At 71.2% G+C, this 87,512-nt stretch carries 68 protein-coding genes, 1 tRNA gene, 2 pseudogenes and 1 riboswitch; of the genes and pseudogenes, 30 read left to right on the top strand and 41 right to left on the bottom strand.

The window, feature by feature from the left end; all coding sequences use genetic code 11:
• Nucleotides 1-354: 354 nt before the first annotated feature.
• The 4 genes and pseudogenes from ACFVH0_RS15770 to ACFVH0_RS15755 all read left to right on the top strand — a co-directional run bounded on the left by ACFVH0_RS15770 (nucleotide 355) and on the right by ACFVH0_RS15755 (nucleotide 4,957).
• Nucleotides 355-1,515, top strand: a complete 1,161-nt coding sequence (locus ACFVH0_RS15770) for a substrate-binding domain-containing protein (RefSeq protein WP_385820434.1) — start codon at nucleotides 355-357, stop codon at nucleotides 1,513-1,515.
• A gap of 360 nt (nucleotides 1,516-1,875) precedes the next feature.
• Nucleotides 1,876-1,968, top strand: a pseudogene (locus ACFVH0_RS15765) (carbohydrate ABC transporter permease); the annotation flags it as partial.
• Between the two features lie 41 nt (nucleotides 1,969-2,009).
• Nucleotides 2,010-3,059 (top strand): hydroxyacid dehydrogenase, encoded by a 1,050-nt coding sequence (locus ACFVH0_RS15760; protein WP_385820433.1) that lies wholly within the window; start codon nucleotides 2,010-2,012, stop codon nucleotides 3,057-3,059.
• Entirely contained in the window at nucleotides 3,056-4,957 is a 1,902-nt protein-coding gene (locus tag ACFVH0_RS15755; protein WP_385820431.1) for a DUF2264 domain-containing protein, read from the top strand. The genes ACFVH0_RS15760 and ACFVH0_RS15755 overlap by 4 nt, the downstream gene beginning before the upstream one ends.
• A gap of 67 nt (nucleotides 4,958-5,024) precedes the next feature.
• Here ACFVH0_RS15755 and ACFVH0_RS15750 read toward each other — a convergent pair whose 3' ends face one another.
• From ACFVH0_RS15750 to ACFVH0_RS15725, 6 genes are all read right to left on the bottom strand, one after another.
• Complete coding sequence (locus ACFVH0_RS15750; protein ID WP_385820429.1) at nucleotides 5,025-5,657, bottom strand: lactate utilization protein C; 633 nt, start codon at nucleotides 5,655-5,657, stop codon at nucleotides 5,025-5,027.
• The gene (locus tag ACFVH0_RS15745) at nucleotides 5,654-7,198 is read right to left on the bottom strand and encodes a lactate utilization protein B (protein WP_385820427.1); all 1,545 of its coding nucleotides are present in this window, start codon (nucleotides 7,196-7,198) and stop codon (nucleotides 5,654-5,656) included. The genes ACFVH0_RS15750 and ACFVH0_RS15745 overlap by 4 nt, the downstream gene beginning before the upstream one ends.
• A complete protein-coding gene (locus tag ACFVH0_RS15740; protein ID WP_385820425.1) occupies nucleotides 7,195-7,962 on the bottom strand; it encodes a (Fe-S)-binding protein in 768 nt (255 codons plus the stop codon). The genes ACFVH0_RS15745 and ACFVH0_RS15740 overlap by 4 nt, the downstream gene beginning before the upstream one ends.
• Before the next feature lie 180 nt (nucleotides 7,963-8,142).
• On the bottom strand, nucleotides 8,143-8,889 hold the full coding sequence (locus tag ACFVH0_RS15735) for a FadR/GntR family transcriptional regulator (protein ID WP_385820423.1): 747 nt from the start codon (nucleotides 8,887-8,889) through the stop codon (nucleotides 8,143-8,145).
• Between the two features lie 148 nt (nucleotides 8,890-9,037).
• Nucleotides 9,038-10,084, bottom strand: coding sequence for a S66 peptidase family protein (locus ACFVH0_RS15730; RefSeq protein ID WP_385820407.1), 1,047 nt, complete (start codon nucleotides 10,082-10,084; stop codon nucleotides 9,038-9,040).
• A 95-nt stretch (nucleotides 10,085-10,179) separates the two neighbouring features.
• Nucleotides 10,180-10,959 carry a crotonase/enoyl-CoA hydratase family protein gene (locus ACFVH0_RS15725; RefSeq protein ID WP_385820405.1) on the bottom strand — a complete coding sequence of 260 codons (780 nt, stop codon included), beginning with the start codon at nucleotides 10,957-10,959 and terminating at the stop codon, nucleotides 10,180-10,182.
• 110 nt (nucleotides 10,960-11,069) lie between these two features.
• Between ACFVH0_RS15725 and ACFVH0_RS15720 the strand changes: the two genes are divergently transcribed.
• Nucleotides 11,070-11,948, top strand: a complete 879-nt coding sequence (locus ACFVH0_RS15720; RefSeq protein WP_385820577.1) for a DUF2510 domain-containing protein — start codon at nucleotides 11,070-11,072, stop codon at nucleotides 11,946-11,948.
• A gap of 129 nt (nucleotides 11,949-12,077) precedes the next feature.
• A complete protein-coding gene (locus ACFVH0_RS15715) occupies nucleotides 12,078-12,404 on the top strand; it encodes a hypothetical protein (RefSeq protein WP_385820403.1) in 327 nt (108 codons plus the stop codon).
• Nucleotides 12,405-12,444: 40 nt separating this feature from the next.
• On the opposite strand, the gene ACFVH0_RS15710 is transcribed toward ACFVH0_RS15715, so the two are convergent.
• Nucleotides 12,445-13,077, bottom strand: a complete 633-nt coding sequence (locus tag ACFVH0_RS15710) for a class I SAM-dependent methyltransferase (protein ID WP_385820401.1) — start codon at nucleotides 13,075-13,077, stop codon at nucleotides 12,445-12,447.
• A gap of 469 nt (nucleotides 13,078-13,546) precedes the next feature.
• On the opposite strand from ACFVH0_RS15710, the gene fusA reads away from it, so the two are divergent.
• Nucleotides 13,547-15,643, top strand: coding sequence for an elongation factor G (gene fusA / locus ACFVH0_RS15705; RefSeq protein ID WP_385820399.1), 2,097 nt, complete (start codon nucleotides 13,547-13,549; stop codon nucleotides 15,641-15,643).
• 58 nt (nucleotides 15,644-15,701) lie between these two features.
• On the opposite strand, the gene ACFVH0_RS15700 is transcribed toward fusA, so the two are convergent.
• The 6 genes from ACFVH0_RS15700 to ACFVH0_RS15675 all read right to left on the bottom strand — a co-directional run bounded on the left by ACFVH0_RS15700 (nucleotide 15,702) and on the right by ACFVH0_RS15675 (nucleotide 23,957).
• Nucleotides 15,702-18,347 (bottom strand): hypothetical protein, encoded by a 2,646-nt coding sequence (locus ACFVH0_RS15700; protein WP_385820397.1) that lies wholly within the window; start codon nucleotides 18,345-18,347, stop codon nucleotides 15,702-15,704.
• A 388-nt stretch (nucleotides 18,348-18,735) separates the two neighbouring features.
• A complete protein-coding gene (locus ACFVH0_RS15695) occupies nucleotides 18,736-19,518 on the bottom strand; it encodes an ABC transporter ATP-binding protein (RefSeq protein WP_385820395.1) in 783 nt (260 codons plus the stop codon).
• Complete coding sequence (locus ACFVH0_RS15690) at nucleotides 19,515-20,498, bottom strand: ABC transporter ATP-binding protein (RefSeq protein WP_385820393.1); 984 nt, start codon at nucleotides 20,496-20,498, stop codon at nucleotides 19,515-19,517. The genes ACFVH0_RS15695 and ACFVH0_RS15690 overlap by 4 nt, the downstream gene beginning before the upstream one ends.
• A 5-nt stretch (nucleotides 20,499-20,503) precedes the next feature.
• On the bottom strand, nucleotides 20,504-21,373 hold the full coding sequence (locus ACFVH0_RS15685) for an ABC transporter permease (protein WP_385820391.1): 870 nt from the start codon (nucleotides 21,371-21,373) through the stop codon (nucleotides 20,504-20,506).
• Complete coding sequence (locus tag ACFVH0_RS15680; protein WP_385820389.1) at nucleotides 21,370-22,323, bottom strand: ABC transporter permease; 954 nt, start codon at nucleotides 22,321-22,323, stop codon at nucleotides 21,370-21,372. Before ACFVH0_RS15680 ends, ACFVH0_RS15685 begins: the two co-directional genes overlap by 4 nt.
• The gene (locus ACFVH0_RS15675; protein ID WP_385820387.1) at nucleotides 22,320-23,957 is read right to left on the bottom strand and encodes an ABC transporter substrate-binding protein; all 1,638 of its coding nucleotides are present in this window, start codon (nucleotides 23,955-23,957) and stop codon (nucleotides 22,320-22,322) included. Before ACFVH0_RS15675 ends, ACFVH0_RS15680 begins: the two co-directional genes overlap by 4 nt.
• A gap of 141 nt (nucleotides 23,958-24,098) precedes the next feature.
• Between ACFVH0_RS15675 and ACFVH0_RS15670 the strand changes: the two genes are divergently transcribed.
• Nucleotides 24,099-25,220: a LacI family DNA-binding transcriptional regulator gene (locus ACFVH0_RS15670; protein ID WP_385820385.1), complete on the top strand. Its 1,122-nt coding sequence runs from the start codon at nucleotides 24,099-24,101 to the stop codon at nucleotides 25,218-25,220.
• On the opposite strand, the gene ACFVH0_RS15665 is transcribed toward ACFVH0_RS15670, so the two are convergent.
• Entirely contained in the window at nucleotides 25,187-26,821 is a 1,635-nt protein-coding gene (locus ACFVH0_RS15665; RefSeq protein ID WP_385820383.1) for an amidohydrolase, read from the bottom strand. The two genes, ACFVH0_RS15670 and ACFVH0_RS15665, sit on opposite strands and share 34 nt — an antisense overlap.
• 101 nt (nucleotides 26,822-26,922) lie before the next feature.
• Between ACFVH0_RS15665 and ACFVH0_RS15660 the strand changes: the two genes are divergently transcribed.
• On the top strand, nucleotides 26,923-27,627 hold the full coding sequence (locus ACFVH0_RS15660) for a TetR/AcrR family transcriptional regulator (RefSeq protein ID WP_385820381.1): 705 nt from the start codon (nucleotides 26,923-26,925) through the stop codon (nucleotides 27,625-27,627).
• A 163-nt stretch (nucleotides 27,628-27,790) separates the two neighbouring features.
• Nucleotides 27,791-29,179, top strand: a complete 1,389-nt coding sequence (locus ACFVH0_RS15655; RefSeq protein WP_385820379.1) for an NAD(P)/FAD-dependent oxidoreductase — start codon at nucleotides 27,791-27,793, stop codon at nucleotides 29,177-29,179.
• Nucleotides 29,180-29,204: 25 nt separating this feature from the next.
• Here ACFVH0_RS15655 and ACFVH0_RS15650 read toward each other — a convergent pair whose 3' ends face one another.
• Nucleotides 29,205-30,713: a DUF4246 domain-containing protein gene (locus ACFVH0_RS15650; protein ID WP_385820377.1), complete on the bottom strand. Its 1,509-nt coding sequence runs from the start codon at nucleotides 30,711-30,713 to the stop codon at nucleotides 29,205-29,207.
• A gap of 204 nt (nucleotides 30,714-30,917) precedes the next feature.
• Nucleotides 30,918-30,991, bottom strand: a tRNA-Pro gene (locus tag ACFVH0_RS15645).
• Between the two features lie 126 nt (nucleotides 30,992-31,117).
• On the opposite strand from ACFVH0_RS15645, the gene ACFVH0_RS15640 reads away from it, so the two are divergent.
• The 4 genes and pseudogenes from ACFVH0_RS15640 (at nucleotide 31,118) to ACFVH0_RS15625 (ending at nucleotide 37,298) form a co-directional block, all read left to right on the top strand.
• Nucleotides 31,118-31,819, top strand: a complete 702-nt coding sequence (locus ACFVH0_RS15640; RefSeq protein ID WP_385820375.1) for a transketolase — start codon at nucleotides 31,118-31,120, stop codon at nucleotides 31,817-31,819.
• 54 nt (nucleotides 31,820-31,873) lie between these two features.
• Nucleotides 31,874-32,776 carry a transketolase family protein gene (locus ACFVH0_RS15635; protein ID WP_385820373.1) on the top strand — a complete coding sequence of 301 codons (903 nt, stop codon included), beginning with the start codon at nucleotides 31,874-31,876 and terminating at the stop codon, nucleotides 32,774-32,776.
• 170 nt (nucleotides 32,777-32,946) lie between these two features.
• Complete coding sequence (locus ACFVH0_RS15630) at nucleotides 32,947-36,429, top strand: ThuA domain-containing protein (protein ID WP_385820371.1); 3,483 nt, start codon at nucleotides 32,947-32,949, stop codon at nucleotides 36,427-36,429.
• Between the two features lie 51 nt (nucleotides 36,430-36,480).
• Nucleotides 36,481-37,298 (top strand): annotated as a pseudogene (locus ACFVH0_RS15625) (sugar phosphate isomerase/epimerase family protein).
• Nucleotides 37,299-37,359: 61 nt separating this feature from the next.
• On the opposite strand, the gene ACFVH0_RS15620 reads toward ACFVH0_RS15625, so the two are convergent.
• The 3 genes from ACFVH0_RS15620 to ACFVH0_RS15610 all read right to left on the bottom strand — a co-directional run bounded on the left by ACFVH0_RS15620 (nucleotide 37,360) and on the right by ACFVH0_RS15610 (nucleotide 40,129).
• A complete protein-coding gene (locus ACFVH0_RS15620) occupies nucleotides 37,360-38,184 on the bottom strand; it encodes an ABC transporter ATP-binding protein (protein ID WP_385820369.1) in 825 nt (274 codons plus the stop codon).
• The gene (locus tag ACFVH0_RS15615; protein ID WP_385820368.1) at nucleotides 38,181-39,200 is read right to left on the bottom strand and encodes an ABC transporter substrate-binding protein; all 1,020 of its coding nucleotides are present in this window, start codon (nucleotides 39,198-39,200) and stop codon (nucleotides 38,181-38,183) included. The genes ACFVH0_RS15620 and ACFVH0_RS15615 overlap by 4 nt, the downstream gene beginning before the upstream one ends.
• Nucleotides 39,201-39,265: 65 nt before the next feature.
• Nucleotides 39,266-40,129: an ABC transporter permease gene (locus tag ACFVH0_RS15610; RefSeq protein ID WP_385820366.1), complete on the bottom strand. Its 864-nt coding sequence runs from the start codon at nucleotides 40,127-40,129 to the stop codon at nucleotides 39,266-39,268.
• A 247-nt stretch (nucleotides 40,130-40,376) separates the two neighbouring features.
• Between ACFVH0_RS15610 and ACFVH0_RS15605 the strand changes: the two genes are divergently transcribed.
• Nucleotides 40,377-41,402, top strand: coding sequence for a LacI family DNA-binding transcriptional regulator (locus tag ACFVH0_RS15605; RefSeq protein WP_385820364.1), 1,026 nt, complete (start codon nucleotides 40,377-40,379; stop codon nucleotides 41,400-41,402).
• A 118-nt stretch (nucleotides 41,403-41,520) separates the two neighbouring features.
• Here ACFVH0_RS15605 and ACFVH0_RS15600 read toward each other — a convergent pair whose 3' ends face one another.
• The 5 genes from ACFVH0_RS15600 to ACFVH0_RS15580 all read right to left on the bottom strand — a co-directional run bounded on the left by ACFVH0_RS15600 (nucleotide 41,521) and on the right by ACFVH0_RS15580 (nucleotide 48,884).
• A complete protein-coding gene (locus ACFVH0_RS15600) occupies nucleotides 41,521-43,227 on the bottom strand; it encodes a right-handed parallel beta-helix repeat-containing protein (RefSeq protein ID WP_385820362.1) in 1,707 nt (568 codons plus the stop codon).
• A gap of 507 nt (nucleotides 43,228-43,734) precedes the next feature.
• The gene (locus ACFVH0_RS15595; protein WP_385820360.1) at nucleotides 43,735-45,201 is read right to left on the bottom strand and encodes a M1 family metallopeptidase; all 1,467 of its coding nucleotides are present in this window, start codon (nucleotides 45,199-45,201) and stop codon (nucleotides 43,735-43,737) included.
• Entirely contained in the window at nucleotides 45,198-46,871 is a 1,674-nt protein-coding gene (locus tag ACFVH0_RS15590) for an extracellular solute-binding protein (protein ID WP_385820358.1), read from the bottom strand. Before ACFVH0_RS15590 ends, ACFVH0_RS15595 begins: the two co-directional genes overlap by 4 nt.
• A gap of 59 nt (nucleotides 46,872-46,930) precedes the next feature.
• Nucleotides 46,931-47,791, bottom strand: a complete 861-nt coding sequence (locus ACFVH0_RS15585) for a carbohydrate ABC transporter permease (RefSeq protein ID WP_266918850.1) — start codon at nucleotides 47,789-47,791, stop codon at nucleotides 46,931-46,933.
• Nucleotides 47,792-47,870: 79 nt separating this feature from the next.
• Nucleotides 47,871-48,884, bottom strand: coding sequence for an ABC transporter permease (locus tag ACFVH0_RS15580; protein ID WP_385820356.1), 1,014 nt, complete (start codon nucleotides 48,882-48,884; stop codon nucleotides 47,871-47,873).
• A 339-nt stretch (nucleotides 48,885-49,223) separates the two neighbouring features.
• Between ACFVH0_RS15580 and ACFVH0_RS15575 the strand changes: the two genes are divergently transcribed.
• The 5 genes from ACFVH0_RS15575 (at nucleotide 49,224) to ACFVH0_RS15555 (ending at nucleotide 57,423) form a co-directional block, all read left to right on the top strand.
• Nucleotides 49,224-50,210, top strand: a complete 987-nt coding sequence (locus ACFVH0_RS15575) for a hydroxyacid dehydrogenase (protein ID WP_385820354.1) — start codon at nucleotides 49,224-49,226, stop codon at nucleotides 50,208-50,210.
• 148 nt (nucleotides 50,211-50,358) lie between these two features.
• Entirely contained in the window at nucleotides 50,359-51,453 is a 1,095-nt protein-coding gene (locus ACFVH0_RS15570) for a LacI family DNA-binding transcriptional regulator (RefSeq protein ID WP_385820352.1), read from the top strand.
• A 162-nt stretch (nucleotides 51,454-51,615) separates the two neighbouring features.
• On the top strand, nucleotides 51,616-53,007 hold the full coding sequence (locus ACFVH0_RS15565; RefSeq protein ID WP_385820575.1) for a M60 family metallopeptidase: 1,392 nt from the start codon (nucleotides 51,616-51,618) through the stop codon (nucleotides 53,005-53,007).
• A gap of 23 nt (nucleotides 53,008-53,030) precedes the next feature.
• The gene (locus tag ACFVH0_RS15560) at nucleotides 53,031-55,475 is read left to right on the top strand and encodes a polysaccharide lyase 8 family protein (protein ID WP_385820350.1); all 2,445 of its coding nucleotides are present in this window, start codon (nucleotides 53,031-53,033) and stop codon (nucleotides 55,473-55,475) included.
• A gap of 37 nt (nucleotides 55,476-55,512) precedes the next feature.
• On the top strand, nucleotides 55,513-57,423 hold the full coding sequence (locus ACFVH0_RS15555; protein ID WP_385820348.1) for a DUF2264 domain-containing protein: 1,911 nt from the start codon (nucleotides 55,513-55,515) through the stop codon (nucleotides 57,421-57,423).
• Nucleotides 57,424-57,527: 104 nt separating this feature from the next.
• On the opposite strand, the gene ACFVH0_RS15550 is transcribed toward ACFVH0_RS15555, so the two are convergent.
• The 7 genes from ACFVH0_RS15550 to ACFVH0_RS15520 all read right to left on the bottom strand — a co-directional run bounded on the left by ACFVH0_RS15550 (nucleotide 57,528) and on the right by ACFVH0_RS15520 (nucleotide 64,012).
• The gene (locus tag ACFVH0_RS15550) at nucleotides 57,528-58,091 is read right to left on the bottom strand and encodes a GAF domain-containing protein (protein WP_385820346.1); all 564 of its coding nucleotides are present in this window, start codon (nucleotides 58,089-58,091) and stop codon (nucleotides 57,528-57,530) included.
• A gap of 20 nt (nucleotides 58,092-58,111) precedes the next feature.
• A complete protein-coding gene (locus ACFVH0_RS15545) occupies nucleotides 58,112-58,672 on the bottom strand; it encodes an ATP/GTP-binding protein (RefSeq protein ID WP_385820574.1) in 561 nt (186 codons plus the stop codon).
• A gap of 322 nt (nucleotides 58,673-58,994) precedes the next feature.
• Nucleotides 58,995-59,366 (bottom strand): DUF742 domain-containing protein, encoded by a 372-nt coding sequence (locus ACFVH0_RS15540; RefSeq protein WP_351259008.1) that lies wholly within the window; start codon nucleotides 59,364-59,366, stop codon nucleotides 58,995-58,997.
• 2 nt (nucleotides 59,367-59,368) lie between these two features.
• Entirely contained in the window at nucleotides 59,369-59,803 is a 435-nt protein-coding gene (locus ACFVH0_RS15535; RefSeq protein WP_385820344.1) for a roadblock/LC7 domain-containing protein, read from the bottom strand.
• A gap of 7 nt (nucleotides 59,804-59,810) precedes the next feature.
• Entirely contained in the window at nucleotides 59,811-61,796 is a 1,986-nt protein-coding gene (locus ACFVH0_RS15530) for an ATP-binding protein (protein WP_385820342.1), read from the bottom strand.
• A 431-nt stretch (nucleotides 61,797-62,227) separates the two neighbouring features.
• Nucleotides 62,228-63,472 (bottom strand): MBL fold metallo-hydrolase, encoded by a 1,245-nt coding sequence (locus ACFVH0_RS15525; RefSeq protein ID WP_385820340.1) that lies wholly within the window; start codon nucleotides 63,470-63,472, stop codon nucleotides 62,228-62,230.
• Nucleotides 63,473-63,571: 99 nt separating this feature from the next.
• Nucleotides 63,572-64,012, bottom strand: coding sequence for a PPOX class F420-dependent oxidoreductase (locus ACFVH0_RS15520; RefSeq protein ID WP_385820338.1), 441 nt, complete (start codon nucleotides 64,010-64,012; stop codon nucleotides 63,572-63,574).
• 160 nt (nucleotides 64,013-64,172) lie between these two features.
• Here ACFVH0_RS15520 and ACFVH0_RS15515 point away from each other — a divergent pair, with 160 nt between their 5' ends.
• The 3 genes from ACFVH0_RS15515 to ACFVH0_RS15505 all read left to right on the top strand — a co-directional run bounded on the left by ACFVH0_RS15515 (nucleotide 64,173) and on the right by ACFVH0_RS15505 (nucleotide 69,360).
• Nucleotides 64,173-64,736 (top strand): carboxymuconolactone decarboxylase family protein, encoded by a 564-nt coding sequence (locus ACFVH0_RS15515; protein WP_385820336.1) that lies wholly within the window; start codon nucleotides 64,173-64,175, stop codon nucleotides 64,734-64,736.
• 161 nt (nucleotides 64,737-64,897) lie between these two features.
• Nucleotides 64,898-68,635 carry a S8 family serine peptidase gene (locus ACFVH0_RS15510; RefSeq protein ID WP_385820334.1) on the top strand — a complete coding sequence of 1,246 codons (3,738 nt, stop codon included), beginning with the start codon at nucleotides 64,898-64,900 and terminating at the stop codon, nucleotides 68,633-68,635.
• A gap of 134 nt (nucleotides 68,636-68,769) precedes the next feature.
• Nucleotides 68,770-69,360, top strand: coding sequence for a TetR/AcrR family transcriptional regulator (locus ACFVH0_RS15505; protein WP_266727884.1), 591 nt, complete (start codon nucleotides 68,770-68,772; stop codon nucleotides 69,358-69,360).
• Between the two features lie 85 nt (nucleotides 69,361-69,445).
• Here ACFVH0_RS15505 and ACFVH0_RS15500 read toward each other — a convergent pair whose 3' ends face one another.
• Entirely contained in the window at nucleotides 69,446-70,447 is a 1,002-nt protein-coding gene (locus tag ACFVH0_RS15500; RefSeq protein ID WP_385820332.1) for a DUF6745 domain-containing protein, read from the bottom strand.
• Between the two features lie 218 nt (nucleotides 70,448-70,665).
• Nucleotides 70,666-70,992 carry a hypothetical protein gene (locus ACFVH0_RS15495; RefSeq protein WP_124720616.1) on the bottom strand — a complete coding sequence of 109 codons (327 nt, stop codon included), beginning with the start codon at nucleotides 70,990-70,992 and terminating at the stop codon, nucleotides 70,666-70,668.
• A gap of 202 nt (nucleotides 70,993-71,194) precedes the next feature.
• Here ACFVH0_RS15495 and ACFVH0_RS15490 point away from each other — a divergent pair, with 202 nt between their 5' ends.
• From ACFVH0_RS15490 to ACFVH0_RS15465, 6 genes are all read left to right on the top strand, one after another.
• A complete protein-coding gene (locus ACFVH0_RS15490) occupies nucleotides 71,195-72,151 on the top strand; it encodes an STM4015 family protein (protein WP_385820329.1) in 957 nt (318 codons plus the stop codon).
• Nucleotides 72,152-72,157: 6 nt separating this feature from the next.
• Nucleotides 72,158-73,129, top strand: a complete 972-nt coding sequence (locus ACFVH0_RS15485; RefSeq protein WP_385820327.1) for an STM4015 family protein — start codon at nucleotides 72,158-72,160, stop codon at nucleotides 73,127-73,129.
• Nucleotides 73,110-74,264 carry an STM4014 family protein gene (locus tag ACFVH0_RS15480; protein WP_385820325.1) on the top strand — a complete coding sequence of 385 codons (1,155 nt, stop codon included), beginning with the start codon at nucleotides 73,110-73,112 and terminating at the stop codon, nucleotides 74,262-74,264. The genes ACFVH0_RS15485 and ACFVH0_RS15480 overlap by 20 nt, the downstream gene beginning before the upstream one ends.
• Before the next feature lie 112 nt (nucleotides 74,265-74,376).
• Nucleotides 74,377-75,192, top strand: coding sequence for an STM4013/SEN3800 family hydrolase (locus ACFVH0_RS15475; protein WP_385820572.1), 816 nt, complete (start codon nucleotides 74,377-74,379; stop codon nucleotides 75,190-75,192).
• Nucleotides 75,189-76,544, top strand: a complete 1,356-nt coding sequence (locus ACFVH0_RS15470) for an STM4012 family radical SAM protein (RefSeq protein ID WP_385820323.1) — start codon at nucleotides 75,189-75,191, stop codon at nucleotides 76,542-76,544. The genes ACFVH0_RS15475 and ACFVH0_RS15470 overlap by 4 nt, the downstream gene beginning before the upstream one ends.
• 8 nt (nucleotides 76,545-76,552) lie before the next feature.
• Complete coding sequence (locus ACFVH0_RS15465; protein WP_385820321.1) at nucleotides 76,553-77,473, top strand: STM4011 family radical SAM protein; 921 nt, start codon at nucleotides 76,553-76,555, stop codon at nucleotides 77,471-77,473.
• 48 nt (nucleotides 77,474-77,521) lie between these two features.
• On the opposite strand, the gene ACFVH0_RS15460 is transcribed toward ACFVH0_RS15465, so the two are convergent.
• The 3 genes from ACFVH0_RS15460 to ACFVH0_RS15450 form a co-directional block, all read right to left on the bottom strand.
• Nucleotides 77,522-78,367: an SGNH/GDSL hydrolase family protein gene (locus tag ACFVH0_RS15460; protein ID WP_385820319.1), complete on the bottom strand. Its 846-nt coding sequence runs from the start codon at nucleotides 78,365-78,367 to the stop codon at nucleotides 77,522-77,524.
• 188 nt (nucleotides 78,368-78,555) lie between these two features.
• Nucleotides 78,556-79,488, bottom strand: coding sequence for a peptidoglycan DD-metalloendopeptidase family protein (locus ACFVH0_RS15455; protein WP_385820317.1), 933 nt, complete (start codon nucleotides 79,486-79,488; stop codon nucleotides 78,556-78,558).
• Between the two features lie 3 nt (nucleotides 79,489-79,491).
• Nucleotides 79,492-79,648: riboswitch (cyclic di-AMP (ydaO/yuaA leader) on the bottom strand.
• A 294-nt stretch (nucleotides 79,649-79,942) separates the two neighbouring features.
• Nucleotides 79,943-82,039 (bottom strand): alpha-galactosidase, encoded by a 2,097-nt coding sequence (locus ACFVH0_RS15450; RefSeq protein ID WP_385820315.1) that lies wholly within the window; start codon nucleotides 82,037-82,039, stop codon nucleotides 79,943-79,945.
• Nucleotides 82,040-82,264: 225 nt separating this feature from the next.
• On the opposite strand from ACFVH0_RS15450, the gene ACFVH0_RS15445 reads away from it, so the two are divergent.
• The gene (locus tag ACFVH0_RS15445; protein ID WP_385820313.1) at nucleotides 82,265-83,071 is read left to right on the top strand and encodes a tyrosine-protein phosphatase; all 807 of its coding nucleotides are present in this window, start codon (nucleotides 82,265-82,267) and stop codon (nucleotides 83,069-83,071) included.
• Between the two features lie 15 nt (nucleotides 83,072-83,086).
• Here ACFVH0_RS15445 and ACFVH0_RS15440 read toward each other — a convergent pair whose 3' ends face one another.
• The 5 genes from ACFVH0_RS15440 to ACFVH0_RS15420 form a co-directional block, all read right to left on the bottom strand.
• Nucleotides 83,087-83,254 (bottom strand): DUF6126 family protein, encoded by a 168-nt coding sequence (locus ACFVH0_RS15440; protein WP_164495316.1) that lies wholly within the window; start codon nucleotides 83,252-83,254, stop codon nucleotides 83,087-83,089.
• Nucleotides 83,255-83,287: 33 nt separating this feature from the next.
• Nucleotides 83,288-83,896: a helix-turn-helix domain-containing protein gene (locus ACFVH0_RS15435; protein WP_385820311.1), complete on the bottom strand. Its 609-nt coding sequence runs from the start codon at nucleotides 83,894-83,896 to the stop codon at nucleotides 83,288-83,290.
• Between the two features lie 83 nt (nucleotides 83,897-83,979).
• Nucleotides 83,980-85,377 (bottom strand): aspartate aminotransferase family protein, encoded by a 1,398-nt coding sequence (locus ACFVH0_RS15430; RefSeq protein WP_385820309.1) that lies wholly within the window; start codon nucleotides 85,375-85,377, stop codon nucleotides 83,980-83,982.
• Complete coding sequence (gene dxs / locus ACFVH0_RS15425) at nucleotides 85,374-87,275, bottom strand: 1-deoxy-D-xylulose-5-phosphate synthase (protein WP_385820307.1); 1,902 nt, start codon at nucleotides 87,273-87,275, stop codon at nucleotides 85,374-85,376. The genes ACFVH0_RS15430 and dxs overlap by 4 nt, the downstream gene beginning before the upstream one ends.
• Nucleotides 87,276-87,301: 26 nt before the next feature.
• A partial coding sequence (locus ACFVH0_RS15420; protein ID WP_385820304.1) for a flavodoxin-dependent (E)-4-hydroxy-3-methylbut-2-enyl-diphosphate synthase occupies nucleotides 87,302-87,512 on the bottom strand: 211 nt, incomplete at its 5' end.

Raw genomic sequence — 87,512 nt, 5'->3', positions numbered from 1 at the left:
CGGGCCCCGCCCGGCGTCCGCCTGTTTCGTCGCTGTCCGGCCGGACCGGAGCACACCGGTTCAGCGCGTCGGACGTTTCTCGATCGTCTGCCGTTCGCGGTTCTTCGCTTCTTCCTCGCGGACCACGACCTTCTTGATCTCCATGTGCCCCTCCCCTCGGCATTCGGTCTCAAGTCCGTTGACGTTAGGTCGCGTTGTGACGGAGTGGCAAGGGTGCCCGCTGGGGCGGGTGGGGTGTACGGGGCGGTCCGCAGCCGTGGGCGGCCGGAGGCCGATCGCTATGCTGCGTGCCGAGCGCTCACCGGAAGCGCTCAAACGAACAGTGCGTGGCGGTACGGCGAGGGGGCCAGCAGCATGCGGGAGCCGGTTGAACTCAGGCGGCAGCGAATCCTGTCGGTGGTGGAGTCGCGCGGCGCCGTCAAGGTCAGCGCGCTCGCGGCCGAGCTCGATGTCTCGGTGGTCACGGTCCGGCGGGACGTGGAGGAGCTGGCCCGGGACGGGCGGCTGCGCCGCGGGCACGGGGTGGCCCGCCCTGTGCGGGAGCCGGTTCCGACCGCCGCGGTCCCGGCGGCCCGGGGCGAGGAGCCGGCCGGGGACGCCGGGGCGGTCGCCCTGGTCGTCCCGGAGCGGCACACGTACCTGTACGAGACCCTGCACGGCGCCCGCTCCGTCCTGGAGGAGTCCGGGATCCGGATCGCCCTGCACATCGCACCGCCGTCGGCCGGGGCCGAACGTCCACTGGTGGAGCGGGCGCTGGCGGACGGGGCGCGCGGGCTGCTGATCGCACCGCGCTGGCGCAGCGCCCGCTCGGAGGAGCTGGACTACGGCTGGCTCGCGAACGTGGGGGTGCCGACCGTACTGATGGAGCGGCGGCCCCGGCCGGGCAGCGCGCTGCACGCCCTGGACTCCGTCTGTTCCGATCACTGGTACGGGATCCACCTCGCCGTGGACCATCTGGTGTCGCTGGGACATCGCCGTATCGTGCTGGCCGCCCGGGACGACAGTCCGACGGCGCGCAGCATCCGTACCGCGTTCGCCGAGATCGCTGCGGCCCACCCGGAGGTGGCGGAGTGGTCGGTGGTGCTGAGTTCCCCGCAGGCCGTGCCGGGCCCGGCCGATCCGGCCCCGGCGGAGCCCCGCGGGTCCGCCTCGGCGGCCGTCGGCGGTGCCGTGCTCGACCTCGCCGCGCTGCTGCGGGAGCGGGGTGTGACCGGGGCCGTGCTGCACGGCGACGTGGACGCGCTGATGCTGGTGCAGCGGCTGGCGGAGAGCGGTGTCGAGGTGCCCCGGGACTGTTCGGTGGTGGCGTACGACGACGTGGTCGCGGCGCTCGGGAGCCCGCCGCTGACGGCGGTGGCGCCGCCGAAGGCGGAGATCGGACGGGCGGCCGCCGAGCTGCTGCTCCACCGGCTGTCCGGCGCAGCGGGCGCGAGCGGTCCGGTGCGCCGCACGGAGCTGCTGCCCACGCTGAAGGTGCGTGGATCGGCCCAGGGGCCGCCCCGTTCCACCGGATGATCGTTTGACCGCTTTGATCTTCTTCTGAGCGATCTCTTGACCAGTAACGATCAGCCGATCAGGATTCCCCGTGAGCCGATTCAGCAGCAGCCGCGGGAGGCGTACATGCCCGGTCGACAGAGCCGTCGATCCGTGCTCGCCACGAACGCCGCCCTGCCGTTGGCGGGTGCGCTCGGCGCCTGTGGCGGCGGACCGTCGGGGGCGGTCGGCACCCGCGGCACCGGGACCACGGCAGGCGGAGGCGGCAGGCGTCCCACCCGCATCTCCTTCTGGTCCGCGCTGCGCGGCAGTCAGGACGTGGTGGACGCGTTCAACCACACCCGCAGCACCGTCCAGGTCGACTCCCAGCAGGTCCCCGCGGGTTCGCTGCTCGCGGTCCTGCCGTTGATCCTCGCCTTCGCCCTGCTCCAGCGTTTCTGGAAGTCGGGGCTCACCGCCGGTGCCGTGAAATGACCGGGGCACCGCCATCGTCCCATCCCTCTGCCAGGAGAAAGATGCCCAGGACCAGCCCTGCCTCCCCCGAAGCTCCCCTCACCCCGAACCGGCCGCGCGCCGCCGTGGCCATGAAGCCGGGCGCCGCGACCGCGCTCCTCGACGCCCGGTCCCTGGCCGCGCTCGGCGAGGTCTGCGATCTCGCGGAACTCCCCGCCCTCGAAGACTTCTCCACCGACCGGGCCCGCGAGGTACTGGCGGACGTGGAGATCCTGGTCACCGGCTGGGGCTGTCCGCCGCTGGACGCGGCCGCGCTGGCCGCCGCCCCGCGTCTGCGCGCGGTCGTCCACACCGCGGGCAGTGTCCGCGGACACATCACCGAGGAGTGCTGGGACCGCGGCATCGAGGTGTCGTCGGCGGCCGCCGCCAACGCCCTGCCGGTGGCCGAGTACACCGTCGCGATGATCCTGCTCTCGGGGAAACGGGTTCTGGAGCGGGCCCGTGAGTACCGTGCGGAGCGCCGCCGCGACAACTGGCTCGCCACTCCCGCCACGGTCGGGAACCACGGCCGCACCGTCGGCATCCTGTCCGCCTCGCTGATCGGCCGGCGGGTCATCGAACTGCTGCGCCCCTACGACCTGCCCGTCCTGCTGCACGATCCGTATGTCACCGACGCGGAGGCCGGCGCGCTCGGTGTGCGGCCGGTCGGCCTCGCGGAACTCTTCGCGCAGAGCGATGTGGTGAGCGTCCACACCCCGCTGCTGCCGTCCACCCGCGGACTCGTCGACCGTGAGCTGCTCACCTCGATGCGCACGGACGCCGTGCTGATCAACACCGCACGGGGCGCCGTCGTCGACCAGGACGCGCTCACCGACGTACTCCGGCAGGACCGGATCCGGGCGATCCTCGATGTCACCGATCCCGACCCACTGCCCGCCGCGCACCCTCTCTGGGACTGCGACAACGCTCTGATCACCCCGCACCTCGCAGGCTCGCAGGGCAATGAATGGCAACGACTGGTCGGCCTCGCGGTCGGCGAGATCGACCGCTGGGCCGCGGGCGACGGTTTCGCCCATTCCGTACGACGCGAAAGGCTGGCATTCCTCGCATGACCGCTCCGCATCCGATCTCACCCATCGAACTCCCGGCGGACGACCGGGAGTCGAGCCCGTACACCGGCTACACCCGCGCACACTGGGAGGCCGCTGCCGACGGGATGCTCCGGGCCGCCTGGCAGTGGGCCACTCCGGGCGGCGCCCTGCTGGACCTGCCGGGCCGGCCGTCCGCGTCCGGTGTGCGTTCCGACGGTCTGGAGGGATACGCGCGCACCCTCCTCGCCGCCGCCTTCCGGGTGGCCGGGGCGGAGGGCAAGGACCCGCACGGCTGGCTGGACCGGTACGCGGACGGTCTCGCGGCGGGTACCCGCAGCCCCGGCCGCGACGACGCCGAGTCCTGGCCGCTGATCCGCGACCACACCGTCTTCGGCCAGCCCATGGTGGAGTCCGCCTCGGTGGCGATAGGTCTGCGGCTGACCCGGCCGTGGCTCTGGGACCGGCTGGACGCCGGGGTCCAGGACCGTACCGAGGCGTGGCTGCGCGACGCGCTGCGGCACACCCCCGCCCCCAACAACTGGTATCTGTTCCCCTACTCCGTGGCCGCTTTCCTGGAGTCCGTGGGCCGTGGCGACGCCGAGACGGCGCGGGCGAAGGAGCGCGCCCTCGATCTGCTGGAGGGCTGGTACCGGGGCGACGGCTGGTACTCGGACGGCGACGGCCGGTCCTTCGACCACTACAACGGCTGGGCGCTGCACCTCTACCCGGTGCTGGACGCACATCTGTCGGGCGACGCCGGGCTGTCCGCGCACTACGGCGCCCGGCTGCGCGAGCACCTGGAGGGCTTCTCGCTGCTGTTCGGCGGCGACGGTGCGCCGATCCACTTCGGCCGCTCGCTGACCTACCGCTTCGCGGCCGCCTCGTCGGTGGCGCTCGGCGCCGTCAGCGGGCACACCCCGCTCACGCCCGGCGCCTCGCGGCGGTTGATCAACGGGTCGCTGCGCTACTTCCTGGACCGGGGCGCGACCGGTACGGACGGGCTGCTGAACCTGGGCTGGCACGGCCCGCACGAGGCGTCGCTGCAGAACTACTCGGCCCCCGCGTCGCCGTACTGGGCGTCCAAGGCGTTCGTCTCGCTGCTCGCCCCCGAAAGCCATCCGCTGTGGACGGCGACCGAGGAGCCCGCGCCGAGCGAGGGCCCCGACCGGGTGCTCGCACTGCCCGCGCCCGGGCTGCTCGTCCAGTCCACCCGCGCGGACGGGATCGTACGGCTGCACAACCACGGCAGTGACCATGTGCCTCCGCACGAGGGCGAGTCGGGTGCGCAGGACGATCCGCTGTACAGCCGTCAGTCGTACTCCACGGTCACCGGCCCCACGTCGCGGGGGAACGCGGCGGACAACCATCTGGCCGTGGTCGTCGCCGGGGCCCGCAGCGGTCGCCGGGTCGTCCGTGCGCTGGGCGCCGGTGGCGGCGACGGCTGGGGCTGGGCCGCCTCCTGGCACCGTCCGGTGTTCACATCGGGCTCGCCGATGGTGCCGGGGCTGCGGGTGGAGAGCGTCACCGTGGTGCGCGGGCGCCACGAGCTGCGGGTGCACCGGGTGCTCGGCGCGCCGGACGGGGCCCGGGTGGAGCAGACGGGCTGGGCGACCGGCCGTGACGACGCCCTGACCTCCGAGCTGCACGGATTGCACGGCTGGGAGTCCCGGGACGAGGTACGGGCTCCGCAGGGCACCGCGTACACGCCCTGGGCGGTGGTGCCCCGGCTGTCCGCGTCCGCCTCGGGCCCGGTGGTGCTGGTGGCGCTGGCCTCGCTGACCGCGGAGCCCGACGCGGCACCGCTCGACGCGGTGGTGGACGCGGTGGCGGTGGACGGGGACATCGTGGAGGTCCGCTGGGCACGGGACGGGGCGACGACACGTATCGGCTTCGAGCCGGTGACGGTCACGCACGGGTGAGCACCGGGGTGCGCGGCGCGGGAGTGCCCCGTGACCGCCGCGCACCCCGCCCGCCGGTCGGGCGGCCCTACGCGTCCGTCCTGATCACCACGGCCAGGGTGCGCGGGCCGTGCACGCCCTCCACCCGCTCCAGTTCGATGTCGGAGGTGGCCGAGGGCCCGCTGATCAGGGTCGTCGGCCGCTGCGGCACCAGGCGCGCCACCGCTTCCGGCACGCCGGCCTCGACCGTCGACAGATCGACGACGCAGACATGCAGATCGGGGACCAGGGAAAGCGCCCGCCGTCCCTGGTCCGGCGAGCCGTCCAGGAAGATGGTGCCGGTCTCGGCGCAGCTGACGGCTGAGGCGGTGACGACGCCGTCCAACGCGTCGAGCCGGGGCGCCGGGATGCCGTCGGAGTCCTGCTGTACCTCGCCGTCGTACGCGTCGAGCCAGCCGGCGTCGAGCCCGGCCGGCACACCGATCCGCCGAGCCCCGCGCTCCCGCAGCACCTCGGCGACGACGTGTGCGGTGCGGTCGGCGGTGCAGGTGTGCACGGTGGCCTTGTAGTCGACGAGCCGGTCGGTGAAGAGGGCCAGGCGTTCGTCGTCGGGGAGGGTGCGGCCGGTGCGGTAGCCCCGCGGGACGGCGATGTCGGGGGTGGGGGCGAGGGAGAGGGCATCCTTGATCCTGCCCAGCACCGTTTCGCGAGCGGTCGTCACTTCTCCTCCTCCTTCTTCTTGCGGTTCTGTTCGAACTCGCCCGCGGCGGCCCGCATCGTCGCGGCGCCCTCGGCCGATGCCAGCCAGGAGCGGAAGGTCTGCTTCGGCGGCACTTCGGTGTCCCGGCTCTCGCTCCAGCCGTCGAACGGCGGCGGGAGATGCGAGATCTTGCCGTCCCGCCCGCCGATGACGCGGCCGATCCCCGCCCCTTTCTGCGCGGCCGTGAAGAGCTTCGGGTGTTTCATGACGGTGGCCGCGGCCTTCATGGCCAGCTTCTCCGCCGTGGTGCCGGACTGTTCGGTGTGCTGGTGGCGCAGCTCGACCAGGAGCGACGGAATGTCGATCTTGACCGGGCAGGCGTCGAAGCAGGCGCCGCATAGGCTGGAGGCGTACGGCAGCGAGCTGTTGGGGTCGTTCTTGGCCGCGTGCATTCCGGCGAGCTGCGGGGTGAGGACAGCGCCGATCGGTCCGGGGTACGTCGATCCGTACGCGTGGCCGCCGGCCCGTTCGTACACCGGGCAGACGTTGAGACAGGCCGAGCAGCGGATGCAGTTGAGGGCCTCGCGTCCGATCCGGTCGGCGAGCGCGGCGGTGCGGCCGTTGTCGAGCAGAACCAGATGGAACTCCTGCGGTCCGTCGCCCGGCGTCACCCCGGTCCACATCGAGGTGTACGGGTTCATCCGCTCGCCCGTGGAGGAGCGCGGCAGCAACTGCAGGAACACTTCGAGGTCCTGATAGCGCGGCAGCACCTTCTCGATGCCCATGACGGTGATCAGGGTGTCGGGCATCGTCAGGCACATGCGGCCGTTGCCCTCGGACTCCACGACGGCGAGGGTTCCGGTCTCGGCGATGCCGAAGTTGGCCCCGGAGACCGCCACCTTGGTCGTCATGAACTTCTCGCGCAGGTAGGCGCGGGCGGCAGCGGCGAGATGCGCCGGCACGTTGTCCAGACTCGGGTCGACGCCCGGGATCTCCTTGAGGAAGATCTGCCGGATCTCGTCGCGGTTGCGGTGGATCGCGGGCACCAGGATGTGCGACGGCTTGTCGTGTGCGAGCTGGACGATCAGTTCGGCGAGGTCGGTCTCGTACGGGGTGATGCCGACCGATTCGAGGTGTTCGTTGAGGCCGATCTCCTGGGTGGCCATCGACTTGACCTTGATGACGTCGCTGCTGCCCGTCGCCCTGACCAGCCGGGCGACGATCTCGTTGGCCTCGACGCCGTCGCGCGCCCAGTGGACGGTGCCGCCGCGCTCGGTGACGTTCCGCTCCAGCTGCTCCAGAAGTTCGGGGAGCCGGTTCATGGTGTCGGTCTTGATGGCCGAACCCGCGTCGCGCAGCGCTTCCCAGTCGGGCAGTTCGCCGGTGACGTCGAGGCGTTTGGCGCGGATGGTGCGGGTGGCCCGGCCGAGGTTGCGGCGCAGTTGTTCGTTGCGCAGTTCGTCGTGGGCCGCCTCGGGGAACTTCCGGTCGCCCCGCAGATTGCCCGTTCCGTAGGGGGAATGGGGCGGGTTCGCGGGCATACCGAGAAAGGTGCTGCTCATCGGACGGCCTCCGTTGGGACGTACGGCGAGGTGCGGGTGGCGGAGAGGATCTGCGCGAGGTGCAGGGTGCGGGTGCCGGACCTGATGCGGGAGAGCCCGCCGCCGATGTGCATCAGACAGGACGAGTCGCCCGCCGTGCAGACATCGGCCCCGGTGGTGGCGATGTTGCGCATCTTGTCCTGGAGCATCGCGGTCGACGTCTCGGCGTTCTTGACGGCGAAGGTGCCGCCGAATCCGCAGCAGGAGTCGGCCTCGGGGAGTTCGACGAGGTCGATGGAGTCGACGGCGCGGAGCAGCTTCAGCGCCTTGTCACCGACGCGCAGCATGCGCAGGGAGTGGCAGGTGGGGTGGTACGTCACCCGGTGCGGGAAGTACGCGCCGACGTCGTCCACGTCCAGGACGTCCACGAGGAACTCCGACAGCTCGTACGTCTTGGCCTTGACGGTGGCGACGCCCGCGCGCAGCGCCGCGTCCCCGTACCGTTCGGCGACGATCTCGTGCTGATGACGGACCGAGCCCGCGCACGATCCGGACGGCATCACGACGGCATCGATCGAGGCGTCGCCGAACTGGTCGGCGAAGTTCCGGACCAGGGGGACGGGTTCGCGCTGATAGCCGGTGTTGACGTGCATCTGACCGCAGCAGGTCTGCCCCGGCGGGAACACCACGTCGTGGCCCAGCCGGGCGAGCAGGACCGCGGTCGATTTCACCGCCTCGGGGAAGAGCGTGTCTCCCAGACAGGTGGCGAAGAGTCCGATGCGCATGGGGGGTCTCTCCGATCGCTTCTCCATCTTTATGGTCCGACCATACTAGCCTCGGTCCGGAACATGAAGGATGCGGCGCCGCGAGCCACCGGGCCATGGATGGATCAACATGCACCTGACAATCGCATGATCGTGACCGTACGGCTCCGGTTCATCCGGCCGGAGCCGTACGTGGATGTGTCAGGAATCTCCTGGCGCCCGGTCGGAGTTCTCGTCGACCAGCGTGCCGTGGAGGCTGCGGATGTGCTTCTCGACCAGGTCGGCGGCGCTCGCGCCCTCGCCCGCGCGCACCAGCCTCAGCAGCTCGGTGTGCTCGGCGTTGAGCGCGGCGGCCGTGGCCGGCCAGTCCTCGGCAGCCTCCAGCGCCCGCAGGATCAGCGGTCGCACCGACTCACGGACGGCGGAGGTGAGCGTGGAGGTCAGCTCATTGCCGGAGCTGCGGGCGATGTGCACATGGAACCGAGTGTCCAGATCGTTGAACTCCAGGACCGGGACGCCCGGCTCCCCCATGCGTACGACCAGCGCCTCCGCCTCGTCGAGATCCTCCGAGGAGGCGTTGCGCGCGGCCGCCTCGAAACTGGACCGCTCCAGCACGACGCGCGCCTCAAGGACGTCCTCCAGGCTGTAGCTGCCGAGCGCGAAGTGCAGTCGCAGCAGCCGGCCGAGCGCGTCGTCGGGATGGCGCACGATCCGCGCCCCGGCGTCCGGCCCCCGGCCCGGCTGCGCGACCAGCACACCGATGGTCTCCAGCACCCGCAGCGCCTCGCGCAGTGCGGACCGGCTGACCCCGAGCACCGGGGCGAGCTCACGCTCGGGCGGCAGCCGGTCGCCCGCCCTCAGCTCACCGGCGAACACCCGCTGCTCGATGCTCTGGAGCACCAGCTCATGCGTACGGGACTGCCGTACGGGTTGCCATTCGACGGGCATCCGTCACCCCTTGCCTCGGCCGGAATCGTCCGGTTGCCGTCGCCTCTGCCGCCGGATCTTCAACTATGTCACACACCACATATGGTCGGACCAAAGAGGCGATGCCCGCCCGGCAGGCGCTTGCCCGCCCACTGCGGGTACTGCCGGCTCAGTAGGTGACGACGATGCGGCGCCCGGCTCCGTCCACCTCGATCCGGCCGCCGAACGGAATGATCTGCTGGGGGTCGGTGTGACCGAGGTCGACATCGAGGACGGCCATGGTCTCGGGGGCGTACTCGTCCAATGCCCGCAGCACCGCCTTCCGCTGCTCCGTGCGGTACAGCTCCCCCTCCTCGATGCCGAGCGGCTGCTCGAACGACCAGTTCCTGGCCCGGCCCATGAGGAGGGCGGGGAACTGCCTGAGCAGCCCGCGCTCGCCCATGTTCCGCAGAATCCGGTAGACCTCGTCGGCCGACGGCATCTCCTCGCTCGTTTCGAGGAACAGCACCCGTCCCGCGTAGCTGTCCACCGGCCGGATCTCGCGATCGGCCATCAGCAGCCAGGAGAGGATCTCCAGGCTTCCGCCCCAGCTCGCGCCCTTCACGTTCCGGCCGTCGGCGTTGTGCCAGATCCAGCCCCCGCAGGGCCGCATCTCGGGTTCGGAGTCGAAGGTGCGCGGATCCTCCCACCGGCCGTTCTCCCCGTTGGACTCCTTGGGCGGGGTGAGTTCGAAGTCGCCCCGGGTGAAGAGAGCGGCCCGCATGGAGTCGGCGGTCAGCGGGTGCATCGCGCCGGGACGCCCCAGCTCGACCATGACCGTTCCGCCGTGGTAGCCGACGATGCCCAGGTTCTCCAGGTACACCAGCAGGTTCGTGCAGTCGCTGTGCCCGAAGAACGGCTTGGGGTTGGCGCGCAGGAGGTCGCGGTCCAGGTGCGGCAGCACGGTGATCTGGTCGTCGCCGCCGATGCTGGAGATCACGGCCTTGATGCCGGGGTCGGCGAACGCCGCGTGGATGTCGGCGGCGCGTTCCTGCGGGGTGGAGCCCATCTTCCGCGTCGTCGGGTACTCCACCGGTTCGAGGCCGAAGTCCTCCCGGAGCCTGCGCAGCCCCAGTTCATGGGGCAGCGACAGGATGCCGGGGAGGCCGGAGGAGGGAGACAGCACGGCGACGCGGTCGCCGGGCCGGGGCTTGTCGGGGTACGTGTGGGTCGACATCCGCCGAGCCTAGAAGCCGGCAGCTGGGGCGTCGCCACGTTTTCCCGTCCGGCGGCCGGAGGACCGGGCGGCGAACGCGACGAGGACTCCGGCCGTCACCCGTCGAAGGATCCGTGGCGGCCGGCGCCGCCTCCGAAGCGTTCGGCCCCGGCCTGCGTCTCCCCCGCGGTCAGCGGCACCAGGCCGTGCCGGTACTCCTGGGCCAGCGCCTCCCGTTCGCCCAGACCGTGCTGCTCGCGCACCGAGAGCCGGTCGTGGCGCAGACACAACTGCGGGAACGCGGCGATCTCATGGGCGAGCCGCTCCGCCGCACCGCGTGCCTCGCCGGGTGGCACGATCCGGTTGGCGAGCCCCATCGCGTACGCCTCGGCGGCCGGGACGGGCCGCCCGGTGAGGATCATGTCCATGGCCCGGCTCTCACCGATCAGCCGCGGCAGCCGCACTGTTCCCCCGTCCACCAGCGGCACACCCCAGCGGCGGCAGAACACCCCGAACACCGCGTCGTCCTCCGCCACCCGGAGGTCGCACCAGAGGGCGAGCTCCAGCCCTCCGGCCACAGCATGGCCGGAGACGGCCGCGATGACGGGCTTGCTCAGCCGCATCCGGGTCGGCCCCATCGGCCCGTCGCCGTCGGCCAGGACCTCGTTGCCCCGCGCCGTACCGATCCCCTTCAGGTCGGCGCCCGCGCAGAACGTACCGCCCTCGCCCCACAGCACGGCGACGGACGCGTCCGGGTCTGCGTCGAACTCCCGGAAGGCGTCGGCCAGTTGCCGGGCGGTCGGCCCGTCCACGGCGTTACGGACCTCGGGCCGTGCGAGGACCACGGTGAACACCGGCCCGTCGCGCTCGATCCGCACGGCTGTCTCTTCACTCATCGTTCGGCCTCCCACAGGGACGGCGGACAACCCCGCCGACCTCATCGATCCGGCACAGCTGATTCATGCGATTCTCACGCAGTCGTTCTACGGTGGGGCGCGTGACCCAGATGAGCCCGCCCGGCTGGCACCCAGACCCCGGGTATACAGGAATCGGCCCCGTCCACGAACGCTGGTGGGACGGCACCCGGTGGACCGACCAGCTCCGTGTGCCGCCCGCCACGGTCCGGCGCCGGCGGATGCGCATCGGACTGGGCATCACCGCCGGGGTGGTGGTCCTCGCCGCCATCGGGGGCGGCGTCTTCCTGCTGTCCGACAAGTCCGGCGACGACAACGAGCGCGCGGCCACGGCCCCGTCCACCGCCCCCTCCGACCCGCCCGGTCGCGGGCCGGGCGCACCGGGAGGCGGCGGCGGGAGCGGCGCCCCCGAGCAGCGGATGCCGGGGACCGAGGACGGCTACGCCACCGACCTGGCCAGCGGGATCAGCATTCCGGTGCCGGACGGCTGGAACGGCAGCTCCGGGGTCGCGGGTGCCGGGGTGACGACGGGTGAGTACCCGTGTCCCGGCGACGCGTCCGAGAAGTGTGTGCGCGGCGGGGTGTTCTCCATGCCCGCGAAGGGCCTGAAGCTCGACACCACGACCGCGAAGGCCACGGCGGTGAAGGACATCTCCGCCAACGCCACGGACTCGTACGGCGAGAAGATCTACGGCGGCATCACCTCGCACGATGAACTCAAGTCCGGGCCGGTGACCGTGGCCGGTGAACAGGGCTACCTGGTGCGCTGGAAGGTGGCGACGAAGAACGGCGACGACGGGTACGTCCAGTCGCTGGCCTTCCCGTCGCCGCGCTCGAAGGACCTGATGATCGTGGTGCGGTCCGGATTCGACGTCAACTCCAAGGCGCCCGCGCTCTCCGTCATGGACGACATCACCAAGGGCATCAAGGCCGCCTCCGGAACGGGCTCCGGCCCCGGCACCACCGCGTAGGGGAGCGGCCCGACCCGGACGAAAGGCCGGGCGGCCCGCCTTCGCGCACCCCGGTGTGAGTACGAGGGCGGGCCGGGCTGAGTACGCCGACCGATCCACCGGCGGGCGGTCGCTGGTCGAATGACAACCATGCTTCCTGACGCACCGTCCCGCCCCCGCATCCAGCACATCGCCGGCGCCGGCACGACGCTGGCGCTGTCGCTGGCCCCGCTGGTGATCGGCGTGCTGCTCGCCAAGACCATGGCGGCGGATCCGATGACTCCGGTGAACGCGCTGGTCACCAGGGGCGGGCAGCCCGTACCCATCTCGCCCGCTCAGTGGCGCGGCTGCGGCAGGCAGGCGCTGCGCAGGTGGAAGGGCCCGCTGAAGGCGGGCGGGCGTCCCGTCGCTCTGGTGCGGCGGTGCCCCGGGGTCCGGCGCACACGCCGCCCCGGAGAGCCGCCGGCCGAGCACTGAGGGAGCGACCGGCCGGCCTCCGGAATCGGTGGGCCGGGTGTCAGGCCCGTCGGCAGTGCAGGAACAACTGGGGCTCGGCCACCGCGGCTTCGTACTCCGGGGTGAACAGGATGCTCTGCTCCCACAGCACCGAGAGACCGGCCGCGGTGACCAGCTCGGTGAATTCCTCCGGGCCGAAGCTCGTCGCCCGCACGTCGTGTCCCATGAAGACGACCCCGACGTCCTCCACGTCGAGCGGCACCGTGGCCACGACCAGATGACCGCCCGGCACCAGCAGCCGGCCGAGCTTCCGCAGCAGCCGGAACTGGTCGTCGCGGGACATCTGGAGCAGCGAGAAGTACGCGCAGACCGCTTCGAAGCTCCCTTCGTCCAGGGGGAGTTCGCGAATGTCCGCACATTCGAACCTCGCGTCGGGGACCTGCCGGGCCGCCAGTTCGACCATGCCGGGCGAGACATCCACCCCCAGCACCTCATGGCCGGCCTCGGTGAGGGTCTGTGCGGTCGGCCGCCCCGTTCCGCTGCCGACGTCCAGGATCCGGCTGTGCGGTGCGAGATCGCCCAGCAGCCGGTGCAGCGAGGCGTGGTGGGCGGCGGACGCGGCGAACGCCCGCTCGTAGTCGGCGCCCAGCGCGTCGAACACCGTGGCGGCATCGAGGCCGTGGTCTCCGTCCATCGATGTGGTCCCTTCTCCGAGCGCCGTTCCATGCGGTACCCCGAGGATGGTTTCATCATTCGTCGGCGCCTACAACGCCCGCCTCCGTGCGCGGGGGGCGCGAAAACCGGTTTCCTGCCGGCCTCCGGCCTTCCTACACTCACCACGAAACGCGCGCCACAACGGTTTTGCGGCGCGCACCGTGACCAGTGAGGGGAGACCGGCCGTGCGCTACCGCACCGCTGTTGTCGTTCCCTCGTCGCGGTACGAGGTGATCCTGGTGTCTTCGTGCGCCCGGTGCGAGCTGCGCGGCCCGCACCGGTCCCCCGCGACGGACAACTGACCTCACTGCGCCCGGTGTCGATACGGCCGGGTGGCCGCTCACCGGTGTGACACACCGTTCCGGAGGTCTGCGCCCGGCCTGATCACAGGCCGGTCCGTCCGGGAATCGCGCCCTCCCGTTCCGGAAGATTCCGAAAGGCCATGGGCCGTGCGTACCGAACTGCACCGTCAAACCGACAGTCCGCTGACCGATGTCCGCAACCTGGGCATCCTCGCCCACGTCGATGCGGGCAAGACCACCGTCACCGAGCGGATCCTCTATCTCACCGGCGCCGTCCACAAGCAGGGCGAGGTCCACGACGGGACGACCGTCACCGACTTCGACTCCCAGGAACGAGACCGCGGAATCACCATCTTCGCCGCTGCGGTGAGCTGTTCGTGGGACGGTCACCGGATCAATCTGATCGACACCCCGGGCCATGTCGACTTCTCCGACGAGGTGGAACGCTCGCTGCGGGTGCTCGACGGCGCGATCGCCGTCTTCGACGCCGTCGCGGGCGTCGAACCGCAGAGCGAGTCGGTGTGGCGGCAGGCCGACCGGCACGGGGTGCCTCGGATCGCCTTCGTCAACAAGCTGGACCGTGCCGGGGCCGACCTCGACACGGCGGTCGCGTCGATCAGGGACCGGCTGCACACCGTCCCGCTGGTGGTCCAGCTGCCGATCGGGAGCGAGGACGGGTTCGGCGGAGTGGTGGATCTGCTGCGCATGCGGGCGCTGGTCTGGGCCGACGACGGCACGTTCGACGAGGGGCGGGTGCCCGATGCGCTGCGCGAAGAGGCGCTGCGGCGCAGGCGGCTGCTCGATGAGACGGTGGCGGAGCTCCATCCGGCGGCGCTGGAGGAGTTCTGCGCGCAGGAGTCGGTCTCCGGGCAGACACTGCGGGCCGCGCTGCGCGACCTGACCCGTACCGGCGAAGGTGTTGTGGTGCTGTGCGGTTCGGCCTACCGCAACCGCGGTATCGAGCCGCTCCTGGAGGCCGTCGTGGCCTACCTGCCCTCGCCGCTGGACGTGCCGCCGGTGCGCGGCACCCTGGACGGCGCGGCACAGGAGCGGCCCGCCGATCCGGCGGCGCCGTTCGCCGCGCTGGTGTTCAAGGTGAACTCGACGGCCACCGGCCGGCTGACCTGTCTGCGGGTGTATTCGGGAACGATCCGGAAGGGGGACACGGTGCTGGACGCGGGTGCGCGGCGCCACGAGCGCGTCGGGCGGATCCTGCGCGTGCAGGCCGGCCGGCACACGGACGTCGATACGGCGGTGGCCGGGGACATCGTCGCGGTGATCGGGCTGAAGGCGGCCCGCGCCGGGGCCACCCTGTGCGCACCTGCGGCGCCGCTGGTCCTCGAACCGCCCACCGCGGCCGCCCCGGTCGTCTCGGTGGCGGTCGAGGCCCGGAGGCGCACCGACACCGAACGGCTGGTGACGGCGCTGGCGCGACTGGTCGAGGAGGATCCCTCGCTGACGGTCCGTACCGACCCCGAGACCGGGCAGACGGTGCTGTCGGGGATGGGGGAACTGCATCTGGAGGTCGCGGTGGAGAAGATCCGGCGTGCGCACGAGCTGGAGATCGGTGTCGGCAGACCGCAGGTGGCGTACCGGGAGACGGTCGTCCGCGGGGTGTCGGGGCTGGTGTACCGGCATGTGAAGCAGGACGGCGGCGCCGGGCAGTTCGCCCATGTCGTCCTCGACACGGAGCCGTTGGAGGCCGCCGGTGACGGCGGTGCGGACGGCGGGACCGAGTTCGTGTTCCGGTCGACCGTCGTCGGTGGCCGGGTGCCGCAGGAGTACGTGCGGGCGGTGGAGGCCGGCTGCCGGGACGCGCTGGCCGAGGGTCCGCTCGGAGGGCATCCGGTGACCGGACTGCGGGTCACGCTGACCGACGGAGCCACCCACTCCAAGGACTCCTCGGAGATGGCGTTCCGCACGGCCGGCCGGTTCGCGCTCCGTGAGGCGTTGCGGGCGAGCGCGATGGTGCTGCTGGAGCCGGTGGCCGAGGTCACCGTCACCGTGCCCGACGACGCCGTGGGCGGGGTCCTCGGCGATCTGGCCGCGAGGCGCGGCCGGGTCTCCGGCTCGACGGCGCGGGCCGGCACCGCTGTGATCACAGCGACCGTGCCGCTGGCCGAGCTGTTCGGGTACGCGACCCGGCTGCGCAGCCGGACCCAGGGCCGGGGGACGTTCACCACCCGCCCCACCGGCTACGCCCCGGCGCCTGACCTGGTCTCCCCGGGGACAGCGGCCCGGTGACGACCGTGCCGGCCCCTCCCGTTCGCGGGCGGGGCCGGTCCGGCCGTCGCGCGACGGCCTACGGATGCGCGGGGATCACGCAGTCGTCCTCCTGCGCGGGGGCGCGCCCGGTCGGCCAGGCCACTCCCTCGAACGTCAGCCGTTTCGAACCGGGTTCGAGATGGACCACGGACAGGGCCTTGTTGTACGGGTTGCCCGCGTTGGTGAGGCAGATCCAGCCGCCGGCACCGCGCACTCTCAGATCGGCGTTGAGCTTCCCGAGGTCCTTGCGGATCCGGTCGGCCGAGGGCACTTCCTGCCCACTGGTGTGGACCGCTCGCGCCAGTGCCCTGGAGGCGGTGAGGACGACGTCGTACGTCACGATGGTCCGCCCGTCGTCGAGGTACACGTCACCGATGGTCCCGGCCTGGTCCGTGATGGCCTGCCGCAGTGTGTCCATCGCGTCATGGGCCTCCCTGAGGTACAGCGGCGGCTGCTGTCCTTTGTGCTTCGGGTCCTGCTGCCACTTCCGCAGCTCTATGGACCAGGCGTCGGGGTGGGCCGGGGCGGCGTAGCGGATGGTGACGGACGGCTTGCCGGATCCCGGGTCGCCCTGGAGCAGGGCGCGGTGACGGTCGTCGAGGCGCTGGTCGAGGGTGGTGGCGTCGGAGCCGGTGATCACCGTGTACGACTTCTTCTCGCGGCAGTAGGTGGTGGCCAGCTTGTTGACGAAGAGTTTCAGGTGGAGGGCGCGGCCCGCGAAGTAGATGACGTGGGCGTTGGAGCGGCAGATGTTTCCCGCGAAGTCCTCGAACTCGTTGGGGGTGACGCCCGCCTCCTCGACGCCCGGGGACTCGAAGCGCATGTCCTGGACCCCGCCCTGCGCCTTGCCCGCTCTGGCCTCGGCGAAGGCGTCCCGCAGCGAGCGGTTGTAGTCGTCGCCGGGGCGGTCGTCGGTGACCAGGGCGGTCTCCGCCCCGGCGAGAGCGGGATCGAAGGCGAGCAGTGCGCGGGCCTGGTCCTTGGTGGTGGAGACGGCACGGGCGAGCCCGGGGAAGGGAACCGTTTCCTTCCCTTCGGGGTTGGAGAAGTCGTCGGCCGTCACCACACTCGCGACAGCCGGGAGCTTCAACGTGCTGGTCACGTACGCGAGGGCTTCCTTGGTCTTCGTCACGCTGAGGTTGAATCCGACGACGGCCCTCAAGTCGGTTTCCTGGCGGTGGAGTTGATCGACCGTTCGGCGCCATTCCCCGTAGCCCTTCCCCGGGTTGGCGAGGACGAGGCGGATGGGCGGCTTCGCGGAATCCACGCCGTTCGCCCCGGCCTGAGCCAGATAGGCGCCCTGGATCTCGCTGAGGATCTGGCGCCGGACCGCCGTGTTGTCCGACTCCATCGGGATGAGCAGGGCGACGGTGGCGTGCTTCTCGTCGGCGACCGCCTTGTTCTGTTCCGCGATCCGCGCGAAGACCTCGGGCATCCCGTCGTAGCCGGGCATGAACACGCCCCTGCCGTCGGAGACGCCCAGGCATTCCCCGCCGTGCACCTGAAGTCCGTTGCCGCAGCTCTCCGGCTCGCGGAAGAAGCCGTAGTAGGTACCCAGTCCGGCCGCGGTGAGCGCCAGTGCCGTGACCACCGCGGTCACGGGCCCCAGGATCCGGCGACCCGGCCGGCGGCCGGGCTGCGGATCGGGCGCGTCGTCCAGGGTCACCTGGACCAGGCGGCTGGGCAACGGGGTACGGCCGCCCCGGCTCCGCTCCTCCGCGACCCGCACCCGCTCGCCGAAGCGCTCCTCGATCGCCTCCGCGAGGCCCGCCGAGGCCACGGCGGGTTTGGCGCCCTCCGCCGGAGTGGCCCCGCCGGGCTGCGAGGTGGTGACGACCACGGGGTACACACGAAGCGCGCGGGACTCCCCGTCGTACGCCTCCATGAGCCTGTCCCGGATGATCCGCCGCGCGTCCACGGTGTCCACGTCCGGCAGGAGGAGCACGGGGCGGCGGGCCCGGTTGAGGCGGCGGACGACACCGTAGTGCGCGTCGATGTCGGCGAGCAGCGCCTCGACGAGCAGCAGCTGCTTCACCGCCGCGGGCTCACTGCGCAGCCGTTCCAGCTCTTCGCAGACCGCCTCGAAGGTCCGCTGCCGGGGAAAGCGCCGGGTGCCGTACCAGCGGACGGTCCGGTGGTGCGGGAACCTGAGGGCGTTGACCACCTTCAGGAGCAGGCCGACCAGTCCCCCGCCCATGCGTTCGCTGACGTACGGGTCGTCCAGGAGGGGGTTGAGCCGGGGGCGCAGCTCGGGCAGGGTCTGCCGTCGTTCCTCGGTGATCGCCTCCCTGATCTGCCTCTTCAGGTCGCCGATCTGTCGTGGGTGGGACTGGGTGGCGACGGGCTGCCATTCGTGGAGTGCCGTGCGGGCGGCCGCGAAGCGCGGGAACACTATGGGCAGACCGTGCGCCACCCGGCCGCCGTAGCCGCAACCCTCGGTCATCGCCTGTAACTGCTCGACGACCAGGTCCTCCTCGTCCCGCCCGGCCGGGACATCGCTCGGATTGTTGACCGGCACGATGCCCCGGTTGTTCCTGAGCAGCACACCGAGCCACTGCCTGACGGGGGCGGGCGCGCCTTCGACCTGAACGACGAGCGCACCGTATCTGCGCTCGAAGCGCACCCGCTTGCGGGTGAAACGCTCCCTGAAGGTCAACTGCGCCAGGACATCGTCCAGCCCCATCCGTACTCCCGTTGTCGGACGGCGAATCGGCGATCACTATAGTGTCAAGTGGGCGAGGGAAAACGGAAGTTGGAGATTCGGCGCCGTCAGCCGCCACTGTTGTGCGGGCCCGTCGCGGCCGGCCGGCCAGGGTCTTTCGTTCGGATCGGGCCGGTTCGGTAAGCGGGGTCCGGTGTCGTGCATCGCAGGGCGGCGGAGGGAGCCGGATGGGGTCTCCCCCGGCCGGGCGGAGCCGGGAGCTCGGGGAAGGAGCGTCGGCGAGTGACGACAACGCGGCGAGGTGCGGCACCGGGGCACGCGAGCCGGACCTGATCCGAACGAGAGGCCCTGGGCCGTGTGCGTGGCGGCCCCGCGCAGTGGGCCCGACGGTCCTCTCCCGGGCCCGCCCTCAGCGCTCCCCGCCCAACGGGCCGCCGCGCCTCGGCACCGAGCTCAACAGCAGCCGGGTGTAGGGGTGTTCCGGTGTGTCGAGCACTTTGCTCACGGGGCCGGACTCCATCACCGCGCCCGATCTGAGGACGAGCACCTCGTCCGCGATGTGCCGGACGACCGCCAGGTCGTGGGTCACGAAGAGATAGCCGATGCCGGCTTCGCCGCGGATCTCGCGCAGCAGTTCGAGGATCTGGGCCTGGATCGACACGTCGAGCGCGGCGACCGCCTCGTCCAGGATCAGCACCTGGGGCTCCACCGCGAGCGCTCGCGCGATCGCCACGCGCTGACGCTGCCCGCCGGACAGCCCGCGCGGCAGGGCCGCCGACTCGCGGGCCCCCAGCCCGACCTGGTCGAGGAGTTCGGCGACCCGGGCCCGGCGCGCGGCCCCGTCCAGGTCGGTGTGGAGTCTCAGCACCTCGTCCAGGCAGCCGCTCACCGTCACCCGCGGATCGAGGGAGAGATAGGGGTCCTGGAAGACCATCTGGATCGACCGGGCCCTGGCGAGCCGTTCGGCGCGGCCGCGGGCGTGGGCCGAGCGGTCCCGGCCGTCCAGCCGGACCGTGCCGCCGTCCGGGCGCTCCAGGCCCACGAGCATCCGGACCGTCGTCGTCTTGCCGCTGCCGGACTCGCCGACGATCGCGAGCGATCCGCCCGGCGGCAGCGTGAACGACACCCCGTCGACCGCGGTGTGCTTCCCGTACCGCTTGCGCAGCCCGTCGACCACCAGTCCCTTCGTCACAGTGTGATTCCTTCCTCGGCGCGGAGGCACGCGGCCAGGCCCTCGCCGTGCGTTGCCAGTTCGGGCCGTTCCTCGGCGCAGCGCGGCGCCGCGTGCGGGCAGCGGGCGGCGAAGGCGCAGCCGGGCGGGTGCTCGGCCAGTGAGACCGGCCGGCCGGGGATGGCCCGCGGCGCGGGGGCGCCTGCCTCGATGCGTGGGGTGGAGGCGAGGAGTCCCGCCGTGTAGGGGTGGCGGGGCCGGTCGAAGAGCTCGTCGGTGGAGCGGGTCTCGACGATCCGGCCGGCGTACATCACGTACACCCGGTCGCAGATCGCCGAGGCCAGTTCCAGGTCATGGGTGACGAAGAGCATTCCGGTGCCGTGCTCGGCCCGCAGCCGGGCCAGGATCGCGATCACCTCGGCCTGTGTGGTGACGTCCAGCGCGGTGGTGGGTTCGTCGGCGAGGAGCAGGGCCGGCTCCGCGGCGAGGGCGGCGGCGATGACGACCCGCTGGAGCATGCCGCCGGAGAACTGGTGCGGGAAACGGCGCAGGGCGCCTCGCGGATCGCGGATGCCGACTGCGTCGAGGAGTTCCTCGGCGCGTGCGGCGGCGACGTCGGCGGGCGTGCCGGAGGCCCGCAGTCCCTCGGTGAGGAAGTCGCCCACCCTGCGCAGCGGGTTGACGGAGGCGCGGGGGTCCTGGAAGACCATGGCGACCTCGCGGGCGCGCAGGGTGGCCAGTTCCTTCGGGCGCATGCTCAGCACATCGCGCCCGGAGACCCGGACCTGCCCACTGGTGCGGGCGCCCCGGGGCAGCAGTCCGAGGACACTGCGGCAGGCGACCGACTTGCCGGAGCCGGACTCCCCGACCAGGCCGACGGTCTCCCCGGGCCGTACGGTCAGGCTCACCCCGTCCAGGAGGGGCCGGGCGGCCCGGCCGTCCGGGAGCCGTACCCCGAGTCCGTCGATCTCCAGGACGGGCGTGGTGGAAGTCGTGGTCATGGCGTTCACTTCTCCCGCCGCGCGATGCGGTCGGCGAGTCCCTCGCCGACGATTCCGAAGGCGACGACCGCGAGCACGATGCACGTGGACGGCGCGAGCGTCGGGAGCATCGCGCCCTGCAGGACGGCCCCCTGACCCTCGTTGATCATGGCGCCCCAGTCGGCGGTCGGCGGCTGGACGCCGAAGCCGAGGAAGGACAGTGCCGCGAGGTCCATCAGCGCGTACCCGAAGTTCATCGCGGACTGGGCGAAGACGGTGGGTGCGATGTTCGGCAGGAGGTGGCGGACGCAGACCGTCCAGCCGGACCAGCCCTGCACCACGTACGCCTCGATGTACGGCCGTTCCTTCTCCTGCCGGGCGATGCCTCGTACCAGCCTGCCCACGTACGGGGTGTAGGCGACGGCCATGGCGATGACGGGTGCGGTCATGCCGGAGCCGACGACCGAGACGAGCAGAATGGCGAGCAGCAGTCCCGGGATCGCGAAGACGAGGTCCATCGAGCGGGACAGGATCGCGTCCGCCCAGCCGCCCCGCCAGGCGGCCACCACACCGAGCAGCATGCCGAGCAGGGTGGAGACCGCCACCACCAGGAGCGGTCCGAGCAGCCCGGTGCGGGCGCCGTGGATCACCCGGGAGAGGATGTCCCGCCCCGACTGGTCGGTGCCGAGGAGGTGGTCGCCGGTGGTGCCGACGAGGCTGGCGGAGAGGTCGAGCGCCTCGGGGTCGTACGGGGCGAGGACGGGTGCGAGGACGGCGACCAGGACGAGCACGGCGAGCACCGCGACCGAGACGGCGAACAGTGGCCCCTGGCCGAGGAGGCGCAGGCCGCGCAGGCCCGGCCTGCGGTACGGCACCGTGGTGAGGGTGGTGGTCATGAGGAGCCTTCCCCGGGAGAGAGACGGGGGTCTATGAGCGGGGCGAGCAGATCGACCGCGAGATTGACGAGTACGAAGGCCGCCACGCTGAGCAGGGTGATCGCCTGGACCACCGCGAAGTCCTGTGCGGTGACCGACTGCACCAGCAGTGATCCGAGCCCCGGTACGTCGAAGGCGGTCTCGACGATCGAGGTGCTGATCAGCAGGCCGGCGAGCATGGTGCCGCCGACGGTGACGACCGGACCCAGCGCGTTGCGCAGTACGTGCCGGCGGACCACCGTCCGGCCGGCCACGCCCCGGGCCCGTGCCACCTCGACGTGCTCGCGGCCGAGTTCGTCGAGCATCGCGGAGCGGGTGACCCGGGCCAGCAGGCCCGCGAAGGTCAGGGCGAGGGCGAAGGCCGGAAGGGTGAGCTGGTGGAGCCGGGCCCCCAGTCCCGCCGCGGCGCCGCCCCCCGGCCCCGGGAACCAGCCGAGCTGGACCGAGAAGAGCGAGACGAGCACGATCGCGGTGACGAAGGACGGGGTGGCGGTGGCCACGCCGGTGCCGATCAGCACCGCCCGGTCGAGGAGGCCGGGGCGCAGCGCCGCGAGAATCCCGGCGCTCACCCCGAGCGCCGCCACGAGCAGGGCCGCGTAGCCGACGAGGAGCGCGGTGCCCGGCAGCCGGGAGCCGAGGAGCGCGGTGACGTCCTGGTGGTACTGGGCGGAGCGGCCGAGGTCGCCGGTCAGGACGTCGCCGAGCCACTTGCCGTACTGCGTCACGAGGGGGTCGTCGAGGTGGTGCTCGGCGCGCAGGGCCGCCACGGCCTCGGGGGTCGCGGGGCGGCCGTGGAGCAGGAAGGTCACGGGGTCGCCGGGGGCCAGGTGGATCGTGCCGAAGACCACGACGGAGGTCACGAACAGCACCGCGACCATGCCCAGGAGCCGTCCGGCGAGGAAGCGGGTCATTTCTGTGCGGCCCCGATCGTCGCGGCCCACGGGTAGTAGAGCTGGGCGATGCCGGTGGGGGCGCCGGTGATCCGCTTGCCGAGGAAGACCGAGTACGGTGCCTCGTACACGGGGATGATGGGCAGCTCGCGCATGGCGATCTCCTGGAGCTTCGCGGTGAGTTCGGCGCGTTTGCCCGGGTCCGGCTCGGAGTTGGCCCGGTCGAACGCGGCGTCGAACCCGGCGTCGGACCAGTTGCCGTAGTTCCCGAAGTCACCGGTGCGCAGGTACTGGTAGAACTCCAGCGGGTCCGGTGTGTTGTCGTATCCGTTGGTGATGACCAGGTCGAGCCCCTGGCGGGCCTTCGGGTCGACGAAGATGCTGCTGTACGCGTCAGGGGCGACGCTCTTCAGCTTGACGTCGAGGCCGATCTGCCGGCCTGCTGCCTGCACCGCGTTGGCCACGACGCTGATCTCGGGCGCGAGCGAGCTGGTCACGACGGTGATCGAGCGGCCTACGGCACCGGCCTCCTTGACCAGCTTCTTGGCGCCCTCGATGTCGTGGGCCGGCTCGGGCAGTGTGTCGTACAGGGTGGCGGTCTTCTCCGGGACGAGCGCCCAGGCGCCGCGCGCGGCGGGGGCCTTGGCGGGGACGCCGACGCCGCCGGCCGCCGCCTTGATGATGTTCTTCCGGTCGAGCGCCATGGACAGGGCCTTGCGGACCTTGAGATCGCCGAGCGGGCCGTGGAAGTCGAGGACGGCGAGGTCCGCGGCCGCGGTGTTGGGGCCGAAGAGGACCGATCCCTTGCCGCTGGTGCGCAGTTGGGCGAGGGAGGTGGAGGGAATCATGTAGCCGCCGTCGGCGGTGCCGGAGAGGAAGGCGTTGGAGCGGGCGGACGCATCCTCGATGAAGGTGAACTTCACGGACCGGGATTTCGGGACAAGCTTCTTGTCCCAGTACGCCGGGTTCTTGCGCAGTGTGATGCTGTCGCCCTGGGCCCACTTCTCCAGGGCGAAGGGGCCGGTGCAGTTCAGACCGCCCTTCGGAGTGCCGTAGTCCTTGCCCTCCTTGGCGAGGGAGGCGGCGCTCACGACGGTTCCGGGAGAGGCGGCCATGAGCTCGTGGAAGAGGATGTCGGGCTTGCCGAGGCGGATCGTCACCTCCAGGGGGCCGGTCTTCTCGACGGAGTCGACGTTCTTGAAGGACGAACCCCAGGGGGAGCCGGTGGCCGGATCCATCTGGCGCTTGAGGGAGGCGACGACGTCGTCCGCGGTCATCGTGGTGCCGTCGTGGAACTTCACGCCCGGCCGCAGGGTGTAGACGAGGGTCCGCGGATCGGGCTGCGCCCACTTGACCGCGAGGCCGGGCTCGATCTTCAGGTCGGGGGTGACCCTCAGCAGCTGCTCGCAGACGTTGGCGAGCACGGTGTTCGGCGGGTAGTCGTACGCGAGGGCGTAGTCGAGGGTGTACGGCTCGGCGTACAGCGACCAGGTGAAGGAGTCCAGGGTGCCCTGGGCGGGCGGCGAAGTCGGGGTGACCTCGTAGTCGGCACCGCCGGTGGCGCCTGCCTGCGGCCGGGTGGCGCCTGAGCAGGCGGCGAGGGAGGCCGCGAGCACGGCGGTACAGGCGAATGTGATGAATCTGGGCATGCGCATGCAGACCCACCCCTTTACGGGTGTAGTGACGGGCACTGGGGGATGGAGCGAGTATTGATGCGGGAACGTTCCCGCACAAGACTTCGGCCGAGTTTGCGGGAACGGTTTTGCAGAGGTCGGGGGGATGGCAGCATCGCTCCCATGACTGAAGCTCCAGGGCTCGGCGGGCTGCCCTCGCCGCAGAATCGGCAACCGCTCCCGCGACGAGGGCGGACCTCGCCGCCCGCCCCGCGCGTCCGTCTCGTCGACGTGGCCCGCGAGGCGGGCCTGTCCAAGACCACCGTCTCGGCGGCGCTCAACGGCACCGGCAGGCTCTCCCCCGAGGTCCGGGAGCGGGCCCGCGAGACCGCGCGCGCGATGGGCTACCGGCCCAACGCCACCGCACGCCAGCTGCGCGCGGGACGGGCCCGGCTGATCGGGTACGTGGTCGGCGAACTGGCCGACGCCCCCTGGACCTTCCTGGAGTCGCCGTACTTCGCCCGGCTCACCGGCGCCACCGCCGCCACCTCGCTCGGGCGCGGCTACGCGGTGGTGCTGCTGCCCGCCGGCTCCCTGCAGAGCGAGTGGTCCGCGCTGCCGCTGGACGCCGTGATCGTCGCCGATCCCGTCGCCGACGACCGGATCGTGGAGGACCTGCTCGCCGCCCGTATCCCGGTCTTCAGCGACCGGTCCGTGGAGGACCGGCCGGAAGCCCACTGGGTCGACGTCGACGCGACCGCCGCCGTCCACGAGACCCTGGACCACTTCCTGGCCCAGGGCACCCGGCGGCCCGCTCTGGTCGTTCCCGACAGCACCACCCACTTCCACCGCGAGGTGTTCGCCGCGCACCACGACTGGTGCCTGGCACACGGGCTGCCGGAACTGGCCGTACGCGCCGCGGAGCCGGGCAACGGACCGGTCATCCGGGCCGTCGAGACCGCCCTGACGGCCGGACAGGAGCGCCCCGACGCCCTGTTGCTGGTCGCCGAGGCCAGCCCGCCCCTCGTCCTGGACACGGCCCGCCGCCTCGGTTACGACGTCCCCGGCGACCTGCTCCTGGCCTGTGTCAGCGAGGACGAGGCCGCCGTGCACACCGAGCCGCCGGTGACCACGCTCAGCCTGCGCCCCGACGCGGTCGCCGAGGCCGGGATCGAACTCCTGGTGGCCGTTCTGGAGCACGGGCAGAGGGAGACCGGCGGGGTGCTCGTGCCGGTCCGCCTCGACGTACGCGCCTCCTCGGTACGGCATCCTCAGCCGCCGTGCACCAGCTCGCCGCCCACATAGGTGCGCTCCACCCGGGCCTCGGCGATCTCTTCCGGGGGCGCCGCCAGGATGTCCCGGTCGAGCACCACGAGGTCGGCCAGGTGACCGGGAAGGAGGCTGCCGGCATCGTCGAGCCGGTTCACGTGCGCAGTGCCGGCGGTGTAGGCGGCGATCGCCGAGAGCAGGTCGATGCGCTGTTCGGGCAGGAACACCCGGTCGTCATCGGTCCCCGGCTCGCGGCGGTTCACGGCGACATGGATGCCCGCGAGCGGATCCGGGCTGGAGACCGGCCAGTCGCTGCCCGCGGCCAGCGTGGCCCCGGACCGCAGCAGACCGCCGAAGGGGTACTGCCAGGCGGCGCGCTCGGGGCCCAGGAACGGGATGGTCAGCTCGTCCATCTGCGGCTCGTGCGCCGCCCAGAGCGGCTGGATGTTCGCGATGGCGCCGAGCGCCGCGAACCGGGGCAGGTCGTCGGGGTGGACGACCTGGAGGTGGGCCAGGTGGTGCCGGTTGCCGCGCCGCCCGTTGGCTGCCACGGCGGCCTCGATCGCGTCGAGCGCCTCGCGTACCGCACGGTCACCGAGCGCGTGGAAGTGGACCTGGAAGTCCAGTGCGTCCAGTGCCGTCACATGGCCGCGCAGTGCCTGCGGATCGACGAAACTGAGTCCGCTGTTCGCCGTGGCGCATCCGCAGGCGTCCAGATACGGGGCGGTCAGCGCGGCCGTGAAGTTCTCCGCGATCCCGTCCTGCATGATCTTCACCGACCCGGCCCGGAACCGTCCGAACGTCAACTCCTCGCGGCGGTCGACCAGTTCGGGGATCTGCTCGGCGCCGCGCTCACGGTCCCACCACAGCGCACCCGACACCCGGGCGGTCAGCGAACCGTCCCGTGCCGCGGTCAGATATGCCTCCGAGGGGTCCGCCATGCCGTTGAAGCGGCCGAGCAGCGCGTCCTGCCAGCCGGTGACGCCGAGCGAGTGCAGCAGCTTCTGCGCCCGCAGCAGACCCGCGAGCCGGTCCTCCGGGGTGCTCGGCGGCACCAGCCGCGACACCAGGGCCGTCGCGCCCTCCTGGAGCATGCCGCTCGGAAAGCCGTCCGCCTCCCGCTCGATCCGCCCGTCGGCCGGATCCGGAGTGGCGGCGGACAGGCCCGCCAGTTCGAGGGCCCGGGTGTTGGCCCACGCCCCGTGGTGGTCCCGGTTGGCGAGCAGCACCGGACGGTCCGGCACCACCGAGTCCAGCAGCTGACGGGTCGGCAGCCCGCCCGCGAAGCTCTCCATCGACCAGCCGCCGCCGGTGATCCACTCCCGCTCCGGATGCGTGTCCGCGTAGGACCGGATCCGCTCCAGGTACGCGCCGGCATCGACGATCTCGGCCAGATCGCACTCGGCCAACTCGCTTCCCCCGCCCACCGCGTGGACGTGGGCGTCCTGGAAGCCGGGCAGCAGCAGCTTTCCCGTGAGGTCCACCACCTCCGTACCGGGCCCGATCAGCTCCCGTACCTCGTCATGCCCGACGGCCGTGATCCGCTCCCCGCTGACCGCGAGCGAACTCGCCCGCGTACGGGCCGGATCCATGGTGAGGACAGGGCCTTTTGTGAAGACCAGATCGGCGTGGGGCATGCGTCGGCTCCCTTGCGTTCGGATGCGCTGGACGGGTGACGGGCGTCATGGAAGCCCGCGAGCCGTTTACACGTCAATGGTGTTGACGTAAGGTCCCGGCCATGTCCGAACGTGTGGTACCCGAAGGCCGTCGACAGCGCAGCCGCCCGACCAAACAGGGCGCCGTCCTCTCCGAGCGGCTCATCGTCGACACCGCGTTGCGCCTCGTCGAACAGCACGGCGCCGACGCCCTCTCGGTACGCAGACTCGGCGCCGCGCTCGGCGCCGACCCCACCGCGCTCTACCGCTACTTCCGCAACACCGACGCCCTGCTCCTCGCCCTCGCCGACGAGCTCATCGGCCGCGCCCAGAAGAACTGGACGGCCACCGGCGACTGGCGGGAGGACCTGCGCTCGATGGGCCTGCGCATCCACGCCTCGTATCTCACCCAGCCCCAGGCCGCGGTGCTCGCCGCCCACCGGACCACCGGCCGCCCGCACGAGACCCGGGCCGTCGAGACCATCCTCGGGATCCTTCGCGACGGCGGCTTCCCCGATGACCTGGCCGTGCGGATCTACCACTCCTTCGTCGACCAGGCGCTCGCCTTCGCCGCGCAGGACGCCGCCACGACGGCCCGGCCCCCGCTGGCGGCGGCGGACGCCGAGGTCTGGCACGCCGTCTACGGCCGCCTCCCCGCCGACACCCACCCGAACATCGCGGCGACCTATCCCATCCTGGCCGCCGACATGCGCGACAGCGGCTACCCCTTCGCCCTGGAGCTGATGCTGATGGCCGCGGCGGCTCTGCACCCGGACGCGGAGCGGTAACGGCCGGGCGGGACCGGCCCGTGGCGGCCCGCCGGGGCCACGAGGGCCACTGGGCGCCCTTATGTCAACAGCATTGACCTTGTCGTACGCAGCAGGTTCTCATGGGCGGCACCTCGGAAGGAGCCCCCGCGCCCGGGCTCCTCCACCACCCGAAGGAAGCCCCATGGACCCCCTGCTCTCACTCCAGGACGCCGTTCCGACCCCGTTCTGGCTCGACGATCCGCGCCGCCCCCGGGCCACCCCCTCCCTCGTCGGCTCCACCACCTGCGACCTGCTGGTCGTCGGCGGCGGATACACCGGCCTGTGGACCGCACTTGTCGCCAAGGAGCGCGATCCCTCCGCCGATGTCGTACTCGTCGAGGCCGACGAGGCCGGCGGCGCCGCCTCGGGCCGCAACGGCGGCTTCTGCGAGTCGAGCCTCACCCACGGACTCGCCAATGGACTCGCCCGCTGGCCCGGCCAGATCGGCGCCCTCGAACGCCTCGGCCGCGCGAACCTCCAGGCCATGGAGGACACCCTCGCGCGCCACTCCATCGACTGCGACTGGGAGCGCACCGGCTCCCTCGTCGTCGCCACCGAGCCCCACCAGGTCGAATGGCTCGCCGAGGAGGCCGAGACGGCCGCCCGGTACGGCGCCACGACCACCGTCCTGGACGCCGACGCGGTCCGCGCCGAGATCGACTCCCCGACCTTCCTCGGCGCCGTCTGGAACAAGAGCGACATCGCCATGGTCAACCCGGCACGGCTCGCCTGGGGCCTGAAGCGCGCCTGCCTCGACCTCGGCGTCCGCATCCACGAGCGCACCCCGGCCCTCTCCCTGGACGAGCACGGGGCCGTCGTCTCCGTACGCACCCCCTTCGGCCGGATCACCACCCGCCGGGTCGCCCTCGCCACCAACGCGTACCCCTCCCTGGTCCGCCGCCACCGCCTGTACACCGTCCCCGTGTACGACTACGCGCTGATGACCGAGCCGCTCAGCGAAGAGCAGCTCGCCTCGGTGGGCTGGCGCAACCGGCAGGGCTGGGCCGACCCCGCCAACCACTTCCTCTACGTGCGGATCTCGGCCGACAACCGGATCCTGTGGGGCGGTTACGACGTCGTGCACCACAGCGCCGTCCGCGCCGAGCACGACCGGCGCCCCGAGACGTACGCCACCCTGGCGCGCCGGTTCTTCCGCACCTTCCCGCAGTTGGAAGGAGTCCGCTTCAGCCACGCGTGGGGCGGCGCCATCGACACCAGTACCCGCTTCTGCGTCTTCTTCGACACCAGCCACCACGGCAAGGTCGCCTACGCCGCCGGCTTCACCGGACTCGGAGTCGGCGCCACCCGCTTCGGCGCCGAAGTGATGCTGGATCTGCTGGCGGGCGAGCCCACCGAGCGCACCGCCCTCGACCTCGTACGCCGCAAGCCACTGCCGTTCCCGCCCGAGCCCGTCCGCTCGCTCGGCATCAGTCTCACCCAGCGGTCCCTCGCCCGCGCCGACCGCAACGAGGGCCGCCGCGACCTGTGGCTGCGCACCCTGGACCGCCTCGGCCTGGGCTTCGGCAGCTGACGCCCGTGTTCAGGACAGAAGAGGTTCAGTGCTCGCAGAGGGAGAACTCTCGTTCGTAGAGCTGCTCGTTGTGTTCGTCGACGAAGAACTTGCGTTCCTGCATGAGTTGTTCGCGGTAGTTCTCGGCCTGTTCAAGTGTCATGGTCGAGGTCTCGGACCACGGTTGCTGCGGTGGCACATCGGATGTCGAGACGATCTTCTCCGACGGGTCGACCAGGAAGAACGCGAGAATCTTGCGGTGTCCCGGGCGGGTGGGATCCATCAGGCGGAATGAACCGACGCGGTGTTGCAGGATGTTCGGGAACGCCAGGCAGCGACCCGCCGGCGTCGACGCCGATCCCAGCATCTGGTTGAGTGCGTCTTCGTCCTCCAGGCCGTAGACCTCACGCAGACCGTTGTCGTCGTTCTGTTCGTAGCCCGGGTCGTCGAGTGCCGCCCGGAAACTCAGCCGGCTTTCGGTGATGTTCTCGCTGTCCCAGTAGTGGATGCCGGTCGAGACGATCCGCTCGTTCAGCATCCCCTCGACATGCCAGGAACCGCCGTGGTATTCGGGCTTGTCCGGGGTGAGATGGACAGTGGCGAGCTTGACGATGACCTGGAGACTGCGGCCGCGCAGGTCGACCCGGGCGGATTCATCGGGCAACTCGGGCGGGGTGAAGGCCGGGGCGTCCGGGATGACCGGGCGGCGATTTTCCCACCAGTCGTCCTGGGCGACTTCCCATGCGTCGAGGGCTTCTGCATAGGCCTGGTCATCGCTGTAGGAAGACCTGTCCGGATACTCCGGTTCCGAGTCGTACCACCCGTAGGGATCGGCCTCGATCCGCAGGGGGCGCGGATGGCGCAGATCGGTCAGCACATTCTCCAGCAGCGGGAGCATGCGCGAGAACAGGTCCGGCAGGACGGAGTCCAGTTCGTGATGTCTCTCGGGGTGGACGTTGTTGACGTACGAACGGAAGGCGACCTCGCCGTCGTCACTGACATCGACGTCCGTGGGCAGCCACTGGAACTTCTCCGAGAACTCGTACTTCGAGTAGTGGTCCGTCGGGTTCCGCCAAGCCCGCTCGGGTGCGCCGCTCGCCTCTCTCACCAGGCAGAACAGTGAGGGATGAACCAGATCCAGTACCTGCCCGTCGGATCCGGGATGCCAGTCCCGTTCCGCTTCGGGGACCTGTTCCAGAACCCGGACCGCCTCGCGCAGCCGGGATCCGAGCCTGTCGTCGACCAGTGCGTCCGACTGCCACACCCCGTCGACGGCGGATACCTCGATGCCGGTTCGTCCGTCCCGCAGCGCGGCGTAGTGCACGAGTTCGGCGAGCACGTAACGAACCTGCGCCTCGGTGAGGCCCTGGGCGACCGCTTCTTGTGTCCATCTGGCGACGATGTCGGCGTCGTTCATCTTGTCGAACCACCCCGGCTTCGCCCGGATGTGCGCGCTGCACTGCGTCATCTGGAGTTCCCGCAACGTTCGGGGGGTCGCGAACGGTATGGAGCGGGAAGTGTGGAACGGCAGCGGGAAAGCAGACAGGCCGGACAATTCTCGTGATCCCTGCAGTCGGTGTGCGGTGGCGGGAAGGATAGCCCAGCAGACTGACACCGCAGCCGTGGTCGCGCCCGGGGAGCTCCCGACGCAGACGCCGCGGGGGCGCGGTCGCCGACCTCGACCACCAGCTCCCCGAACGCACGAAAAGCCGCCCTCTCACGGATGAGAGAACGGCCTCCGACCTGCGTTTCCGCACAGTCGGGACGACAGGATTTGAACCTGCGACCCCTTGACCCCCAGTCAAGTGCGCTACCAAGCTGCGCCACGTCCCGATGCCCGCCTGACCTGGGGTTTCCCCCTGGCTGAACGCGCATGAGAACAATACCGCACTCGGGAGGGTGGTCACGAACGCCTTTACCGCTCGACCTCAACCATGCTTGATGTTCAACGCTGATCCCATGACGAACACCACCGACGCGCCGGCGCGCGACCACCGTGACATGAACCGCCTGATGAGCCTGATGACCGGGGCCGAGAAGCACGGCCCCGCCGCGACCTCCACCCTCGATGTCCTCCGGGTGCTGTACGACCGGGTACTGCGGGTGACGCCCGAGACCGTCGATGCGCCCGACCGCGACCGGTTCCTGCTGTCCAAGGGACACGGACCGATGGCGTACTACGCGGTACTGGCCGCGCACGGGTTCTTCGGCGAGGAGCTGCTGCCGGGGTTCGGGACGTACGACTCGCCGCTCGGGCACCATCCGGACCGGATGCTGGTGCCGGGGGCCGAGATCGGCAGCGGGTCGCTGGGGCACGGGCTGCCGCTGGCCGTGGGGAGCGTGCTCGGGCTGCGGGCGCAGGGGCTCACCGATCCCCGGGTGTGGGTGCTGATCGGCGATGCCGAGCTGGACGAGGGCAGCAATCACGAGGCGCTCGCCTACGCGGGCCCGGCCGGGCTGGAGCAGTTGCACACCGTGGTGATCGACAACGCCTCGTCCTCGTACGGGCGGCCCGGCGGGATCGCGGCCCGGTTCGAGGTGGCGGGCTGGTCGGTCGCCTCCGTCGACGGGCGGGACCACGAGGCGCTGTACGCGGCCTTCACCGCACCGCACCCCGGGCGGCCCCGGGCCGTGGTCGCGCACGTCGACCCCAAGCCCTGAACGCACCGGGCGAAGACCGAGGACACCGTACGCAACACGAGAGGGACACTTCAGATGGACACGATGCGTGACCGCTTCATCGCCACCACGTCGCGGCTGCTGGACGAGGACCCGCGCCTCGCCCTGGTCCTGGCCGAGATCAGCCGGGACGGCTTCGGCCCCGCCGCGCGGGCCCATCCGGACCGGGTCGTCAATGTGGGGATCAGGGAGCAGCTGCTGATCGGGGCGGGTGCCGGGATGGCCCTCACCGGGCTGCGGCCGATCGTGCACACCTTCGCCGGCTTTCTGGTGGAGCGGCCGTTCGAGCAGGTGAAGCTGGACTTCGGCCATCAGGGGGTGGGCGGGGTGCTGGTGAGCGCCGGAGGCTCGTACGACTGGCCGGCCGGCGGGTTCACCCATATGTCGCCGGGCGATGTCGCGCTGCTGGACACCCTCGACGGCTGGACGGTCCATGTGCCTGGCCACCCGGACGAGGCCGAGGAGCTGCTGCGCCGGGCCGCGGCCGGGGACGGCCGGGTGTACGTACGGCTGTCGGTGCAGTCCAACGAGCGGGCGCGGCCGGTCGGCCGGGGGGCCGGGTTCACCGCGGTGCGGGAGGGGACGGGCGGGGTGGTGATCGCGGTCGGGCCGATGCTCGACAACGCGCTCGCCGCGACCGAAGGGCTCGATGTGACGGTGCTGTACGCGACGACGGTGCGTCCGTTCGACGCGGCCGGGCTGCGCCGGGCGGTGGGCGATCACGGGCCCGCCGATGTGGTGATCGTCGAGCCGTATCTGGCGGGCACCTCGACCGCCGCCGCCAATGACGCGCTCGCCGAGCTGCCGCACCGTGTGCTGGGGCTCGGCGTGGGGCGGGCCGAGCTGCGCAAGTACGGGGAGATGGACGAGCACCTGGCCGCGCACGGGCTGGACGCGCAAGGGCTGCGGAAGCGGATCGCCGGCTTCCTGCGCGGCTGACCGGGGCGGGGCGGCCCCGGGCGGCGTCCGGGGCACCGGCAGCAGTGCGCAGTCACTCGGTGCCGTCCCGGCCCATTGACCCCATGGGGACGTCGACCTACGCTGAACGATGCACTTCAGAAAGCGCTTTCTAATCCCCGAAGTCGGCATCTACCGCACAGGGAGCGCCCATGAGTCATCACCCGTCGTACAGCCGCCCGTTACGGGGCCGCAGGTCTCCGTCGCCGCTCGTCGCCGTCACCGCTCTCCTGGCGTTGGTCGTCGGCCTGCTGGTGGCCACACCGCCCCGGGCCCACGCGGCACCCTTCCGGGTCCTGGTCTACTCCGAGGTCACCAACTTCAGGCACGACTCGATTCCGGCCGGGATCGACGCGGTCGAGAAGCTCGGCGCCGAGAACGGTTTCGAGGTCGAGGCCACCGAGGACTCCGCCGTCTTCAACGACACCGATCTCGCCCGGTTCCAGGCCATCGTGTTCAACAACACCAACTCCACGCCGGAGACAGGGGACTTGCTGAACGCAGCCGAGCGGACGGCCCTGCAGAAGTACATCCGTGCGGGCGGCGGCTGGGTCGGTCTGCACGCCGCGTCCGCCAGTGAGCGCGACTGGGACTGGTACGAGGGGCTGGTCGGTGCCGTCTTCGACCAGCACCCGGCCGTACAGACCGGCCGGGTCAAGGTCCTGGACCACGCCCACCCGTCCACCAAGGGCCTGCCGGACCTCTGGGAGCGCACCGAGGAGTGGTACAACTGGCGCACCAATCCGACCTCCAAGGTCCACACCCTCGCGCAGATCAAGGTCCGCGACGGAATCACGGGGCTCGACGAGGGCGTGGACCATCCGTGGTCCTGGTGCCAGAACTACGACGGCGGCCGCTCCTGGTTCACCGCGGGCGGCCACACCTCCTCGGCGTTCCAGGAGGAGGGCTTCGTCCGGCATCTGCTCGGCGGGATCGAGTGGGCGGCGGGTGCCGAGCAGGGTGACTGCACGGCGACCCGCACCGGCTCGTTCCAGCGGACCGCGCTGGCCACCGGTGATCTCGCCGACCCGTTCGAGCTGGCCGTCGCCCCCGACCGCCGGGTCTTCTTCGCCCAGCGCACCGGAAAGCTGAAGGTCATCGACCAGCGGACGATGAAGGTCTCGACCGCGCTGGACCTCGCGTACACACCGGAGATGACCAGTCAGTCCGACGGGCTGCTCGGTCTCGCCCTCGATCCCGGCTTCGCGAGCAACAACTGGCTGTATCTGCTGCATTCCGACAAGACCGAGAAGCAGCTGAACCTCTCCCGGTTCACCGTCACCGGCAATGCGGTCGATCCCGCTTCGGAGAAGCGGCTGTTGACGATTCCGACCTGGCGGGGCGAGGGCCGGGCCAATTCCCACATGGCCGGTTCGCTCGCCTTCGACAGGTCCGGCAACCTCTACGCGGCGACCGGGGACAACACCGATCCGTTCGCCTCGGACGGCTTCAACCCGATCGACGAGGGCCCCGGCCGGCGCGCCTGGGACGCCCAGGGCACCGCCGGCAACACCAATGACCTGCGCGGCAAGATCCTGCGCATCACACCACAGGACGAAGGCACCTACACCGTCCCGGCCGGCAACCTCTTCGCGCCCGGAACGGCGAAGACGCGCCCCGAGATCTACGCGATGGGGATGCGCAACCCCTTCCGGATCACCACCGATCCGCTGAGCGGTGCGCTGATGGTCGCCGACTACGGTCCGGACGCCAAGCAGGCGGTCGCCGACCGCGGCCCCGAGGGCACCGTCGAGTACACCCGCATCACCGAGGCGGGGAACTTCGGCTGGCCGTACTGCATCGGTGACAACACCCCTTTCAACGACTACGACTTCGCGGCGAAGAAGTCCGGCCCGAAGTTCGACTGCGCGGCGCTCGTCAATGACTCGCCGAACAACACCGGGCTGCGGGAGCTGCCGCCCGCCCGGCCGGCGACCGTCTGGTACGCGTACTCGGCCTCCGCCGAATTCCCCGAGCTCGGCACCGGGGGCGGCGGCCCGATGAGCGGCCCCGTGTACGACTACGACCCGGACAACACCTACCGGACCAAGTTCCCGGAGTACTTCGAAGGGAAGTGGATCAACTACGAGCTGACCCGGCGCTGGTTCAAGACGTTCTCCTTCCAGCAGCGGGACCAGTCGTTCGAGGATCCGCGGTTCGACCCGGTCAAGGCCGGTGAGCTCCAGTCCGTCAACGGCATCTTCGAGGACATGGAGTGGAACCAGCCCTTCGACGCGGACTTCGGCCCCGACGGGGCGCTGTACGTCATCGACTTCGGGCTCGGCAGCGGCACCGGCCGCGGTGGCAGCAACGAGGGTGCGGGGATCTACCGGATCGACTACGTCGGTGACGGACGGCTGCCCGACGCGAAGATCACCGCGAGCCGGGACAACGGCCCGGCGCCACTGACCATCGGCTTCTCCAGCGCCGGATCCGGACTGCCCGACGGCCGGCCGGTCTCTTACGCCTGGGACTTCGACGGGAACGGCACCACCGACTCGACCGACGCCGACCCCTCGTACACCTATCGCACGAAGGGGCTGTTCACGGCGCGGCTCACGGTCACCGGGCCCGGCGGGCTGACGGGGCAGGCCGTGCAGGACATCACCGTCGGCAACACCCGTCCGGAGGTGACCATCAAACAGCCGCCCAACGGCGGGATGTTCAGCTTCGGCGACACCATCCCGTTCACCGTGAAGGTCAAGGACGAGGAGGACGGGCGCGACGCGCCGATCGACTGCTCGCGGGTGGTGGTGCAGTCGCAGCTCGGACACGACACCCATCTGCATCCGCTCGACAACTACACCGGCTGCGCCGGAGAGATCGTCACGGACGCCGGGGACAGCCACGGTCCCGGACAGAACCTGTACTACGGCATCTCCGCCCAGTACCAGGACAAGGGCGCCCCGGGCGCACCCGCGCTCACCGGTTCCTCCTCGCTCACCCTGCGCACCACGTTCCGCGAGGCGGAGCACTTCACGGCGACCGGCGGCGCGCACGGCGGCGCGGTGACCGGGAGCAGGGCCGACGCCTCCGGCGGGAAGCGGCTGACGGAGATCGAGGACGGTGACTGGGTCGCCTTCGACCCGGTGAACCTGAAGAACATCGGGTCGGTGACCGTCGGTGCGGCCTCCGGCGGGCTCGGCGGCAGTGTGGAATTCCGGGCCGGATCCCCCACGGGCCCGTTGCTCGGCACCGTGTCCGTCCCCAACACCGGCGACTGGGGCAATGTCGTCTCGCCGACGACGGATCTGACCGGCCCCGCCGGCACCGTGAAGCTGTACGCCGTCTTCAGCAACCCGGAGTGGAGCGCCGACAAGGCCGACCTGTTCTCGGTCGACTGGCTGCACTTCAACGGGCGGGGGGCCGAGAAACGGCCGGGTACAAAGGTCGCGGTGACCGCGACCCCGCCGACCGGTGCGGCACCGCTCCTGGTGAAGCTGAGCAGCGCCGTCGAGCCGGTCGCCGGTCGCACGATCGCCGCGTACCACTGGGACTTCGGCGACGGAGCCGAGGCGGACGGCGCGACGGCCACGCACACCTACGGGCGCAAGGGCGCGTACACCGCGCATCTGACGGTCACCGACGACAAGGGCGACACGACCACCGGTTTCGTACGCATCGACGTGAGTTGAGAGGGGAGACCCCGCATGGACCGCACACGACGCACCTTCCTGGGCACGGCGATGGGTGCCGCCGCAGCCGCCGGGCTCGGCACCACCCCCGCCCTGGCCACCGGGTCCGGCCACCGGCGCATCCCGCCGTCCGGGATCGGCATGCACCTCTACACCATGCGTACGCCACTGGCCTCGGACTTCCGGGGCACCCTGGAGCGGCTGGCCGAGATCGGCTACGCCACGGTCGGGGTGAGCGGTCGCTTCGGGCACAGCTCGGCGGACATCCGGCGGATGCTCGACGGGGCGCGGCTGCGGGCCGTCCTCGAACACGTCGGCTATGACATCGTGACGGGGGCCGGACTTCCGCGGGCGCTGGAGGACATCCACACCCTGGGCGGCAGGTGGATCGTCGTGCCGAGCCTGCCAGGTCCGCTGCACAGTCCGGCCGGATACCGGGAAGTGGCAAGGGAGTTCAACCGGATCGGGCTCGCCGCCCGCGAGTCCGGGCTGAAGCTGCTGTACCACAATCACGGCACGGATCATCAGGTGGTCGACGGTGTCGCCCTGTACGACATCCTGCTCGCCGAGACCGACCCGGAGCTGGTCGGATTCGAGCTGGATCTGTACTGGGCGGCGAACGGCGGCGCCTCGGCGCCGGTGAGCTGTTCGTGCGCCATCCGCGTCGCTTCCCGGCGCTCCATGTGAAGGACATGGCGCCGGACGGGGATTTCGCGGATGTCGGTTCGGGGGTGCTGGACTTCCCGGCGATGTTCGACACGGCCCGGCAGGTCGGGGTGAAGCAGTGGCTGGTGGAGCATGACGCACCGGCCGATCCGTTCGCCTCGGCGCTGGCGAGCCACAGATATCTGTCCCGGCTTCGCTACTGAGCGGCTACGCCCGACGCCCCCGGTGCGCGTACCTCGCGGGCCGGGGGCGTCGGGTGCGGTGTCAGTCGTGCGCGGAGGCCGCCCCCAGCAGGTCGCGGACGCGGGCGGCAGCGTCCCGGAACTCCGGGCGGCCGAGCGTCTCGCCGTACTCCCGCTCCGGGTCGAGGCCCACGTCGATGATCTCCGAGATCGTGCCGGGGCGCGGGCTCATCACGACCACCCGGTCGGCCAGATAGACGGCCTCCGAGATGGAGTGGGTGACCAGCAGGACGGTGGTGCGGGTCTCCCGCCAGATGCGGTTCAGCTCCATGTTCAACTGCTCGCGGGTGAGCGCGTCCAGGGCGCCGAACGGCTCGTCCATCAGCAGCACCGGCGGTTCGTGCAGCAGCGCCCGGCACAACGCCACCCGTTGCTGCATCCCGCCGGAAAGCTCGTGCGGATACGCGTCCTCGAAACCTCCCAGTCCCGTCATCCGGATCAGTTCGTCCACCCGGGCGCGCGCCTGCGCCGTGGGCATCTTCCGGATCTCGGCCTGGAGCAGGATGTTGCGCCGCGCGGAGCGCCACTCCAGGAGGGCGGCGCGCTGGAACACGTAACCGATGTCGTGCCGCACCCCGTCGACCCGTCGGCCGCCGAGCCGGACCTCGCCCCCGGAGGGTTTCAGCAGGCCGGCGACCAGCTTGAGCAGCGTCGACTTGCCGCACCCGGACGGGCCGACGATGGCCACGAACTCGCCGGGGGCCACGTCCAGCGATACCCCGCTCAGCGCCGTGACGTCACGTTTCCTGCTGCGGAACCGGACCGCCACATCGGACAGGGCGACCGCCGCGGCGGTGGCGGGGGCCCGTGCCCCGGTCCTCGTCGCTCTCTGCTCGGGCATCATCATCCCTTCAGCGCCGTCTTCTCGTCCCAGTACTCCTCGACGGCCTCGGGGCTGCTCACCATGCCCGCCTCGGCGAAGACGTCGATGGTCTGCTGCCAGTCCGTCTTGTTGTTCACACCGGGTGCCTTCCCCTCGGTCGACGGGGTGTGCAGCAGAGTGAGCGTCGTCCTGAACTGCTCGGCCAGGACCGTCTTCGGGGGCAGTTGCCCGGAGGCTCCGTCCATGGCCGCGACCGCGGGCCCGGGGGCCTTCGCGGCGGCCGCCCACGACTCGCTGACCGCCTTCACCATGCGCCCGGCCAGCTCGGACCTCGATGTGAGGATCTTCTGCCCGGCGAGCAGACCGTTGGAGTAGAAGTTCAGCCCGTTCTCGGAGAACCGCAGATACGAGACCTGTTTCCTGGCCTTGTCCTGCATGGTGGGGCCCTGGTCGCTGGCATAGCCGAGCAGCCCGTCGGTCTTTCCGGAGATGACCGCGGCGATCTTGCCCGCCGGGTCGGTGTTCTGGACCTTGACATCGGACTCGCCGAGGCCGTTCTTCTTCAGGAAGATCGGGAAGGTCTTGGAGAGCGCGTCACCGGCGGTCCCGGCGATGGTCCTGCCCTTGAGCCCGGCCGGCGAGCCGATGCCCTCGGCCGCGAAGGACTGCACCGATGCCGGGGTGGTCTGGAGGAAGACCCCGAGGCTCTTCACCTGGACGCCCTGGTCGACACCGGCCAGCAGCGCGGGGGTGTCGGCCCAGCCGAAGTCGGTCTGTCCGGCGGCGGTGGCCTGCACCGTCTTCTGCGAGCCCTGGCCCGCCCGGATGTCGAGATCGATGCCGTGCTTCTCGAAGATCTTCTGCTGCTTGCCGTAGTAGAACGGCGCGTGTTCGCCGTACGGGTACCAGTTGAGGGTCAGTGTGACCCTGTCCAGCTTCTTGCCCGATTCGCTGGTGGTGGTGGACGCGTCGTTGCCACCGCAGGCCGTGGCCAGCAGGACGAGGGGGACGACACCGGTCAGGAGTCTGCGCGCATGCATGGGCTGGCCCTTCTCGCGACGAGGTCGGTACGGCGAAGTGGGTGTGCGGAACCGGTCGGACGGAGTCAGTACGTGGTGGTGGCGGAGGTGTCGCGGCGGCTGGCGTGCCACGGGAGCAGCAGCATCTCGGCGAGCTCGACGGCGATGAAGAGGACGACCCCGATGAGGGACATCACGAGCAGTCCGGCGAAGAGCATCGGGGTGTCGAGGTTGCCGTTGGCCTGGAGGATCACATAGCCCAGGCCCTCGTTGGCGCCGACGAACTCGCCGACGACCGCGCCGGTGACCGCCAGGGTGACCGCGACCTTGAGCCCGGAGAACAGGTGCGGGAGCGAGGCCGGGAAGCGGATCTTGAGGAAGGTCTGCCAGGGCCCCGCGCCCATCGTCGCCGAAAGCTGGAGCGTCTCCGGGTCGACCGCCTTGAGGCCGGTGACCATCGAGATCACCACGGGGAAGAACGCGATGAGGACCGCGATGAGGATCTTCGGGCCGATCCCGAAGCCGAGCCAGACGACGAACAGCGGTGCGATCGCGATCTTCGGCACGACCTGGGCGAACAGCAGGACGGGGTAGAGCGTGCGCTCGACGGTCGAGGAGTACACCATGACCACCGCGGCCAGGACGCCGACGACCCCGGCGATCAGGAAGCCGAGCAGCGTCTCGTAGGTGGTCACCCAGGTGTGCTGCCAGAGGTAGTCGGCCTTGCCGGTCAGGACGTCGAGGGTCGCGCCGGGGGACGGTACGAGATAGGGCTTCACCAGCTCAGCCGCGGAGATCACCCACCACACCGCGAAACAGGCGAGCAGCAGGGCGAGGGGGCGCCAGCTCCGCTCGGCCGCTCGCGCGAACCGCTCCCCCGCCGAGGGCCCGGCCCGCCGGACCACTCCGCTCGCCTCGGCCGGTCTCTTGGTCAACGCGCTCTGGCTCACTGTGAACTCCCTGCACTTCGGGGGCAGTTGTGGAGAGCTGTGCGATCCTGCGGTGACGAGAAGGCGCTTTCAGAAAGCGCTTTCTGATAGGGTTTTCGCCACGCTAATGACTGCCTGCACGCACGGTCAATAGGTCGTCGACAAGTTTCGGGGGCCCCCCACCACCGCGCCCTTGGGGGTCGAGTTGAGTGAAAACGGAGCATCGCACCATCCCGGGCCGCACGACGGCCGCCCCACGACCGGGCCCGTGACGCTCGACGCCGTGGCCCGGGAGGCCGGTGTCTCCCCCGCCACCGCTTCGCGCGCCCTCAACGGCACGGCCCGGGTGCGGGAGGATCTGTGCGAGCGGGTACGGGCGGCGGCCGGCCGGCTCGGGTACATCCCCAACGCCCATGCCCAGGCGCTCGCCAATGCCACCAACAACCGTACGGTGGGCGTGATCTGTCACGACGTCAGCGATCCGTACTTCGCCGCCGTGTCGAGCGGGGTGATGCGGGCCGCGGCCGAGCAGGGTCTGCTGGTGATGCTCGCCTCCACCTTCCGGGAGCCGGCCCGGGAGATCACCTATGTGTCGATGCTGCGGGCCCAGCGCGCCAGGGCGATCCTGCTCATCGGCTCCGGCATCCAGGACCGGGCGTGGGAGCGGGCGCTGGATGCCGAACTGGAGCCGTACGTCCGCGTCGGCGGGCGGGTGGCCGTCGTCAGCCGGCACCGCAGTCTGCGGGTGGACACCGTGCAGCCGGAGAACCGGGCGGGGGCGGCCGCGCTCGCCAGGACGCTGGCGGGCCTCGGACACCGGTCGTTCGCGGTGCTCACCGGGCCGCCCGCGCTGACCACCGTCTCCGACCGGCTCGCGGGCTTCCGGGAGGGGCTGGCGGAGGCGGGGATCGGCCTCGGCCGAGTGGTGGAGGGCGCGTTCACCCGGGACGGCGGGTATGCGGCGGCCCGTCGGCTGCTGGCCTGCGACGGGCCGCGGCCGACCTGTGTGTTCGCGGTCACCGATGTGATGGCGGTGGGGGCGCTCGCCGCGCTGCGGGAGGCGGGGCTGCGGGTGCCGGAGGATGTCTCGCTGGCCGGTTTCGACGACATTCCGCTGGTACGGGAGCTGTCACCGGCGCTCACCACGGTGGCGCTGCCGCTGACCACGATGGGCGAGAACGTGATCGCGCTGGCCCTGCGGGAGCGTACCGCGGGGCGGCGGGCCCGGGTGGTACGGGTGGCCGGCGAGGTGGTGGTGCGGGAGAGCACGGCGACGCCGCCGGTGGTGGTGTGACCGGCGGCGTCGCTGTGCTGTGCTGCGCTGTGTTGCGGTGTGTTGTGTTGCGTTGCGGCGTGTTGTGTTGTGGCCCGTGTCGCCGGGCGGCTCCGGGCCCGGGGACACGGAGAAACCACTACGGGTGGACGAGCACCTGGGACAGTGCCACGCGGCCGGTGCCCGAGGTCACGATCCGCACCGTGCGGGTGCGGCTGTCCAGGTCCAGGACCGTCGGGCGCAGTGCCTTCCCGCTGACATGGATCGTTCCGTCGTCCGTGACCACGTCGAAGTCGGCGGTCGTGGAGGAGGAGTTGTTCCAGATCTCGATCTGCCGGATCCGCCGCTCGGCGCCCAGGTCGACCTGCCACCAGGCGCCCGCCTCGGACAGGGTGCGGGTGTCCGTGTTGGTGTCGCCGTCCAGGGCCAGTGCCGCGCCCGCCGTGCCCTCGGTGGAGGACTGGGTGGCGGTGCCGGTACGGGCCAGGTCGCTCCGCAACTGCTCGACGGGGCCGCCGTGGGCGCCTGCCCGGCTCGCGACGGCGAGCGCCTCGGCCGGCAGCCGGTCCAGGCCGGTGAGGTTGTCCGTCATGACCGAGCCCCTGCCGCCGAGTGCGGGCGCGGCGGTGTCGGTCCAGTTGCCCCGGGCGGTGTTCTCGATGCCGTAGTCCGCCCAGTTGGAGACCCACTTGTACCCGATCCGGGTGATGACATTGCGTTCGACGCGGATGTGCGAGGACTGCTCGTCGAGGTAGATGCCATTGCCGTCGCGCTCGGTGTTGCCGAAGGCGGAGCGGTTGATGTAGTTGCCGGAGAGGACCGTGCCCGGCTGGGCGCCCTGGGTGTAGATGGCCCCGCCGTCGTGCTGCTCCTGTGCGACCTCCATGACGTCGGTGATCCGGTTGCCGGTCACCTTGTTGTCACGCAGGACGGACTTCTGGGACTCGGGCTGGTTCCAGCCCCAGCCGACCGAGATCCCGGAGTACGGGAGGTGGTCCAGGCTGTTGTGGTCGATGGTCAGCCCGGCCTCGTACCCGGCCCAGATGCCCACCGAGTCGGTGTACTCGACACCGGAGCGGGTGATGGTGTTGTACGCGACGGTGTTGCGCTCCCCCGCGAGCGCCGCCGACGGCATGGGCTCGGTGTCGCCGACGTAGACGGCGCCGGAGGACAGGTCGGTGAAGGACGAGCGGGTCACGGAGCTGTCCTTGGTGCCCGCTTCGAGGATCGCGCCTGCTCCGCCGAGCCGGCTGAACCGGGTGTTCTCGATGCTGATGTGCTGTCCGCCGCGGACGGTCACCGCTGCGGACGGCTTGGTGTAGAAGCGGCCGGCGTGGTCGACGGGGCCGGTGGCTCCGGTCAGGGTGAGACCGGCCTGCATGCCCGCGTAGCCCTCGTCGGTGCCCGGCTGACGGTACGCCGCGTACGCGAAGCCGATTCCGCTGACGGTGACGTCGTGGGCGCCGTCGACGACGAGCAGCTGTTCGGTGTGCGGGGTGACGGCCTGCGCGCGGCGCATGTTCTCGCCCTTGCGCGGAAGGTAGGTGACGGTGCGGTCCTTCGAGTTCCAGACGAACTCGCCGGGTCGGTCGAGGAGTTCGGGGGCGTTCTCGAAGAAGGCGACGCCGCTGTAGCGGGTGGAGTCGACCGTGGTGGAGTCCCAGGCGGGGCCGGTGCGGTCGGTGCCGCTCGCCGAGTTGGTCCAGCAGGGCTGGGCGAAGGTCATGACGTCGCCGTTCACGGCCGCGATCCGGCAGTGGTAGTTGCGCCAGCGGACCCGGATGACGGCTTCGGCGTCGGTGGGGCGCTGCCACTCGGCGATGCCCGTCGCGACCGCGCCGGTCATGCCGGTCTTCGTGGCGTCGCAGGTGCTCGCCGCGCAGGCCTCGCCGCGGGCGGGGGTGGCGCGCCTGCCGTCGACGAAGAGCTGGCGGGGGGTGACGCCGGCCGGGACCTCGGCGGTCCAGGTGCCGTCGGTGTTCTGCCGCCAGCCGGTGATGTCCTGTCCGCCGGAGAGGACGGGGCGGGCGCCCGGGGCCGCGCTCCAGGTGACGGTGTGGCCGTCCTTCCCGGAGTCGGCGGCGCCGAGCCTGAGCGGTTCGTCGAGCTTGTACGTGCCGTTCTTCAGCAGGACGCGGACATCGCGCCCGGGTCTCGGTGCGGGCCCGGTCGCGGGCGCCCTCGGGGGTGCAGGGGCGGGCGACCGTGCAGGAGCTGCCGTGTCCGTCCGGGGCCGCGTACAGGGTGCGGGTGCCGGGTGCGGCCTGGGCGGTGGGGGCGGCGAGGAGTGCGGCCAGGAAGGCGGCGGTGGCGGCAGCGGCGGTTCCTCGTACGGTGTTCAGGGGGCGGCGGTTCACGCGGAGGCCTTCCAGTCGGGGTGGCCGGGCATGGGCGGGTTCACGGCTCCGAAGAGCCAGTCGCGCAGGAACGGGTCGAGGGAGGAGTCGCGGGTGACGTCGACGGTGTGCCGGATGAACGCCTCGCTGGTGTAGGTGGAATCCTTGAAGCGCTTCACCCACTCGCGCATGACCTTGTCGAACTTCGGCCGACCGATCCGGAGGCTGAGGGCGTACAGGACCAGGGCGCCGCCGTCGTAGATGTTGGTGCCGCCGAGCGCCTTGGGCAGTCCGGGCGGGCCGTCGGTGGTGCGGACCGCGTCGAGCTTCTCGTACGTCGCCTTCATTTTTTCCTCGAAGACCGACCAGCCGCGTTCCTCGCCGTACAGGCCGGCGTAGTACACGGCGGGGCCCTCGTTGAGCCAGGCCTGCTGCCAGTCGTTCGGAGTGACGGAGTCGCCGAACCACTGGTGGACCAGTTCGTGGACCATGGTGGTCTCGTAGCCCGGCCGGCCGTTGGCATTGAGCTTGAACCAGTTGGTGGAGAACAGGGAGAGGGTCTGGTTCTCCAGGGCGTCGGTGTAGCCGTCGTAGATGTGGACGCCGTAGACGGAGAACGGGTAGCGGCCGAACTTCGCCTCCAGCCAGGCCAGATGGTCGGCGGTGCGGGCGACGATCGGACCGTACTTGTCCTCCTGGCCCTGCGGGACGATGTGCCGAAGGGGCAGTCCGCGGTGACTGGTGCCGTAGAGATAGGTGCCCTTGACGACGGCGATGCCGATGAGTTCGGTCGCCATGCGCTCGCGGAGGGCGAAGTGCCAGACGGTGGAGCCGTCGCCTCGCGGGGTCCTGTGGAGGAGTTCGCCGTTGGCGGCGGCGACATAGCCCTGCGGGGCGCTGATGTGGAAGGTCCACGTCGCCTTGTCGGACGGGGTGTCGTTGCAGGGCAGGAAGGTGTCGGCGCGGGAGGACTGGGCGGCGGAGGCGAAGCCGCCGTCGGTGCCGAACTTCCAGCCGGACAGGCCGAGTCGGGGCGCCTTGCCGTTGCCCCGGTAGCGGACCTCGGTGGTGAACGCCTGCCCGTTGTGGAGCGGTCGGGCGGGGGTGATGGTGAATTCCTGGCCGCTCTTGCCCGGTGAGAGCGCCCAGGTGGCGGGGCGCCCGGCGACGGTGACGGAGTCGATGGTGTGTCCGTCGGTGTCCAGGTTGAACGCGGAGAGGTCCTGGGTGGCTCTGGCGTTGATTCGCACCACGGCGGTGAAGTCGTAGGTGACCGGGGTGAAGTCGAAGGTCAGGTCGTAGTGGACGACCTGGTAGCCGCCGTTGCCGAGGGTCGGGAAGAGCGGGTCGCCGACACCGTCCGAGCCGGGCTTCGGGTCGAAGCCGTGCGGCCGGGCGGAGGCGGGCGAGCCGAGGGCCGGTACGGCGACGGCCGCGGCCACCGCCGCGCCGCCGAGCTTCAGGGCCGAGCGTCGGGTCGTCACTTCTTCCCCTTCTGGAAGGCTTCCTCGAACTCGCCGCGGGCCTGCTCGCCGCCCTTGGCCAGGTAGTCCTTGACGAGCCGGTCGTAGGCGGACATCGGCTTGCGGCCGGAGATGATGTCCTTCAGCGCGTCCCCCTTCAGCGTGTTGAGGCTGCCGGAGCCCTTGGAGTCCCAGGTGGGCGAGGAGTACTGGAGCGTCGGGTCCGGCTCCATCATCGGGATCATCCTGGTGAAGGTGTCGTGCACGTGGCGGACGCCCTGCTCGGAGTCGGCGCTGAAGACGGCGGGGACGGCGGAGGCCATGAACTTCCAGGGCACGGTGACGTCCTGGGTGCCCTGCTTGGTGAGCGCCGGGTTGCCCTTGGCGTCGCGGGTGAAGTCCTTGCCCTCGATGCCGTAGTTGATGAGGGTGTACTCCTGGCTGCCGAACGGGGACGCGGCGAAGTCGGCGAGGGCCAGGATCTCCTTGACCCGGTCCCCGGACGCCTTCTTGATGTGGGTGTTCTGGAGCGAGATGTTGTCCATCCAGGCGACGGCGTCCTTGCCGACCGGCACGAACGGGCGCGGGTCGTACTTCTTGTCGATCGCCTTCATCGCGGCGATGTAACCGACACCGGGCGCCAGGTAGGTGGGCATCCCGTCGTAGACGTAGGCGCCCTTGCCGTTCTTGAACATGTCCGTGTACTGGGCCTTCTGCGCCCCGGACATCTGGAGGGTGCCCGGGTAGTAACAGCCGGCCTTGTACAGCAGCCGGGCGGTCTCCACCGCCTTGCGGTACTCCGGGGTCTCCAGGTCGACGGTGAACTTGCCGGTCTTCTCGTCCAGCCGCCAGAAGTTGGGCGCGCCCGCGGACATGGCGAGCATGCTGGTGGCGCCCGCGATGATGGCGTACTGGTCCTTCTTGGGCCGGGTCAGCTCCTTGCAGACCTCGACGAACCGGTCGAGGTCGGTGATCTGGTCGAGGCTGGTGACGCCGACCTCCTCGAACAGGTCGTGGCGGTACACGCCGGCGCCGCCGGTGCCGGTGCGGGCGATCGGGATGCCGTAGAGCTTCCCGCCGAAGATGGCGGACTGCCAGGCGCCCTTCGGGATCGCGGCCAGGTTCGGGTAGTCCTTGACCTTGTCACCGGCGAGGTACGGGGTCAGGTCGGCGCACTTGGCCTGGAGGAAGGCGGCCTTGTTGTCGACGCCGCCGCTCTCCGGGTACATGAAGAGGTCGGGCAGGCTGTCGCTGGCGACCATGGTGGAGAACTTGGTGCCGTAGTCGTCGGCGGGGACGGCGGTGATGTTCACCTGGCCGCCGAGCAGCTTCTCGATCTCCTGCCAGGCGACGTTGCTGCCGCGGGCGGGCGGCGGCGGGGAGAAGGTCTCCATCGTCGCGCTGATCGGCTTCGCGCCCTTGAGCGGGGTGTTCTTCGTGGCGCGCAGCGGCTTGGCCGGGTAGCTGAAGTAGCCCTGCGGAACGCCGGCCGCGGTGCCCGCCAGGTCGGGGTTGAGGCCGATGTTGCGGACCGCGGTGTCAGGGAGCAGCGAGGCGCTCTTGGCCTCCGCCTTCGCGGTCGTGCCGCCGTCGCCGCAGGCGGCGAGCAGCGGGGCGGCGGCCAGTCCCAGACCGACGCCCGCACCCATGCGGAACAGTGCTCTGCGATTGATGGGGGTGGAGCTCGACACCTGAATCTCCTTGGGAGAGGGGAAGGAAGGAGTGGGGGGCGGTGTGGCGGTGGCTGTGCTCAGCCCTTGACGGCGCCGGTGAGCACGCCCTTGGTGAAGTAGCGCTGGAGGAACGGGTAGACGCAGAGGATCGGTACGACGGCGATCACCAGGACCGCCATCTGTACGGCCTGCTGCGGGGCGAGCACCTCGCCTGCCGACGCGGCGTTCAGGCTCTGGCCCTGGAGCACGTAGGTGCGCAGCACCATCGGCAGCGGCCACTTGTCGGAGTCGTTGAGGTACAGGAGCGAGTTGAAGAAGGCGTTCCAGTACGTCACCGCGTAGAAGAGGCTGATCACGGCGAGGACGGCCTTGGACAGCGGCAGCACGATCCGCACCAGGATGCGGAAATCGCCGGCCCCGTCGACCTTCGCGGCGTCGTACAGCTCGTCCGGCAGGTTCATGAAGAAGGACCGCAGGACGACCAGGTTGAACGCGCTGACCAGGGTGGGCATGACGAGCGCCGCATAGGTGTCGTACAGGCCGAGGCCCTTGACCAGCAGGAAGTTCGGAATGATGCCCGCGTTGAAGAGCATCGTGAACAGGGCCGTCATCAGGATGAAGCGGGAGCCGGTGACGTCGCGGCGGGAGAGCCCGTACGCCATGCCCACGGTGACCAGGAGGCTGGCGAGGGTGCCGAGGACCGTGATGCCCACGGAGACGATCAGCGCGCGGGTGACGACTCCGCCGGTGAAGATGGTGCGGTAGGCGTCCAGGGTGGGGTGGTCGGGCCACAGGACGAGGCCGGAGCTCTTGATGATGTCGGTCTGCGAGGCGAAGCTCGTACCGATGACGCCGACCAGTGGGTAGGCGACGGCGAGGACGACCACGACGATGGCTATCGCCTTGGCGGTCTGTCCGATACGGGTCGGCCGTTCCATCCACGGGGGCCGGCCGTCGGACTTCCGTGCGGCGGGCGGGGGCGCCGGTGCGGTGGATTCCGTAGTGGCGCGCGTCTTCTCAGCGGTCAGCACCGCGGTACACCCCTTCGTGGCCGAGTCGGTGGGCGAACTTGTTCGCGCCCAGGACGAGTGCGGTGCCGATGACCGCCTTGACGAGTCCGACGGCGGCGGCGACGCCCCAGTCGTTGTCCTTGATGCCGTGGTAGTAGACGTACGTGTCGAGGACCTCACCGGCGTCCGGACCGACCGCGTCGCGCTGGAGCAGGATCTGCTCGAAGCCGACGGAGAGGATCTGCCCGAGGTTGAGGATGAGCAGCAGGATGAGTACGGGCGCGATGCCCGGCAGGGTCACGTGCCACAGGCGGCGTCGTGGTCCGGCACCGTCGATGGCGGCGGCCTCGTACTGCTGCTTGTCGATGTTCAGCAGCGCGGCGAGGATGATGATCGTGCCCCAGCCGGCGTCCTTCCAGGCCACCTGGAGGGTCAGCAGCCAGGGGAAGGCGTCGGGGTCGCTCATCATGTCGTAGCGCGGCAGCCCCATTCCCCCGAGGACGTCGGGCAGGAGCCCGGCACCGCCCAGGATCTGCTGGAAGATCGAGACGATGATGACCCAGCCGATGAAGTGCGGCAGATAGACGACGCTCTGCACGAACCGTCTGATCCGGTCGCTGGCGATGCTGTTGAGCAGCAGGGCCAGGGCGATCGGGATCGGGAAGAAGAACACCAGCTGGACGAGGGCGATCTCCAGGGTGTTGAAGGTCGCGGACCAGAAGGCCGGTTCACCGAACGCCGCGGAGAAGTTGGCGAACCCCACCCAGACGCTGTGCATGTAGCCGAGGTACGGCTGGTAGTCCTGGAACGCCACGACGTAGCCGAGCAGCGGTACGTAGTGGAAAACGACGAAGTACAGCAGACCGGGCAGGGTGAGCAGCAACATCACCCGGTCCCGCTTGATCCGCTGCCAGAGGCTCAGCCGGTGCTGTGCGGCGACGGCCCCGGCAGCGGGCGGGGAGGGTGTTTCAGCCTTCTGCCGCCGCTTTTCCCGCGGCAACGGGGGTGCTGTTTCAGCCATGGTGCGTCCTGTTCGGCTGGGTGGCGCGTGGTGGGCCTTCTGGGGCCGCAAGTTAGTAAGCGGTTAACCCAAGCGTCAAGAGATCCGGGCAAACGTCGTTGAGTCGCGATGTCCCGGCGGCCGAATCCAGCACCTCGAAACCGTAAATATGTTGCCTAAATGGACAGTTGCAGCGAGCAGGAGCTTGACGGTCGGCCATCACGCTCCTTAGCGTGCCGGTCATTCCATAGAACGCGATTACTGTCCGGAGGCAGGGTGCGAACCACCGAAGAGGCACCGGCACATTCCGGTAGCGACGCCGCGACACCGTCCCCGCGACGGCCGCGCACGCTCCTGGTCATGAGCCCCGGGCTGCTCGACGACGTCTTTCCGCCGCCGGTCCGAGCCCGCCTGGAGGAGACCGCCGACCTGCTGAACCCGTCCGTGATCAGCGAGTTCGACTCCCCGGAGGCCTCGGCGGCGCTGGGCTCGGCGGAGGTACTGCTCACCGGCTGGGGCTGCCCGCCCGTCGATGCCGGACTGCTGGACCGGGCGCCCGCGCTGCGTGCCGTGATCCATGCGGCCGGCACGGTGAAAACGTTTCTGTCCCCGGTTGCGTTCGATCGCGGGATCGTCGTCTCGTCGGCCGCCGCCGCCAACGCGGTGCCTGTCGCGGAGTTCACCCTGGCGGCGATCATCATGGGCGCCAAGCGGGTGTTCCCGCTGGCCGGGCTCTTCCACACCCGGCGCACCCACCGCACCCGCGCCGACCTCGACCGGCAGCACTGGCTCGGCACGCACGGGCTGACCATCGGTGTCGTCGGGGCCTCCCGGATCGGCCGCCGGGTCATCGAGATGCTCCGGGTGCTCGACGCGGAGGTACTGCTCCACGACCCCTACGTCAGTGCCGCCGAGGCGGAGCTGCTCGGCGTCACCCCGACCGATCTCGACACCCTGGTGGCGACCAGCGACGTGGTGACCGTGCACGCCCCGGACACCACGGAGACCCGCGGGATGATCGACGCCCGGCGGATCGGCCTGATGCGCCCCGGCACCCTGCTCGTCAACACCGCGCGCGGCCGGCTGGTGGACACCGAGGCGCTGACCGGGCACCTGGTCAGCGGGCGGCTGGACGCGGTCCTCGACGTGACGTCGCCCGAGCCGCTGCCGGACGGCCACCCCCTGTGGGACCTGCCCAACGTCTTCCTCACCCCGCATCTGGCGGGCGCCCAGGGCAACGAGGTGGGACGGCTGGGGGCGCTCGCGGTCGACGAGCTGGTCCGGTACGCGCACGGCTCGCCGTTCGCCCACCCGGTGCACCGGGACGACCTGGGGAGGATCGCGTGAGTGCCGTCGCCCAGGCGGGCACGAGGTCCGTTGCCCGCGCTTTCGGCCGACGCGGCGGGCGTACGTGATGGGCGGCGCGACGGGGCAGCGCCTGCCGGGAGGGGCACTAGGCTCGGCGTCACACAACAGCCACCAGGGGGTGAGCCGGATGCGCCGGCAGAGCACAGCCGGGGACGGACAACGGCGGGCGACGGTCACCGATGTCGCACGGCGCGCAGGTGTCTCGACGGCCACGGTCTCCCGCGTACTGAACCGCAACTACCCGGTCGCCGAGGCGACCCGGGAGCGGGTCGAGTCCGCGATGCGCGAGCTGGGCTATGTCGTCAACGCCCACGCCCGTGCCCTGGCCGGCGTCTCCAACCGCACCGTCGGGATCATCGTCAACGAGGTCATCGACCCGTTCTACGCCTACATCGCGCGCGGTGTGGAGCGGGAGGCGGCGATCGGCGGACGGCTCTGCCTGGTCTGCTGCACCCAGGGCGACCCGCAGCGGGAGCTGGCCTTCATCGATCTGATGCACGAGCGCCGGGCGGACGCGGTGGTCGTGGTCGGCGGCTCCATCGCCGACCGGGGCTACACCACCGAACTGGCCCGCAGGGCACGTGAGCTGGACGCGGGCGGATCGAAGCTGGTGCTGTGCGGCAGGCCGCCGCTGGACGAGGAGGCCCCGACCGTCGCGGTCGAGTACGACAACGAGGGCGGCGCCTTCGCCATCACCGACCATCTGCTGATGCAGGGTCACGAACGGATCCTCCACCTCGCCGGCCCGCCCAGGCTCTCCACCACCCGCGACCGGCTGACCGGGTACCAGCGGGCGCTGCGGCTGCGCGGCATCGCCCCGGACCCCGACCTGGTCCGTCCCGGCGCCTTCAGCCGTAGCTTCGGCTACCGGAAGATGGCCGAAGTGCTGCGGGACGGGCCGGACTTCACCGCCGTCTTCGCGGCCAACGACATGGTGGCGGCGGGCGCGGCCCAGGCCCTGGAGGAGGCCGGGATCCGGGTGCCGAAGGACGTGTCCCTGGTGGGGTACGACGACATTCCGGTGGCCCAGGAGCTACGGCCCCGACTGACCACCGTCCACATCCCCCTGGAGGAGATGGGACGCCAGGCCGTACGGCTGGCCGTGAGCGGCGGGGACGAGGACGACTGGCGCGAACCCACCACGGGGGCGCTGCGGCTCGGAACCCACATCGTGGTACGCGATTCCGTTGCGCCGAGGGCCGGACGTTCCACCCGGAAGTGACCGGTTACTTCCCGCCTGTCCACAGTCGACCATAGTAAATCGCAGTAACTTCGCACCCCCTCTTGCCCCCGGATAGCAACCGCTTACATGCTGGCGCCGAGCAGCACCGTTCCGCACGCTTCCGCCCCTCACTCGTTTCCGCAGGGAGAGTTCCGCATGCGCATGCCCACAGACTCCGCCGGCTCCTCCACCGCCCCCTCCGCCGCCTCCACCGTCGGCCGGCGCTCCGTTCTCGCCGCGGCCGCCGGGGCCGGGGCGGCGATCGCGCTCGGCGCCGCCACCGGTACGGCCCGGGCCACCGCCTCCGTCACCGCCCAGGGGCGCCCGGGCGGACGCCCGGTCAAGCTGACCGTGACCGCCCGGCCCGCCGCCGAGGCCGAGCGGCTGCGGCTCGGACAGGCCCTGCGCGGCTCGGAGTTCCAGCCCACCGGCCTGTACGTCCCGGCCGGCACACCGCTCTCGCTCACCGTCCAGCCGCACGACGGTCTGCTGCCCACGCTCTGGATCGGCGCCTGGGACTACTACGGCGAGATCACCGAACCCCGCAGCTATCCGCTGACCGCCGGGGCGAACACGGTCACGGACCCGCACGGCGGCCCGGTCTACCTCACCCTGACCGGCCGCGGCGAGCGGGCCGGTGTGGTGGTCCGCTCCGGTGCCGTCCCCATGCCGGTCTTCACCCTGGGCCGCACTTCGGAGGCCGACTACCAGCGGCAGCTGGACACACTCACCGCATCGCCCTACGTCGAACTGCACGCGCCGCACACGATCATGACGCTCACTCGCGAGGGCGCGCTGCTGTACCGGGACGAGGACCACGCCGCGCTGCTCGGGCTGGTCGAGACGATCATCGACTCGCATGCCCGGATCAGCGGTCTGGACGGCTCCAGGCCGGTACACCGGCGCAAGGCCGGCCCGTACCACTTCACCGAGGTCAGCAAGGTGCCCACCGGAGTCGGCGCCTACGCCACACACGGCTACAACGGCTTCCCGCGCGCCTACCTCGACCGTGCCACCACCGTGGAGGGACTGCGCACCCGGGGCTGGGGGCTCTACCACGAACTCGGCCACCTCCACCAGCAGTTCGCGTACAAGCCCGGCGGCCTGACCGAGGTCACGGTCAACATCTACTCGCTGGCCGCGCAGCGCACCCTGAATCAGCCGTCCAACCTCCTCACCGTCGACCCGAAGACGGGGCTCACCTACTTCCGGTCGGCGCGACAGAAATTCGGCACGGCCGGTCTGACGTACGAGAAGTCCTTCGGCGCGTACGAGAAGCTCGTCCCGCTGCGACAGCTGGAGCTGGCGTTCGGCGACGACTTCTGGCCCCGGATGCACAAGCTGGTCCGCGAGGAGAACCCGCAGTCCGACTACACCGAGACCGACAAGCGCTACCGGGCCCTCGCCACTTACTCCAGCCGGGTCGCGGGCCATGACCTGACCGACTTCTTCGTGAACACCTGGGCGTTCCCGATCGACACCACGGGCCGGGCCGAGCTGGCCGCACTGAACCTTCCGAAGCCGCCCGTCGACCCGTCCACACTGGACGACTGACCGCAGCGACAAGGGAGTTCACCGTGAACCTCAGCAGACGCACCCTGCTCGCGGCGACCAGCGCCACCGCCGTGACGGCCGCGACGACACTGATGACGACGGCAGGCACCGCGCACGCCTCGCCCGTCGCGGACGCCTCCGCCGAAGACGGCGCCGCAGCCGCGCCTGCCGCCGGCTTCGGCACACTGCTCCAGCGCGCCGAATCACTGCTCACCGGCGGTGGATTCGACCCGGCCGACCCCGACTTCACCGAAGCGGTCGCGGCCCTGGACTCCACGGCCGGGGGTCTGTGGGACACCCTCGACCGCAGCGCCGGCCGCACCGCGCTCTGGCCGGACCTCGCGCCGCTCACCGACCCGGGAAACTTCGGCCAGAGCTACACCCGGCTGCGTACCGTCGCGACCGCCTGGGCCACCGAAGGCACCTCCCTCGCCGGGAACGCCCAGGTGGCGGACGCCCTCGTCGCCGCGCTGCGCTTCACCCACGACACCGCGTACAACCCGGCCAGGCGCGAGAGCGGCAACTGGTGGTTCTGGGAGATCGGCGCCCCCCGTGCGCTGATGGACTGTTCCGTCATCCTGCGCGACCTGCTTCCCGCGGCCGACCTGGCGGACTATCTCGCGGTCGTCGACCGCTTCTGCCCGGACGCGGACCGCCGCACCAACTCCCCCGCGCTCCCCGAGACCGGGGCGAACCGCACCGACAAGGCCGTCATCGTGGCGTTGCGCGGGCTGCTGGGGCAGGACCCGGCCAAGCTCGTATCGGCCCGCGACGCGCTCTCCGACGTGCGCGACTCGGGCCGCAACAGCCTTTTCCGGTACACGAGTTCGGGGGACGGCTTCTACGAGGACGGCTCGTTCGTCCAGCACGATGTGGTGGCCTACACCGGTTCGTACGGCATCGTGCTGCTCAGCGGCACGGCGTATCTGCTGGCCCTGCTGGCGGGGTCCGAGTGGGCGGTGGCCGACCCGAAGGTGTCGGTGATGTACGACGCCGTGGAGCGGACCTTCGCGCCGGTGATCTTCGACGGGCTGATGATGGACTCGGTGCGCGGCCGGGCGATCTCCCGGGAGCGCGCCGGCGACCACCGCGACGGTGCGACGGCCCTGGCGGCGATCCTGCTGCTGGCGTCCGGAGCGCCCGCCGAGTACGCGACACGCTGGCGGGCCCTGGTCAAGGGCTGGCTGACCCGCAACCGCACCACCCCCTTCGAGGGACTTGCGACCCTCCCCCAGCTCGCCCTGGCCAAGGCCGTCCTGGACGACCGGACCGTGCCGGCCGGACCTCGCTCCACGGGCAGCCATGTCTTCGCGGACATGGACCGTGTCGTGCACCGCCGTCCCGGCTGGGCCTGCGCGCTGTCGCTCTCGTCGAAGCGGATCTCGGCGTACGAGGCGGGCAACGGCGAGAATCTGCACGGCTGGTACACCGGCGACGGCATGACGTATCTGTACGACGGCGACGACCTGGGGCAGTTCAACGACGGCTTCTGGCCGACCGTCGATCCGTACCGCCTGCCCGGCACCACGGTCGACACCCGGCAGCGGACCGATCTCGGCACGGGCGCCGGGACCTCCACCTACCGTCCGGCCAACGCCGTCGCGGGCGGTGCCGTGCTGGACGGCCGGTACGGGGCCGCCGCGATGGAGGTGATCGGCGGTCAGGGCACCACCCTGCGGACCAGGAAGTCGTGGTTCCTGCTGGACGACGCGGTGATCGCGCTCGGCGCGGGCATCACGGCGAGCGACGGCCGGCCGGTCGAGACCATAGTCGAGAACCGCAATCTGGGCACGGACGGACGGCACCGGCTGCTGGTCGATGGCATCCGCCAGCCCGTCGAGCAGGGCTGGAGCGGCACCTTCGGCCGGGCCCGGTGGGCGCATGTCGACGGAGTGGGCGGCTATGTGTTCCCCGGGGGAACCGCCCTGCACGCCCTGCGCGAGCAGCGCACCGGCACCTGGCGGGCCATCGACACCGGGGCGGACACGGGCGGCAGCACCGAACCCGTCACCCGCCGCTATCTGACGCTCTGGACGGACCACGGCCCCTCCCCCGCCGACGCCCGCTACGCCTATGTGCTGCTGCCCGGCGCATCGGCCGCGGCGACCGCGGTCCGGTCGGCGTCCCGGCCGGTCCGGATCGTCGCCAACGACAGCACCGCACAGGCGGTGGAGGTGCGCCGGGCCGGGCTGACCGCGGTGAACTTCTGGGGCGCCGGAACGGCCGCCGGGATCACCTCGTCGGGCCCGGCGTCGGTGCTGGTGCAGCGCCACGGCGCCCACATCCGGGTCGCGGTCGCCGACCCGGGCCGGACGCTCACCACGCTGTCGGTCGAACTTCCCTTCCGGGTGAGGGCGGTGGCAACGGCCGATGATTCGGTGAGCCTCGTCCCCGGCCGCAGACCCGTGCTCACCGTCGCCGTCGGCGGTTCACGCGGCCACACCCACCGAGCCGAACTCGTCCCGTAACCCACCCCGCGCATCACCCACGAGGAGCAGCACCACCATGTCCGTCGCACCGCATCTGCATCTGCCGCCGCCCGACCGGCTCCTGTCGTCACGTACCGGCTGGACCCGGGCCCACTGGGAGGCGACCGCCGACCGGATGCTGGAGGCGCTGGTGCCGTACGCGACCCCCGGCTTCGCCCAGTACCGGCTGCCCGGCCGCGGCAGCTGGTCGGGGGTCGTCTCGGACGGTCTCGAAGGCTTCGCCCGGTCGTTCCTGCTCGCCGCCTGCCGGATAGCGGGCGCGGGCGGGGCGGTCGACCCCGCGCTGATCGAGCGGTACACGGCGGGGCTGGCCGCCGGCACCGACCCGGGGAGCGGGGAGGCGTGGCCGAGGCTGACGGACTGTTCGCAGCAGATGGTGGAGGCGGCGTCGGTCGCGGTGGCGCTGCACGAGACCCGGCCGTGGATCTGGGACCGGCTGGACGCCCGGGTGCAGGAGCGGGTCGTCGACTGGTTCTCCGGGTTCGTCGGCGGGCGCACCTGGGACAACAACTGGCGGCTCTTCCAGGTGGTGTCCGAGCAGTTCCTCGCCTCGGTCGGCGCGCCGTACAGCCGCTCGGACATCGAGTCGAACCTGGACCGGATCGAGGACTGGTACGTCGGTGACGGCTGGTACACCGACGGAGACGGCCGGAACTTCGACTACTACATCGGCTGGGCGATGCATCTGTACCCGCTGCTCTGGTCGCGGATGGCGGGCACCGACGACGGTGGCCGCACGGAGATCTACCGGCAGCGGCTCAGCAGGTTCCTGGAGGACTATCCGCACTTCTTCGGCTCCGACGGCGCGCCGGTCCACCAGGGCCGTTCGCTGACATACCGGTTCGCCGCCCTCGCACCGGTGTGGATGGGGGCGCTGGCCGACTGCACCCCGCTGGCACCGGGACTCACCCGCCGGCTCGCCTCCGGCACGATGCGGCATTTCGCGGAGCGCGGTGTGCCGGACGAGCGGGGGCTGCTGACGCTCGGCTGGTACGACACGTTCCTGCCGAGCACCCAGCCGTACTCCGGCCCCGCCTCGCCGTACTGGGCGAGCAAGGGCTTCCTCGGGCTGCTGCTGCCGGCCGACCACGATGTCTGGACGGCACGCGAACTCCCGCTGCCGATCGAGGAGTCCGACCAGTACACCGCGCTGCCGGCCACCGGCTGGCTGCTGCACGGCACCCGTGACGACGGCATCGTCCGGCTGGTCAACCACGGCAGCGACCACAATCCGCCGTTCGACGAGGCGGCCGACCCGGCCGAGGGCACACACGATCCGCACTACGCCCGGCTCGGGTACTCGACGGCGACGGCGCCCGAGGCCGCCCCGCACGCCGTGGCCCGCTCCATCGACGGCCATCTGGCACTTCTGGCACCGGACGGCACCCCGTCGCTGCGCAGCCGGATCCATCCGTTGCGCTGCGAGGACCGCATCGCGGCCTCCTGGTACGCGGCCCGGCTTCCCGGCGACGGCCATCCGTACCGGATCGAGACGACGAGCGTGCTGCACGGCCCTTGGGAGATCCGGGTGCACCGGGTCGAGGCGCCCGAGGGCACGGTGGTGCGGGAGGGCGGTCACGCGGTCGCGCATGCGGAGAGCCCGTTCGCCCTGTCCGGCCCCGACTGGGCACTCGCCCGCACGGCCGACGGTCTGAGCAGCGCCCTGATCGCGCTGCACGGCTGGGACGGTGGAACGGAAGGGGCGGCTGTGGCACGTGATGTCCAGTCCAACGCGTACGGACCGCATTCGGCGATTCCGTACCTTCGCAGCGGGCCGCACCCGGGCGGGCGGAGCATCTATGTCTCGCTGGTCGCCCTCTCCCGGGACGCCGTGCATCCGGAGGCGCTGCGCGATGCGGTGCGGGTGCATGCGGGTGCGGACTCGGTGGTGCTGACCTTCCTGGACGGTACGACGGTCGAGGTCTGATCGGGGGGGGCGCGGGCTGATCGGGGGTACGGAGCTGATCCGGAGCGCGGACTGAGCAGGGGCACCGAGCTGATCCGGGTCGTGGGCCGGGCGGGCGGCCCCGATCAGATCCCGATGCCGTTGCCCTCCCGCTGATCGATGTGCCCGACCAGCTCCATCGCCAGCGACTTGATCGTGTCGAGCCCCGCCCTGCCCCAGGTGCGGGGCACGGTGTCGACCGCGCAGACGGCGCCCAGCGCGATGCCCGTGCGGTCGATGAGGGGTGCGCCCAGGTAGGAACGGATGCCTATCTCGTCGACCACCGGATTGCCGGCGAACCGCGGGTAGTCGCAGACGTCCTCCAGGACGAGCGCCTTGCGCCGTACGACGACATGCGGGCAGTAGCCGCGGTCGAGCGCCACATACCGGCCGCTGCGGCTGCTGCCCGCGGCCGCCGCGCCCAGGTCGGAGCCCTTGTGCGTGCCGGCGGGGGTGTGCAGCCCGGCGAAGAACTGCCGGTTTCCGTCGATGAAGTTGACCATCGAGAAGGGCACTTCGGTCACCTCGGCCACCCGGTCGGCGAAGGCGTCGAAGTTGTCGAACGAGGCGTCGGGGCGCTCGCCGAGCCCGAGCGTCCTCAGCCGCTGGGTGCGGACCAGGGCATCGCCGTCGACGGGCGTGAGCAGCATGCGGCCGTTGTTGTCCCGGATCACGGGTGGGCTCCGAAGCCGGTCAACGGGGCCGGGGACGAGGTGGCGTTGATCAGGTGCTGGACCAGTGTGACCAGGGCCCCGGTGCCCGAACTGGCGATCCGGGCGTCGCAGAGCACCACCGGAACGTCCGGTCCGAGGTCGAGTGCGGCCCGGATCTCCTCGGGTGCGTAGCGGTATGCGCCGTCGAACTCGTTGACCGCGACGATGAATCCGATGCCGCGCCGCTCGAAGAAGTCGACGGCGGCGAAGCACTCGGCGAGCCTGCGGGTGTCCGCGATCACGACGGCTCCCAGCGCTCCCTGGGAGAGTTCGTCCCACATGAACCAGAAGCGCTCCTGGCCCGGGGTGCCGAACAGATAGAGCACGTGCTGCTCGTCGAGGGTGATGCGGCCGAAGTCCATCGCCACGGTGGTGGCGGTCTTGGACTCGATGCCTTCGAGGCTGTCGGTCGCGGCGCTGACCTGGGTCAGCAGCTCTTCGGTGCTGAGCGGTGCGATCTCGCTGACCGCGCCGACGAACGTCGTCTTGCCGACCCCGAACCCGCCCGCCACCAGCACCTTGAGCGCGACGGGAAACCCCTCCGAGCCCGTGGGACCGCCGACGTCGCCGCCGGGATCACCGCGGCCCGGCTCGGCTTCGTGGCTCGGAGTGTCCGCGTAGCCCCGGGTGCCGCTGTGGTTCAGCGTGTCTTCGTAGCTCCGTGCGTCCCCGTAGTTCTGCACATCCCCGTGGTTCCCCGGGTGTCCGTAGCTCTCCGGGCCACCGTAGCCCTCGGACCGGCCGTGGCTTCCGTAGTGTCCGTGGCTTCCTTGGCTTTCGTGACTTCCGAAGCCTCCGGGGCTTGCGTTGTTCTCGTACACGGCAGAGCTGCCGAAGCCGTCAGAGCTGTCGTCGTAAGCCATCGAGCACTGCCTCCAGCAGAGATCGGTCGGTGGGCATGTCATGGAAGGCGGGCGGGTGCGCGGTCACTGCCCCGCAGTCGACCAGGTCGGAGACGAGCACCTTGGTGACCACTGCGGGCAGCCGCAGATGGGCGGCGATCTCGGCCACCGAGGTGGGGCCGCCGCACAGCCCCAGCGCGACGGAGTGCTCGGGACCGAGATGCATCTGCGGCTCGGTCCCCGTGGCCATGATCAGGGAGAGCAGATCGAGCACGGTCGTGGGACGGGTCCGGCCGTTGCTCACGGTGTACGGGCGGATCAGCCGGCCGGCCGCGTCGTCGAGCAGTGGCCCGTCCTGAGGGACCGACACCCTCACAGCCCCGTGGCGCCGGGTGTCCCGGTCGCTTGTCTGACAGGCGTCATCAGATAGGGCCGGACACTCTTGACCAGCATCGTCATCTCGTAGCCGAGCACTGCCGCGTCCGCCTCGCGGCCGGCGAGCACGGCGAGACAGGTGCCGGAACCGGCGGTGGAGACGAACAGCAGGGTCGAATCGAGCTCGACCACCACCTGCCGCACCTCGCCGCTGTCACCGAAGCGCGCGCCCGCGCTTCGGCCGAGCGAGTACAGGCCGGCGGCCAGCGCGGCCATGTGGTCGGCGCTGTCGGCGTCCATGCCATGAAGGGATTTCACCAGCCCGTCGGCGGAGAGGAGAACCGCGCTGCGTGTGTACGGGACGCGCTGGACCAGTCCGCTCAGCAGCCAGTCGAGGTCCGAGACCTGACCGGACGGCATATCGGTCGCCATGGTGCATCTACTCCTTGGAGGTGTTCGTTTCGAGGGGGTCGTTGACCGGGGCCGCGTCCTGGGCCGGGCCCGAGGGGTACGGGGTGGCGGTCACGGTGAGTCCGCGCACCGGCAGCGGTTCGAGCGGGGCGCGGGGCTGCCGGGCTCGCGGGTCCGCCGCCGCCCCGGGGACCGTCTCCGGGGCGGCGGCGGTGTCGGCCTCGGCTTCGCTGCGGGCCTCGGCGAGTTCGATACCGCGCCGGAACGCCGCCATGAGTCCCGGGTCGTGCAGCGCCTGTTCGTCGTCGCTGCGCGGGGCCGGTGCCTCCCTGAGCTGCGGTACCAGGTGCTCCTGGTTGGCACGCCTGGGCAGTTGCGGACGGCCCATGGTGCCGCGCACGATTCCGGGTCCGGGGTGGCGGACGTCGGGGGCGTCGTCCGCCGTCCGGATTCCGGGGATGGCGTCGGCCGGGGTGGGACGGTCCGGGTGCTCGGCCCGCAGCGGCAGCGGTGGCGCCTCGCCGTGGCCGCCCTGTCCCTGCTGCGGCGGTTGGTGCAGGCGCAGCGGCTGGCTGGGGACGTGGGGCTGGCGGACGGTGTTCGCCTGCGGACCGGGTGCGGTGCTCGGACCGGGGTTCAGGCTCACGTTCGGCGCCGGATCACGGCTCAGACCCGGCGCCGGGGTCGGCTTGCGGTGGCCGGCCCTTCCGTCCTCGGCCGGCGGGCGGTGTACGGGACCGGGGGGCGGGACCGGGGCAGCGCCGCCCTCGGCCGGAGCGTTTCCGTCCACGCCCAGCAGGGACTGCGGGAGGACGAGTACGGCCTGTGTGCCGCCGTAGATGTTGCTCTGCAGCCGGACCGCGATGCCGTGCCGGCGGGCCAGTGAAGCGACGACGAACAGCCCGATCCGGCCGTCCTGGAGCAGATGGGCCACATTGACCTGGTCCGGGTCGGCGAGCAGGGCGTTCATCCGCTTCTGCTCGTTGCCCGGCATGCCGAGTCCCCGGTCCTCCACCTCCAGGGCCAGTCCGGCGGTGACCTGCTGGGCGCGCAGCAGCACCTGGGTGTGCGGGGCGGAGAACACGGTCGCGTTCTCCACCAGTTCGGCCAGCAGGTGGATCACGTCCGCCACGGCGTGGCCGCGCAGCGTGCCGGCGATGGGCGGCACGAGCTTGACCCGTGGGTACTGCTCGACCTCGGCGATCGCCGAGCGCAGGACCTCGGTCATGGTGACCGGGTTGCTCCACTGCCGCCGGGAGACGGCGCCGCCGAGGACGGCGAGGTTCTCGGCGTGCCGGCGGATGCGGGTGGCGAGATGGTCGACGTGGAAGAGGCCCTTGAGCAGGTCGGGGTCCTCGACCTCGTGCTCCAGCTCGTCGAGCAGCTGGATCTCGCGGTGCACCAGCGACTGGAGCCGACGGGCGAGATTGACGAAGACCTCGACCTTCTGGTCCTCGCCGGAGTTCTCGGAGAGCCGGGACGCCTGGACGACCGCGGCCACGGCGGCCTCCTGCTGGCGGCCGAGTTCCTGGGCGAGCAGCTCGAAGGCGTCGCTGCCGGGGGCCGAGGGCGGTGCGGGCCTGCGCACGGACACCGGCTCGCCGTTGCGGAGCTGTTCCACCACCCGTTGCAGTTCGGCCTGGCCCTGGGCGCTGGTGCGCCGGAGCGCCAGGCAGCGGCCGAAGACGGTGGTGGCGACGCGGTTGGCGGCGAGGTACGCGGCCAGGACCGCGGCGAGCGCCAGCGCTCCGGCGACGCCCAGCGCGATCCAGAGTTCGCCGGAGAGCCGGGCGCCGGAGCGGGCGGTGAAGGTGACCGCTGCGGCTCCGCTCAGTACCGCCACGACGGTCGGCAGCACCGCGGTACGCAGGAGTTGTGGGCGTATACGCGCCTCGGGGGACGGCTGGGCGGCTCGCGGCCTGCCCGTGGCCGAGTGGGAACGGGCACCGGGTCGGCCGTGCCGTCCGCCCTCTCGGCGTTCCGGTCGCGCTTCGGGTGCGCGAAGTTGAGACATCAGTGTCCTCGGTACGTGGGGCACCAGGAATCGGCGTTCATGCGGTGGCACCTACGGTGGTCGGTCAGGCTCGGTTCATCGGTCGGGCAGGCTCGAAAGTTATGAGCCCACCGTTGATCACCGGCCACACACGGTAGTCGTCAATCACGCGGGTGCGGCGGGCAGTTGTCGAACTTGCCCGCCATCCGTCCCGCTCTGGTATGACCGCTCGCACAAACGACCGATTACTCCGCATTGACACCTGGTCGGCCGACACCCGAATGGCCGATCGGAATGAACCCATGAGCACACGAAACGGCTCGGCCCGTCCGGTCGTGCCGGACGGGCCGAGCCGTCTGTGTGCCACGCGCATTCCGTACGCGGCGGTCCGGGCGCCGTGCCCCGTACGCCGGGATGGCCTGCCGCGGGCCGTACGCCGCGACCGGATCGCGCTACGCCGTCGGCGCCACCGCGGCGTGGTCGGACTCCGCCGCGTCGCCCGGCGCCCGGCCCGTACCGCCGGCCGGGTCCGCGGAAAGGTCCGTGATCCGGGCCGCCGCCGCGGGCCGCTGCTCGATCGGCTGCGGAGCCACCGCTCGCCACCAGGGCTCGGCGGGAACGGTCTGCGCCGTGGGTTCGAAGGGTTCGCCGGGCAGCGGCAGCGCGACTCGGGCTCCCGCGTCCTGTGCCGCGGCGAGGGTGCCCTCGCCCGGCTCGGCCCACGGGTGCGGGGCGAGGTTGAAGGTGGCCCAGTGGATCGGCAGCATCGCCCCGAGCGGCTCGCCGCCCTGGAGGTCCAGATGGGCCTGCATGCCCTCGGCCGGGGTCATGTGGATGTCCGGCCAGTATTCGGAATAGGCGCCGATCTGGATCATCGTCGCGTCGAACGGGCCGTGTTCGGCGCCGATGTCCTTGAAGCCCGGGAAATAGCCGGTGTCGCCGCTGTGATAGATCCGGTGCTCGGGACCGGTGACGGCCCAGGACGCCCAGAGGGTGTGCTGCTGGTTGCGCAGGCCGCGGCCGCAGAAGTGCCGTGCCGGGGTGGCGGTCAGGCTGATCCCGGCGATCTTCGTCGTCTCGTTCCAGTCGAGCTCGCGCATCCGGTCGGTGGACACGCCCCACCGCTCCAGGTGGGCGCCGACCCCCAGCGGGACGGCGAACACCGTGTCGGTACCGGCGAGCGCGCGGATCGTCGGCAGATCGAGATGGTCGTAGTGGTCGTGGGAGATCACCACCGCGTCCACCGGGCCGAGGGCGGCCAGCGGCAGCGGCACCGGGTGCAGCCGCTTGGGTCCGGCGAAGGCGAAGGGCGAACAGCGCTCGCCCCACACCGGGTCGAAGAGCACCCGTCGGCCGTCGATCTCGGCGAGCACACTGGAATGGCCCATCCAGGTGAGCCGCAGCCCCGTGGCGGGGGTCTCGGCGAGGTCCGCGTAAGTGGTGGCGTGGACGGGCACGGTGCCGACCGGCGCCCGGCGTGCCCTCTCCTCCTTGCGGAAGTAGACCTTCGCGAACTCCAGGGTGGATCCGGACGGCCTGGTCCGCGCCCCCACCGGGTTCTGGAAGACGCCGTCGGCGAAGTTGGGCGAGCGGCGGATGCGCTCCATGCGGGCACCGCCCGGGTCCGCGCCGAACGCGGCGGGTCGCAGCGAACGCAGCCGGGTGCGGAGCGGAGGCAAGGGGTCGGCGCCGGTCACAGCATCTCCTGGGGAAATCGGTGTCGTCTCATTATGGGCGGGGGGTACGACGGTGCGAGAGCGGAGCGCCCGGGGGAACGGGGGCCGGACCGGGCCGGGTCAGCCACGCGGCTGCCCGTACACGTGCTCGATGTGCAGCCGCAGCACGATGCGCCGGTCCCGGACCATCGCGCTGCGGTAGTCGTCCCAGTCGGGGTGCTCGCCCTGGACGTCGCGGTAGAGCGCGATGAGCTCCTCGACCGTCGCGTCGTGCGGATCGGCGGCGACCGGGGACAGCTCGGCGGTGGCGTCCACGGCCGTCCACGCCCAGCGGTCCGCGCTGGTGACGTGGTAGCCGGCCCGGGGGTCGCGGCGGAGGTTCTTCGTCTTCGCCCGGTCGTCGGTGATCGAGACGCGGACGATGCGCTCCCGGGGGTAGTAGAAGTGATTGACGTTGGACAGCTGGGGCCTGCCGTCCCGCTTGAGTGTCACGAGCACTCCGCCGTTCTCCTCGGCGAGCAGCCCGAGCAGCGCTTCCTGCCGTGCGTCGATTCCCGTCATGCCGGATCCAACGTCCGTGCCCGCCGCAGGATTCCGGATCCGGCGGCACCGTCATGTCACATCCGGGACCCCTCGTCCGTCGCACCGGTGGAAACAGCCCGTCCGGCGGTGTCCGCGAGGCCGCCGGACGGCACCCGAGCCGTACCGAAGGAGACCGGTCATGACCGTCCGAATCCCGCTCGACCCGCCCCGTACCCTCCTCTTCCGCGCCGTGTCGTGGTACTCGAACCGGACGTACGGCAAGGTCATCGATCCGCTCCGGGCCGCCGCCCACCACACCGGGGTGCTGTGGGGCGGTGCCCGGTTCGAGCTGTCGGTGGGGCGCTGGAAGAAGCTGGACCCGCAGCTCAAGGCACTGGCCGTGATGTCGGCCGCGGCCACCGTCGGCTGCGGCTGGTGCATGGACTTCGGCTACTGGGAGAACCACCGGCACGGCATGGACCCGCGCAAGCTGCGCGATGTGCCGGTGTGGCGGGAGAGCGAGGTGTACGCCCCGCTGGAACGCGACGTCATGGAGTACGCGGAGGCGATGAGCGTCACCCCGCCGGAGGTCGGTGACGAGCTGGCGGAGCGGCTGCGGACCGCGCTCGGCGAGGCGGCCTTCGTGGAGCTGACCACGATGGTCGCGGTGGAGAACATGCGCTCCCGGACCAATTCCGCCCTCGGGCTGACCAGCCAGGGCTTCAAGGACCGGTGCGAGGTGGAGCGCCCCGCCGACCGCTGACCCGGCAACGCGGCCGGTGCTTCAGCCCCGGGTTCCCCGTCCGGTGCGGCGGGTAGCTGCCATGGCAGCTACCCGCCAGTCCGCACCCGGCTCAGATCTGCCATGTTCCTGACAGTCTCACCTCACCACGCCCTGAGAACCAACGAGTTCACGAGGTGAGAATGAGACGGAACAGTTGGATGGCGGTCTGCGCCACCGCGCTCGCCGCCGCCCTTGCCGGTGGAACACTGCCGGCCGCAGCCGGCCACACCCCCGCCTTCGCCGACCCGTCCGTATCCCCGGCCCCGGCCGGCCGGGGCGGCACCGTCACCCTGCTGACCGGCGACGTGGTGACGTACTCCGGCCACGGCAACGCCGTGCAGATCAGCTCGATCGTGCCGGGAACCGGTCGTGAGGGCATGGGCTTCACCCGCTTCCGGGCGGGCGGTCACGAGTACGCCGTCCCGATCGACGCCGTCGGCCAGATCGCCCGGGACCGGGTGGACCGGCGGCTGTTCGACGTGACCGAGCTCGCCGCCTCGGGCTACGCGGACGCCGACACGGACTCGCTGCGCATCCTCGTCGGCGGCGCCACGGAGTCGTCGCGCAGCCCCGGCGCCCCGAAGGGGGCACGCGTCGCCGCCGCCTTCCCGGCCGCCCGCACCACCGCCCTCGACGTGCCGAAGAAGTCGGCCGGGACCGTCTGGGAGCAGCTCGGCACACCGTCGCGGGCCCGTGCACAGGGCATCGGGAAGGTCTGGCTCGACGGCCGGGTGCGGGCCACGCTCGACAGGTCCGTCCCGCAGATCGGGGCCGACCGGGCACACCGGGCCGGGGTCACCGGGAAGGGCACCAGGGTCGCCGTACTCGACACCGGCTACGACCGGAACCATCCCGATCTGAAGAACGCCGTCGTCGCCTCGCAGGACTTCACCGGGGACGGCGACGTCCAGGACCTGCAGGGCCACGGCACCCATGTCTCCTCGATCATCGCCGGTTCCGGGGCCGCGTCCGCGGGCCGGTACGCGGGTGTCGCGCCGGGCGCCGCACTCGTCGAGGGGAAGGTGCTCGACAACGGCGGCTACGGCTACGACTCCTGGATCCTGGCCGGCATGCAGTGGGCCGTGGACCAGGACGCCGCGGTCGTCAACATGAGCCTCGGCCAGACCGTGGCGTCCGACGGCACCGACCCGTTGTCCGCCGCCGTCGACAGGCTCTCCGCCGAGCACGGCACGCTCTTCGTCATCGCCGCGGGCAACAGCGGCGACCACACCATCAGCGCGCCCGGCGCCGCCGACGCCGCGCTGACCGTGGGCTCGGTCACCAAGTCCGGCGCGATGTCGCCGTTCTCCTCACGCGGACCGCGCGAGGGCCGGCCCGCCGTCAAGCCGGAGATCTCGGGCCCCGGCAGCGACATCGTCGCCGCCCGCGCCGCGGGCACCCTGGACGACGCCGCCGTCACCGAGCAGTACGCCTCGCTCTCCGGTACGTCGATGGCCGCCCCGCACGTGGCGGGCGCCGCGGCGCTGCTGGCCCAGCGGCACCCCGACTGGTCCGGCGCCCGGCTGAAGGCGGCGCTGATCGGCAGCGCCGCGCGGGTGGACGGTGCGACGGTCTCCGACACCGGTTCCGGCCTCACCGACGTACCGGCCGCGCTGGCCACCACGGTGCTCGCCGAACCCGCCACGCTGGCCGCCGACGCCAGGTACCCGAATTCCTCCGCCGAGCCGCAGAGCCGCGAGCTGACCTGGACCAACACCTCCGACAAGCCGGTGCGCCTCAGCCTCTCGGCGGGGCAGGGCGGCGCGGTGCGGATCGGCACGCGGACGCTGACCGTGCCCGCGCGGTCCTCGGCCGTCTCGAAGGTCACCCTCGAACCCTCCGAGGTCGAGGCGGGAACGACGTACGGCGGTGCCGTGACCGCGACCTGGCCGGGACACGGCCGGGCGACCGTGCCCGTCTCGATCAAGGCCGATCCCCGGACGTACACCCTCACCATGACCGGGCCCGCGCCGCGTGCGGGCAGCGAGACCACCACGACGGGCGTGATCCTGCAGAACGAGCGGACCGGCGCGTCCCAGCTGATCGGGCTGACCGGCACCACACCGAAGAAGGTGACACTGCCGCGCGGCAGCTACCGGGCCCTCGGGCACACCTGGGAGTACGACACGGTGGACGGCACCGTCGTCGGGACCACGGCGATCCACTTCGCCCGACGGATGACGCTGGACCGGGACACCTCGCTGGCACTGGACACCGAGGGCGCCCGGCCGGTACGGATCGGGGTGGACGACGGCTCCGCCCGGATCGCCCTCCAGTCGGCGACCGGAATCGCGTCGCGGATCGACACCGGCTCCGCCACCGCGGACACCGGACTCGTCGCGCCGAGTTCCGCCGGTCAGTACCGCGTCGAGGCCGTGCCCAGCACCGGCGGGGCGCTGGACGGGCTCACCTTCTTCGGCGGGCTGAGCTGGCAGCAGCGGGAGGTCGACGGGCACGAGCCCGGCTCCTCCCCCCAGGCCCTGAAGCTGCTGCTGTCGCAGTACAGCATCTACAGGTGGCTGGGCACGGCGACCGGCGAGGTCGTCGACATCGGCACCGGGGCGGACACCGACCCGGCGGCGATGGACCTCAAGGGCAAGATCGTGCTGTGGACCCCGGCGACCGGCGACACCTCGTTCAACAACGCGCTCTACCGGAAGCTGACCGACGCCGGCACGGCCGCCATCATGTACGTCGGCTACGGGCTCTCCGTGTACCGGCCCACTCCGGTGCTCCGGCTGGACGAGTCCGGTGTGCCCGCGCTCCGGGACCGGCTGGCCCGGGGGCCGCTGACGCTGACCCTGAACGGCGTCAGCACCGGGGCGGACGCCTACTATCTGCACCACTCGGTCGACGGCCGGATCCCGGCCGGGGCCGACTGGTTCGACCGGCGGTCGGAGCTGGCCGAGGTGCGGACGACACAGCGCACCCACGGCTACCCGTCCGACCCCAAGGACATGTACGCCTGGACCACCTGGCACGGGCTGACGCTGTACCAGCAGGCGACCCGCTACCGTCCGCCGTCGGAGCAGACGCTCCGCTTCTCCCCCGGCGTGGCATGGACGACGGCGACCTTCCACTACCAGTACGACGTCGGCGACCGGGTCTATCCGCTGGGCACCCTGGTCGGCGCGCCCACCGTGTACCGCGCGGGCGGTGACTACCGGGACGACTGGATGTCCGCGCCCTTCAACCCGGCGCTCGGGAGACAGGCCGGTGCCGCCCAGGTCGTCAGGGAGGGCGACAAGCTGAAGGTGGCCCTTCCGGTGTTCTCCGACGCTGCGGGGCACCGGGCCGAGACCGCGCCGGGCGCGGACAGCGGGAGCACGGTCCTCGCGGACGACAGCGGAAAGGTGCTGGCCCGCAATGGCGCACCGGGCCGCGCGACGTTCGACCTGCCGCGCGAGCCGGGCTGGTACCGGCTGAGGATCGATGCCACCCGTACGTCGCCGGACCCGGTGACCTGGATGCTCGGGACCAGGGTGACCAGCGAGTGGCGGCTGCGCTCCGGGCACGAGAGATCGGCCGCCCCGGCCCGGCTGCTCGACCTCGACTACCGGCTCCCGCTCACCGGTGAGAACGCGGCCGATCCCGGGAAGCCGCTCGGCTACACGGTCGGTCTCACCGCGCAGGGGGAACGGAAGGCGGTGCCCATCGCCTCGTTGAAGGTCTGGTACGCCACGGACGGCACCGACTGGAAGCCGGCCGCGGTGGCCCGTGGGGCCGAGGGACGCTGGAAGGTCGATGTGCCGGCCCTCGGGACCGCCAAGGTGGATCTGCGATCCACCGTCACGGACGCCTCGGGTGCGTCGCTGACGGAGACGCTGACCGACGCGTACAACTCCGGCTGCGCCGACATCTGGTGCTCACAGCGCTGACGGTCCGGTCCGGCACCGCGGGCGCAGGCTGAACAGGCCGGACAAGGGGGTGGGGCCGTACGCGGCTCCGCCCCCGCTCTTCCCGCGATTGGCATATTCGCTAGGGTGACGCCGTGGCGAGAGTGCGGTTGAGCGTGGCGGAACGACGTGAAGAGCTCCTGCGCGCTGCCATCGAACAGATCGAGGTCCGGGGGGTCTCGGCGGTCCGGATCGCCGATGTGGCCGCCGTGCTCGGCGTGAGCAACGCGCTCGTGCTCTATCACTTCTCGACCAAGGAGAAGCTGGTCGCCGCCGCCTTCGCCCATGCCGCCGAGGCCGACCTCGCCCAGTTGCGCAAGGTACTGGGCCGCCGTACGAGCGCGGTACGGCGGCTGCGCGCCGCCGTCCGCTGGTACGCGCCGACGGGGCAGGCCAAGGGGTGGCGGCTGTGGATCGAGGGCTGGGCCGCCTCGCTGCGCGACCCGGCACTGCGCAATGTGGCCGGCGACCTCGACCAGCAGTGGAAGGCGGAGTTGGCCGAGGTCATCGAAGAGGGCGCCGCCGCCGGTGAGTTCCACTGCGACGATCCGATGTCCGCGGCCTGGCGGCTGACCGCCCTGCTGGACGGCCTGGCCGTCCAGACGACGTCGTACGCGGGCCCGCTCTCCCGGGCCACGATGCTGGCCTGGACCGACGAGGCGCTCGCCCGCGAACTCGGCATCGACCACGAGGCACTGACGGCCTGATCTCGATCCCGGCCCGCCCCGGCCGGTATCTCGTCGTGCGGCCCCTTTGCCGCGTGGCCCCGGCCGGCGGACCGTCCGTCGGCGCTCAGGTCTGGCGCACGGGCGCGTACGCGTTGCCGTCGAGTCCGAAGGTCCAGGCCACACCGGCCTTGGCGGTCCGGGTGCTGGGCGGCACCCGCAGCCAGTAGACACGGTGCGTGCCGTCCGGTTCGGGGGTGGAGTTGACCACCTCGACCATCACCACGTCCTCGTCGCCGTCCAGCGCGATCCGCCAGAGGACACCCGTCTCGTCACGGTGCACCGGCTCCGCACCGGATTCGTTGAGGTACCGGTCGTAGCCGTAGAACTCCAGCATCACGCGGCGCAGTTCCGCGTTCTCCTCCTCGCGTATCCGCTTCGGAGTCAGGGAGTTCAGCTCCTCCAGGAACTCGGCGGGCACCGGCATGCCGCGCCAGGCGTAAAGGGCGAAGCCGTCACGGTAGGCGAGCGCCGGACCGTCCCCGCGGTCGAGCCGGCCCGCCTCGTCCCGGTGCAGCGCCTCCGGCCGCTCGCTGATCACCACGGCGCGCTCGTAGGGCCACCACCACCCCGCGTGCCTGGCCACCTCCGCCAGACCGTCGAGGCGGTCGCCCCGGCCGTCGAAGGCGGCGAGCCAGGCCGCGTCGTGCTGGCCCAGCACTGCGTCGAGCAGCACCAGCCGGACGTCCGACTCGTCCTCGGGGCGCTCCGAGAGGTCCGCGACGACACCGGCCCGGATCCGGTCGGCGAGTGCCGCGGTGGTCTCCCAGAGCTGGGCGCCGGTGGCGGACCACAGTGCGGACCAGCCGGCCGGGCCCAGTTCGTCGTACATCCGGCGGCGCTCCTGGGCCCAGGGCCGGGTCCGTATCTCGTCACGCACCGAACGCCCGGCGTCGACGAGCTTTTCGACGGCCTCCACCGCGGCCCTGGGCGAGTCGACCCAGATGATCCGCTCCGGCTCGGCGAGTCCTGCGCTGCGGTAGGCGAGCCGCAGCCCGTCCTCGGCCGCGGACCGGTCGGCCGCGCCGGTCGCCGCTGCTACGGCCCGCCATGAGTCCACGTACTGCATCGGTCTTCCCCGTCCCCAGTGTTCTGTGTGTCGTGTGTTCTGTCTGTCGTGTGTGCCGTGCTGCTCTGCGTGCCGTGCTGTTCTGTGACTGTCATCTGCGACGGTCTTGTCGTGCAGCGTGATGCATGCTGCTTGCTGCGCTGCCGTCGGTACGTTGTGCGTCGCGGGATCTCCGGTTCCCCGCCCGCCATGCTTCCGCCGCCGGCATCGGCCCGCCGTCAGTCCGCGACGATGCGGACCGCCCCCGGCGTGTACTCCCGCTGACGCACCACGCGGTACCAGCCCTTCGACAGCGGGATCGTCGCGTGCTCCTCGTGCACCACCCGTCCGCCCTCGGGGAGATGGAGCAGCATCGGCCCGAACACCCCCGCCTCCCGCATCAGCCGGCCCGGCCCCTGCACCGCGTGGGCGTGCCCGGTGACCTCACCCAGCGCGAGGACCATGCGCCCCCGGCCGTCCCTCGGCTCACCCGGCGCGTCCACGAGATGCGCGGGCACCGCCGACTCCTCCAACGACACGATCAGTACATCGCCCTGCCGGTACACAGACGTCTCCCCTCGATGGCCGCACCCGCTGTGCCGGCCACGCAGAAAACGCTACGGGGCGGGTCTGACAATCGACCGGCGGGCGACCGGACCCGGCGGACCGGGACGGGCCCGTCGCGGTGGTCCCGGTCGCGCCGTTGTCAGTGCGGCTTGATAAACCTTGGGGACATCAGCCGTCCCCCAGTACCAGGAGCTCAGGGTCATGTCCGGTGTGGACCATCTGCACGAGTTGCTCGGCCTTCCCGCTGTCGATTTCCAGCACGCGTCGGGTGAGGCACCTGTGCAGGCCGCCGACGCGGCAGCCTGGCGCATCTCGGTCGATCCGTATGACGACGATTCCGAGATGACCTGGGAGGAAGCCTTCAAGGCGTTCCTGGAGGCGGTCGACCCGACGGGGGTCCGGGCGCTGATCGTCGGTCAGTGGGGTGAGGCGTACGAGGTGAAGTCGTCGTACCCGATCGATCTGATCATCGCCGCCGCGGACCGGCTGACCTCGCTGGAGGCCGTCTTCGTCGGCGACATGACCTCGGAGGAGAACGAGATCTCCTGGATCGAGCAGTCGGATGTCACGGCGCTGCTGAACGCCTTCCCCGGTCTGCTCGAACTGGGTGTGCGCGGCGGCACCGATCTGGTCTTCTCGCCTTCGAAGCACGAGCGGCTGCGTTCGCTGACCATCGAGACCGGCGGTCTGCCCGTCGGCGTGATCCGCGGCATCCTGGACAGCGAGCTGCCGGCGCTGGAGCGGCTCGATCTGTGGCTCGGTGTCTCCGCGTACGGGGGCGACACCGATGTGGCCGACCTGGCCCCGCTGCTCTCCGGCACCCGCTTCCCCCGGCTCACCCATCTCGGTCTGCGCAACAGCGAGGTGCAGAACGAGATCGCGGCGGCGGTGGCCTCCGCCCCGGTCGTCGCGCAGCTGCGTGTCCTCGACCTGTCGAACGGCACCATGGGCGACGAGGGCGCGGCGGCGCTGCTGGACGGCCAGCCGCTCACCCATCTCGAAAAGCTCGATCTGTACCACCACTTCATGACCGAGCCGATGGAGCGCCGGATCGTACAGGCGCTGGAGCCGCACGGCGTGCGGGTCGATGTGTCGGAGCGCGAGACGCCCTGGGGCAACCGCGGTGTCGAAGGCCGCTACACCTCGGTCTCGGAGTGAGGCGCGATGACTGACGTCGAGCACCCCGAAACGTTTTACGGTCTGCCGGTCCACACCCTCGCAGGACCCGGCCGGCCCCCCGGCGGCGCGCTCCCGGGCGCCGGTTCGGTCGCGTGGCGGCTGGAGAGCGCCTGGCAGGGCGATCTGACGTTCGGCACGCTGTGGCAGCACTTCGTCGACACGGTCGACACCACACAGGTGCGGGCCCTGGTGATCGGCCCCTGGTGGCAGGAGGAGTACGAAGCCTTCGCCCCGGTCCTGGATCTGCTGGTCGCTCACGCCGACCGCTTCCCGGCCCTGCGCGCGCTCTTCCTCGCCGATGTCGTCAGCGAGGAATGCGAACTGTCGTGGCTGCAGATGTGCGACATAACCCCGGCGGTCGAGGCGTTCGGCGAGCTGGAGGAGCTGGCGGCACGCGGGTGCGGCGAGCAGGGCGCCGACCGCCCGTCGCTCGGTCTGCGACCGGTGCGGCACAAGTCGCTCAGGTCGCTGAGGTTCGAGTCCGGCGGGCTGCCGTCCGGCATCGTGCGGGCGATCGGTGCGTCCGAACTGCCCGCGCTGGAGCGCCTCGAACTCTGGCTCGGTGTCACCGAGTACGGCGGTGACACCACGGTCGCGGACCTCGCTCCGCTGCTGTCCGGCGCGACGTTCCCCGCCCTGCGCCATCTGGGGCTGCAGAACAGCGAGATCCAGGACGAGATCGCGGCCGCCGTGGCCTCCGCCCCGGTCGTCGCCCGGCTGGAGTCGCTCTCCCTCGCGATGGGGACACTGGGCGACGAGGGTGCGCAAGCGCTGCTCTCGGGCCAGCCGCTCACCCATCTGGCCTCGTTGGATCTGCACCATCACTACATGAGCGACCCGCTGGTGGACCGTCTGCACAAGCTCCTGGGGCCGGACCGGGTGAACAGCGACATCGACGAGGTCGAGTACTGGGATCCGGAAGAGGACGACGACCGCTATGTCGCCGTCAGCGAGTAGTACGGCAGGTCCGGCGCCGCGCTTCGCCGTCGTGGGTGTGCCCGGCAACCGCCGGGTCACGCTCTTCCAGGACGCCGTGCGCGCCGCCGGGCTGCCCGCGGGGCGCGTCGTGCCCTGGCTGGCCGTCCTGCGCGGCGAAGCCTCCTTCCGGCCCGGAGAGACCGTGCGGATGGACTCCCCCGGTGAGGACGCCGAGGTGGAGCGGCTGCTCCGCACGGTCGGGGATCCGGCCAGGGTCGAGGGGACCGCCCGCTGGTACGCCGGATTCACCTCGGCCGTACGGACGGTGGCGCGGGCGGCCTCCGCCGCCGGTGCCGAGCTGCTCGACGATCCCGACGACGTCGCGGTGCTGTTCGACAAGCGGCTCTGCCATGCCGTGCTGGACGGTGCCGGGGTGCCGGTCCCGGCGTCCTCGACCTCGGGGGCCGCGGCCCCCGTGGTGCGGGACTGGGCGGACGTTCGCGAGCGGATGGCGGACCACGGCATGTCCAGGGTCTTCGTGAAGCTCGCGCACGGCTCGTCCGCCTCGGGGGTCCTGGCGGTGGAGACGGCCGGTCCGGGCCGCATCAGGGCCACCACGTCGGTGGAGCGCGACGCGTCAGAGCGGCTCTTCAATTCCCTGCGGGTGCGCCGCATCACGGCGGAGCCGGAGATCGCGGCGATCGTCGACGCGCTCGCACCCGACGGGCTGCACATCGAGCGCTGGCTTCCCAAGGCCACCCAGCGCGGCCGGGCGACGGACCTGCGGGTCGTGGTGGTGGCGGGCCGGGCCACCCACGCCGTGGTGCGCACCAGCCACTCCCCCATGACCAATCTTCACCTCGGCGGCGAGCGCGGAGACCTCGACGCCGTCCGCACGGCCGTCGAGGCGGCGGGCGGCAGCTGGAGCGAGGCCCTGGCCGTGTGCGAACGGGCGGCCGCCTGCTTCCCGGACACCCTGTGCGTGGGCGTCGATCTGCTGCCCTCGACCGGCTGGCGGCGCTTCGCCGTCGGCGAGGTCAACGCCTTCGGCGACCTGCTGCCGCGCCTGACCGGGCTTCCCGGCAGCGGCGCCGAGGGACTGGACACGTACGCGGCGCAGGTCGCCGCCGTACAGAACAGAGCAAGGAACCACCGTGCAACCGCCACCGCCTGACACCGCCCCCATCCCAGCGGACGCCCAGAACCCCGACACCTTCGCGCCGGGCACGAACGAGCTCGACACGAACGGGCCCGGCACGAACGAGCCGCACATGGGCGAGCCGGACATGACCCAGATCGTGGGCAGCCACGATCTGCTGCTCGTCACCCTCGACACACTGCGCTACGACGTGGCGGTGGAGCTCGCCGCCGAAGGGCGCATTCCGAATCTGGCGCGTCATCTGCCGGGCGGTGGCTGGGAGCAGCGGCATGCGCCGGGAAGCTTCACCTACGCCTCCCACCAGGCGATCTTCGCGGGATTCCTGCCGACACCGGCTGGACCTGGACCGCACCCCAGGCTGTTCGCGGCACGCTTCGCGGGCAGTGAGTCCACCGCCCCGGGCACCTTCGTCTTCGATACGCCGGACCTGCTCTCCGGCCTCGCCGGCGTGGGCTACCGCACGGTGTGCATCGGCGGCGTCGGCTTCTTCAACCGGCAGCCGCCGCTCGGCTCCGTGCTGCCGGACATGTTCCAGGAGAGCCACTGGGAGCCGGAGTTCGGTGTGGCGTCGCCCACCTCCTTCGAGGCGCAGGTGGCCCGTGCCGAGCAGGTCGTCGCCGAACTCCCGGAGGAGCAACGGCTGTTCCTCTTCGTCAATGTGTCCGCCCTGCACCAGCCCAACTGGTTCCACCGGCCGGGCGCCACCCGTGAGGCGGGCGACTCCCGCGCCACCCATGCCGCGGCCCTGGAGTACGTCGACGCCCACATCGGCAGGCTCTTCGCCGCCGCGAGCAGCCGCCGCCGGTGTTTCGCCATCGTCTGCTCGGACCATGGCACGGCGTACGGGGACGACGGCTACACGGGGCACCGGCTCGGTCACGAGTCCGTCTGGACCGTTCCGTACGCGCACTTCTTCCTGGACCCGGGGGCCACCGCACCATGAGCCGTACCACGACCGCCGCACCGGCCGTCCGGCCGTACCAGAGCTATGTGTACGCCTACCCGCACAAGACCGCCTACCGGCCGCTCGCCGACCGGCCGGAACTGCGCGGGCTGTGGGCGGACGAGCGCAAGGACGCGCTCTCGCTCTACCTCCACATACCGTTCTGCGAGGTCCGCTGCGGCTTCTGCAATCTCTTCACCCGGATCGGTGCTCCCGACGAGCTGACGACCCGGTACCTCGACGCGCTGGACCGGCAGGCCACCGCGGTCCGGGACGCGCTGGGTGACGACGGGCCGGTGCGGTTCGCCGCGGCGGCGTTCGGCGGGGGTACGCCCACGTTCCTGACCGCGGCGGAGCTGGAGCGGCTCTGCGACATCGCGGAGAAGCGCATGGGCGCCGATCTGCGGTCCGTTCCGCTCTCGGTCGAGACCTCGCCGTCGACCGCGACGGCCGACCGGCTGGCCGTTCTCGCCGACCGCGGTACGACCAGGATCAGCATCGGGGTGCAGAGCTTCGTCGAGGCCGAGGCGCGGGCCGCCGTGCGCCCGCAGCGGCGCGCCGACGTGGAGGCGGCGCTGGACCGGATACGCGATGCCCGTATCCCGGTCCTCAACATCGACCTGATCTACGGCATCGACGGCCAGACCGAGGACAGCTGGCGCGCCTCGCTGGACGCGGCGCTCGGCTGGCGGCCGGAGGAGCTGTATCTCTACCCGCTGTACGTGCGTCCGCTGACCGGGCTGGGACGGCTCGGTGCCGACGGCGAGACGGCGGCGGACGCGGCCTGGGACGAACAGCGGCTGCGGCTGTACCGCGACCACCTCCTGGCCCACGGCTACGAGCAGGTCTCGATGCGGATGTTCCGCCGCTCCGACGCCCCGCGGACGGACGGCCCCGACGACTACGCCTGCCAGACCGACGGCATGATCGGCCTGGGCTGCGGCGCCCGCTCGTACACCACCGAGCTGCACTACTCCTTCGACTACGCGGTGGAGATGCGGGAGGTGCGGGCGATCATCGACGGCTACGCCGCCACCGAGGACTTCTCGCACGCGGAGGTCGGGCGGTACGTCGACGACGACGAGGCGCGACGGCGTCACCTCCTTCAGTCGCTGCTCCAGGCAGAGGGGCTGCCACTGGCCGACTACCGGGAGCGGTTCGGCACCTCGCCCGCCGACGACTTCCGCCACGAGCTGGCCCGGTTCGAGGCGCGTGGCTGGCTCGACGGATCGGCCGGGGCGTCCGGACTGCTGCGGCTCTCCCCCGAGGGCCTGGCCCACTCCGACGCGCTGGGCCCGGAGCTGTTCTCCCCCGACGTACGTGCCGCGATGGCCGCGTACGAGTTGAAGTGAGTACGCCGATGGACCTGACGATCCTCTACCGCGGGCCGCTGTCCTCGTGCGACTACGACTGTCCGTACTGCCCGTTCGCCAAGCGGCGCGACAGCCGGGAGCAGCTGCGTGCCGACCGGGCCGCGCTGGAGCGGTTCACGGCGTGGGCCGCGGCGCAGACCGGTGACCGGATCTCGGTGCTGTTCACCCCGTGGGGCGAGGGCCTGGTCCGCTCCTGGTACCGCCGTGCGCTGGTCGAGCTCGCGCGGTTGCCGCACATCCACCGGGTCGCGATCCAGACCAACATCAGCAGCCGTACGGGGTGGCTGGCCGAGGCCGGTGAGGCGGGCCGCGAGAAGATCGCGCTGTGGTGCACGTACCACCCGGGGCAGACGCCGTTCGAGCGGTTCCTCACCAAGTGCGAGGAGCTGGCCGCGCTCGGCATCCGGCACAGTGTCGGTGTGGTCGGGCTCGACGGCCATCTCGACGAGGCACGACGGCTGCGCGCCGCGCTGCCGGACGAGGTCTACCTCTGGGTGAACGCGGCGGAGGGCCACACGTATTCGGACGAGGAGGCGGACCGCTGGACGGCCATCGACCCGCTCTTCCCGTACAGCCGGTATCCGCACCGGTCGGCCGGGCTGCCCTGCCGGACCGGTGAGTCGGTCATCTCGGTGGACGGTGAGGGCACCGTGCGGCGCTGTCATTTCGTACCGGCGGAGCTGGGCAGTCTCTACGACGGGAGCTACCGGCGGGCGCTCGGTCCGCGCGCCTGTCCGCTGGCGGTCTGCGACTGCCACATCGGCTATGTGCACCTGGAGACGCTGCCGCTGTACGACGTCTTCGCGGGCGGGGTGCTGGAGCGGATACCGGCGTCACCACTGCCGTTGCCGGCGTCGCCGCTGCCGTTCCCCGCGTCCTCGCTGCCGTCCCGCACCGGACGGGCCTGAGCATCGGGCCCGTCCTGGTGCGGCAGAGAGCGCTGCGGGTCAGTACACCTAGAGCGGCAGGAGGTCGGGGCGCTTCGCTTCGACGTGGTCGCCGGAGGACTCGCCGCGCAGCCGCCGGCCGATCCACGGGACCAGGTACTCACGCGCCCAGTGGATGTCGTCGCGCCGCACTTCGAGGGTGCCGCGCTGTGCCTGCGGGGGCCATTCCTGGTCGGGGTCGGCCGGCACGTCGATGCCGAGGACCTGGGCGGCGCGCAGCGCGACCCTGGTGTGCCCCTCGGGCGACAGGTGGAGCCGGTCGTCGTCCCAGGCGCGCCGGTCCTGGACGGACCGCAGCGACCACAGGTCCAGGACCGGGCAGTCGTAGCGGTCGGCGATGGCCCGCACGTGGGCGGTGTACGTGGCGATCTTGCCGCGCAGATGGCGCAGCACGGGAACGCCACGGGTGTCGAAGCCGGTGGTGACCATGACCGTGCCGACCGCCCCGGTCAGCTCGGCGACCGCGCGCTCGAAGCGCTCGGCCACGTCGTCGGGGTCGGTGCCCGGCCGGATGATGTCGTTGCCGCCCGCGCAGAAGCTCACCAGGTCGGGTGCGAGCTCCTTGGCGCGCGGCACCTGCTCCTCGACGATCTGGTCGAGGAGGCGTCCGCGTACGGCGAGATTGGCGTACCTGAAATTCCCGTGCGCGGAACCTTCCGTGCCCGTCGCCGCATCGGGGTCCGGAAGCTGGTCTGCGAGGAGTACCGCGAAACGGTCCGCCCAGCCGACGAAGGTCCCGTCGGGGCCGGGGTCGCCGACTCCCTCGGTGAAGCTGTCGCCAATAGCCGCGTACGACCCGATGACGCCCTGTCGGTTGTTGACGCCACGTTGGTTTTTTCTCGAATCGTCTGCCACAAACGCTTATCCTGCACCGCCGAATGTGACCTACGCGACCGTAATAAGGGGTTGACGGGTGGTGAGATAGACCACCCGGTCAGTTTTTGGTAAAGGGGGAATAAGTGAAGGGGCGGTGCGCCGCCGCGCACCGCCCCTTCCGTGTTGCTCAGTTCATGCTTTGTGGCTCAGCCGCCCGGCCGTTCGGCTCAGACGGAGATGCCGTGCGAGGCCAGGAAGGCGATCGGGTCGATGTCCGAGCCGTACGCCGGGCCCGTGCGGACCTCGAAGTGCAGGTGCGGGCCGGTGGCGTTGCCGGTGGCGCCGGAGAGGCCGAGCTGCTGACCGGCGCTCACGGCCTGGCCGGTCGAGACGGAGATGGAGGACAGGTGGCCGTACTGCGAGTAGTGGCCGTCGGCGTGCTTGATGACGACCTGGTTGCCGTACGCGCCGCCCCAGCCGGCGGCCACGACGGTGCCGGAGGTGATGGACTTGACGCTGGTGCCGGTGGCAACGGGGAAGTCGATGCCGGTGTGGCTGCCGCTGGACCAGTTGGAGCCGGAGGCGCGGTAACCGGTGGTGTGGTTGCCGGGGACCGGGTGGACGTAACCGGAAGCGCTGCTCTGGGTGGCTGCCGGGGCGGCGGCCAGCGCCTTGGACTCCGGGGCGGCGGACGAGGTCTTGGCCGGGGCGGACTTCTCGGCGGCGGCGGAGGGAGCCTTCGACGGGAGGGACGAGCCGGTGCCGGCGCCGGTGGGCGCGGCGTTGCCGGAGGCCTTGCCACCGAGGGTCAGCTTCATGCCCGGGAAGATCAGGCTGGGGTCCTCGCCGACGACCTTGCGGTTGTCCTGGTACAGCTGCTGCCAGCCGCCCTTGATCTGGTGCTCGGCGGCGATCTTCGACAGGTAGTCGCCGGAGACGACGGAGTACGTCGTGGTGGCGGCCTGCTTCTGCGCGACGGGGGCGGCGTGCGTGGCGGCGGCCGACTGCGGCGCGGCGGCCGGGGCGGCCTGCTCCGCGGCCTGGGCACCGGTGGCGCCGAGCAGCGGCAGTGCGACGACGGCGCCGCCGGCGCTGACCGCGGCGACGCCACGGGCGATGGTGCTGAGCTTCGGACGACGGTGCTTACCCGATATGGGCATGGCGTATTTCCTCTCCGGCGCCTGCGAGGTGAGCTGTCGGGTTCGGGCTGGAGATGCCCGGCCGCACTGAGTGCGACTTCACCCCGAGCCGGCCGGATTTCTCCGGCCGGCGGCTTACCTGGTTCCCCCGCTCCTGCCACGCGATGAGTGGATGTGAATTCCGGGCGGCGGCAGGATTAGGCGGTCCGTCCGGATTGCGGTGACCGTAAGCGAGTCGGGACGACGAGAACAAGCCATGGGTTCCACGCCGGAATCCGCGCCGGGAAATCGGCGCGGAATTCCGGTAACACTCCGTGGATTAAGGATCTTGGCATTCCGCGCCGCACACGGATTACCCGACCACCCCGTCACCACACACCGTCACGGATATGATCCCGCTCACGAGGCGACCCTCATGTCCCTTATGAGCGGGCCAAGTTCACACAAGAGCCGCATTACGGACATAAGACACCTTTCACCCGCGTCGGAGCCTCAGCACCCGTGCGTCGAGATCACCGCGAAGTCCGGTGTGCAGCCCCTGGTGCAGCAGCGTCGAACCGTGGTGCACCGCCCCCGTGTCCAGGCAGGTGTAGGTCGCCTCGGGGTCGAGCCCGCGCAGCCGCAGGGCCGGGGGCCGCTCCCCGTACCGCTGTGCCTCCAGCCACATCAGGACCACGGCGTCGTCCCCGTGGACGTACTGGATCGCGCTGAGTCCGCCGCGCGGTTCCCGCAGCCGGTACAGCTCGCCCTGCTGCACGACGGGCCGGATCTCCTTGTAGAGCTCCACCCAGGTCCGGGCCTCGGCCAGCTCCTCCTCGCTCCATTCGGTGAGATCCCCGCCGACCCCGAGCACTCCCGCCATCGCGCTCACGAACCGGAAGCGCAGTGAGCTGACCCTGCCGTTGAGCTGGTCGTTCGGGCTGTCGGTGACCCAGGCGGCCATCACCCGCGCCGGATGGAGGTGTCCGAAGCCCTCCTGGATGGCGAGCCGGTCGAGCGGGTCGGTGTTGTCTGAGGTCCACACCTGGTCGGTGCGGGACATGATCCCCAGGTCGACCCGGCCGCCGCCGCCCGAGCATGACTCGAACGCGACCGTGGGATGCGCGGCCCTGAGCCGGTCGATCAGTGCGTACAGGCCGTCCACGTGCTCGACCCAGAGCTTCTGCGGGTACTCCTCGCCCGGCCAGCCCGCATCGGTGAAGCAGCGGTTGAAATCCCATTTCACATAGTCGATGGGGGTGCCGGAGAGCAGCGTGTCCAGCTGCTCCCAGAGATATGCCCGCACATCGGGGCGGGCCAGATTGAGTACCAGCTGGTTGCGGTACTCCGTCCGCGCCCGCCCGGGGAAGTGCTGAACCCAGTCGGGATGGGCGCGGTAGAGATCGCTGTCGGCATTGACCATTTCCGGTTCGACCCAGATGCCGAACTGCATGCCGAGCCCGTGCACTTCGTCGGCGAGCGGCTTCAGCCCACCGGGGAAGCGGTCCGGATTCGGCGTCCAGTCACCGAGCCCGGCCCGGTCGCTGGTCCGCTGCCCGAACCACGCGTCGTCCACGACGAACAGCTCGACGCCCATCGCGGCGGCCCGCTCGGCCAGGACGCGCTGCTGGTCCAGCGCGATGTCGAAGCCCGTCGCCTCCCAGGAGTTGTAGAGCACCGGCCGCAGGTTCTGCGCGTCCGGGATCACATGGGCCAGCTGCCAGGCGTGCCAGGCGCGGCTCGCCCCGCCGAACCCCTGCCCGCTCCACAGACCGGCGAAGACGGGCGTGGTGTACGACTCCCCCGGCGCCAGCCGCAGCAGTCCGGAGTCGTCGTAGCCGGCGCCGCCGGTGATCTGTACGAGCCCGTCGGGCAGCCGCTGGACGGAGATCCGCCACGATCCGGACCATCCGAGCGCGCAGCCGTACACCTCGCCGCTCTCCTCGGTCGCGGCGCCGTCGGCGTCCAGCGCGACCCATGGCAGGAACTGGTGGCCGGTGTGGCCGCGCCTGCTGGAGATGACGCTCTCGCCGTGGGCGAGCTCGGTCCGCGCGAGCCGCGACTCCGCGGCCCAGCGCCCGTGCAGCCTGCTCAGCCGCCAGCCGTCGCGGGCCGGCAGCGACCAGGCGGCCGCGTCGGCGCGCAGCAGCTCCAGCGGCGGGCCGTCCGGTCCGGCGTGGGCGACGGTGGCCCAGCGCTCCAGGACATCGGAGTCGTCCCGCATCCGGTAGTGCAGGGTCAGGGCGAGCCGGTGCACGGAGTCGGTGAAGCCGATCCGCAGTTCGTCCCCGTCCGCCTCGGCGGCGTCGAAGGCCCACTCGGTGCCCCGGACCTGCTGGGTCCGTACCGAGAGTGCCGGGCGGACGAACCTGGGGCCGCCCTCGACCGGATACTCCTCCCGGCCGTCGAGGTGGGACTCGAAGGCCCTGAAGGGCAGTTCCGGGGCCGCGGCCAGCGCCTCGGCCGCGGCGAGGCCGATCCTCGGCCCCCAGTGCAGATGGACCAGCTCGTCCTGCTCGGTCAGTCGCAGTGCGTAGCTGCTGCTCGTCCCGGTGAGCAGCCAGGTCCGGCCGGTGTTGCCCGTCTCGATCATCGCATCCCCACATTCAAACAGTTCCGCACATCATCGACCATCGGCGGGGCGTGGGCAACGGCTCGGCGAGGAATTCGCCGGGCGGATTCGCCGCGGGAGAACCGGAGTTCGCCCGGGTATCGACAGGGAAAGGCCGAGATGATTGCCTGAGGAATCAATGTCGTATCGTCGCAGGAGTGGCCTTGCCTGCGACTGGCGCCGGCACCAGACACTCCAGGAGTCACCGTGACGCAGCAGTTGCCGCAGATCCCGTCGGCGGAGCCCGAGCTGGCGGGTGTCCGCAACTTCCGCGACGTGGGCGGGCTGCCCACTGCGGACGGCCGACAGGTGCGGTACGGGCGGCTCTTCCGCAGCGGTCACCTCGCGCATGCCACCGCCGAGGACGCCTCGTTCCTCGGCGGCCTCGGGCTGCACACGGTCTTCGACTTCCGCAATGCCGCCGACCACAAGCTCGACGGGCTGGACGTGGAGCTGCCCGGCGTACGGAATGTGAGCATCCCGCTCTCCGACCCGGCGGACGGCTCGGAGTTCTGGCACATGGTCCGCAACGGCGATGTCGAGCAGCTGCGCTCGATCCTCGGCGACGGCAAGGGCACGAACCGCATGGTCGCCTCGTACCGCTCGATCATCCGGGACCGCACCGCCGAGCACAGCCGGGTACTGCACGCCCTGGCCGAGGACAGCGTTCCCGCCCTGATGCACTGCGCGGCGGGCAAGGACCGGGCCGGGCTGTCGATCGCGGTGTCGCTGCTCGCCGTCGGCGTCGAGCGCGAGGCCATCGAGGCCGACTACCTGAAGTCCAACGACGCCCACCGCCGCTACAAGGTGCGGCGCAGCGACACCTCGGCGGACGGCATGTCCGCCGAGGTGATGGAACTGCTGAACCCGCTCTTCGGCGCCCACGCCGAATACCTCGCCGCGGCCTTCGCCACCATCGAGGAGACCTGGGGCAACACGGACCGTTACTTCTCCGAGGGCCTGAAGCTCGCCCCCGAGACCCGGGAACGGCTGCGCGCCCGGCTCCTGGACTAGGGCGGACGGTCCAGGTCAGCCCTTGCCGGCCACCGCGAAGAGCAGGTAGAGGAAGGCCGCGAAGATGTGTCCGGCAATGAGGTAGGCGAACAGCCTGATCACCACGCCGCGCGGAAACTTCCGCTCCTGGGCCTCGTAGTTCTTCTTGGACCCCAGCGGGTCGAAGTTCTCTGAATCGGACATGACGGTCCTCTCTGGCGACCGGAGGAACCGGTCTCAGCGACGGTGGATGCCGCTGCCGAGGCACAGCTCGGCGGCGGGGCTCTGCATCAGGGTGTGGACGAAGAGCAGCTCGGCACCGTCGCGGTCGACGGCCGTGATCCGGTGCGGGGTGAGCGAGTCGAAGTGTGCGCTGTCGCCGGGCGCGAGGTCGTGCACGGTGTCCCCGAGCCAGACCCGGAGGTGCCCGGCGAGCACGTACAGCCATTCCTCTCCGGGATGGACGCGCACGAGGTCGCCCTGGGCGCCGTGCGGGACGCGGACGCGGAGCGCCTGCATGGCCCGGCCGGAGCCACCGGCCTGCTGGTACATCCAGCCGTCCGCCTCGGCTCCCTCGAACTTCCCGCCGCGGATGATCGCGTCACGTTCGGGGGGTGTCTCGCCGAGCAGTTCGGAGACCGTCGTACCGTAGATCCTGGCAAGACCGAGGAGCATCGGCAGCGAGGGCTGGCGACGGCCGGTTTCGAGCCGGGAGAGATGGGCGGGCGAGAGCCCCGCCCGCTGAGCGGCGGTCTCCAGGGTGAGACCACGGCTCCGGCGCAGATCGCGCAGGCGTGGCGCGATTCCGGGCAGCTCGTCGGCCGCCCCTCCGTCTGGAGGATTCATGTACCCATTGGGCCAGGAGCCTGCCTGAGAGGCAAATTTCTTGCCTCTCAGGCAAAACCCTCAGGATCGACGGCTCTCCGGGATCAGCGGTTGGCGACCGCCTGCTTCACCAGTGTCCTGCCGAAGTCCCACATCAGTCCGCCGCCGCTGTGCGCGTCGTCCATCACCGCGGTGAACGCCGTGACGAACCGGTCGACGTCCGCCTCGTCGATCACCAGCGGCGGAATCAGCTTGATCACTTCCAGGTGGTCGCCCGAGACCTGGGTGAGGATGCGGTGCTTCTGGAGCAGCGGCACCACCACCATCTGCGCGAAGAGCCCCTTGCGGGCCGCCTGGAGCATGGTCCAGCGGCTGCGCAGCTTGAGGGACGACGGCCGGCCGAACTCGATGCCGATCATCAGCCCCCGCCCTCGCACCTCGTGCAGCAGCTCGTAGCGGTCGACCAGCGCGGTCAGCCGGTCGCGCAGCAGATCACCGGTGCGTCGCGCATGCGCGACGGTCTCCTCGTCCTCCATCACCGCGAGGACCGCGAGCCCGGCCGCCATCGCCTGGGCGTTGGAGCCGAAGCTCGCGGAGTGCACCAGGACCCGGTCCATCGACGAGTAGACGCGGCGGAAGATCCAGTCCTTGCCCAGGGTCGCCCCGACCGGCACATAGCCGCCGGAGAGGGCCTTGGCGACACAGACCAGATCGGGCTCGACGCCCTCCTCGTGCTGGTACGCGTAGAAGTCGCCGGTGCGGCCCAGGCCGGTCTGCACCTCGTCGGCGATGAGCAGGGCCTTGTGCTTGTGCAGCAGCTCCTGCGCCTCCCGCAGGAAGCCGGGCGGAGCGGTGTGCACGCCCTTGCCCTGGATCGGCTCGACGACCAGCGCCGCCACGTCGCCGCGCTTCAGCTCGCGCCGCAGGGCGTCGAGATCGCCGAGCGCGATGGCGGTGTCCGGCAGCAGGGGCGCGAAGCCGTCCCGGAAGCCGTCCTCGCCGTTGACCGAGAGGGAGCCGGTGGTCAGCCCGTGGAAGGCGTGGGTGCAGTAGAGGATCCTGGGCCGCCCGGTGGCGTAGCGGGCGAACTTCAGGGCCGTCTCGACCGCTTCTGTGCCGCTGTTGCCGAAGAAGACCCGGTCCAGGTGCGGGCTCTGCGCGAGCAGCCGCTCGGCCAGCAGTCCCGGCAGCGGCTGGCAGTCGAAGCGGGTGAGGTCGGCGAGCGAGGCGTCCAGTACGTCGTGCAGCGCCTTGCGTACGACGGGGTGGTGCCGGCCCAGGCCCATCACCCCGAATCCGGCGAGCATGTCGAGGTAGTCGTTGCCGTCCGCGTCCCAGAAGTGTGCGCCCTCGGCCCGTTCGTAGACCTTGTCGAAGCCGATGGTGTGGAGCATCCGGGGGAGCTGGTGATTGAGGTGCCTGGCGTGCAGCTCGTAGCGTTCGGCGCCGCGCTCCGCGAGGAGCCGCGCCAGGTCGAAGCCCTTGGGCCCGTTGTCCTTCATGCCCCGCTCTCCTCGGTCCTTGTCGCCGCCTCCTTGGCGGCCAGTGCGGCACTGATCCGGCCGGCGATCTCGACCGGGGTGAGCCCGATGTCCGCCAGCACCTCGGCACGCTTGCCGTGCTCCAGGAACTGCTCGGGGATGCCGAAGGTGCGCAGCGGTATGTCGACGCCGGCGTCCCTCAGCGCCTGCCCCACCGCCGAGCCGACGCCACCCGCCCGGCTGTTGTCCTCGACGACGGCGACCAGCCGGTGCCGTCCGGCGAGCGGCGGCAGTGCCTCGTCGACCGGCTTGACCCAGCGGGGGTCGACGACGGTGCAGCGGACGCCGGCCCCGGCCAGCAGATCGGCGGCCTTCAGACAGACCGGGGCGAGTACGCCGACGGCCACGAGCAGCACATCGGGGTCCTCCGTGCGGTGCAGCACGTCCATGGAGCCGATCCGGCCGACCGCCGGGACCGGCTCCCCCACCGACTCCTTGGGGAAGCGGATCACGGTGGGCGCGTCGTCGACGTCGACGGCCTCGCGGAGCTGGGCCCGGAGTTGGCCGGCGTCGCGCGGGGCGGCGATCCGCAGCCCGGGGACGACCTGGAGCACGGACATGTCCCACATGCCGTTGTGCGAGGGCCCGTCGGGTCCGGTGACCCCGGCCCGGTCGAGGACGAAGGTCACCCCGCACCGATGCAGCGCGACATCCATCAGCAGCTGGTCGAAGGCCCGGTTGAGGAAGGTGGCGTAGACGGCGACGACCGGGTGCAGGCCGCCGGTGGCCAGTCCGGCCGCGGACACGGCGGCGTGCTGCTCGGCGATGCCGACGTCCCAGACCCGGTCGGGGAACGCCTCGGCGAACTTCGTCAGCCCGACGGGGTGCAGCATCGCCGCCGTGATCGCCACGACGTCCGGCCGCTCCGCGCCGATCCTGGCGATCTCGTCGCCGAACACCGATGTCCACGAGGGCCCGCCGGCCGGGAAGAGCGGTGCACAGGTCAACGGGTCCATCGCGCCGACGGTGTGGAAGCGGTCGGCCTCGTCCCGGAGCGCGGGCGGGTAGCCGCGGCCCTTCTCGGTGAGGCAGTGCACCAGCACCGGGCCGTGGAAGCGTTTCGCCCGGTGCAGGGCGGATTCGACGGCCGCGATGTCATGACCGTCGATCGGCCCCAGGTACTTGAGCCCGAGGTCCTCGAACATGCCCTGCGGGGCGAAGGCGTCCTTGAACCCCTTCTTCGCGCCGTGCAGCGACTCGTACAGCGGCTGTCCGATGACGGGTGTCTGCCGGAGCACGTCCTTGCCCCAGGAGAGGAAGCGCTCGTAGCCGTCGGTGGTACGGAGGGTGGCGAGGTGATCGGCGAGGCCGCCGATCGTGGGGCCGTACGAGCGCTCGTTGTCGTTCACCACGATGATCAGCGGGCGGTCCTTCGCGGCGGCGATGTTGTTGAGCGCCTCCCAGGCCATCCCGCCGGTGAGGGCCCCGTCGCCGATGACGGCCACGACGTGGTCGCTCCGTTCCAGCACCTGGTGGGCCTTGGCGAGGCCGTCGGCCCAGCCGAGCACGGTCGAGGCGTGCGAGTTCTCGATGACGTCGTGCGCGGACTCCTCGCGGGACGGATAGCCGGACAGGCCCCCCTTGCCGCGCAGCTTGGAGAAGTCCTGCCGTCCGGTGAGCAGTTTGTGCACATAGCTCTGGTGGCCGGTGTCCCAGAGGATGCGGTCCACGGGCGAGTCGAAGGCCCGGTGCAGGGCGATGGAGAGCTCCACCACCCCGAGGTTGGGCCCCAGATGACCGCCGGTCCTGGCCACCGCCCGAATGAGGAACTGCCTGATGTCCCGGGCGAGTTCGTCGAGTTGTGCTTCGCTCAGCGCCTTGAGATCGTGCGGCCCCCGGATGCTCTCCAGAATCGTCACGCTCGGGCCCCCTCTCTGGTTCTGTTTCAGCTCACGGTGACGGTGGGAGCCCCCGACGGCGTACCCGGCGCGTCCGTGCCCTCGGCGATCTTCAGGGCTTCCTCGATCAGCGTCTCGACGATCTTCGACTCGGGCACCGTCCTGATGACCTCGCCCTTCACGAAGATCTGCCCCTTGCCGTTACCGGACGCGACACCCAGGTCCGCCTCACGGGCCTCGCCCGGACCATTGACGACA

It is taken from the genome of Streptomyces sp. NPDC127117 (assembly GCF_042677325.1).
GTDB lineage: Bacteria > Actinomycetota > Actinomycetes > Streptomycetales > Streptomycetaceae > Streptomyces.
Note: the sequence above shows the minus strand (reverse complement) of the source record. Positions and strands in the feature narration are given on the sequence as shown.

Excerpts from the sequence above, each read along its gene's own strand:
- ACFVH0_RS15770 (WP_385820434.1), top strand. The coding sequence starts at position 355 with ATGCGGGAGCCGGTTGAACTCAGGCGGCAGCGAATCCTGTCGGTGGTG.
- ACFVH0_RS15760 (WP_385820433.1), top strand. The coding sequence starts at position 2,010 with ATGCCCAGGACCAGCCCTGCCTCCCCCGAAGCTCCCCTCACCCCGAAC.
- ACFVH0_RS15755 (WP_385820431.1), top strand. The coding sequence starts at position 3,056 with ATGACCGCTCCGCATCCGATCTCACCCATCGAACTCCCGGCGGACGAC.
- ACFVH0_RS15745 (WP_385820427.1), bottom strand. The coding sequence starts at position 7,198 with ATGAGCAGCACCTTTCTCGGTATGCCCGCGAACCCGCCCCATTCCCCC.
- ACFVH0_RS15740 (WP_385820425.1), bottom strand. The coding sequence starts at position 7,962 with ATGCGCATCGGACTCTTCGCCACCTGTCTGGGAGACACGCTCTTCCCC.
- ACFVH0_RS15735 (WP_385820423.1), bottom strand. The coding sequence starts at position 8,889 with ATGCCCGTCGAATGGCAACCCGTACGGCAGTCCCGTACGCATGAGCTG.
- ACFVH0_RS15730 (WP_385820407.1), bottom strand. The coding sequence starts at position 10,084 with ATGTCGACCCACACGTACCCCGACAAGCCCCGGCCCGGCGACCGCGTC.
- ACFVH0_RS15725 (WP_385820405.1), bottom strand. The coding sequence starts at position 10,959 with ATGAGTGAAGAGACAGCCGTGCGGATCGAGCGCGACGGGCCGGTGTTC.
- ACFVH0_RS15720 (WP_385820577.1), top strand. The coding sequence starts at position 11,070 with ATGAGCCCGCCCGGCTGGCACCCAGACCCCGGGTATACAGGAATCGGC.
- ACFVH0_RS15715 (WP_385820403.1), top strand. The coding sequence starts at position 12,078 with ATGCTTCCTGACGCACCGTCCCGCCCCCGCATCCAGCACATCGCCGGC.
- ACFVH0_RS15710 (WP_385820401.1), bottom strand. The coding sequence starts at position 13,077 with ATGGACGGAGACCACGGCCTCGATGCCGCCACGGTGTTCGACGCGCTG.
- ACFVH0_RS15700 (WP_385820397.1), bottom strand. The coding sequence starts at position 18,347 with ATGGGGCTGGACGATGTCCTGGCGCAGTTGACCTTCAGGGAGCGTTTC.
- ACFVH0_RS15690 (WP_385820393.1), bottom strand. The coding sequence starts at position 20,498 with ATGACCACGACTTCCACCACGCCCGTCCTGGAGATCGACGGACTCGGG.
- ACFVH0_RS15685 (WP_385820391.1), bottom strand. The coding sequence starts at position 21,373 with ATGACCACCACCCTCACCACGGTGCCGTACCGCAGGCCGGGCCTGCGC.
- ACFVH0_RS15680 (WP_385820389.1), bottom strand. The coding sequence starts at position 22,323 with ATGACCCGCTTCCTCGCCGGACGGCTCCTGGGCATGGTCGCGGTGCTG.
- ACFVH0_RS15675 (WP_385820387.1), bottom strand. The coding sequence starts at position 23,957 with ATGCGCATGCCCAGATTCATCACATTCGCCTGTACCGCCGTGCTCGCG.
- ACFVH0_RS15670 (WP_385820385.1), top strand. The coding sequence starts at position 24,099 with ATGACTGAAGCTCCAGGGCTCGGCGGGCTGCCCTCGCCGCAGAATCGG.
- ACFVH0_RS15665 (WP_385820383.1), bottom strand. The coding sequence starts at position 26,821 with ATGCCCCACGCCGATCTGGTCTTCACAAAAGGCCCTGTCCTCACCATG.
- ACFVH0_RS15660 (WP_385820381.1), top strand. The coding sequence starts at position 26,923 with ATGTCCGAACGTGTGGTACCCGAAGGCCGTCGACAGCGCAGCCGCCCG.
- ACFVH0_RS15655 (WP_385820379.1), top strand. The coding sequence starts at position 27,791 with ATGGACCCCCTGCTCTCACTCCAGGACGCCGTTCCGACCCCGTTCTGG.
- ACFVH0_RS15640 (WP_385820375.1), top strand. The coding sequence starts at position 31,118 with ATGACGAACACCACCGACGCGCCGGCGCGCGACCACCGTGACATGAAC.
- ACFVH0_RS15635 (WP_385820373.1), top strand. The coding sequence starts at position 31,874 with ATGGACACGATGCGTGACCGCTTCATCGCCACCACGTCGCGGCTGCTG.
- ACFVH0_RS15630 (WP_385820371.1), top strand. The coding sequence starts at position 32,947 with ATGAGTCATCACCCGTCGTACAGCCGCCCGTTACGGGGCCGCAGGTCT.
- ACFVH0_RS15620 (WP_385820369.1), bottom strand. The coding sequence starts at position 38,184 with ATGATGATGCCCGAGCAGAGAGCGACGAGGACCGGGGCACGGGCCCCC.
- ACFVH0_RS15615 (WP_385820368.1), bottom strand. The coding sequence starts at position 39,200 with ATGCATGCGCGCAGACTCCTGACCGGTGTCGTCCCCCTCGTCCTGCTG.
- ACFVH0_RS15600 (WP_385820362.1), bottom strand. The coding sequence starts at position 43,227 with ATGACCGGCGCGGTCGCGACGGGCATCGCCGAGTGGCAGCGCCCCACC.
- ACFVH0_RS15585 (WP_266918850.1), bottom strand. The coding sequence starts at position 47,791 with ATGGAACGGCCGACCCGTATCGGACAGACCGCCAAGGCGATAGCCATC.
- ACFVH0_RS15580 (WP_385820356.1), bottom strand. The coding sequence starts at position 48,884 with ATGGCTGAAACAGCACCCCCGTTGCCGCGGGAAAAGCGGCGGCAGAAG.
- ACFVH0_RS15575 (WP_385820354.1), top strand. The coding sequence starts at position 49,224 with ATGAGCCCCGGGCTGCTCGACGACGTCTTTCCGCCGCCGGTCCGAGCC.
- ACFVH0_RS15570 (WP_385820352.1), top strand. The coding sequence starts at position 50,359 with ATGCGCCGGCAGAGCACAGCCGGGGACGGACAACGGCGGGCGACGGTC.
- ACFVH0_RS15565 (WP_385820575.1), top strand. The coding sequence starts at position 51,616 with ATGCCCACAGACTCCGCCGGCTCCTCCACCGCCCCCTCCGCCGCCTCC.
- ACFVH0_RS15555 (WP_385820348.1), top strand. The coding sequence starts at position 55,513 with ATGTCCGTCGCACCGCATCTGCATCTGCCGCCGCCCGACCGGCTCCTG.
- ACFVH0_RS15550 (WP_385820346.1), bottom strand. The coding sequence starts at position 58,091 with ATGCTGCTCACGCCCGTCGACGGCGATGCCCTGGTCCGCACCCAGCGG.
- ACFVH0_RS15535 (WP_385820344.1), bottom strand. The coding sequence starts at position 59,803 with ATGGCGACCGATATGCCGTCCGGTCAGGTCTCGGACCTCGACTGGCTG.
- ACFVH0_RS15530 (WP_385820342.1), bottom strand. The coding sequence starts at position 61,796 with ATGTCTCAACTTCGCGCACCCGAAGCGCGACCGGAACGCCGAGAGGGC.
- ACFVH0_RS15520 (WP_385820338.1), bottom strand. The coding sequence starts at position 64,012 with ATGACGGGAATCGACGCACGGCAGGAAGCGCTGCTCGGGCTGCTCGCC.
- ACFVH0_RS15515 (WP_385820336.1), top strand. The coding sequence starts at position 64,173 with ATGACCGTCCGAATCCCGCTCGACCCGCCCCGTACCCTCCTCTTCCGC.
- ACFVH0_RS15510 (WP_385820334.1), top strand. The coding sequence starts at position 64,898 with ATGAGACGGAACAGTTGGATGGCGGTCTGCGCCACCGCGCTCGCCGCC.
- ACFVH0_RS15500 (WP_385820332.1), bottom strand. The coding sequence starts at position 70,447 with ATGCAGTACGTGGACTCATGGCGGGCCGTAGCAGCGGCGACCGGCGCG.
- ACFVH0_RS15490 (WP_385820329.1), top strand. The coding sequence starts at position 71,195 with ATGTCCGGTGTGGACCATCTGCACGAGTTGCTCGGCCTTCCCGCTGTC.
- ACFVH0_RS15485 (WP_385820327.1), top strand. The coding sequence starts at position 72,158 with ATGACTGACGTCGAGCACCCCGAAACGTTTTACGGTCTGCCGGTCCAC.
- ACFVH0_RS15480 (WP_385820325.1), top strand. The coding sequence starts at position 73,110 with ATGTCGCCGTCAGCGAGTAGTACGGCAGGTCCGGCGCCGCGCTTCGCC.
- ACFVH0_RS15475 (WP_385820572.1), top strand. The coding sequence starts at position 74,377 with ATGACCCAGATCGTGGGCAGCCACGATCTGCTGCTCGTCACCCTCGAC.
- ACFVH0_RS15470 (WP_385820323.1), top strand. The coding sequence starts at position 75,189 with ATGAGCCGTACCACGACCGCCGCACCGGCCGTCCGGCCGTACCAGAGC.
- ACFVH0_RS15465 (WP_385820321.1), top strand. The coding sequence starts at position 76,553 with ATGGACCTGACGATCCTCTACCGCGGGCCGCTGTCCTCGTGCGACTAC.
- ACFVH0_RS15455 (WP_385820317.1), bottom strand. The coding sequence starts at position 79,488 with ATGCCCATATCGGGTAAGCACCGTCGTCCGAAGCTCAGCACCATCGCC.
- ACFVH0_RS15450 (WP_385820315.1), bottom strand. The coding sequence starts at position 82,039 with ATGATCGAGACGGGCAACACCGGCCGGACCTGGCTGCTCACCGGGACG.
- ACFVH0_RS15440 (WP_164495316.1), bottom strand. The coding sequence starts at position 83,254 with ATGTCCGATTCAGAGAACTTCGACCCGCTGGGGTCCAAGAAGAACTAC.
- ACFVH0_RS15435 (WP_385820311.1), bottom strand. The coding sequence starts at position 83,896 with ATGAATCCTCCAGACGGAGGGGCGGCCGACGAGCTGCCCGGAATCGCG.
- ACFVH0_RS15430 (WP_385820309.1), bottom strand. The coding sequence starts at position 85,377 with ATGAAGGACAACGGGCCCAAGGGCTTCGACCTGGCGCGGCTCCTCGCG.